General features: G+C 73.8%; 98 protein-coding genes and 1 riboswitch (1 of these 99 cut by a window edge). Of the genes, 31 read left to right on the forward strand and 67 right to left on the reverse strand.

Translation table 11 applies throughout. The features are described from left to right. The first annotated feature begins 230 nt into the window (after positions 1–230). The gene (locus tag ACIGXM_RS20055; protein WP_396562676.1) at positions 231–800 is read left to right on the forward strand and encodes a methyltransferase family protein; all 570 of its coding nucleotides are present in this window, start codon (positions 231–233) and stop codon (positions 798–800) included. Positions 801–919: 119 nt separating this feature from the next. Then, a complete protein-coding gene (locus ACIGXM_RS20060) occupies positions 920–3,019 on the forward strand; it encodes an elongation factor G-like protein EF-G2 (RefSeq protein WP_396562677.1) in 2,100 nt (699 codons plus the stop codon). Here ACIGXM_RS20060 and ACIGXM_RS20065 read toward each other — a convergent pair whose 3' ends face one another. The 3 genes from ACIGXM_RS20065 to ACIGXM_RS20075 form a co-directional block, all read right to left on the reverse strand. Beyond that, positions 3,020–4,036 (reverse strand): MBL fold metallo-hydrolase, encoded by a 1,017-nt coding sequence (locus ACIGXM_RS20065; RefSeq protein WP_396562679.1) that lies wholly within the window; start codon positions 4,034–4,036, stop codon positions 3,020–3,022. 83 nt (positions 4,037–4,119) lie between these two features. Then, positions 4,120–5,760, reverse strand: a complete 1,641-nt coding sequence (locus ACIGXM_RS20070) for an AMP-binding protein (protein ID WP_396562681.1) — start codon at positions 5,758–5,760, stop codon at positions 4,120–4,122. A gap of 84 nt (positions 5,761–5,844) precedes the next feature. Continuing rightward, a complete protein-coding gene (locus ACIGXM_RS20075) occupies positions 5,845–6,714 on the reverse strand; it encodes an Fpg/Nei family DNA glycosylase (protein ID WP_396562683.1) in 870 nt (289 codons plus the stop codon). Positions 6,715–6,834: 120 nt separating this feature from the next. Between ACIGXM_RS20075 and ACIGXM_RS20080 the strand changes: the two genes are divergently transcribed. From ACIGXM_RS20080 to ACIGXM_RS20095, 4 genes are all read left to right on the forward strand, one after another. Further along, positions 6,835–7,746, forward strand: coding sequence for a glutaminase (locus ACIGXM_RS20080; protein ID WP_396562685.1), 912 nt, complete (start codon positions 6,835–6,837; stop codon positions 7,744–7,746). Between the two features lie 90 nt (positions 7,747–7,836). Next, a complete protein-coding gene (locus tag ACIGXM_RS20085) occupies positions 7,837–8,499 on the forward strand; it encodes a transcriptional regulator (protein WP_396562687.1) in 663 nt (220 codons plus the stop codon). 71 nt (positions 8,500–8,570) lie between these two features. After that, entirely contained in the window at positions 8,571–8,705 is a 135-nt protein-coding gene (locus tag ACIGXM_RS20090) for a hypothetical protein (protein ID WP_396562689.1), read from the forward strand. 40 nt (positions 8,706–8,745) lie between these two features. After that, the gene (locus tag ACIGXM_RS20095; protein WP_396562691.1) at positions 8,746–9,195 is read left to right on the forward strand and encodes an SRPBCC family protein; all 450 of its coding nucleotides are present in this window, start codon (positions 8,746–8,748) and stop codon (positions 9,193–9,195) included. Positions 9,196–9,201: 6 nt separating this feature from the next. Here the strand turns inward: ACIGXM_RS20095 and ACIGXM_RS20100 are convergent, their stop codons facing one another. From ACIGXM_RS20100 to ACIGXM_RS20110, 3 genes are all read right to left on the reverse strand, one after another. After that, positions 9,202–10,053, reverse strand: a complete 852-nt coding sequence (locus tag ACIGXM_RS20100) for an SAM-dependent methyltransferase (protein WP_396562693.1) — start codon at positions 10,051–10,053, stop codon at positions 9,202–9,204. A 127-nt stretch (positions 10,054–10,180) separates the two neighbouring features. Further along, complete coding sequence (locus tag ACIGXM_RS20105; protein WP_396562695.1) at positions 10,181–11,815, reverse strand: APC family permease; 1,635 nt, start codon at positions 11,813–11,815, stop codon at positions 10,181–10,183. A 384-nt stretch (positions 11,816–12,199) separates the two neighbouring features. Beyond that, positions 12,200–12,625, reverse strand: coding sequence for a DUF6299 family protein (locus ACIGXM_RS20110; RefSeq protein ID WP_396562697.1), 426 nt, complete (start codon positions 12,623–12,625; stop codon positions 12,200–12,202). 225 nt (positions 12,626–12,850) lie between these two features. On the opposite strand from ACIGXM_RS20110, the gene ACIGXM_RS20115 reads away from it, so the two are divergent. Continuing rightward, entirely contained in the window at positions 12,851–13,699 is an 849-nt protein-coding gene (locus ACIGXM_RS20115; RefSeq protein WP_396562699.1) for a hypothetical protein, read from the forward strand. A gap of 244 nt (positions 13,700–13,943) precedes the next feature. Continuing rightward, positions 13,944–14,816 (forward strand): SGNH/GDSL hydrolase family protein, encoded by an 873-nt coding sequence (locus ACIGXM_RS20120; RefSeq protein WP_396562701.1) that lies wholly within the window; start codon positions 13,944–13,946, stop codon positions 14,814–14,816. Positions 14,817–14,818: 2 nt separating this feature from the next. Here ACIGXM_RS20120 and ACIGXM_RS20125 read toward each other — a convergent pair whose 3' ends face one another. Both ACIGXM_RS20125 and ACIGXM_RS20130 read right to left on the reverse strand, forming a co-directional pair. Beyond that, positions 14,819–16,420 (reverse strand): amidohydrolase family protein, encoded by a 1,602-nt coding sequence (locus ACIGXM_RS20125; protein ID WP_396562703.1) that lies wholly within the window; start codon positions 16,418–16,420, stop codon positions 14,819–14,821. Positions 16,421–16,430: 10 nt separating this feature from the next. After that, positions 16,431–17,732 carry an alanine racemase gene (locus tag ACIGXM_RS20130; RefSeq protein WP_396562704.1) on the reverse strand — a complete coding sequence of 434 codons (1,302 nt, stop codon included), beginning with the start codon at positions 17,730–17,732 and terminating at the stop codon, positions 16,431–16,433. A gap of 127 nt (positions 17,733–17,859) precedes the next feature. Between ACIGXM_RS20130 and ACIGXM_RS20135 the strand changes: the two genes are divergently transcribed. Further along, positions 17,860–18,600 (forward strand): IclR family transcriptional regulator, encoded by a 741-nt coding sequence (locus tag ACIGXM_RS20135; protein ID WP_396562706.1) that lies wholly within the window; start codon positions 17,860–17,862, stop codon positions 18,598–18,600. A gap of 198 nt (positions 18,601–18,798) precedes the next feature. Here the strand turns inward: ACIGXM_RS20135 and ACIGXM_RS20140 are convergent, their stop codons facing one another. From ACIGXM_RS20140 to ACIGXM_RS20155, 4 genes are all read right to left on the reverse strand, one after another. Next, positions 18,799–19,359, reverse strand: coding sequence for a thioesterase family protein (locus ACIGXM_RS20140; protein ID WP_396562708.1), 561 nt, complete (start codon positions 19,357–19,359; stop codon positions 18,799–18,801). Positions 19,360–19,424: 65 nt separating this feature from the next. After that, positions 19,425–19,625, reverse strand: a complete 201-nt coding sequence (locus ACIGXM_RS20145) for a hypothetical protein (protein ID WP_396562710.1) — start codon at positions 19,623–19,625, stop codon at positions 19,425–19,427. Between the two features lie 393 nt (positions 19,626–20,018). After that, positions 20,019–20,498 (reverse strand): GNAT family N-acetyltransferase, encoded by a 480-nt coding sequence (locus tag ACIGXM_RS20150; protein ID WP_396562711.1) that lies wholly within the window; start codon positions 20,496–20,498, stop codon positions 20,019–20,021. Positions 20,499–20,578: 80 nt separating this feature from the next. Continuing rightward, the gene (locus ACIGXM_RS20155; protein ID WP_396562713.1) at positions 20,579–21,004 is read right to left on the reverse strand and encodes an ankyrin repeat domain-containing protein; all 426 of its coding nucleotides are present in this window, start codon (positions 21,002–21,004) and stop codon (positions 20,579–20,581) included. A 446-nt stretch (positions 21,005–21,450) separates the two neighbouring features. Here ACIGXM_RS20155 and ACIGXM_RS20160 point away from each other — a divergent pair, with 446 nt between their 5' ends. From ACIGXM_RS20160 to ACIGXM_RS20170, 3 genes are all read left to right on the forward strand, one after another. Beyond that, on the forward strand, positions 21,451–21,645 hold the full coding sequence (locus ACIGXM_RS20160; protein WP_396562715.1) for a hypothetical protein: 195 nt from the start codon (positions 21,451–21,453) through the stop codon (positions 21,643–21,645). 143 nt (positions 21,646–21,788) lie between these two features. Then, positions 21,789–23,387 (forward strand): hypothetical protein, encoded by a 1,599-nt coding sequence (locus ACIGXM_RS20165; RefSeq protein ID WP_396562717.1) that lies wholly within the window; start codon positions 21,789–21,791, stop codon positions 23,385–23,387. 305 nt (positions 23,388–23,692) lie between these two features. Then, the gene (locus ACIGXM_RS20170) at positions 23,693–24,067 is read left to right on the forward strand and encodes an RNA polymerase-binding protein RbpA (RefSeq protein WP_035795456.1); all 375 of its coding nucleotides are present in this window, start codon (positions 23,693–23,695) and stop codon (positions 24,065–24,067) included. A 90-nt stretch (positions 24,068–24,157) separates the two neighbouring features. Here the strand turns inward: ACIGXM_RS20170 and fxsA are convergent, their stop codons facing one another. From fxsA to ACIGXM_RS20190, 4 genes are all read right to left on the reverse strand, one after another. Continuing rightward, a complete protein-coding gene (gene fxsA / locus ACIGXM_RS20175) occupies positions 24,158–24,757 on the reverse strand; it encodes an FxsA family membrane protein (RefSeq protein WP_396562719.1) in 600 nt (199 codons plus the stop codon). A 54-nt stretch (positions 24,758–24,811) separates the two neighbouring features. Then, positions 24,812–26,647 (reverse strand): apolipoprotein N-acyltransferase, encoded by a 1,836-nt coding sequence (gene lnt / locus ACIGXM_RS20180; RefSeq protein ID WP_396562721.1) that lies wholly within the window; start codon positions 26,645–26,647, stop codon positions 24,812–24,814. Between the two features lie 137 nt (positions 26,648–26,784). Further along, the gene (locus ACIGXM_RS20185) at positions 26,785–28,392 is read right to left on the reverse strand and encodes an amidohydrolase (protein WP_396562723.1); all 1,608 of its coding nucleotides are present in this window, start codon (positions 28,390–28,392) and stop codon (positions 26,785–26,787) included. A gap of 45 nt (positions 28,393–28,437) precedes the next feature. Beyond that, positions 28,438–28,878: an Lrp/AsnC family transcriptional regulator gene (locus ACIGXM_RS20190; RefSeq protein WP_396562725.1), complete on the reverse strand. Its 441-nt coding sequence runs from the start codon at positions 28,876–28,878 to the stop codon at positions 28,438–28,440. A gap of 218 nt (positions 28,879–29,096) precedes the next feature. Here ACIGXM_RS20190 and ACIGXM_RS20195 point away from each other — a divergent pair, with 218 nt between their 5' ends. Further along, positions 29,097–29,612 carry a hypothetical protein gene (locus ACIGXM_RS20195; protein ID WP_396562727.1) on the forward strand — a complete coding sequence of 172 codons (516 nt, stop codon included), beginning with the start codon at positions 29,097–29,099 and terminating at the stop codon, positions 29,610–29,612. Positions 29,613–29,651: 39 nt separating this feature from the next. Here ACIGXM_RS20195 and ACIGXM_RS20200 read toward each other — a convergent pair whose 3' ends face one another. Beyond that, positions 29,652–30,815 carry an acyl-CoA dehydrogenase family protein gene (locus ACIGXM_RS20200; RefSeq protein WP_396562729.1) on the reverse strand — a complete coding sequence of 388 codons (1,164 nt, stop codon included), beginning with the start codon at positions 30,813–30,815 and terminating at the stop codon, positions 29,652–29,654. Between the two features lie 193 nt (positions 30,816–31,008). On the opposite strand from ACIGXM_RS20200, the gene ACIGXM_RS20205 reads away from it, so the two are divergent. Next, positions 31,009–31,614 carry a uridine kinase gene (locus ACIGXM_RS20205; RefSeq protein ID WP_396562731.1) on the forward strand — a complete coding sequence of 202 codons (606 nt, stop codon included), beginning with the start codon at positions 31,009–31,011 and terminating at the stop codon, positions 31,612–31,614. 326 nt (positions 31,615–31,940) lie between these two features. Next, complete coding sequence (locus ACIGXM_RS20210) at positions 31,941–33,830, forward strand: AAA family ATPase (RefSeq protein ID WP_396563102.1); 1,890 nt, start codon at positions 31,941–31,943, stop codon at positions 33,828–33,830. A gap of 39 nt (positions 33,831–33,869) precedes the next feature. Here the strand turns inward: ACIGXM_RS20210 and ACIGXM_RS20215 are convergent, their stop codons facing one another. From ACIGXM_RS20215 to ACIGXM_RS20265, 11 genes are all read right to left on the reverse strand, one after another. Next, on the reverse strand, positions 33,870–34,913 hold the full coding sequence (locus tag ACIGXM_RS20215; protein ID WP_396562733.1) for a hemolysin family protein: 1,044 nt from the start codon (positions 34,911–34,913) through the stop codon (positions 33,870–33,872). Then, a complete protein-coding gene (locus ACIGXM_RS20220) occupies positions 34,910–36,229 on the reverse strand; it encodes a hemolysin family protein (protein WP_396562735.1) in 1,320 nt (439 codons plus the stop codon). The genes ACIGXM_RS20215 and ACIGXM_RS20220 overlap by 4 nt, the downstream gene beginning before the upstream one ends. A gap of 185 nt (positions 36,230–36,414) precedes the next feature. Beyond that, positions 36,415–36,879, reverse strand: coding sequence for a PH domain-containing protein (locus ACIGXM_RS20225; protein WP_396562737.1), 465 nt, complete (start codon positions 36,877–36,879; stop codon positions 36,415–36,417). 30 nt (positions 36,880–36,909) lie between these two features. Next, the gene (gene hisG / locus ACIGXM_RS20230; RefSeq protein ID WP_396562739.1) at positions 36,910–37,755 is read right to left on the reverse strand and encodes an ATP phosphoribosyltransferase; all 846 of its coding nucleotides are present in this window, start codon (positions 37,753–37,755) and stop codon (positions 36,910–36,912) included. Between the two features lie 95 nt (positions 37,756–37,850). Beyond that, the gene (locus tag ACIGXM_RS20235) at positions 37,851–38,123 is read right to left on the reverse strand and encodes a phosphoribosyl-ATP diphosphatase (protein ID WP_396562741.1); all 273 of its coding nucleotides are present in this window, start codon (positions 38,121–38,123) and stop codon (positions 37,851–37,853) included. Between the two features lie 158 nt (positions 38,124–38,281). Next, a complete protein-coding gene (gene ribH / locus ACIGXM_RS20240; protein ID WP_396562743.1) occupies positions 38,282–38,767 on the reverse strand; it encodes a 6,7-dimethyl-8-ribityllumazine synthase in 486 nt (161 codons plus the stop codon). A gap of 79 nt (positions 38,768–38,846) precedes the next feature. Further along, a complete protein-coding gene (locus ACIGXM_RS20245) occupies positions 38,847–40,091 on the reverse strand; it encodes a bifunctional 3,4-dihydroxy-2-butanone-4-phosphate synthase/GTP cyclohydrolase II (protein ID WP_396562745.1) in 1,245 nt (414 codons plus the stop codon). Then, the gene (locus tag ACIGXM_RS20250; RefSeq protein ID WP_396563104.1) at positions 40,088–40,678 is read right to left on the reverse strand and encodes a nicotinamide riboside transporter PnuC; all 591 of its coding nucleotides are present in this window, start codon (positions 40,676–40,678) and stop codon (positions 40,088–40,090) included. Before ACIGXM_RS20250 ends, ACIGXM_RS20245 begins: the two co-directional genes overlap by 4 nt. Positions 40,679–40,734: 56 nt before the next feature. Next, positions 40,735–41,439, reverse strand: coding sequence for a riboflavin synthase (locus tag ACIGXM_RS20255; protein ID WP_396562747.1), 705 nt, complete (start codon positions 41,437–41,439; stop codon positions 40,735–40,737). A gap of 222 nt (positions 41,440–41,661) precedes the next feature. Next, a riboswitch (FMN riboswitch) is annotated at positions 41,662–41,789 on the reverse strand. A gap of 374 nt (positions 41,790–42,163) precedes the next feature. After that, the gene (locus tag ACIGXM_RS20260; RefSeq protein WP_396562748.1) at positions 42,164–42,319 is read right to left on the reverse strand and encodes a hypothetical protein; all 156 of its coding nucleotides are present in this window, start codon (positions 42,317–42,319) and stop codon (positions 42,164–42,166) included. Between the two features lie 652 nt (positions 42,320–42,971). Further along, positions 42,972–43,874 carry a DUF6777 domain-containing protein gene (locus tag ACIGXM_RS20265; protein WP_396562750.1) on the reverse strand — a complete coding sequence of 301 codons (903 nt, stop codon included), beginning with the start codon at positions 43,872–43,874 and terminating at the stop codon, positions 42,972–42,974. A gap of 662 nt (positions 43,875–44,536) precedes the next feature. On the opposite strand from ACIGXM_RS20265, the gene ACIGXM_RS20270 reads away from it, so the two are divergent. From ACIGXM_RS20270 to ACIGXM_RS20285, 4 genes are all read left to right on the forward strand, one after another. Then, positions 44,537–46,270 carry a CoA transferase gene (locus ACIGXM_RS20270; RefSeq protein WP_396562752.1) on the forward strand — a complete coding sequence of 578 codons (1,734 nt, stop codon included), beginning with the start codon at positions 44,537–44,539 and terminating at the stop codon, positions 46,268–46,270. After that, on the forward strand, positions 46,267–47,931 hold the full coding sequence (locus ACIGXM_RS20275) for a class I adenylate-forming enzyme family protein (protein ID WP_396562754.1): 1,665 nt from the start codon (positions 46,267–46,269) through the stop codon (positions 47,929–47,931). Before ACIGXM_RS20270 ends, ACIGXM_RS20275 begins: the two co-directional genes overlap by 4 nt. Positions 47,932–47,987: 56 nt before the next feature. Beyond that, positions 47,988–48,716 (forward strand): DUF5995 family protein, encoded by a 729-nt coding sequence (locus ACIGXM_RS20280; protein ID WP_396562756.1) that lies wholly within the window; start codon positions 47,988–47,990, stop codon positions 48,714–48,716. 164 nt (positions 48,717–48,880) lie between these two features. Continuing rightward, complete coding sequence (locus tag ACIGXM_RS20285; protein WP_396562758.1) at positions 48,881–50,524, forward strand: cellulose binding domain-containing protein; 1,644 nt, start codon at positions 48,881–48,883, stop codon at positions 50,522–50,524. Between the two features lie 69 nt (positions 50,525–50,593). On the opposite strand, the gene ACIGXM_RS20290 is transcribed toward ACIGXM_RS20285, so the two are convergent. The 18 genes from ACIGXM_RS20290 to ACIGXM_RS20375 form a co-directional block, all read right to left on the reverse strand. Then, positions 50,594–52,033: a GuaB1 family IMP dehydrogenase-related protein gene (locus ACIGXM_RS20290; RefSeq protein WP_396562760.1), complete on the reverse strand. Its 1,440-nt coding sequence runs from the start codon at positions 52,031–52,033 to the stop codon at positions 50,594–50,596. Between the two features lie 239 nt (positions 52,034–52,272). Next, the gene (locus tag ACIGXM_RS20295; RefSeq protein WP_396562761.1) at positions 52,273–53,364 is read right to left on the reverse strand and encodes an NADase-type glycan-binding domain-containing protein; all 1,092 of its coding nucleotides are present in this window, start codon (positions 53,362–53,364) and stop codon (positions 52,273–52,275) included. A 3-nt stretch (positions 53,365–53,367) separates the two neighbouring features. Then, a complete protein-coding gene (locus ACIGXM_RS20300; RefSeq protein ID WP_396562762.1) occupies positions 53,368–53,931 on the reverse strand; it encodes a phage tail protein in 564 nt (187 codons plus the stop codon). Beyond that, positions 53,928–55,889 (reverse strand): putative baseplate assembly protein, encoded by a 1,962-nt coding sequence (locus ACIGXM_RS20305; protein ID WP_396562763.1) that lies wholly within the window; start codon positions 55,887–55,889, stop codon positions 53,928–53,930. Before ACIGXM_RS20305 ends, ACIGXM_RS20300 begins: the two co-directional genes overlap by 4 nt. Further along, the gene (locus ACIGXM_RS20310; RefSeq protein ID WP_396562765.1) at positions 55,889–56,311 is read right to left on the reverse strand and encodes a GPW/gp25 family protein; all 423 of its coding nucleotides are present in this window, start codon (positions 56,309–56,311) and stop codon (positions 55,889–55,891) included. Before ACIGXM_RS20310 ends, ACIGXM_RS20305 begins: the two co-directional genes overlap by 1 nt. Next, positions 56,308–56,619: a PAAR domain-containing protein gene (locus ACIGXM_RS20315; RefSeq protein ID WP_396562767.1), complete on the reverse strand. Its 312-nt coding sequence runs from the start codon at positions 56,617–56,619 to the stop codon at positions 56,308–56,310. The genes ACIGXM_RS20310 and ACIGXM_RS20315 overlap by 4 nt, the downstream gene beginning before the upstream one ends. A gap of 57 nt (positions 56,620–56,676) precedes the next feature. Continuing rightward, on the reverse strand, positions 56,677–58,455 hold the full coding sequence (locus ACIGXM_RS20320) for a VgrG-related protein (RefSeq protein WP_396562769.1): 1,779 nt from the start codon (positions 58,453–58,455) through the stop codon (positions 56,677–56,679). Then, positions 58,452–59,174, reverse strand: coding sequence for a LysM peptidoglycan-binding domain-containing protein (locus ACIGXM_RS20325; protein ID WP_396562771.1), 723 nt, complete (start codon positions 59,172–59,174; stop codon positions 58,452–58,454). The genes ACIGXM_RS20320 and ACIGXM_RS20325 overlap by 4 nt, the downstream gene beginning before the upstream one ends. Positions 59,175–59,273: 99 nt before the next feature. Beyond that, positions 59,274–59,699, reverse strand: a complete 426-nt coding sequence (locus ACIGXM_RS20330; protein ID WP_396562773.1) for a phage tail protein — start codon at positions 59,697–59,699, stop codon at positions 59,274–59,276. A 60-nt stretch (positions 59,700–59,759) separates the two neighbouring features. After that, the gene (locus tag ACIGXM_RS20335) at positions 59,760–60,014 is read right to left on the reverse strand and encodes a hypothetical protein (RefSeq protein WP_396562775.1); all 255 of its coding nucleotides are present in this window, start codon (positions 60,012–60,014) and stop codon (positions 59,760–59,762) included. Positions 60,015–63,142: 3,128 nt separating this feature from the next. Next, positions 63,143–63,301, reverse strand: coding sequence for a DUF6760 family protein (locus tag ACIGXM_RS20340; protein ID WP_396562777.1), 159 nt, complete (start codon positions 63,299–63,301; stop codon positions 63,143–63,145). Next, positions 63,298–63,780, reverse strand: coding sequence for a hypothetical protein (locus ACIGXM_RS20345; RefSeq protein ID WP_396562779.1), 483 nt, complete (start codon positions 63,778–63,780; stop codon positions 63,298–63,300). The genes ACIGXM_RS20340 and ACIGXM_RS20345 overlap by 4 nt, the downstream gene beginning before the upstream one ends. Next, a complete protein-coding gene (locus tag ACIGXM_RS20350; protein WP_396562780.1) occupies positions 63,777–64,217 on the reverse strand; it encodes a phage tail protein in 441 nt (146 codons plus the stop codon). The genes ACIGXM_RS20345 and ACIGXM_RS20350 overlap by 4 nt, the downstream gene beginning before the upstream one ends. Positions 64,218–64,256: 39 nt before the next feature. Further along, positions 64,257–65,801 (reverse strand): phage tail sheath family protein, encoded by a 1,545-nt coding sequence (locus tag ACIGXM_RS20355; protein WP_396562782.1) that lies wholly within the window; start codon positions 65,799–65,801, stop codon positions 64,257–64,259. A 162-nt stretch (positions 65,802–65,963) separates the two neighbouring features. Next, the gene (locus ACIGXM_RS20360) at positions 65,964–68,096 is read right to left on the reverse strand and encodes an ATP-binding protein (protein WP_396562784.1); all 2,133 of its coding nucleotides are present in this window, start codon (positions 68,094–68,096) and stop codon (positions 65,964–65,966) included. Then, the gene (locus ACIGXM_RS20365) at positions 68,093–68,800 is read right to left on the reverse strand and encodes a DUF4255 domain-containing protein (protein WP_396562786.1); all 708 of its coding nucleotides are present in this window, start codon (positions 68,798–68,800) and stop codon (positions 68,093–68,095) included. The genes ACIGXM_RS20360 and ACIGXM_RS20365 overlap by 4 nt, the downstream gene beginning before the upstream one ends. Beyond that, a complete protein-coding gene (locus tag ACIGXM_RS20370; protein ID WP_396562788.1) occupies positions 68,797–71,985 on the reverse strand; it encodes a hypothetical protein in 3,189 nt (1,062 codons plus the stop codon). Before ACIGXM_RS20370 ends, ACIGXM_RS20365 begins: the two co-directional genes overlap by 4 nt. A 128-nt stretch (positions 71,986–72,113) precedes the next feature. Further along, positions 72,114–72,854 (reverse strand): LuxR C-terminal-related transcriptional regulator, encoded by a 741-nt coding sequence (locus ACIGXM_RS20375; RefSeq protein WP_396562790.1) that lies wholly within the window; start codon positions 72,852–72,854, stop codon positions 72,114–72,116. A 227-nt stretch (positions 72,855–73,081) separates the two neighbouring features. On the opposite strand from ACIGXM_RS20375, the gene ACIGXM_RS20380 reads away from it, so the two are divergent. Next, entirely contained in the window at positions 73,082–74,425 is a 1,344-nt protein-coding gene (locus ACIGXM_RS20380) for a hydrolytic protein (protein ID WP_396562792.1), read from the forward strand. A gap of 397 nt (positions 74,426–74,822) precedes the next feature. On the opposite strand, the gene ACIGXM_RS20385 is transcribed toward ACIGXM_RS20380, so the two are convergent. Next, positions 74,823–75,584 (reverse strand): class I SAM-dependent methyltransferase, encoded by a 762-nt coding sequence (locus tag ACIGXM_RS20385; protein ID WP_396562794.1) that lies wholly within the window; start codon positions 75,582–75,584, stop codon positions 74,823–74,825. Positions 75,585–75,719: 135 nt separating this feature from the next. Continuing rightward, positions 75,720–76,265, reverse strand: coding sequence for a hypothetical protein (locus ACIGXM_RS20390; RefSeq protein ID WP_396562796.1), 546 nt, complete (start codon positions 76,263–76,265; stop codon positions 75,720–75,722). A gap of 598 nt (positions 76,266–76,863) precedes the next feature. Here ACIGXM_RS20390 and ACIGXM_RS20395 point away from each other — a divergent pair. Then, positions 76,864–78,006, forward strand: coding sequence for a PP2C family protein-serine/threonine phosphatase (locus tag ACIGXM_RS20395; protein WP_396562798.1), 1,143 nt, complete (start codon positions 76,864–76,866; stop codon positions 78,004–78,006). On the opposite strand, the gene ACIGXM_RS20400 is transcribed toward ACIGXM_RS20395, so the two are convergent. After that, the gene (locus tag ACIGXM_RS20400; protein WP_396562800.1) at positions 78,003–79,037 is read right to left on the reverse strand and encodes a medium chain dehydrogenase/reductase family protein; all 1,035 of its coding nucleotides are present in this window, start codon (positions 79,035–79,037) and stop codon (positions 78,003–78,005) included. The two genes, ACIGXM_RS20395 and ACIGXM_RS20400, sit on opposite strands and share 4 nt — an antisense overlap. Positions 79,038–79,169: 132 nt before the next feature. Between ACIGXM_RS20400 and ACIGXM_RS20405 the strand changes: the two genes are divergently transcribed. Beyond that, on the forward strand, positions 79,170–79,820 hold the full coding sequence (locus ACIGXM_RS20405; RefSeq protein WP_396562802.1) for a TetR/AcrR family transcriptional regulator: 651 nt from the start codon (positions 79,170–79,172) through the stop codon (positions 79,818–79,820). Between the two features lie 100 nt (positions 79,821–79,920). On the opposite strand, the gene ACIGXM_RS20410 is transcribed toward ACIGXM_RS20405, so the two are convergent. From ACIGXM_RS20410 to ACIGXM_RS20445, 8 genes are all read right to left on the reverse strand, one after another. After that, on the reverse strand, positions 79,921–80,592 hold the full coding sequence (locus ACIGXM_RS20410; RefSeq protein ID WP_396562804.1) for a SixA phosphatase family protein: 672 nt from the start codon (positions 80,590–80,592) through the stop codon (positions 79,921–79,923). After that, positions 80,589–81,071, reverse strand: a complete 483-nt coding sequence (locus ACIGXM_RS20415; protein WP_396562806.1) for an inorganic diphosphatase — start codon at positions 81,069–81,071, stop codon at positions 80,589–80,591. The genes ACIGXM_RS20410 and ACIGXM_RS20415 overlap by 4 nt, the downstream gene beginning before the upstream one ends. Positions 81,072–81,413: 342 nt before the next feature. After that, entirely contained in the window at positions 81,414–82,571 is a 1,158-nt protein-coding gene (locus ACIGXM_RS20420; protein ID WP_396562807.1) for a serine hydrolase domain-containing protein, read from the reverse strand. A 308-nt stretch (positions 82,572–82,879) separates the two neighbouring features. Next, on the reverse strand, positions 82,880–85,105 hold the full coding sequence (locus ACIGXM_RS20425; RefSeq protein ID WP_396562809.1) for an alpha-galactosidase: 2,226 nt from the start codon (positions 85,103–85,105) through the stop codon (positions 82,880–82,882). A 267-nt stretch (positions 85,106–85,372) separates the two neighbouring features. Next, positions 85,373–86,635 carry an SPFH domain-containing protein gene (locus ACIGXM_RS20430; protein ID WP_396562811.1) on the reverse strand — a complete coding sequence of 421 codons (1,263 nt, stop codon included), beginning with the start codon at positions 86,633–86,635 and terminating at the stop codon, positions 85,373–85,375. A gap of 24 nt (positions 86,636–86,659) precedes the next feature. Then, positions 86,660–86,893 carry a hypothetical protein gene (locus ACIGXM_RS20435; RefSeq protein WP_396562813.1) on the reverse strand — a complete coding sequence of 78 codons (234 nt, stop codon included), beginning with the start codon at positions 86,891–86,893 and terminating at the stop codon, positions 86,660–86,662. 111 nt (positions 86,894–87,004) lie between these two features. Then, a complete protein-coding gene (locus ACIGXM_RS20440) occupies positions 87,005–88,198 on the reverse strand; it encodes a cytochrome P450 (protein WP_396562815.1) in 1,194 nt (397 codons plus the stop codon). 5 nt (positions 88,199–88,203) lie between these two features. Further along, a complete protein-coding gene (locus ACIGXM_RS20445) occupies positions 88,204–89,169 on the reverse strand; it encodes a 2-hydroxyacid dehydrogenase (protein ID WP_396562817.1) in 966 nt (321 codons plus the stop codon). Positions 89,170–89,272: 103 nt separating this feature from the next. Here ACIGXM_RS20445 and ACIGXM_RS20450 point away from each other — a divergent pair, with 103 nt between their 5' ends. Then, positions 89,273–90,793, forward strand: a complete 1,521-nt coding sequence (locus ACIGXM_RS20450) for an SDR family NAD(P)-dependent oxidoreductase (protein WP_396562819.1) — start codon at positions 89,273–89,275, stop codon at positions 90,791–90,793. Further along, a complete protein-coding gene (locus tag ACIGXM_RS20455; RefSeq protein WP_396562821.1) occupies positions 90,790–91,251 on the forward strand; it encodes an NUDIX hydrolase in 462 nt (153 codons plus the stop codon). The genes ACIGXM_RS20450 and ACIGXM_RS20455 overlap by 4 nt, the downstream gene beginning before the upstream one ends. Positions 91,252–91,371: 120 nt before the next feature. Here the strand turns inward: ACIGXM_RS20455 and ACIGXM_RS20460 are convergent, their stop codons facing one another. Next, positions 91,372–93,591: an NADP-dependent isocitrate dehydrogenase gene (locus ACIGXM_RS20460; protein WP_396562823.1), complete on the reverse strand. Its 2,220-nt coding sequence runs from the start codon at positions 93,589–93,591 to the stop codon at positions 91,372–91,374. A gap of 220 nt (positions 93,592–93,811) precedes the next feature. Here ACIGXM_RS20460 and ACIGXM_RS20465 point away from each other — a divergent pair, with 220 nt between their 5' ends. The 4 genes from ACIGXM_RS20465 to ACIGXM_RS20480 all read left to right on the forward strand — a co-directional run bounded on the left by ACIGXM_RS20465 (position 93,812) and on the right by ACIGXM_RS20480 (position 99,804). Continuing rightward, on the forward strand, positions 93,812–94,330 hold the full coding sequence (locus tag ACIGXM_RS20465; protein ID WP_396562825.1) for a DoxX family protein: 519 nt from the start codon (positions 93,812–93,814) through the stop codon (positions 94,328–94,330). 687 nt (positions 94,331–95,017) lie between these two features. Continuing rightward, positions 95,018–95,143, forward strand: coding sequence for a hypothetical protein (locus ACIGXM_RS20470; RefSeq protein ID WP_396562827.1), 126 nt, complete (start codon positions 95,018–95,020; stop codon positions 95,141–95,143). A 303-nt stretch (positions 95,144–95,446) separates the two neighbouring features. Continuing rightward, positions 95,447–99,394, forward strand: a complete 3,948-nt coding sequence (locus ACIGXM_RS20475) for a Pls/PosA family non-ribosomal peptide synthetase (RefSeq protein WP_396563106.1) — start codon at positions 95,447–95,449, stop codon at positions 99,392–99,394. Between the two features lie 161 nt (positions 99,395–99,555). Beyond that, complete coding sequence (locus ACIGXM_RS20480; RefSeq protein WP_396562829.1) at positions 99,556–99,804, forward strand: hypothetical protein; 249 nt, start codon at positions 99,556–99,558, stop codon at positions 99,802–99,804. 7 nt (positions 99,805–99,811) lie between these two features. On the opposite strand, the gene ACIGXM_RS20485 is transcribed toward ACIGXM_RS20480, so the two are convergent. From ACIGXM_RS20485 to ACIGXM_RS20525, 9 genes are all read right to left on the reverse strand, one after another. Then, entirely contained in the window at positions 99,812–100,570 is a 759-nt protein-coding gene (locus tag ACIGXM_RS20485) for a class I SAM-dependent methyltransferase (protein WP_396562831.1), read from the reverse strand. Positions 100,571–100,684: 114 nt separating this feature from the next. Further along, positions 100,685–101,872: an aminotransferase class V-fold PLP-dependent enzyme gene (locus ACIGXM_RS20490; protein ID WP_396562832.1), complete on the reverse strand. Its 1,188-nt coding sequence runs from the start codon at positions 101,870–101,872 to the stop codon at positions 100,685–100,687. Positions 101,873–101,882: 10 nt separating this feature from the next. After that, a complete protein-coding gene (locus ACIGXM_RS20495) occupies positions 101,883–103,202 on the reverse strand; it encodes a pyridoxal-phosphate dependent enzyme (RefSeq protein WP_396562834.1) in 1,320 nt (439 codons plus the stop codon). Beyond that, on the reverse strand, positions 103,199–104,659 hold the full coding sequence (locus ACIGXM_RS20500) for a Y4yA family PLP-dependent enzyme (protein ID WP_396562836.1): 1,461 nt from the start codon (positions 104,657–104,659) through the stop codon (positions 103,199–103,201). Before ACIGXM_RS20500 ends, ACIGXM_RS20495 begins: the two co-directional genes overlap by 4 nt. A 110-nt stretch (positions 104,660–104,769) precedes the next feature. Then, positions 104,770–105,348, reverse strand: coding sequence for a GNAT family N-acetyltransferase (locus tag ACIGXM_RS20505; RefSeq protein ID WP_396562838.1), 579 nt, complete (start codon positions 105,346–105,348; stop codon positions 104,770–104,772). Further along, complete coding sequence (locus ACIGXM_RS20510) at positions 105,335–107,395, reverse strand: penicillin acylase family protein (RefSeq protein ID WP_396562840.1); 2,061 nt, start codon at positions 107,393–107,395, stop codon at positions 105,335–105,337. Before ACIGXM_RS20510 ends, ACIGXM_RS20505 begins: the two co-directional genes overlap by 14 nt. Next, entirely contained in the window at positions 107,392–108,231 is an 840-nt protein-coding gene (locus ACIGXM_RS20515; RefSeq protein ID WP_396563108.1) for an ABC transporter ATP-binding protein, read from the reverse strand. The genes ACIGXM_RS20510 and ACIGXM_RS20515 overlap by 4 nt, the downstream gene beginning before the upstream one ends. A 47-nt stretch (positions 108,232–108,278) precedes the next feature. Then, positions 108,279–109,322: a FecCD family ABC transporter permease gene (locus tag ACIGXM_RS20520; RefSeq protein WP_396562842.1), complete on the reverse strand. Its 1,044-nt coding sequence runs from the start codon at positions 109,320–109,322 to the stop codon at positions 108,279–108,281. After that, complete coding sequence (locus ACIGXM_RS20525; RefSeq protein WP_396562844.1) at positions 109,319–110,383, reverse strand: FecCD family ABC transporter permease; 1,065 nt, start codon at positions 110,381–110,383, stop codon at positions 109,319–109,321. Before ACIGXM_RS20525 ends, ACIGXM_RS20520 begins: the two co-directional genes overlap by 4 nt. A gap of 128 nt (positions 110,384–110,511) precedes the next feature. Here ACIGXM_RS20525 and ACIGXM_RS20530 point away from each other — a divergent pair, with 128 nt between their 5' ends. From ACIGXM_RS20530 to ACIGXM_RS20540, 3 genes are all read left to right on the forward strand, one after another. After that, positions 110,512–111,558: an ABC transporter substrate-binding protein gene (locus ACIGXM_RS20530; RefSeq protein WP_396562846.1), complete on the forward strand. Its 1,047-nt coding sequence runs from the start codon at positions 110,512–110,514 to the stop codon at positions 111,556–111,558. Positions 111,559–111,565: 7 nt separating this feature from the next. Then, positions 111,566–112,417 carry a siderophore-interacting protein gene (locus ACIGXM_RS20535; protein WP_396562848.1) on the forward strand — a complete coding sequence of 284 codons (852 nt, stop codon included), beginning with the start codon at positions 111,566–111,568 and terminating at the stop codon, positions 112,415–112,417. A gap of 115 nt (positions 112,418–112,532) precedes the next feature. Next, a protein-coding gene (locus tag ACIGXM_RS20540) for a pyridoxal phosphate-dependent decarboxylase family protein (protein ID WP_396562850.1) crosses the window boundary here: on the forward strand, positions 112,533–113,963 show its 5' portion. It continues 102 nt past the right edge of the window; 1,431 of the gene's 1,533 nt are visible here — the first part of the coding sequence; it begins with the start codon at positions 112,533–112,535; its stop codon lies beyond the right edge, outside the window.

Here is a 113,963-nt window from a genome sequence, read left to right on the forward strand (position 1 = left end):
CGCGGCGCCCCCGCCCCCCCGGCCCCCCCGCCCCCCCCGCCGGCCCCCGCGGGGGGGGGGGGCGCGCGGCCCCCGCCCGGCGCCCCCCCCGCGCCCCCCCCCCCCCCCCCCCCCCCCCCCCCGGGCGCACCCGGGGCCTTCCGCGGGGCCGTCCAGCGCCCTGGACGGCGGGAACACCCCGTGTGACGGTGACAGCAGAGCGGCCGCCGCACCGCCGACAAGGAGTCGCCATGTCCCTGCCCGGCCTCTTCTCGATCCTCGGGCTACTGCTCTGGGTGGCGTACGAGCTGCTGCTCCGCCGCCGGGAGGACGCCGACGCCGCCGACTGGCACGCCGACGGCGCCGACCGCGGCAGCACCGTCCTGCTGCTGGCGTGCTACCTGCTGGTGGTGCTGGTCACCGTCGGTCTCAGCACCACCTCGGTCACCCCCGTGCCGACCGCGGGCCGCTGGCTCGGGGTGGTGCTGATCGCCGCCGGTCTGGGGCTGCGCGCCTGGGGCATGCGCACCCTCGGCCGCTTCTACACCCGCACCCTGCGCACCAGCGCCGACCAGCACGTGGTGCGCCGCGGCCCGTACCGGTTGATCCGGCACCCCGGTTACTGCGGCAGCCTGCTGGTCTGGACCGGCTACCCGCTCGGCCTGGGCAGCTGGCTGGCCGTGCTGCTCGCCGCCGGGCTGCTGTTCGCCGCCTACCACCGCCGGATCGAGGCCGAGGAGTCGCTGCTGCTGCACTCGTTCGGCGGCGAGTACGCGGAGTACCGACAGCGCACCAAGCGCCTGCTGCCGTTCCTCTACTGAGCCCGGCGCGCTCCCCCGGCGGCCGCCCACCGGGTGGACCGGTGGCGCCCCCGGTGGAAAGCTCGAAGCACGAAAGCTCGAAGCACGAGGTTCCCCGGTGCCGTCGGTGGAGGTCTGCGATGTCCGAACGAGGTACGTCCCGAGCGGGGGCGGTCGGTCGGGCGCCCGCCGCCGACCGCCCCGAGCAGCTGCGCAACGTGGTCCTGGTCGGGGTCAGCGGCTGCGGCAAGACCACGCTGACGGAGTCGCTGGCGCTGGCCGCCGGCGCGCTGACCCGGGCCGGCCGGGTGGCGGACGGCAGCACGGTCTCCGACCACGAGGAGATCGAGCACCAGCAGCAGCGCTCGGTGCGCCTCGCGGTGGTCCCGGTCGAGTGGCACGGCGTCAAGATCAACCTGCTCGACCCGCCCGGCCACGCGGACTTCGCCGGCGAGCTGCGGGCCGCGCTGCGGGCCGCCGACGGCGCGGTCTTCGTGGTCTCCGCGACCGAACCGGTGACCGCGCCGGTGCTGGCGCTGTGGCGCGAGTGCGCCGACGCAGGGCTGCCGCGCGCCATCGCCGTCACCCATATGGACGCGGCCCGAGCCGACTTCGACGAGGTGCTGGCGGCCTGCCAGGAGGCCTTCGGCGAGGGCCGGCCCGACTCGGTGCAGCCGCTCGACCTGCCGGTGCTCAGCCACGGCCAGGTCCGCGGCACCGTCGAGCTGCTCTCCGGTGAGACGCACGGCGAGGCCGAGCCCGCCCCGGACACCGGTCCGGCCCGGGAGCGCCTGGTGGAGGCGATCGCCGGCGAGGACGACGAGCTGCTGGAGCGCTACCTCGGCGGCGAGACGCTCGACCCGGGCACGCTCACCCGCGGGCTGCGCGGCGCCGTGCTGCACGACGCGCTGCACCCGGTGCTGCCGATCACCGAGGACGGCACCGGCACGATCGACCTGCTCGACCTGATCGTCTCCTCCTTCCCCGCCCCCACCGACCGGCAGGCCCCGCCGGCCGACAAGCTGGCCTGCGACCCGACGGCCCCGCTGGCCGCCCAGGTGATCCAGAACAGCGGCGACCAGTACGTGGGCCGGCTCAGCCTGGTCCGGGTGTTCGCCGGCACGCTGCGCCCGGACACCCTGGTGCACGTCGCCGCTCCGGACCGTCCGGTCGGGCCGGAGGACTCTCCCGGGCACGAGCCCTCGGACGACCGGATCGCCGGGCTGACCAGCCCGTTCGGCAAACAGCAGCGCCCGGTTCCGGTGGCCGTCGCGGGTGACCTGGTCTGTGTCGGCAAACTCGGCACGGCCCGGGTGGGCGACACCCTCTCCGAACGCGGCGGCGCCGGACCGGTCGAGCCGTGGAGCCTGCCCGAGCCGCTGCTGCCGATCGCCGTCAAGGCGCGCAGCCGCAGCGACGAGGACAAGCTGTCCCAGGGCCTGTCCCGGCTGACCGCGCAGGATCCGACGGTCCGGGTCGAGCAGAACGCCGCGACCGGCCAACTGGTGCTCTGGTGCACCGGGGAGGCGCACGCCGGGGTGGTGCTGCATCAGCTGGGCGCCCTGTTCGGGGTGCAGGTGGAGCAGGTGCCCTACCAGGTGGCGTTGCGCGAGACCTTCGCCGGGCCGGCCACCGGGCACGGCCGGCTGGTCAAGCAGTCCGGCGGGCACGGCCAGTACGCCATCTGCGACCTGCTGGTCGAGCCGCTGCCGGCCGGTGGTGGCTTCGAGTTCGTGGACAAGGTCGTCGGTGGGGCGGTGCCGCGGCACTTCATCCCCTCGGTGGAGAAGGGTGTCCGGGCCCAGCTGGAGCACGGTGTGGTGGACGACCACCCGTTGGTGGACGTCCGGGTCACCCTGGTGGACGGCAAGGCGCACTCGGTGGACTCCTCGGACGCCGCCTTCCAGTCCGCGGGCGCGCTGGCGCTGCGCGACGCGGCCACCCGGACCACCGTCCAGTTGCTGGAGCCGGTGGCCGAGGTGACCGTGCTGGTGCCGGACGAGTACCTGGGCTCGGTGCTCGGCGACCTGTCGGTCCGGCGGGCCCGGGTGCTGGGGACGGACTCCGCCGGGCCCGGCCGGAGCCTGCTGCGGGCCGAGGTGCCGGAGTTGGAGCTGACCCGCTACGCGGTGGACCTGCGCTCGCTCTCGCACGGGACCGGCTCGTTCACCCGAAGCCACCTGCGCTACGAGCCGCTGCCCGCCGCCCTGGCGGCCCGCGCCGCCGCGCCCGGGCGCTGATCACCGGGGCCGTTCGGCGAGCGCGGGGGCCGTGTCGGCCGGGCGCGGCCCGGGCAGCGCGGGCGCCGAAGCGGCGTACCGGGCGCAGTCCGCCATCAGCGCGATCATGTCCGGCGCCGCCCGGTCCCCGTCCAGCTCCCGGTAGTGCGCGGCGATGGTGACCACCATCCGCTCGGGCAGTCGCCAGCCGGCGGCGAAGGCGGGCGGCACGAACCGCCGGGCGGCCTCCAGCGGTGACAGGCCGCGGGCGTGGCTCCGCTCGGCGTGCGCCCCCAGCAGCTCGAAGTAGCCGCGCATCCGCTCCGCCTCGGCCGGCCCGCAGACCGGGCCGTGCCCGGGCACGATGATCCCCGCCGCCAGCCCGAGCAGGGTGTCCAGCGCCGCGATGGCGCCGGTCAGGCTGGCCCAGGTGACCGGGTGGTGCCCGACGAAGAGCACGTCCCCGGCGTACACCGTCGTCAGCTCCGGTACGTGCACCAGCAGATCGCCCGCGGAGTGGCCGGCCCCGGCCTCGATCAGCCGCACCTCGGTGGCGCCGACCCGGAGCGACGACGTCCCGCTGAACGTCCGGTCGGGCGTGCGCAGCCGGGCCTCGGCGAAGTCGAACGGGAAGTTGGCGCGTAGGTACCCGCCGAGCTCCGACGCCGGGTCGGTCCGCTCCAGCAGCGCCACCACCCGCTCGGGGCTCGGCTCGTGGCAGAACGCGTGCGCGGTGGCCTCGGTGGCGATCACCGGCACGTCCGCCGGCAGCGCCGGCAGGCCCCAACAGTGGTCACCGTTGGCGTGCGTGATCACCACCTGGTCCACCCGCGTCCCGGGCAGCCGCTGCTCGATCCGGGCCAGCATCCGCTCGGTGAGCGCGGGCGTGTACGGCGTGTCGACCAGCAGCGCCCGGTCCTCGTGCAGCACCAGCCCGCAGTTCGCCCAACCCCAGGTGGCGGCCTCGGCAGGGAGGTGGGCGAAGACCTGGGCCGGTCCGGCGGCGACGAGCCGGCGGAAGCTTGACGGGTGGTCCATGGCGACCGTCCCCCCGGGGATGGGATCGAGCTGAACGGAAGGGATGATTCCACAGTTGACCCACTGTCATCAACCGGATACGTTCAGCCGCCGCTCACCGCCTGCTCCGCCAGCAGCCGGAGCGCCGCCTCACGCATCTCCACCTTGCGGACCTTGCCGGTGACCGTCATCGGGAAGGTCTCCACCAGGTGCACGTAACGCGGGATCTTGTAGTGCGCCAACCGGCCGGTGCACCACGCACGCAGCGTCTCGGCGGTCAACTCCGCCGCGCCCGGCCGCAGTCGGACCCAGGCCATCAGCTCCTCGCCGTACTTCTCGTCCGGCACGCCGATCACCTGGGCGTCCAGGATGTCGGGGTGGGTGTAGAGGAACTCCTCGATCTCGCGCAGGTAGACGTTCTCGCCGCCGCGGATCACCATGTCCTTGATCCGGCCGGTGATCGCCAGGAACCCGTCGTCGTCCATCACCGCGAGGTCGCCGGTGTGCATCCAGCCGTCCGGGTCCACCGCCTCCGCGGTCCTGGCCGGCTCGTCCCAGTAGCCGAGCATCACCGAGTAGCCGCGGGTGCACAGTTCGCCCGCCGTGCCGCGCGGGACGGTCCGCCCGGTGGCCGGGTCGGTCACCTTGACCTCCAGGTGCGGGCCGACCCGGCCGACCGTGCCGACCCGCTGCTCGAAGCTGTCCTCGGGCCGGGTCTGCGTGGAGACCGGCGAGGTCTCGGTCATCCCGTAGCAGATCGCCACCTCGCGCATGCCCATCCGGTCCATCACCTGCCGCATCACCTCGGCGGGGCAGGGCGAGCCGGCCATGATGCCGGTGCGCAGCGCCGAGAGGTCGTGCTCGGCGAACGACGGATCGTTCAACTCGGCGATGAACATGGTCGGTACGCCGTACAGCGAGGTGCAGCGCTCGGCGGCGACCGCGGCCAGGGTGGCCGCGGGGTCGAACGAGGGGGCCGGTATCACCAGACAGGCACCGTGCGAGGTGGCCGCCAGGTTGGCCATCACCATCCCGAAGCAGTGGTAGAACGGCACCGGCACGCAGATCCGGTCCCGCTCGGTGTAGTTGAGCAGCTCGGCGACGAAGTAGCCGTTGTTGAGGATGTTGCGGTGCGAGAGGGTGGCACCCTTGGGGAACCCGGTGGTGCCGGAGGTGTACTGGATGTTGACCGCGTCGTCCGGGCTCAACTCGGCGGCGACGCTCGCCGGCTGGGACGGGTCGCCGGCCCGGCCGGCCGCCGTCAGCGCCGTCCAGGAGTCCTCGCCGAGCAGCAGGACGTCGCGCAGCTCGGGACACTGCGGGCGGGCCTCGGCGAGCATCGCCGCGTAGTCGGAGGTCTTGTACGAGGGCGTCGCCACCACCGTCCGGACGCCGGACTGCCGTAGCACGTAGACCAGTTCGTGGGTCCGGTAGCCCGGGTTGATGCTGACCAGGACGGCGCCGATCCGGGCGGTGGCGTACTGCAGCAGCACCCACTCCGGGCAGTTGGGCGACCAGACCCCCACCCGGTCGCCGGTACGCACCCCGAGCGAGAGCAGCCCGCGGGCCACCACGTCCACCTCGTCGGCGAGTTGGCGGTAGGTCCAGCGCCGCCCGCTCGGCAGGTCGACCAGCGCCTCACGGTCGCCGAACAACGCCACCGTGCGGTCCAGGTTGGCCCCGATGGTCTCGGTCAGCAGCGGGGTGTCGGTGGATCCGCGATCGTGGCTGAGGGCGGCGGGCATGGGGCGGCTCCTGGCGGGGTCGGTGCGGTGGACGGACGACGCTGCCCTACCCGGCGCGCGGAGCGACTACTCCTCCGTGGTCCGTCACTTGAGCAACCGGGAGAGCCGCCGGTCGGCGAGCGGCTTGCCGCCGGTCTGGCAGGTCGGACAGTACTGCAACGCGGAGTCCCGGAACGACACCTCGCGGATGGTGTCGCCGCAGACCGGGCAGGGCTGCCCGGTGCGCCCGTGCACCCGCAGACCGGTCTTCTTCTCCGCCTTCAGCTCGCCGGCGGCCAGCCCGCGCGAGCGCTCCACGGCCTCCCGCAGGGTGCTGCCGAGCACCCGGTACAGCTCGGCGGCCTCGTCCTCGGTCAGCCGGTCGGCGATCTTGAACGGGGACATCCGGGCCGCGTGCAGCACCTCGTCCGAGTAGGCGTTGCCGACCCCCGCCAGCACGCCCTGGTCCCGCAGCACGCCCTTGAGCTGCCGCCGTTCGCCGCGCAGCAGCTCGACGAAGTCCTGCTCGGTGAAGCCGGGATCCAGCGGGTCCGGGCCGAGCCGGGCGATCCCGGGCACCTGGGCCGGGTCGGCCACGACGTACACCGCCAGCCGCTTCTGGGTGCCCGCCTCGGTCAGGTCGAACCCGGCTCCGGGCGGGTCGGCCAGCAGCAGCCTCAGCGCGAGCGGGCCCTTGCCGGGTTTCGGCGGCAGCGCCGGCAGGTCGTCCCGCCAGCGCAGCCAGCCGGCCCTGGCCAGGTGGACGGCCAGGTGCAGCGGCCCCTCGGCGGTCAGCAGCAGGAACTTGCCGCGCCGGCCCACCGCGGCCACCGCCCGCCCCTCCAGCGCCTGGAGGGGCGGGTCGTAGGTCTTGAGCGCGCTGATCGCCACCTGGTGGATCCGGCCGATCCGGCGCCCGACCAGGCGCTCGGTCAGGAACGCGCTGAGCGCTTCGACCTCGGGCAGCTCCGGCACGCCTCCCAGTCTGCCGCAGCCGCCGGGCCGGCGCAGCGCGGCAGGGGCGGGCCCGGAGCCCGACCGGACCGGGCCGGACCACCGTGATCGGGCCCGACGAAGTCCGTGCAGAATGTCGATATGGACTACCAGCTCGAACTCCAGCGCGCTTTGGACGCCGCCCGCCCGGTGCTCGGCACCGGCCGGGTCGCCGACTACATACCGGCGCTCGCCGCGGCCGACCCGAAGAGCTTCGGCCTGGCGCTGGCCACCGTGGACGGCGAGGTGTACGGCGCGGGCGACTGGGAGCAGCCGTTCTCCATCCAGAGCGTCTCCAAGCTCTTCACGCTGGCGTTGTCGATGGCCACCGGCGGCGAGGCGGTCTGGCACCGGGTGGGCCGCGAGCCGTCCGGCACCCCGTTCAACTCGCTGGTCCAGCTGGAGTCCGAACTGGGCATCCCGCGCAACCCGTTCATCAACGCGGGCGCCGTGGTGGTGACCGACCACCTGCTCACACTGACCGGTGACGCCGGCCGGTCGGTCCGCGAGTTCCTGCGCGCCGAGTCGGGCAACCCACTGCTGGACACCGACCCGGTGGTGGCCGGTTCGGAGGCCGCACACGGCCACCGCAACGCCGCGCTGGCCCACTTCATCGCCAGCTACGACAACCTGGAGAACCCGGTCGAGGCGGTGCTCGGCCACTACTACGCGCACTGCGCGATCGCCGCGAGCTGCCGCGACCTCGCGCTGGCCGGCCTCTTCCTGGCCCGACACGGGCTGCGCGCGGACGGCAGCCGGCTGCTCTCGCGCAGTGACGCCAAGCGGATCAACGCCGTGCTGCTGACCTGCGGCACCTACGACGCGGCGGGCGAGTTCGCCTTCCGGGTCGGTCTGCCGGGCAAGAGCGGTGTGGGCGGCGGCATCCTGGCGATCATCCCGGGCAAGGGCACGATCTGCGTCTGGGGTCCGGCACTGGACCGGGCGGGCAACTCGGTGGGCGGGGTCGCCGCGTTGGACGCCTTCACCACCGCGACCGGCTGGTCGGTGTTCTGACGACACGTCAGTCCGCTTCGCCGGGCGGGCCGCTGGAGGAACCTAGGCTGACCGGGTCACGTCCCGCAGCCACCCAGGAGGCCACAGCCGATGAACTCCCCCGCCCGTGAAGCCCTGTTGAGCATCCGCCGGGACCTGGCGCCAGGTGAGTCGGACAACCGGCTGATCCCACTGCTGGAGCAGGGCGGCGCGCCACTGCCGGTGCTCGCCGAACTCGCCGCGCAGCAGCACCGGATCATCACCAGCGACCGGCGCAGCTTCCTGGTGCTGGCCGCCCGCTGCGCCGACTCGCCGGCCGGTGACTACTTCGCCAAGCTCGCCGAGGGCGAGTCACTGGCCCTGGCGGCGCTGCCCGGCTTCGCCACCGCCTGCGGTCTGGACGAGGCCGCGCTGCGGGCCCGCGAGCCACTGGCCGGCTGCCAGGCCTACCCGGGCTGCCTGGCCGGGCTGGCGCTGAACGGCGAGCCGGCCGCCGTGGTGCTCGCGCTGGCCGCCAACTTCGCGACCTGGGGCGGCTACTGCGCGGCGACCGCGCGGGCGCTGCGCCGGAACTACGACTTCGACGACGCCGGCTGCGCCTTCTTCGACTTCTTCGCCACGCCCGTGCCCGAGCTGGAGGAGGAGGCGGTCGCGGTGGTCGCCGCCGCCGGACCGGATCCGGAGCTGATCGCCGAGGGACGCCGCTACGGACGGCTGCTGCAGAGCTACGAGCAGCTGTTCTGGGACACCCTGGCCGACCTCGCCGCCGGCTGAGCGGGCCGCCGCGGGTTTGCCCGCCCCCGTGCGAAGGAGCAGGCTGGAGGTAGCGACCCAGGGAGGTGGCCATGTCCACGGTGAGCCCGGAGCGCCCGGAGCAGGAAGAGCCCGAGGTGCCTGAGGAGGGCGCGACCTCCGAGCAGGTCATGCACGCCCAGGACGAGTCCCGGGCGGAGGGCGACCCGATCGAGGAGGAGGAGTGAGCGGCCCAGGAGCAGGAGTGAACGGCCCGGGAGGCCCAGGATGAGCACGCTGGAAGAACAGATCGACGTCGCCGTCCCGGTCCAGGTGGCCTGGGAGCAACTGCACCGGGTCGACCAGTACCCGCGGTTCGTGGACGGGGTGCTGCACGCCCACGCGCACGGCGGGCACCGCGCCCATCTGGACATCGAGGTGGGCGACCACGAGCAGGTCTTCGAGACCGAGATCGCCGACCGCGGCGGCAACCAGGTGATGACCTGGCGGACCCTGAACGGTGCCCATCTGAACGGAACCTTCGCGCTCATGCCGCTCGACGCCGGCAGCACCCGGCTCCAGGTCCGGATCGAGTACGACCCGGACACGGTCCGCTCCTGCTTCGGCGGACCGCGCGGCTTCGCCCAGTCCGACGCCATCGAGCGGACGGTCCGGGCCGATCTGGAGCACTTCCGCGACCTGGTGGAGGAGGAGCGCCCGCTCCCCGGCGGCAACTGAGTCGGGTCAGTTACTCGTCACCGCCGGCAGTCGCTCGGCGGTGACGAAAATGCGCTGCGATGAGACGTAGTCGACCGGCCGGCCGTACGAGACGGCGGCCTCGGCGCGGTCGTGCCGGACCGCCCGCCAACCGCGCCGCCCCAGCCAGGGCACCGGGTCCTCGGCCAGCCCGCCCTTCCAGAGCTTCATCACCGGCGCCAGCTCGGGGGCCGGCTCGCCCCGGTCGCGCGGCGACTCCTCCCACCGGCCGGAACCGTGGGTGAGCGCCAACCGGCTGCCGGGGGCGGCGAGTTCGCCGACCTGGCCGAGCAGCCGGGCGACCTCGGCCGACTCCAGGTAGATCAGCAGCCCCTCGATCAGCCAGGCGCTGCGCTCGGCGGGGTCGAAGCCGGCCCCGGTCAACACGGCCGGCCAGTCCTCCCGCAGGTCCGCCACCAGTGCCACCCGGCGAGCCACCGGCTCCGCCGCCCGCTCGGCCAGCACCCGTTCCTTGAAGGCCAGCACCTCGGGCAGGTCGATCTCGTAACAGACCAAGCCGGCCGGCCAGTTGAGCCGGTAGGCCCGGGTGTCCAGGCCTGCCGCCGGGATCACCACCTGCCGGCAACCGTCGGCGGCGGCCGCCAGCAGGAAGTCGTCGAAGAACCGGGTGCGGACCACCAGATGGCGGGCCATCGCGATCAGCCCCGGCGAGACCTCGCCGGGCCCGCGCTCGCGGACCTCGCCGTCGGCTGCTGTCACGAAGGCCGCCGCGTACGGGTCGTCGAACAGCCGGTCGGGGCGGCGGCTCTCCACCGCCCGGGCCCGGGCCACGCCGATGGCGGTGCGGCCGACGCCCTCGGGTATCGCATGAGTACTCATGACCGCATCGTACGTGGCGCCGGCCGGGCTCCAAACGCCGTCGGGCGCACCGCCGTTGCCGGCGGTGCGCCCGATCCTCAGCAGGCCGTGGGGGACCCTGCGGAGGCGGCTGGTCAGGAGCGCGGGATCAGTGCCCGCCCTCGTCGACCACCTCGACGTCCTCGATGTTCCGCTCGATCTCCTCGGCGGGCAGGGCGACCGCCCGGGCCCAGTAGTAGATCCCCAGCGAGAAGGCGGTGATGATGCCCATGTCCGCCCAGAGCGGGATGGTGTTGGTGCCGCCGAACTGGCCGAAGTAGGAGATCACGCCGATGCCGAGCAGGTAGACCGGCAGCCACTGGGCGGCCTTCCAATTCATCCGCGGGGCGTTCGGCAGGTTCTTGGCGATCGCGTACGCGGCGTAGGAGCCGAGCAGCACGTAGCCGAGGACGATCGCCAGGCCCAGGCGCCACAGGGTGGTCCAGCCGGACCAGTAGATGATCAGGCTCGCGACCACGAAGGAGACCGGGGAGATGATCTCACCGAGGGGCAGCTTGTACGGGCGCTCCCGGTTCGGCAGCTGCTTGCGCAGGACCCCGAAGGCCAGCGGCGCACCGGCGTACATCAGCACCGAGGCGGAGGTGATGAAGCTGACCAGCTGCTGCCAGCTCGGGAAGGGCAGGAAGCAGATCACGCCGGTGACGAAGGACATCACCAGGCCGAAGTACGGCACACCGCGCGAGTCGGTCTTCTCGAAGGCCCGCGGGGCGTAGCCGTTGCGGCTCAGGCCGTAGGAGATGCGCGAGGTGGAGGTGGTGTAGATCAGGCCGGTGCCGCCGGGCGAGACCAGCGCGTCCAGGTAGAGCACCCAGGCCAGCCAGCCGAGACCGATCACGGTGGCCAGACCGGCGAACGGGCCGCTGATGCCCTGGTAGGCCAGGTTGGCCCAGCCCTTGACGAAGGAGGCGCCGGGCAGCGCACCGATGTAGACGACCTGCAGCAGGGTGTAGATCACGGCACCGATGAAGACCGAGCCGATGACCGCGCGGGGGATGTCCTTCTTGGGGTTCTTGCTCTCACCCGAGAGCTGGATCGCCTGCTCGAAGCCGAGCAGCGCGAAGATGATGCCGCTGGTGCTGATCGCGGCGAGCACACCCTTGGCACCGAAGGGCGCGAAGCCGTGCGAGGTGAAGTTGCCGGCGTGGAAGTGGGTGATCGCCAGGATGAAGATCGTCGCCAACGGAATGGCGACCTTCCACCAGGTGGCGGCGCTGTTGGTGTGGGCCAGCAGGCGCACCCCGAGGAAGTTCACCGCCACGAAGACGCCCATCAGGACCACCGCGACGACGAAGCCCGAGGTGGTCAGCGTGCCGTTGGCGTGCTGGAAGCCGGTCGCCCAGGACCAGTGACCGGCGTAACCGATCATGGCCTCGACCTCGATCGGCGCCACCGTCGCCGCCTGCAGCCAGGAGAACCAGCCGAACGACATTCCGGCCAGGCCGCCGAAGGTGTAGTGCGGGTACCGGGCGGTACCACCGGCGACCGGGAAGAGGCCACCGAGTTCGGCATGGACCAGCGCCAGGAGCACGACCGCGACGGCCCCGATCCCCCACGAGATAATCGCCGCGGGGCCGGCGGCCACGACTGCGTTCTTGGCCCCGTAGAGCCAGCCGGACCCGATGATCGAGCCGACCGACGCCCACATCAGACCGATCAGGCCGATGTCACGACGGAGCTTGGTACCTGACCCGATGGACGGCGATATTTTGTCAACAACTGCCATGTGGGGAACCCTCTTCAAGGATGGCGGAGTGAGAGTGCGCAAACGCTAACCGCGGATTAGGCCTCTGCAAAGCCCCTATGGCCGAATAGTTACCTTCGGATGAGCGCATAGCACAGCGCGGTGGAAATGGCATGCGGTGTCCGATATTCGGTACACCAGCAGGTCAGCGGCATGATCAAGAGCGCATGGCAAAGGGCAGGCAAAAGTCTGGGCCAATAGGTTGAGGATGATTTGAGCTTTCCCGGCAGGCCGTCCGGCGGGCGATTCACGGGCCGGTAATTCCCCCCAGCGACCCCTGCCCCCTACTGCGGCTCCGGCGACCGACAGACTTCGGCCGGGCGGTCGTCGGACCGCCCGGCCGAGGCCGGAATTCCTGACTGTCCGTCAATTCCCTTGGGAGAGCGTGATGGACTGTCGTCCGACGGCCAGGAACTGCGGCAGCGGAAGCCCGCTGGACATGTCCAGGTTCAATAGCGTGGCCTCGACCTCGGCCGGGCCGGGCACGGCGTTCAGCTGGTCGGCGCGCTCGCTGTTGGTCCAGGAATGGTCGAGCCCGTCGCAGGTGGCCACCGTTCCGCCGATGCTCTGCTCGGCCGCGCCCTGCTTGAGCTTGCTGCTGACGAGGACCTCGCCGGTGGCCGCGGAGGGCGCACAGCGGTAGCTGCCCGACAGGGTGACCGTGCCGTCCTTCGCCACCGTGCCGGTCGCGCCGACGGCCAGGGCGTTCACCTCGCCCACCGCGCCGGCCGGCCAGGCCACGGCCGCGAGCAGGGCGCCGACGGCACCGATGACAGCAAGACGTCCTCGCACGACATACCTCCTGGGTGGCGCGGCGCCCCGGGTGGGCGCCGCGGATAGACGTACCGCGCGCGCCGCCACCCGCCGGGGACGTTCCTCCGGACGGGGGCGTGTCCCCTCCCCACCTCTCCGGCGCCCCACGGAGCCGGACCCCCCTTGCCTGCCCGGCCGCACTGCGGCAGGCTCGCCACGGGGGCACATGGGCGTGCTCCCGCCGTGCGACCGAAGGACGGGACGTTGACCACCAACCCGAGCGCTGTGCCGCCGCTCTTCACCGGACTCTGCGACGACGCGGCGATCTTCCCGCCCGGGGAGCTGCCGCTGCCGCAGGCCGTACCGGCCCACCGGACGCACCGGACGGCCTGGTACGCCGGGCTGGTCGGCCCCTTCCTCTGCGGCGCGGGAGCGCTCGGCGCACTGCTGGAGCTGGTGGACGAACCGCTGGCGATCGGCGTGATCGTGCCCGCCGGCAGCACCGGGCTGGCCCCGGCGCTGGAGACGGTGGCCACCGAGCCCCGACTGCGGGTGGCCGGCGCCGAGGTCGCGGCCGACCCCGGGATGGCGCCCGCCGAGGGGGCGCGCCGGGTGGTGGCCGCCTTCGAGCGGCTGCTGCCGGCGGGGGCCTGCGGCGCGGTCGAGATCCCGCGCGGTCCGGACCTGCCCGCGGCACTGGACGTGCTGGCCGGCACGCCGTACCGGGCCAAGTTCCGCACCGGCGGCACCGCCGCCGGCGCGTTCCCGACCGAGCCGGAGCTGGCCGCCTTCGTGACCGGGTGCGTCGAGCGCGGACTGCCGTTCAAGTGCACCGCCGGGCTGCACCACGCCGTGCGGCACACCGACCCGGCCACCGGCTTCGAGCACCACGGCTTCCTCAACGTACTGCTGGCCACCCACGCGGCACTGACCGGCGGCGACCCGCGGGCCCTGCTCGCCGAGCGCGATGGCAAGGAACTGGCATCCGCCGCATCCGAGTTGACCGTGCCTCAGATCTCTGCGGTACGTGCCGCGTTCACCGCCTTCGGCACCTGCAGCGTGGTCGAACCGCTGGACGACCTGATCGCGCTCGGTCTGATCCAGGCCCGCTAGCCGGCCGTCGCACACCGGGCCGCGCTGGCGGCGGTGGCCGAGCGCGGTGGCGACTCGCTGTCCGCGCAGGAGGCCCGGGCGGCACTGGCCGACGAGGCGCCCGCCACGGTGGCGGCGCTCTGACGGCCCGCGCAACGAATCCGGTCCGAGCGCTGTCCAGCCGCACTACCGAGCAGTAGCCTCTGCGGGTTCGCCCCGCGCGTGGCCGTCCGGGCCACCTGCGGGGCCGGCCCAGGGAGGGTTCATGACGTCAGCTCGGTCCCGCCGGACACGTCGCGCGGCCGGTGCCGCCCTGCTCGGCACCGCCCTGCTCGGCACCGCCGCGGCCCCGGCCTCGGCGGCCGCCCCCGCCACCCGCTACTACCTGGCCCTCGGCGACTCGCTGGCGGCCGGCTACCAGACCCTGCCGGGTGGCGGCAGCGAGATCGGCCACGGCTACGCACAGGACCTGGCGAGAACCCTGCGGGCCAGAGCCACCGCGGCCGGCCAGGGCTTCTCCTTCACCGACCTGGGCTGCCCGGGCGAGACCACCGGCACCATGCTGGGCGGTGGCTGCCCCTACCCGCACCCGTACGCCGGGGCGCAGCTCGACGCGGCCGTCTCCTACCTCGAGGCGCACCGGCCCGACCGGGTGACGGTCACCCTGGACATCGGCGCCAACGACGTGGACGGCTGCGCCACCGGCGGCAGCCTCGACCTGACCTGCGCGGCGGGCGGCATCGCCACCACCGGCAGGGACCTCGCGACCATCCTGGACCGGCTGCGGGCCGCCGCCGGACCGCACACCGAGATCGTCGGGATGAACCTCTACGACCCCTTCCTCGCCGCCTGGACCATCGGCGCCGAGGGCAAGCTGCTGGCCGGCCTCTCGGTGCCGCTGGCGGACACCATGAACGCCACCCTGGGCATCGTGGACGCGCTGCACGGGGTACCGACCGCCGATGTCGCGAAGGCGTTCAGCACCAACGCCTTCCTGCCACTGGTCCCGCTGGACGGGCAGCAGCTTCCGCTCAACGTGCAGCGCGTCCTGAGCTGGACCAACATGTCCCGCGGCGACATCCACGCCAACGACGTCGGCTACCAGGTGATCGCCGACAGCTTCCTGGCGAAGTTCTGAGCTCAGCGGGCGGCGGTCCCCCGGTCGGTGCGGCGCAGGGCCCGGCCGGGGCGGGCGCCGGTGGGGCGGCCGTCGGCCAGGACGGCGGTGCCGTTGACGTAGACGTGGTGCACCCCGGCGGCCGGCCGGCGCGGGTGCTCGAAGGTCGCGGTGTCCCGGACCGTTTCCGGCTCGAAGAGCACCAGATCGGCGTGGTGGCCCGGGCGGACCAGCCCGCGCCGGCGCAGCCGCAGCCGGCGGGCCGGTCGGCCGGTCATCCGGGCCACCGCCTGCTCCAGCGTGAGCACGCCCAACTCCCGCCCGTAGTAGCCGAGGTAGCGGGCGAAGGTGCCCCAGGCCCGGGGGTGCGGGCGGGCGCCGACCAGCAGACCGTCACTGCCCGCGGTGTGCGCGGGGTGGCGCATGATCGCCCGGACGTTCTCCTCGTGCCCGACGTGTTGCAGCACGGTCGTCCCCAACTCGTCCTCGCGCAGCAGGTCGAGGAAGACCTCGGTGCCGGACTGCCCGCGGGCGGCGGCCAGTTCGGCAACGGTGGCGCCGACCGCGCCGGCCAGCCTCGGCCGGCGCACGCCGGAGATCTGCACGGCTGCCCAGTCCGCGACGACGCCGTGGCAGCCGTCGCTGCCGGTGACCTCCAACTGGTGCCGGATCCGCTCCCGGGCGGCCGGGTCGGCGAGCCGGGCGAAGGTGGCCTCCGGGCCGCCCTCAGCGGCCCAACTCGGCAGCAGGGCGGCCAGCGTGGTGGAGCCGGGCAGGTAGGGGTAGCTGTCCAGGGTGAGGTCGCAGCCGTCGGCGATCGCCCGGTCGAGCAGCTCCAGCAGCTCGCCCGCCCGGCCCTGGTTGACGCCGAAGTTCATGGTGGCGTGGGCCAGGTGGAGCGGGCAGCCGGAGCGCCGGGAGATCTCCACCATCTCGGCGTAGCCGGCCAGCGCACCGGCGCCGTAGGAGCGCTGGTGCGGCGAATGGTAGCCGCCGTGTGCGGCCACCACCGCGCAGAGCGCGACCAGTTCGTCGGTGTCGGCGTACATCCCCGGTGGGTAGCTCAGCCCGCTGGACATCCCCACCGCGCCCTCCGCCAGTCCCTGGGCCAGGAGTTCGCACATCCGGTCCAACTCGCCCGGGGTGGGCGGGCGATCGTCCCAACCGAGCGCGAGCATCCGCAGCGTGCCGTGCGGGACGAGGTAGCAGGCGTTCACCGCGCTGCCCGCGTCCAGCCGGTCCAGGTACTCGCCGACCGACCGCCAGTTCCACGCCAGACCGGGCGGATCGCCGTTCCAGCCAGCGAGTTGGCGGCGCAGCGCGGGGAGCGTGCGGTCGTCCACCGGCGCGTAGGAGAGGCCGTCCTGGCCGAGCACCTCGGTGGTGACCCCCTGGGTGGTCCGGGACGGATGGACCGGGTCGGTCAGCAGCGCGAGATCGGAGTGGGCGTGCATGTCGATGAAGCCGGGCGCGAGCACCAGTCCCTCGGCATCGATGACCTGACGTCCCCTCAGGCCCTCGCCCAGCTCGGCGATCCGGCCGTCGCACAGCGCGACGTCGGCGCGGAACCGGTCAGCACCACTGCCGTCCACGACGGTGGCCGCGCGGAACACCAGGTCGGCCATCAGTCGGCCATCAGAAGAAGGTCCGCACCAGATCGACCACCCGGGGCCGCGGGCTCGCGGCGTCGTCCAGCACCGGGATCAGCGTCCACTTGTCGAAGGCCGTGCACGGGTGCGAGACGCCGAGCCGGACCACGTCGCCCACCTCGACCTCGGCCCCGCGCAGGAAGGCGTGCTGGTCGTTGACGGCGCTGACGTGTCCGGAGAGCGGGCGCAGGCCGTCCGGCCCGCGGACCGCCTGCGGCTCGGGCAGCCCCTCGTCGTACGGGAAGTCGCGCTTGCCGCCGTCCAGCAGGGCGAGCCCCGGCTCGGGCCGCGAGATCACCCGGGCCCAGCCGTGCAGCGCCGAGCGGAGCGGTTCGCCGGCGCCGCGGGCCAGCGGGGAGATGGCGCGGTAGAAGCCGTCGTCGTGGGCCAGGTAGGCGCCGGAGCGCAGCACCACGTCGAGGTCCGGGTGGGCCCGGGCGAGCGGGGTGAGCAGCCGGGCCACCTGGTCGAAGTAGGCGCTGCCGCCGGCGGTGACGACCACCCGCTCGGCCTGGTCGAACAGGCCGGCGGCGCGCAGCAGGTCGTGCAGCTCGACCAGCCGTTCCAGGTAGCGTTCGACGGTGGCCAGCCCGCCGGGTGTGGCGTCGTGGGTCAGCGCGGCCTCGTAGCCGCCGATCCCGACCAGCCGCAGGGTCGGCGCCGCGCGCACCGCCCGTGCCACCGCCTCGGCGGTCGCCAGGTCGCGGACACCGGTGCGGCCGCCCGGTCCGCCGAGCTCGACCAGGACGTCGGCCGGCCGACGGGCGCCCGCCGCCCGGCGCGCCTCGTCCATCAGCCGGACGGACTCCACCGAGTCCACCCAGGAGCACACCTCGAACTCCGGATCGGCGTCCAGCTCGGCGGCCAGCCAGGCGAGTCCGGCCGGATCGAGCAGCGCGTTGGCGATCACCACCCGGCGCACCCCGAAGGCCCGGGCGACCCGCAGCTGGCTGAGGTTGGCCAGGGTCACCGCGCTGGCACCGGCGTCGAGTTGGGCCTGCCAGAGAGCCGGCGCCATGGTGGTCTTGCCGTGCGGGGCGAGCTGGACCCCGGCCGTGGCGCACCAGGCGGCCATGGTCCGCAGGTTGTGCTCCAGCGCGGCGGCGTCGAGGGTGAGCAGCGGGGTGCCGAGCTGGTCCAGGGCCGGGCCGGTGGCCAGGTACTCGGTGACGGTACGTCCCCAGCCGGCCGGCGGCACCGCCTTGAACCGCCAGTCCAAGCGCTCCTCGGCCAGCGCCGCCACCCGGTCCCGATCGATCCCCGAGCCGGCCGTCGCACTCTGCTGCATCGCCACCATCACTCCCCACGTTGCACTATGTGCAACGATCTTTGCGCATGTTGCTGCCGCTGTTCTAGCATGGGCCACATCGAGGGTCAACGACCAGGAGAGCTGGCCAGGAGGGCTCGGGAGAGCGATGAGTCAGACCGTCAGCCGCGCGCTCGCCCTGCTCGGCGAGCTGGCCGAGGGCGAGCGCTCGCTCGACCAGCTCGCGGCGCTGCTCCAGGTGCACAAGACCACCGCGCTGCGCCTGCTGCAGAGCCTGGAGGAGGCCCGGTTGGTCTACCGGGACGCCGAGTACCGCTACCACCTGGGCGCCGGGCTCTTCGCGCTGTCCAGCCGCGCCCTGGAGCAGCGCCCGGTCCGCCGGGTCGCCGCCCCACGGCTGGCCGAGCTGAACGCGACCACCGGCCAGACCGTGCACCTGGCCGCCCGCGAGGGTGGCGAGGTGGTCTACGTCGACAAGTACGACTCCCGGCAGCCGGTGCGGATGTACTCGCGGATCGGCCTGCCGGTGCCGCTGCACTGCGCCGCGGTCGCCAAGGTCCTCCTGGCCGACCTGCCGCCGGCGGAGCGTCGGCGGATCGTCTCCGCGCTCGACCTCACCCCGTTCACGGCCCGCACGCTGACCACCCCGCAGGCGCTGCTGGCCGAGCTGGCCACGGTCGCCGAGCAGGGCTGGGCGCAGGACCACGCCGAGCACGAGTCGTTCATGAACTGCCTGGCCGCGCCGGTCCGGGACGCCACCGGGCGGGTGGTGGCCGCCGTCTCGGTCTCGGTGCCGGACCTGGTGCTGCCCTACGAGCAGGTGCTGGAGCTGCTCCCGCAGCTGCGCGCGACCGCCGCCGGGATCTCCGCCGACTGCGGCGCCCCCTGACCCCGCCCGCCCCACCCGCATGAGCGACAGGACCGAGATCCGCACCACCGGTGCCCCCGCGCCGGCCTGGAGCTTCTCCCAGGGCGTCCGGAAGGGCCCGATCCTGCAGGTCTCCGGCCAGGGCCCGCAGGACCCGGCGACCGGCGAGTACCCGCCCTGCTGCCGGGCCCGTGGAGAGCGGGCCCGGCAGCGCGCGGTTCAGGCCCGACAGAGCACCCGGGCGGGCAGCCGGCTGGGCAGCGGGATCTTGCGCGACGGATGCGGCTGACCCGGGTGGGTCTGCCCCGGGTGCGGCTGTCCCGGGTGGGTCTGGTCCGGACGCGCCTGCGGCGGGACCAGACGCGGGCGGACCTGCGGCGGAACCGCGCCGTGCGGCGCCTGACCCGACTGCGAACCGACCGTCAGATAGTCGGAGAGAAAACAGCGCTCGGACTGGCTCAGTTTCCGCGAGCGCCCCGAGGCCCGATCCCGGGCCACCACCACGGTCCGCGCCCGCATGTAGACGGACGAGCCCCGGCAGACCTCCACTCGAACGTGTGCGGAACTCCGGCCGAGTCGTTCCACCACGAGCCGGATCTGCAGCGGTTCCGGCCGGTGGTGCAACTGTTCCAGATAATCGATCTCGTGCCGGGCGATCAGGAATCCGTCCGGAAAGAGCGAGGCCCGGACCGCCTTCGCGTGATGGTGGAAGAGGTCGTAGATTCCCTCCTGGATGTAGCCGACCAGCCGGGCATTGTTGATGTGCCCGTTCTCGTCCACGTCGCTCCACCGGGTCGGGCAGCGCAACACGTGCGCGTTCCGCGACGCCAGCACCCGCGCCCCGCTCACCGGGTCGCCCCGACGGCCGGCTGGTCGGCGGTCAGCGCACGCTGCGGGCGCGCGTGGTGGCCGGGGTGGGCGCCTTGGATCCGCTCGGTGCTCCACCCCTCCTCGGCCGCCTCGGCCGCGGTGCGGACCACCAGCGCGTCCGGCGCACCGTCCACCGCCTGACAGAGATCGGCCACCGCGGCGAGGCGGTCGGCCATGCCGTGATTCCCGCCGGCGCCCTGGCCGGGGAATTCGGCGAGTACGTTCACCACACGCTGGAGGCCGTCGGTGGCTGGCGCACCCGCGGGCGCACTGCTTTCCGCTTGGCATGTCTCGTGCACGGTGTCTCCCGGGAAATCGCAGAAGGGCATGGTGAGCGGCCCGGACGACTCCGGTGGCCACTCTTTGACGCAGCGGGGATGACGCTAGCCCAATCCGGCGGCCCGGCTCACCGTTTTCCCCACTCTGCGGGTATCGCCCCACGTCCGGAGTAAGCAGAATTCACCATGCCCAGTCACGTAACCAGCCGATCGGAGGACGTGTCCAAAAAGGTTACGCGGAAATCCGCAGCAATATTGCACCGAATTCCGGCGCGATGGCCGGACGGCCGGTCAGGCCGGGCCCAGCTCCTTGCCCAGGCAGATGCTCTGCGGGGATTCCCGGTAGACGCCGAACTTGGTGATCGGGCGGTAACCCTCGGAGGCGTAGAGGGCGACCGCCTCCGGCTGCTCGGTGCCGGTCTCCAGCACCACCCGGCGGCGGCCGGCCGCGGCGGCGGAACTCTCCAGATCGCGCAGGACCGCCCGGGCCAACCCCCGGCCACGGGCCTCGGGCACCACGAACATCCGCTTCAGCTCGGCATCGCCGTCCCGCAGGCCGGGGCCGTCGCCGTCCTTGGCGCGCCAGCCGCCGCAGGCGACCGGCGCGCCGTCCAGGTAGGCCACCACGAAGAGGCCGTGCGGCGGGACGAAGTGCGAGGGGTGCATCACCGTGGTGTCGATGCCGCCGTAACGCAGCACGTACTCCTGCTGGACCGCGGCGGTCAACAGCTCGGCGTCGGGATGGTCGTAGCCAAGGGTGCGCAGCTCCATAAGGGTGAAGCATACGGCCAGGTGTTCGAACCATCGTGAACTACCGGGATTCGAGGGGCCTGGGCTCCGGGGGCCCGGGCTCAGCGTGCGGCGAACCGGGCCAGCAACTCGTCCTTGCCGAACATCCGGGCGGTGTCCACCGCCGACGGCTGTCCGGCCGCCGGGTCGGCGCCACCCTCCAGCAGTGCGGTGAGCACCTCGTCGGCACCCTTGAAGACCGCGCCGGCCAGCGGGGTCTGACCGCGGTCGTTGGCCCGGTCCGGCTCGGCACCGCGCTCCAGCAGCAGCCGGACGGCCTCGGCGTGGCCGTGGTAGGCGGCCAGCATCAGCAGGGTGTCACCGCGGTCGTTCGAGAGGTTGACCGGAGCTCCGGCGTCCAGGAACGCGGCGAGCGAGGCACGGTCGCCGGCCCGGGCGGCGTCGAAGATCCGGCCCGCCAGCTCGATCAGCTCGGCCTCGTCCGGCTCGTCGGCAGCGGTGCTCTGGGCATCGGGGAAGTCGGCCATCACGGCCCTTTCACTGGAGGTTCACTGGAGGCGGTCAGGATCGGCGTGCGCGGACGCCACGGTCGTGCTCCCGCACGCTAACCGCCCGGTGACCACCCGGGCCAGCGATTGTCCGCGATCCGGCCACCGCGAGGCGACACACCGCGCGAGCACTCGCGCCCCCGTTCGAGCGAATTCCCGATGGCATTCGCCGACCGACGCGCGTCACACCCGCTCCGGAGGAGGGCCCCGATCGTCGGGGCCGCTGAGGCTTCCGAGCGCCCAAACCGCCCAGCCGGCCTGAGACTTCTCCGGAGAACCACCCATTTGCCACGTTCCATCATCTATTACTTTTTGTCAGGATTGAGGCACACTCCGTGACACTCTCCAGTGCACGGCCTCGCGGAACGCCCCACCGCCGCCGGCCCACGGCAGCGGCCCTGTCCCCCACCTTGAGGAGCAGACCCGTGATCCTGTCCATCTCCGGCATCGTCCTGTTCGGCACCATCGCATTCCTCTTCTTCCGCCGGGACGGGCTCAAGGTCTCGCACGCCGTCACCTGCGCGCTCTTCGGCTTCTACCTGGCGGGCACCGCGATCGCCCCGAGCATCCAGGCCGGCGGCGCCAGCCTGGCCAACCTGGTCGGCGGCATCAAGTTCTGACCCCCACCGGTCCGCGCCGGCTCCGGGCGGCGACGCGGAACCGCGCGGTGGGTCCCGCGCCGCCCGGCCCTCCGGCCCGGGAGCGGGTCCACCGCCCCGGTCCGACCTGTTTCACCCGCCCACTCGCCCGGGGAGTCAGGACCATGTCCCTCAACCGTCACCTCACCCGCGGCCGCGACCTCGCCCGCACCGCCGGCGACCACGCCGCCGACATGTTCGCCCCGCTCACCCTGATCGCCCGCGGCCTGCGCCGGCACGCCAGCTGGGCCAAGGCCCGCTGGGACGCCACCCCCGAGGACCACCGGGGCCCGGCCGCGCTGCTCACCGCCGCCGTGCTGGTCAGCATCGCGCTCCTGCCGCACGGCCCGCTCTTCAGCGTGCTGGCCCTGGTCGCCAGCGCCGCCTGGACCGGACGCGAACCCAAGCCCGTCCCGGAGCCCGAGCCGGACCTCGCCGACCTCAAACTGACCGCCCTGCACGCCGCGCTCACCCCGTACTTCGCGACCCCGGACGACCCCGCCCCGCTGTACGGCCCGGGCGGCGGCTACCGCGCCGTCTTCGCCGGCTGGGAGTTCGACGGCGACAGCCGACTGGGCGCGCTGGAGCTGAGCTACCCGGCGCACTTCGCCGACACCGAACCGACCGCCCGGACCCGGATCGAGCAGGTGATCCAGGGCAAGGCCGGCCGCACCCGCGAGTACCGCTTCGACTGGGACCAGGAGTGCAACAAGCTCCAGGTCACCGCGCTGGCGCCGCTGCCGGTCGACGTCCCCGCGCAGCACTGGGTGACCTCCCCCGGCGAGATCGTGCTCGGCTTCACCGACCAGCTGGCCACCCAAAGGATGATCCCGGTCGCCCACGACGGCGGCCCGGGCCACCAGCCGCCGGTGGTCTGGCGCACCGGGGCCCGCTCGGCCGAGCCGCACCTGCTGGCGCTGGGCACGGCCGGCTCCGGAACCTCCACCCTGCTGCGCACCGTCGCCCTCCAGGCGCTGGTCCACGGCGACCTCATGGTGATCGACGGCGCCGGCACCGGCGAGCACGCCTGCCTGGTCAACCGGCCCGGCGTGCACACCGTGGAGACCAGCCTGCACGGCACGCTCGCCGCACTGGAGTGGGCGGCCGAGGAGACCGAGCGCCGCATCTCCGCACTGAACGCCGCCCGGCACCTGGGCCATCCGGCCCCGCCCGACGTCACCCGGCCGCTCTGGCTGCTGCTGGACCACCCCACCGAGCTCAGCGAGCTGGCCCAGGCCGAGGGTCGCCCGGACCCGCAGGACCTGCTGGAGGCACCGCTTCGACACGGCCGGGCGGCCCGGGTCACCGTGGTGGTGGCCGACGCGGTCGAGGCGGTCGGGCGGATCTCTCCGGCCGTCCGGGCCACCGCCCGGGCCCGGGTGGTGCTCGGCACCACCGACCCGGACGAGCTGCGGGCCGCGCTCGGCGTCCCACTGGACCTGGCACCGGCCGCGCAGACCCCGCCCGGCCGCGGCTACGCCCGGATCGGCAACGCCGCCCCGGTCCGGCTCCAGGTGCCCGCCACCGTCGACCCGCTGGACGAGGAGGCCTCCGGCCGGCTGCGGGAGGCCGTGATCGCGCTGCTGCCGCACCACGACACCCGGACGGAGGCGGCCGCGCCCCCGATGCCGCAGGTCCAGCCCACCGTGGGCGTGGAGGCGGCGCAGCCGACCCGGGTGGAGCTCGGCAAGGAGTGCCAGGCGCACCCCGCGCCCCTCTGGTGAGCGGGTGGCGCGGTCATCCCGCGGCCAGCCGTCGCCGCCTCGGGACGGAATGGCCAATTCGGCTATGCCCCCAGTACGCTCCGGAAGGAAAACTCAATCGGTCACTGGGCGCGAAATTCGTGACACTCAGGGTGATATCCCGCTCCAGATGTGACAAATCGGACGGAGATGGGTACAAACAGGGGCGGCACGACAGACGACGCATGTCCCGGGACGGGAATCTTCGTCGGCGGCCGAGCGTTGACCGAACGACGAAGACAGCGACCAACTAGTCCTGTGGGCCATAAGCCCTGGAGGCACGATTCATGAGCGAGCGAGCTCTCCGCGGCACGCGACTCGGCGCCACTAGCTACGAGACCGACCGTGGCATCGATCTGGCACCCCGCCAGACCGTCGAGTACGCATGTCAGAACGGACACCGGTTCGAGGTGCCCTTCTCCGTCGAGGCGGAGATCCCCTCGGCGTGGGAGTGCCGCTTCTGCGGCACCGAGGCCGTCCTGCTCGACGGTGACGAGCCGGAGGAGAAGAAGACCAAGCCGACCCGGACCCATTGGGACATGCTGATGGAGCGCCGGACGCGCGAGGAGCTGGAGGAGGTGCTGGCCGAGCGGCTGGCCGTGCTCCGCTCCGGCGGGATGAACCTCGCGGTGCACCCGCGGGACACCCGCAAGAGCGCCTGAGCCCGCCCGCCCCTCGCGGGCGGGCAACGACGAGGGGCCCTGATCCGAGATCGGATCAGGGCCCCTCGTCGTGTCGCCGTGCTGTCGACCTCAGCGGCTGAGCGGCGGACGCTCCGGGTCGGCCGGCGGACGCGGGCCGCGCGGGCCGGCCGGCGGGTCCACCACCTCGCCCTGGACGACCTTGCCGTCCGGGCGATGGATCCGCAGCTGCTCCTGCAGCCGCAGCGCGTCGGCGAACGGGTCGCCGGCGGCGGCCGGGGTGCGCAACGCCTTGTCGGCCACTCGGCGACCGACGATCCGCCAGAGCGCCCGGGTCGGCGGGAAGAGCAGGGTCAGCCCCAGCAGGTCGGACAGGAAGCCGGGCAGGATCAGCAGCAGACCGGCCAGCACGGTCAGGCTGGTGCCGGTCTCGGCGGCACCGGACGCCGGCACCGTGCCCTGCTCGAAGGCCGCCGTGGCGGCGCGGAAGGCTCGCCGGCCGGCCTGCTTGATCAGCTGGCCGCCGAGCGCGGCGCCGACCACCAGCAGCGCCAGCACCAGGAACCAGCCGGTCACCGCGGCGACCTGGACCAGCAGCCAGATCTCCAGCAGCAACCAGCCGGTGACCAGCAGCGGGAGCAGCCGGCGCAGTCGGCCCCGGCGCCCCGCGGGACGCCCGGGGGCTTGGGTCTCAAAGGCGTGCTGGGACACGGTACGAATCCACTCCATCACGGTGCGCACCGCCGGCGGGCGGGTCCCGCCCGGTCAGGGCACCACCGTGGTCAACGGTTCGGCCGGCTGCGGTGTTCCGCCCACCAACGGACGTCGACGGCGGTCGAGCAGGACGGCCGCGCCGCAGGCCAGCAGCCCGAGGATGGCCAGCGTCCACTCCGGTGCGGCGCCCACCCGGTCGGCCAGGGTCCGACCGTCGCGCAGCGGGACGGTCGCGCTCAGCTCGGCCGCGGTGAGCTCGGTGGTGCGGCTCTCCACCGTGCCATCCGGGCGGATGATCGCACTGATCCCGCTGGTCGCGGCGATCACCACGGCCCGGCCGTGCTCGACCGCACGCAGCCGGGACATCGCCAGCTGCTGGTCCGGCTGGCCACTGCGGGCGTAGGTGGCGTTGTTGGTCTGCACGACGATCACCCGGCCGCCGGCGTTGACGGTGTCGCGGACGATCTCGTCGTAGGCGACCTCGAAGCAGATCACGTCGCCGATCCGGGCCTTGCCAAGCTGCAGCACGCCGGGCTTCTTGCCCGGGTAGAAGTCCTTCGCGACCCGCTGCAGCCGGGTGATCACCTTCATCAGCACCGAGCGGAACGGCACGTACTCGCCGAACGGCACCGGGTGCTGCTTGGTGTAGGAGGCTCCGGGGCCGGTGGTCGGGTCCCAGACGATGCCCTCGTTCTGCACGTGCTGGCTGTCCGGACCGTCCACCAGGGCGCCGACCAGGGTCGGCACGCCGACCGCCTTCACGGCCTGGTCGATCCGCTCGTAGGCGGCCGGGTCGGCGAACGGGTTGAGGTCGGAGGAGTTCTCCGGCCAGATCACCACGTCGGGCTGCGGCACCTGCCCCGCCTTGACCTGGGCGGCCAGCTTCAGGGTTTCGTTGGCGTGGTTGTCGAGCACCTGCATCGGGCGGCCGAGGAAGTCCATCCCGGGGTGCGGGACGTTGCCCTGCACGACCGCGACCTTGACGGTGTCGTCGGGGGCGGTCGGGATCGGCACCGCGTAGCCGGCCACCGCGACACCCACCGCGCAGGTGGCGGCCAGCGCGGGCAGCAGCACCCGGCGGCGGCCGACGGCCGGCCGGGGACCGGCTCCGGGGGCGGACTCGGCCGGAGCCTCGGCAGCCGGCCTGTCCAGCACCGGCCCGTCCAGCACCGGTTCGGCTGCCACCGGCCCGTCCGCCGGGGCGCGGCGCGGCAGCCGGGCGAGCAGCCGGGGCACCAGCGGGGCCGCGAGATAGGCCAGCAGCGTGCCGGTCAGTGCCACCGCGAAGGTGACCAGCGGCGCACCACCCCAGGCGGCCAGTGGCGTGAACGGGCTGGCGGTGTTGGCGAACGCCAGCCGTCCCCACGGGAACCCGCCGAACGGCAGCCGGTCGCGCGCCCACTCCTGGGTCACCCAGAGGCAGGCGCCCCAGAGCGGCCAGCCCGGCAGCCGCGAGGTGACCGCCAGCCCGGCTCCCATCGCGCAGACGAAGAGCGCCTCCACCGCCGCGAGCCCGATCCAGGCGTCCGGCCCGATCACCTGCATCCAGACCAGCAGCCAGAGGAAGAACGCGAACCCGAAGAAGAACCCGGTCCAGGCACCCTGCCGGACGGTCCGGCCCCGGGTCAGCAGCGAGAGCGCGGCGACCGCGACCACCGACAGCGGCCAGAGCCCGTACGGCGGGAAGGCGGCGGCCAGCAGCAGGCCGGCCAGCACGGCCGGGACCGCCCGCGGCAGGCCGGCGCGCATCCGGCGGACCAGCCGGACCAGCCGGCCGGGCCGGGCCGGCTCGGCGGCCGGGCCGACGGCCGGGTCGCTCGGGGGCGGCGTGCCCTCGGGGTGATCGGGACCGAGCCGCTCGGAACCCGCGTCGACAGGCACTGCCACCTGCGCACCATCTCTCTGACTGGACGTGGTCGGCGCCGCCCGGAAGGCGGGAGAGCCCTCCGGGCGGCGGCGGTCATCCGACGACGGTACCTGCCCGGGCCGTCGACCGGTAGTTGAGGTTTCTGAGAATGCGCAGGTCAGCCCAGGGATCCGGCGTCGTACACGGTACGTCCGCGGACCACCGTGCGCAGGCAGGTCGGCAGCGGGGCGCCGGGGGTGAGGTCGGGCAGGCCCGGAATGCCCGAGCGCGGGTCGGTGGACCAGCCCGCCACCCGGGAGTCCGGGGCCTGGACCACCAGGTCACCGCTCTGCCAGACGGCGTAGGTCGCCGGGGCACCGGGGATGAGCACGCCCTCCTGGTCCCGGCCGAGCGCCCGCCAGCCGCCCCGGGTGTGCGCGGCGAAGGCGGCCCGGACCGAGATCCGGTGCTCGGGGGTCCGGTGGAAGGCCGCGGCACGCACGGTTCCCCACGGGTCCAGCGCGGTGACCGGGGCGTCCGAGCCGAAGGCCAGCGGCACACCGGCTCGCAGCAGCGCGGCGAACGGGTTGAGCCCGGCCGCCCGCTCGGCGCCCAGCCGCTGCGCGTACATGCCGTCCGGGCCGCCCCAGGCGGCATCGAAGGCGGGCTGCACCGATGCCACCAAGCCCAGCTCGGCGAAGGCCGCGACGGCCTTGTCGTCCAGCGCCTCGGCGTGCTCGATCCGGTGCCGCAGCGCTCGGACCGCGGCCTGGCCGAGCCGCTCGGCGGCGGTCCGCACCCCGTCCAGCACGGCGGTCAGCGCCGCGTCGCCGATCGCGTGGAAGCCGGCCTGCAGCCCGGCCTCGGTGCAGGCCGTGACGTGGTCGGCGATCTGCTCGGCGGTCAGGTAGGCGGTGCCGGTGTGCGGGGCGTCCTGATAGGGAGCGTGCAGGCAGGCGGTGTGCGAGCCGAGCGCGCCGTCCACGAAGAGGTCGCCACCGGCGCCGACCGCGCCGAGCCGGCGGGCGGTCTCGATCCCGCCCAGCTCACCCCAGTAGCCGTAGACCTCGGGCCCGGGGTGCTCGGCGGCCAGCGCCAGCAGCGCGACCAGGTCCCGCTCGGAGGAGATCTCCGGGCCGGCGCACTCGTGCAGCGCGCCGATGCCGAGCGCGGCGGCCCGGCGCAGGGCGGCCGACTGGGCCTCCCCGCGCTGGGCGTCCGTCAGGTGGGCGAGCGCGGCCTGCCGGACCGCGTGGTGCGCGGCCCGGGTGAGCGGGCCGTCCGGCGTGAAGCCGGGCTGCTCGGCCAGGCCGGGAGTGCTCGCCCGCAGCGCGCTGGAGGCCAGCGCGGAGTGCACGTCGGTGCGGGAGAGGTAGAGCGGCGCGCCCCCCGCGGCCCGGTCCAGCTCCGCCAGGGTCGGCGGGCGACCCTCGGGCCAGCCGGTCTCGTCCCAGCCATGGCCGATCGGCACGCCACCGGAGCGGGCGTGGTCGGCGATCCGGCGCAGCGCCTCGGCGAGCGAGGGGCAGTCGGTGAGGTCCAGACCGGTCAGCGCGAGGCCGGTGGAGGTGGCGTGCACGTGGGCGTCCACGAACGCCGGGGTGACCAGCGCGCCCGCCAGGTCGACCACCTCGTCGGCCGTCGCCGCGTAGGAGTCGGCAGCGCCCTCGCTGCCGATCCAGGCGACCTGCTCCCCCTCGATCAGCATCGCGGTGGCGAAGGGGTCGGCCGGACTGTAGACGGTGCCACCGCGCAGCAGCGCGGTGCGGAAGGCGCGTTCGGTCATGGGGACCAGTCTGCACCCGGTGCGTCCGGTGACCGGACAGCGGGGTTACAGCTTGGGCGGCCGCGCCTCGTAGGGCGTGGAGAGCACCACGGTGGTCCGGGTGGAGACACCGGCCGCGCTGCGGATCCGGGCCAGCAGGTCCTCCAGGTCACCGGGGGCGCCGACCCGCACCTTGAGGATGTAGCTCTCGTCCCCGGCGACGCTGTGGCAGGCCTCGATCTCGGCCAGCGGGGCGAGCCGGTCGGGGACGTCGTCCGGCGCGCTCGGGTCGAAGGGCTTGACCGAGATGAAGGCGGTCAGCGCGAGGTTGACGGCGTCGGGGTCGATGATCGCCGAGTAGCCGCGGATCACCCCGCGCTGCTCCAGTCGCCGCACCCGCTGGTGGACGGCCGAGGTGGACAGGCCGGTGGCCTTGCCCAGGTCGGTGTAGCTCATCCGCCCGTCCTGGACGAGCAGCTGAACGATGCGCTGGTCGAGATCCTCCACAAGGCGCAAACCTACAGGAGCCGGCCCGGGCCGGGGCACGGACCGGAGCCGCGCCGGGAGCGCCCGGCGCACCCGTGGCACATGCCGACGGAATGTGGCGAAGGCCACACCACGATGCATCACCCTGCGCCGACCTGCAGGGTTATGACACCCCGTCGGAGGGAATTGCTGCTGGTGGCCCGGGCCGAGTTGGTCCGGCCCGATCCAAGGGGGATCACATGCGTGCAGCTGACCAGCGCGCCCACGGCGCCGACAGCCACCTGACCGCGGTCGACGAGAGGGACGGCGAGCAGCTCGCCCCCCGTCTCGGCAGCGACCCGGGCGAGGCCGAGACCTGGGAGATCTTCCGGGTGAACTGCCCGGAGTGCGACCGACCGATCGCCCTGGTGGGTGACGAGGAGCGGCTGCCGCAGCACGCGGTACTGCGGACCGCCTGGCACCCGTTCTCCCCCGCGCTCTGCCCCGGCTCGGGGTTGCCGGCCGACGACCTGGAGGAGTCGGCCGTCGACGAGGTCGTGGGCGAGGGCGGCCCGCTGGCCGCGCTGCTCGCGCTGCCGGCCGAACTCGACTGGCGCACCCAGCCGTTCTCGCACGCGCTGCCGCGGCCGCGGGCCACCGAGCCGCAGCCGGCCGGCCAGCTGCCGGGCGCGCAGCCGCACGTCCGGACCAGCGCGTCCGGTCACCGGGTGCCGGCGATGCGCAAGGCCCCGGCCGGCCGGCTGGTCCGGCGCTGATCCGAACGGCCGGCGCCGCACCGGGCGCCGGCCGACCCGTCAGCTCCGGGTGAGGTGGCGGCCGATCACCAGGCGCTGGATCTGGTTGGTGCCCTCGACGATCTGCAGCATCTTGGCCTCGCGCATGTAGCGCTCGGCCGGGAAGTCCTGGGTGTAGCCGTAGCCGCCGAGCACCTGCACGGCGTCGGTGGTCACCCGCATCGCGGTGTCGGTGCAGAAGAGCTTCGCCATCGCGGCCTCCTTGGAGAACGCCAGCCCGTGGTCGCGGCGGCGCGCGGCGGCCAGGTAGAGCGAGCGGCCGGCTTCGACCTGGGTGGCCATGTCGGCGAGCATGAAGGACAGGCCCTGGAAGTCGGCGATCGGCCGGCCGAACTGCTGCCGGGTCTGCGCGTACTCGACGGCGAGGTCCAGCGCGGCCTGGGCCAACCCGATCGCGCAGGCGGCGATGCCGAGCCGGCCGGAGTCCAGCGCGGAGAGCGCGATCTGGAAGCCCTGGCCCTCCTCGCCGATCAGCCGGTCGGCGTCGACCCGGACGCCGTCGAAGTGCAGCTGGGCGGTGGGCGAGCTGTTCATGCCCATCTTGTGCTCGGGCGTGGCAGCCGTCAGGTTGGCGGCGTCCCCCGGGATGAGCAGGCAGCTTATCCCGCGCGGGCCGTCCTCGCCGGTGCGGACCATCGCGCTGTAGAAGTCGGCCCGGCCGCCGTGGGTGATCCACGCCTTGGTGCCGTTGACCAGGTAGCCGTCGCCGTCCCGCTCCGCCCGGGTGCGCAGCGCGGCGGCGTCCGAGCCGGACTGCGGCTCGGAGAGGCAGTACGCGCCGAGCTGCGCGCCACCGAGCATCCCCGGCAGCCAGCGGGAGCGCTGCTCGTCACTGCCGAAGGTGGCCAGCGCGTGGCAGGACAGGGTGTGCACGCTGACTCCGAGGCCGACCGCGAGCCAGCCGGCCGCCAGCTCCTCCAGCACCTGCAGGTAGACCTCGTAGGGCTGGTCGCCGCCGCCGTGGGCCTCGGGGTAGGGCAGCGACAGCAGGCCGGCCTCGCCGAGGGTGCGGAAGACGTCGCGCGGGAAGCGCCCGGCCGCCTCGTCCGCCGCGGCCCGCGGCGCCAGCTCGCGCTGGACCAGATCACGGGTGAGGACGAGCAGCTCGCGCGCTTCGTCGCTGGGCAGCTGGCGGTCCACGGGCTTGGGGGGTGCAGCGTTCATGAGGGTGGGTCGCCTCCTCGTCAGGGCCCCGGGGGTGTCCGGTGCAGTGGGGAGCTCGCTGGACGTCCGCGACCGGGTCACGGTGAACGGGCGTTCACAGGCTTGGCGATGCGAGTATGCCCGATCAACGGCCGCCCGTCACGACCTGCCTGACCTGGGAATCCCCGTCGCCGGGCCAGGTAGGCTGACCGGCATGGACCACCCGGACGAGCTGGCGGACCTGGCCGATCGGCTGCGGGCGCTGCCGCCGTCCGTGGGGCCGGTGCGGCTGGTCGCGGTGGACGGGCACGCCGGCTCGGGCAAGACCACTTTCGCCGGCCGGCTGGCCGCGGCGCTCGGCGGCGCCCCGGTGGTGCACCTGGACGACCTGGCGACCCACGATGAGCTGTTCGAGTGGACCGGCCGACTGCGCGAGCAGGTGCTGGCACCGCTGGCTCGCGGCGAGACCGCACGGCACCGGGTGTACGACTGGGTACAGGGGCGCTTCGACGGGGCGCGCGAGGTGCCGCCCGCGCCCGTGGTCCTGGTGGAGGGGGTCGGCGCCGGGCGGCGGTCCGTCCGGCCGCTGCTGGCCGCGCTGATCTGGATGGAGCTGCCCGCCGCCACCGCCCGGGCCCGTGGCGAGCAGCGGGACGGTCCGGCGCTGGCAGCGTTCTGGCGGCGCTGGGCCACGGCCGAGGAGGCGCACTTCGCGGCCGACCCCAGCCGGGCATCTGCGCAGGTCCTGGTGGACGGGCGGACCGGTGGCGTGCTCCGGGTCGAGCTGGACCGGCCGGCCGGCGCCGCACGCGAGACCTGAGCGGGGCCGTCCGGCGAGGGGCGGCTCCGGCTCACTTCGTCACCCCGTGCAACCACCGCCGCGCGCCCTCGAGCCGGCCGGATCGGCCGTCGGAACACGAACGGTCAACGTACACGGCCGATTTGGACTGCTGCGAGACCCTTCCGGATCAGCCCCGCGCCGGTACGATTCTGTGCAGGCGCAGCTGCGCCCCGGGGGGGTGCGGTGGTGAGACGCCAGCGGACGACCGAGCCTCGGTGCACACACGGGGGGCGTGAGTGACCACTGTCGACGACACCGGCCGGACCGGACCGCACGGTCCCGCCGACCGCGCCTGGCTGCGGGCCATGGACGCCTACACGGCCGGTGCCTACGCCCGCGCCGAGGAGGAGTTCCGCACCGCCGTCCGGCTCGACCCGGGCATGGCCGATGCCTGGCTGGGGCTGCACGCGCTGCGCTGCGACACCTCCGGCGCGCTGCTGGCGATGTACCGGCACAAGAAACGTTTCGGCGAACAGCGCCGACGGCACCAGCGTCCGCTCAGTTCCTGGTACTGGCTGGGTTGGTGGGTGCAGCCGGTCCTGGAGGACGAGCGGGACCTCACCCTGGCGCACGCCTCGCACTGGCTGGACGGCCGGCACCTGGGCGAGCTGGACCGCGCGCTGGCCCAGTGCCCGCCCGCCGACCAGGACCCGTCGGTGCGCTTCCTCGCCGCCTGCCGCTCCTACCTGCTGAAGGACTGGGAGCAGCTGATCCGGGACACCGACCAGCTGCTGGACGACGTGCTGCTCGGCATCGAGGCCGGCCTGTTCGGCGGGATGGCCCGGGTCCGGCTGGACATGTGCGCCCAGGCACAGGCCCCGCTGGCCGCCTCGCTGGCCCGCTGCCGCTCCGAGCAGCCACAGCGCAAGGAACTGCGCTACTGGCTGGCCCGGGCGTACGAGGGCGCCGGGCGTAGCGCCGCCGCGCTGCCGCTGTACCGCGCGGTGCACCGGGCCGACCCGGCCTTCATGGACACCGCCGCCCGGCTGGCCGCGATCGCCGCCGAGGACGGGCTCGGACTGCTGGAGGAGCTGCCCGCGCTCGGCCCGGCGGAGGAGCTGGAGGACGCCGCCGGCGCCGGCCTCGACCTGCTCGGCGAACCGTCGGACGCCGAGTTCGCGCCGGACCCCGGGTTCGCGCCCTACTCCGACGAGGGGCAGTACCCGGACGGGCCGGGCTACACCGACGAGCCGGACGCCGAGCCGCTCCAGGCGACCGGCAGACCCCCGGTCGCCGAGCGCTCCGGCGACGGCGAGACCACCGCGCCGACCGCCGCCGTCCGGGACATCCCGCCCAGCGCGCCCGCCGCGGGTCCGGTCCGGGCGGCCACCGCGGCCGACCGTGAGCAACTGGACGCCGCGCTCGCGGCGTTGGAACGGATGGTCGGCCTGGACCCGGTCAAGCGGCAGGTCCGGGCGCTCTCCGCGCAGCTGCGGATGGCCGGGCTGCGCGCCGAGCAGGGTCTGCCGGTCCAGCCGCCGAAGCGGCACTTCGTCTTCTCCGGCCCGTCCGGCACCGGCAAGACCACGGTGGCCCGGATCCTCGGCCGGGTCTTCCACTCCCTCGGCCTGCTCTCCGGCGAGCACCTGGTGGAGGCCCAACGGGCCGACCTGGTCGGCGAGTTCCTCGGGCAGACCGCGGTCAAGGCGAACGAGCTGATCGACTCCGCACTGGACGGCGTGCTCTTCATCGACGAGGCCTACAGCCTGGCCAACTCCGGCTACAGCAAAGGCGACGCGTACGGCGACGAGGCACTGCAGGTCCTGTTGAAGCGGGCCGAGGACAACCGGGACCGGCTGGTGGTGATCCTGGCCGGTTACCCGGAGGGGATGAACCGGCTGCTGGCCGCCAACCCCGGTCTCAACTCCCGTTTCACCACCCGGGTCGACTTCCCCAGCTACCGACCGGCCGAACTGACCGCGATCGGCAGCGCGTTGGCCGCCCGGGACGGCGACGGCTGGGACGAGGACGCCGCCGAGGAGCTGGCCAGCATCTGCGCCCACGTGGTCGGCGAGGGCTGGATCGACGAGCTGGGCAACGGGCGGTTCATCCGGACCCTGTACGAGAAGTCCTGCGCCTACCGCGACCTGCGGCTCTCCCTGGCCCGGGAGGTGCCGGGCCGGGAGGACCTGGCGACCCTGCGGCTGCCCGACCTGATGCAGGCCTACGGCGAGCTGATCGACGGCCGGGGCTGAGCCCGGCCGTCGATCGGAGCCCGTACTCGGGGCCGGTGCTCAGGCGTGCGCGGCCGGCCGGTGGTCCGGGTCGTGCATCTCGCCGACCAGCTCCTCCAGCACGTCCTCCAGGGTGACCAGGCCGAGGGTGTGCCCGTCCGGTCCGATCACCGCGGCCAGGTGCGCGGCGGCCCGCCGCATCGCGGTGAGCGCGTCGTCCAGCGGCAGCCGTTCGGCGATCGCGGTCACCGGCCGCCACAGCCGCACCGGCACCGGGGCGTCCGGGTCCTCGGCCTCCAGCACGTCCTTGACGTGCAGGTAACCCAGCATCGCGCCGGACCGGTCGGTCACCGGGAAGCGGGAGAAGCCGGTGGCCACCGCGAGCTCCTCGACCTGCCGGGCGGTCGCCTCGGGGGCGACCGTGACCAGCCGCTCCACCGGCAGCAGCACGTCCGTCACCGGGCGCCGGCCCAGCTCCAGCGCGTCCTCCAGGCGCTCCTGCTCGCCGGCCTCCAGCAGGCCGGCGGCCCGCGACTCGGCGAGCATCCAGAGCAGCTGCTCGGCCGTGTAGACCGACTCCACCTCGTCCTTGGGCTCGACCCGGAAGAGCCGCAGCACCAGGTTGGCGAAGGTGTTGAGGAACCCGATCACCGGGCGGAGCAGCCGGGCCAGCCGGGCCAGCGGCGGGCCGAGCCAGAGCGCGGCCCGCTCCGGAGTGGCCAGCGCGACGTTCTTGGGCACCATCTCGCCGATCACCATGTGCAGGAAGACCACCAGGCCCAGCGCCAGCGCGTAGCCGATCGGCTGCACCAGCACGCCGGGCACGCCGGCCGCGTGGAAGACGGGCTCCAGCAGGTGGGCGATGGTCGGTTCGGCCAGCGCGCCGAGCAGCAGCGAGCAGACCGTGATGCCCAGCTGGGACGCGGCCAGCAGGGCCGAGACGTCGCCGATCGCGTGCAGCACGGTCCGGGCGCGGCGGTCACCGGCCTCGGCGAGCTGCTCGAGCTGGCTGCGGCGCACCGAGATCACGGCGAACTCGGCGCCGACGAAGTAGGCGTTGCCGAGCAGCAGCACCAGCGAGGCGAGGAGTTGCAGGAAGGTCATCGCTCCTTCCCCTCGGGCAGCCGGACCAACCGGACCCGCGTGGTCCGGTGCCGCTCCACGGCCTGCACGGTCAGCTCCCAGCCGGCCAGCCGGACCCGTTCACCACGTTCGGGGAGCTTGCCGAGCAGGTCGGCCAGCAGGCCGGCCACCGTCTCGTAGGGCCCCTGCGGCGCGCTCAGGCCGATCGACTCCAGCTGGTCGAGTCGGGCCCGGCCGTCCGCCAGCCAGGTGGGCCGGCCGTCGACCGGCGGGGCGGCGAGCAGCTCGGGGGTGTCCCCCGGGTCGTGCTCGTCCTGCACCTCACCGACGATCTCCTCGACGATGTCCTCCAGGGTGACCACCCCGGCGGTACCGCCGTACTCGTCGATCACGATCGCCATCGGCTGGCGGCGGCGCAGCTGGTCGAGCAGCCGCTCGGCCGGCAGCGTCTCGGGGACCAGCAGCGGGGCGCCGGCCAGCGCGGCCACCCGGACGTGGGCGCGCCGCTCCGGGCGTACGGCGAGCGCGTCCTTGAGGGTGATGGTGCCGGTGATCTCGTCCAGGCTGCCCTGGTGGACCGGGAAGCGGGAGAAGCCGGTGGCGCGGGTCAGGTTGACCACGTCCGCAGCGGTGGCGTCCTGGTGCAGCGCGGCCACCTCGACCCGGGGCGTCATCACGCTCTGCGCGGTCAGCTCGGACAGCCCCAGGGTGCGCACGAAGAGCAGCGCGGCGTCCTCCTCTATCGCCCCGGCCCGGGCCGAGTGTTGGGCGAGGAAGACCAGCTCACCGGGGGTGCGGGCGTGTGCCAGCTCCTCGGTGGGCTCCAGTCCGAGGGCCCGCACCAGCCGGTCGGCAGCGCCGTTCAGCGCCGCGATCAGCGGGCGGCAGACGGTCGAGAAGAGCCGCTGCGGGGCGGCGACCGCGCGGGCCACCTGGAGCGGGCGGGAGATCGCCCAGTTCTTCGGGACCAGCTCGCCGATCACCATCTGCAGGACGGTGGCGAGCAGCATGCCCAGCGCCACGGCGAGCCCGGTGGCGGCGGACGACGGGACGCCGAGCCCGGCGAAGACCGGGCCGAGCAGCCGGGAGAGGGCCGGCTCGGCCAGCATGCCGACCACCAGCGAGGTGACGGTGATGCCGAGCTGGGCGCCGGAGAGTTCGAACGAGAGCCTGCGCAGCGCCCCGCGCACGCGGACCGCGCGGCGGTCGCCGGCCTCGGCGGCCCGTTCGACCGCGCCGCGGTCGACCGTGATGAGGGAGAACTCGGCAGCCACGAAGAGCCCGTTGGCCAGGATGAGCAGGAACGCCGCTGCGAGCAGCAGCCAGGCGGTGATCACAGCGCCGCCTGCTCTCCGGAGCCAGGGAGACGGGCGGCGTGGGTACTACCGGACGGATCGTCCATCGAGGGGAGGTGTCACTCCTCAGGTCGCGGGTCGGACCGGGGCATGCTTTGCTTTGCCCCGGCTTTACCAGCGTAGACGATACCCGTGCGAGCTTCCGGCGGGTGTTCGAGGGTCCCCGGTCAGGCCGTGGCGGGCTCGCGGGTGGCGCCGCGCTCCTCGGTGAGGTCGCGCAGCGCTCGGGCGCCCTGGACCGCCTGCTCACGGCCGCCGCCCGGCTGGATGCCGACCGCGGCCAGCGAGGTGCCGTCGGCCAGGTCGAGGGTCACCCACGGGTCGCCCTGGCGCAGGTTCACCCGGACGATCTCCGCCCAGGCCAGCCGCCGGCTGCGGACGAAGTTGACCACGGTGACCCCGTCGGCGTCGGCCACCACCTTGGGACGGGCCAGCATCAGGCCGACCCCGGCGAAGACCAGGCCCAGCGTGATCATCGCGGCCCGGTCGTTCAGCTGCCAGCTGGACGGGAGCGCCACCGCGACGACGACGAAGACCACCAGCAGCAGCGCGCTGACCGGCAGCAGCAGCGCGCGGTTGCGGCGCGGCGCCCAGGTCACCGGCAGGGCGGGCAGGGCGGTGGGGTCGGACATGGCGGTGGCGCTCCCGGGAGGTGGTGCTGGTCAGAGACGGCAGGCGTGGATGTTGGTCACCAGGATCGCCCGGGCGCCGATGCCCCACAGGTCGTCCATGATCCGCTGGGCCTCCTTGCGGAGGACCATCGAGCGGACCGCGACCCAGCCCTCGGTGTGCAGCGGGGAGACGGTCGGCGACTCCAGGCCGGGGGTCAGCGCGACCGCCTCGCCGACCTTCTCGGCGCGGATGTCGTAGTCCATCAGCACGTAGCGACGGGCCACCAGGACACCCTGCAGGCGGCGCAGGAACTGCTCGACGGCTGGGTCGTCGACCGCGCCCTTGGGCCGGATCACCACGGCGTCGGAGACCAGGATCGGCTCGCCGAAGATCTCCAGGCCGGCGTTGCGCAGGCTGGTGCCGGTCTCCACCACGTCGGCGATCACGTCGGCGACGCCGAGCTGGACCGCGGTCTCCACCGCGCCGTCCAGCTTGGTGACGGTGGCGCTCACGCCCTGCTCGGCGAGGTGCTGCTCGACCAGGCCGGTGTAGGAGGTGGCGATCCGCAGGCCCTGCAGCCCCTGGACGTCCTTGGGCGAGCCGGCCGGGCCGGCGAAGCGGAAGGTCGAACCGCCGAAGCCGAGCGCGAGCACCTCCTCCGCGTTGGACGCCGAGTCGAGCAGCAGGTCACGGCCGGTGATGCCGATGTCCAGCCGGCCGGAGCCGACGTACACCGCGATGTCGCGCGGGCGCAGGAAGAAGAACTCGACCTGGTTCTCCGGGTCGACCAGGACCAGTTCCTTGGGGTCCTTGCGCTGGCGGTAGCCGGCCTCATGGAGCATCTCCGCCGCCGGACCCGAGAGCGAACCCTTGTTGGGGAGGGCGATGCGCAGCATGAGAGGACGTTCCTTCGCTGTGGTAGCGGCTGGTTCGGGGTGATGCGGGGGAGGACGCGGCTGGGTTTCGGGCGCCGGGTTTCGCCGGGCCGGGGTCAGAGGTGGGCGTAGACGTCGTCGAGCGTCAACCCGCGGGCCACCATCATCACCTGAAGGTGGTAGAGGAGCTGGGAGATCTCCTCGGCGGTGCGCTCGTCGGACTCGTGCTCGGCGGCCATCCAGACCTCGGCGGCCTCCTCGACCACCTTCTTGCCGATGGCGTGGACGCCCTGCTGGACGAGCTGCGCGGTACGGGAGGACCCGGGGTCGCCTGCGGCGGCCTTCTGCTGGAGCTCGGTGAAGAGCTCCTCGAATGTCTTCGAAGCCATGATGGACTCACCTTACGGCCTGCGGCCGGACAGACGGTAAACGGTCCCGGACCCTGGACAGTCGCGTCGGCCGTCCGAGGTCCGGGGCCCACCGAGCGCCGCCCGACGGTCCGGCGGGTGGCCGGACCGGCGATCGAGCGGGCTGTCAGCCGAGCGGATCAGCGTCCGGGCCCGGCGACCGCGCGCAGCGTGGCGGCGGTGGCGACGGCCGCGGTGACCGCCTCGTGGCCCTTGTCCTCGGCGGAGTCCGGCAGGCCCGCCCGGTCCAGCGCCTGCTGCTCGGTGTCGCAGGTCAGCACGCCGAAGCCGATCGGCACGCCGGTGCTGACGCTGACCTGGGTGAGGCCCACGGTGGCGGCCTGGCAGACGTAGTCGAAGTGCGGGGTGCCACCGCGGATGACCACCCCGAGGGCCACCACCGCGTCGTACCCGCGATCGGCCAACTGCTTGGCGGCGACCGGCAGTTCGAAGGTACCAGGGACTCGCACGATGGTCGGCTCGGTGATCCCCAGCTCCTTCAGGGCGCGCTGGGCACCGGCCAGCAGGCCGTCCATCACCTGGGTGTGCCACTGGGCGGCGATCACCGCGACCCGCAGGTCCTGGGCGTTCTCGATGGTCAGCTGGGGGGCTCCGTGGCCGCTCACGTCGTGATGCCTTTCCGTTCGGTGCTTCGGTGGTTGAACTGCTGCGATCGGACTGCTGTGGTTGGCGTGTGGGGGGCGGCTACCGGCCGAGCCAGGGCAGGTCGTGGCCCATCCGGTCGCGCTTGGTGCGCAGGTAGTCGAGGTTGTGCTCGCTCGGCTCGACCTGGATCGGTCGGCGGTCCTTGACTTTCAGGCCGTGCTCGGTGAGCGCGGTCAGCTTGTCGGGATTGTTGGTGAGCAGCGTCAGCGAGCGCACGCCCAGGTCGGTGAGCATCTGCCCGCCGATGCTGTAGTCGCGGGCGTCGACCGGCAGGCCGAGGTCGAGGTTGGCGTCCACGGTGTCACGGCCCTGCTCCTGGAGCTGGTAGGCGCGCAGCTTGTGGACCAGGCCGATGCCGCGGCCCTCCTGGCCGCGCAGGTAGAGCAGCACGCCGCGGCCGGACTCGGCGATCTGGGCGAGCGAGGCCTGCAGCTGCGGGCCGCAGTCGCAGCGCAGCGAGCCGAAGACGTCGCCGGTCAGGCACTCGGAGTGGACCCGGACCAGCACGTCCTCGCCGTCCGGCAGCCGTCCGTCGGCGTCCAGGCCGCCGGCCACCAGGGCGATGTGCTCGACGCCGTCCAGCGTGCCGTGGTAGCCCACCGCGGTGAAGTCGCCGTACGCCGTGGGCAGGGTGGTGACGGCCGCCCGGTCCACGTGCAGCTCGGTCCGGCGGCGGTAGGCGATCAGGTCCTCGATCGAGATGATCGCCAAGCCGTGCTCGCGGGCGAACGCGACCAGCTCGGGCAGCCGGGCCATGGTGCCGTCGTCGTTGACCACCTCGCAGATCGCCGCGGCCGGGGAGAGGCCGGCCAGCCGGGCCAGGTCGACGCCGGCCTCGGTGTGGCCGGGGCGGACCAGTACGCCGCCGTCCGCGGCGCGCAGCGGGAAGACGTGGCCGGGTCGGGTCAGGTCACCGGCGGTGGTGGCCTCGGCGGCCAGCAGTCGGATGGTCCGGGCCCGGTCGGCCGCCGAGATGCCGGTGGAGATCTTGTCCCGGGCGTCCACCGAGACCGTGTAGGCGGTGCCCTTCCGGTCCTCGTTGACCCGGGTCATCGGGGGCAGCGCCAGCCGGTCGGCGTCCGCGTTGGTCATCGGCACGCAGATCACGCCGGAGGAGTAGCGGATGGTGAAGGCCAGCAGCTCGGGGGTGGCCGCCGAGGCCGCGAAGATGATGTCGCCCTCGTTCTCGCGGTCCTCGTCGTCCACCACGATGACCGGGCGGCCGGCCGCGATGTCGGCGATGGCGCGCTCGACCGGGTCGAGGCTGAGGTCGGGGGTGCTCATGCCGGGGCTCCCTGCAGGTTCGGGGCGGTGGAGGCGTTGCGCGGGGCCCGGCTGCGCAGCCACCAGGCGCGCAGGCCGAGCAGGACCAGGACGAAGTAGATGCTGTAGGTCAGGCCGGAGAAGGTGTAGCCGCTGTTGAACGCGAGCGGGACGCCGACCAGGTCGACGGCGATCCAGGCGAACCAGAACTCCACCCAGCCGCGAGCCTGGGCGACCATCGCCGCCAGGGTTCCGACGAAGATGTAGGCGTCCGACCAGGGGCTCCAGGACATCCACGGGAACTGGGTGAAGATCAGGGCCGCCGCGACGGTCAGCAGCGCGGTGGCGCCGACCAGCAGCGCGCGTTCCTTCCAGCTGGCGAACCGGACCGCGATCGCGCCGGTGTCGCGGATCCCGCGCTGCCAGCGGGACCAGCCCCAGATCGCGGTGACGATCACGATCAGCTGCTTGCCGACCAGGCCGGGCAGGTGACCGGAGAGGTAGGCCCCGGCCAGCACCACGCCGGAGAGCAGCTGGACCGGCCAGCTCCAGACCGAGCGCCGCCAGCCGAGCGCGAGGCCGGCCAGGCCCAGCAGGTTGCCGATCATGTCGGTCCACAGCACGTGCTGGCCGAATATCGAAAACGCCACGCTGTTGAGCCAGTTCACGAGACGCCCTCCGAACGGGCCAGTGTGGTGGGGTTGTTGGCGGGGATGTTGACGATGCTGCCGACGCCGTCGGCCCGGGCGGCCAGCAGCCGCTCGACGTACTTGGCGAGGACGTCCACCTCGAGGTTGACCGACTCGCCAACTTCCTTGGCACCGAGGGTGGTCAGGGCGAGCGTGGCGGGGATCAGGCTGACCGTGAAGGTGTCGGCGGCGGCCTCCACCACCGTCAGGCTGATGCCGTCCACCGTGATCGAACCCTTGTCGACCAGGTAGCGGGAGATGCTCGACGGCAGCGAGAACCGCAGCACCTCCCAACGGGGCCTGCCCTCCGCGTCCAGCTCGCCCGGGGCACGCTCGAGCAGGATGCCGGTGGCGTCGACGTGGCCCTGGACCAGGTGGCCGCCGAGCCGGGCGCCGAGTGCCATGGCCCGCTCCAGATTGACCCGGGAGCCGGGGACCAGCGCGCCCAGGCTGGAGCGGTGCAGCGTCTCGGCCATCACATCGGCAGTGAACTCACCGCCGCCGGTGGCCAGTTGCTCGGGAGCGTCGACGACGGTCAGGCAGACACCGTTGACCGCGATGGAGTCGCCGTGCCGGGCCCCGGTACAGACCAGCGGACCGCGCAGGCGCAGGCGCGAGGAGTCGCCGAACTCCTCGATGGAGACGACCTCGCCGAGCTCTTCGATGATGCCGGTGAACACCCGGGTTCTCCTCGCGCTTGGGGCGCGGACTCCGGGGCGGCAGATGCATGGGAAACCGTAACGGGCTGATACCGACGCGGATGCCAGGGAGCTGGCAGGATCCGGATCCGGGTCGCCGAAGATCCACCCCGTGTGATGGGGTGCTTCGCCGCCGCAGAGGACTCTGCCGCTCACCTCAACGCGATCCCCCGGAACGGGGAACCACGGCACCGCTTGGCCCGTCGCGCACGCCTCCCATCCGGACTTTAACCGTCGGTCCAGGAATTTCACCTGGTCAACCGGCCGCTGGCTGCGGACGGGTCGCGGACTGTAACCGCCGGTTCGGATTTTCACCGACCCCGGAGTGCGCTGAACGTCACTGCTCTTACGTGGCTCATTGTGCCATGATCCGCAACCGCTGAGGGAGAGGTCTGCGCTGTGGGCTGTTTCACTCCGTCCCACGGGAATGCGAGCGGCACGCGGGGACTGAGTGGGGACCGTTCCGGATTCACCTTGATCGCCACCGGGGGCCGGGCAACGGGGCGGGCCCTGCCCCTGCTCATCCACCCGTACGAGCTAACTCCCGCGTCCCGTCAGGCGCTCCGCCACCCTGGGCGCCCAGGGCGTGCGCGGGCAGTACCACCGTCGCGGGTGCTTGTCCCCGGTGGTCCACAACGGCGCGACCGGGAGCGACAGCTGACTCAGGACCAGTGCGGTCCCGCCCTGTTGGGCGCGCGAGCGGGAGTCACGGGTGGGCTCCGCTCAGGACGTGCAGCGCGAGCGCAAGGGCGGAGTCCCGGTCGTGGGAGAACTCGGCGTCGGTGAAGACCGGCGTCGGCAGGTCCGGCGGGATGCCGGCGCCGTCGAAGCTGCGGCCGTCCTGGGTGAGACAGCGCATCATCCGCGTGGTTCAGCACGGCGGTGTCCGGGTCGACGCCCGGGCGGACGGTGACTTCGGGGTGGCCGTCCACCCAGAACCACACCGCGCCGGAGGAGTCGGCGGGACCGGTCCGCTGCCCGCTCAGCTCACCGGGCAGGGCGCCGGCGCACGAGACGTCGAAGGTGCGCAGCAGGCCGCCGTGGATGGTGAGGACGATGCCGTGGCCATCCGTCTGCCAGACCCCCTCGACCGGGCTCCGGCGGCGGGCTGGGACGGCGGGAGCCGGGGGCGCGGCCGCCGACGCGGCGGGAGCTGTCACCGCCGCCGGCAGTCCGGCCACGGTCGCCGCGCCGCCCGTCAGGACCGCGCGCCGGGGCAGTCCGCCCTGCCGCCGGCTCTGCCTCACCACGCCCTGTCGCTGCGTCCGGTTCCTCATCACGCACCTCCGCCGGATTCCTGTGGTCCGAGAGTGCGGGGGCAGTTGCGCACACCCCGCTTCGGCTTTCACAAGGGACGCTACGGTGGGTAGTGATCCGGTGTCGCTGGCGTGAGCACCCGTCTTTTTCCTGGCATGGGCACCAGCCACAGAACTGGTGCCAACACCACTGCGATGGGGGTCGACGGGTCCACCGGCGATCCGGACGCGACGAGTGCGTCCGCATCGGTCGCCCGGTCAGGAGCCGCGCTGCCCGGCGGGGGTCTCCGTGGCCGAGGGCGACCCGCTCGCGGACGGACGCGGCGACGGAACGGGCTGGTCGTCCCCGCCCGAACCGCCGACCGGGCGCGAGAACCAGCTCCCCCGGCTCCGGTCACGGATCACGAACGCCGTCACCGGCGCCCCCGCCGGGACCACCGTCACCAATTCGTCCACCCGGAACCCCGGCCAGGCCGGCCCGGTGAACGTGACCGGGCCGCTCGGCACCGCCGGCGGCAGCAGCGGGTTGCCGCACGCGCAGCGCACCCGCGGCAGCCCCCGGTTGTCGATCAGCACCGCGGTGCCCGCCCGCAGGACCGACTGGAAGCCCGTCGCGAGGCCGTCGGCGAAGCCGTGGTTGGTCACCCGGGTGTCGGAACGCAGCACCACCGGGGTGAGCCTGCCGAGGTAGAAGGGGATGTCACCGACCCGGACACCCTCGACCCCGGCCCACGCGTGCGCCTTGTCGACATGACCCACGAGGTAGTCCGTCAGCTTGGCCACCTCGCAGCTGCCGAGGCGCTCGGTGCCGCCGTAGAGGCCCGCCGTCCCACCGTCGACCGACCGGGACCCGACGGTGGAGGCCGAGGCGACGGCGAGCGGGGGGCCGCCGGACGGGGAGCCCGACGGGCCGGCCGAGGAGCTCGCCACCGAGCCCGTGAACGGATCCGGCCCGGGCTCGTCGGCCGCCTGCAGGAGAACCGGGACGGACGCGACGACGGGCTGGTTCGTCTCCGGCTGGCGCTCCACCAGCACCGCACCCAGCCCGACCACCAGCCCCGCGACCACCGCGCCGAGCGCGAGCGAACGCGGCCGGCGCCACCACGGTCGCCGGGGACCCCCGTCACCGCCGGCCATCACCATGTGCGGCCACGGTTCCACCGGGGGTCCGGACGGCGGCCCCGGCCGGCCCGACGCACCCGACGGTGGCTCGGGCGGAGGACCTGACGGCGGTTCGGAGCGCACGGCCCATTCTCTGCTCCCCCGCCCGGGCCGCCGCAACCGCAGCTCCGCGCCCGGGTGACCGCCGGCCCGCGGCGCAGGACCGGCGGCCGCCCACCCCGAGCGGGTGGACGGCCGCCGGACGGACGCTCGGCGGGTGGGCGGCGCGCCCCGGCCACGCTCCGGTCCCACCGGCCTGGGCCCGCGGGCCGGTCAGCACCGATCGGTACCGTGCTCGACAGCGTGAAGGCGACCTCGAAGCCCCGCTCGGGCAGCGGGCCGGCCCGCAGGACACCCCCGTGGACCCGGACCCGCTCCCGCATCCGGACCAGCCCGTGGCCGCCGCCGGACGACGCGGCCGCGGCCGCGGCCGGGCGGGTGGCGCCAGGCGATCTTCGACTACCAAGCGTGATAGCTTCGCTACCGAACGAGAGGTCCGCCCACGACCCGGCCCCTTCGACCGCCAGGCGTACCCGACTCAGGCCACAGCCGGCCCGACCGCACCACCCGCCCCGAAGAGGACCCATGCCACGGATCGCCCCTTCTGACATCACGTCACCAACCTTGCCGGAAGGGCCGGTCGAGCGAATCCTCGGCCCGCGGTGACGACGCTGCGACAGGACGCCGACGTCGCCCGGGGCCCACTGGGCGGGGTGCCGCTGGCGGTGGCGGGCGGCGGCACGGCCGGCACGCTGGCCGCCCGCCACCTGCGGGCGCTCGGCTGCACCACCGCCCCGGCCCGGGAGTTGGCGACGACGGCGGGGCAGGCGGCCCGGCTGGCCCTGGGCCCCGGCCCGGCGGATCCGGCGGCCGACGGCACCGAACGCGACATCGACTGCGTGATCGACTGGGCAGGTCCGGTGGACCTGCCGCTGGCGAGCGAGGCCGACGCCCAGGCGGCTTGCGGGATCGCCGCCGTGCACGGCCGCCGGTACGGCGCACCGACACCGCTGGGGATCGACTACGCGGGGGCGGTGGCCGGAGTGCTCGCCGTCCAGGGCCTGTTGGCGGCCCGCTGCGCCGGCCTGCGCGGCGCTCCGGTGCGCGGGGTGCGGACCTCGGTCGCCGGCGCCGCGCTGCTCGCCGTCGGGCAGTACCTGGCAGCCGCCACCGCCGACGACCCCGACCGCACGGGCCGACCCGACCGCACGGCCCCCGAGGACACCGCTCCCAAGGACACCGCGCCCGAAGGCACCCCGCCCGAAAGCGCGGCCGCCGACCCACCGTTCACCAGTCGGGACGGCGTCCGGTTCGAGATCGAGTCGCTCGACGCCGGCCCCTGGCTGGAGTTCTGGACCCGGCTCGGCGTCGATCGCCACCCGATCGGCCGCGGTTGGCCCTCCTTCCAGCTCCGGTTCTCCTCGGCCCAGTGCCCGTTGCCCCCCGAACTCGCCGCCACCGCCGCGCAGTCGGACTACCACGAGATCGTCACCGCGGCCGGCCGCGCGGGTGTCGGCATCGTCCCGGTGCGCGAGGACGCGCCCGCCCCGCCCCCGACACCGCCCTGGCAGATCGCCCGGGCCGGCGGTCGACCGCCCCGCCCGGCCGGGCCGATCGCGCCACGGACGGGCGGCGTGCGGCTGCCGCTGGCGGGGCTGGTGGTGGTGGAGATGACCCGGCGACTCCAAGGCCCGCTCGCCGGGCACCTGTTGGCGCTGCTCGGCGCCGAGCTGGTGCGGATCGAGCCGCTCGGTGGCGATCCGCTGCGCGGTGTGCCGCCGATGGCGGGCGACGATTCGGCCCGCTTCCACGCGCTCAACCGCGGCAAGCGGGCGGTCGAAGCGGATCCGCGCGCGCCGTCCGGGCGCCGGGCGATCCGCGAACTGGTCGGTGACGCCGACGTGTTCCTGCACAACCTCGCGCCCGGCAAGGCCGAGGCCTTCGGGCTGGGTGCCCCGGAGCTGTTGGCCGTCCAGCCCGGCCTGGTGCACGCCTGGGCCTCGGGGTGGGGGGAACTCCTCGGCCCCGAGCCGCCGGTGGGGACGGACTACCTGGTGCAGGCGCGCAGCGGGCTCGCCGCGCTGGTCACCCCGGCGGGCCGGCCGGCCACCCCCTCGCTGATGACCATCACCGACATCTTCGGCGGCCTGATCAGTGCCGAGGGGGTACTGGCCGCGCTGGTGGCCCGGGAGGTCACCGGACACGGGCGCCGGGTGGACTCCTCGCTCTGGTCGGCCGCGACCGAGCTGCTGCGCACCGGTACCCCACCGGCCGCGCGGCGGACCGCCTTCGCCGCCGCCACTCCGGACGAGATCGCCCGAGACTCTCGGTTCCGCTCCGCACTACACCGTGATCGCTGTCTACTGCCCTGCTCACCCTGGGAGTTCGACCGTTGACCGCCCCCATCAGCACCACCGTCCGGGCCCCGCGCAGCGGGCTCGACCTGCCCGACCTGGTCCCGGCCGAGCTGCGCCGGCAGTGGTCCGCGCAGGGCCACTACCCCGACCGCGGCATCGCCGACCTGTTCGCCGAGCGGGTCCGTGGGCACCCGCGGCGGCCGGCCGTGGTCTGTCCCGGGGAGACCCTCGACTACGCCGAACTCGACCGCCGCACGGGCCGGATCGCCACCGCGCTGCGCAGTGCCGGGGTGGCGCCCGGCGACGTCGTCGCGATCCGGCTGCCGAACGGCTGGCCGGCGGTGGCGACCGAGCTCGCGGCGGCGGCGGTCGGGGCGACCGCACTGACCTTCCCGGCCGGCCGGGGCCTCGCGGACACCAGGGCGCTGCTTCGCCGGTCCCGGGCCGTGGCGCTGCTGAGCACCGCCGCCACAGCCCACGAGATCGGTCCCGAGCTGGCCCGACTCCCCTTCCTGCGCGCGGTGTTCGCCATCGACGGGACCGGGTCGACGGTACGGACCGACCCCGGCCCGGACCGACCGGGGCCAACGGCGCACGAGGATCCGCCCGACACGGTCCCGGTGGATCCGTCGGCGGCGGCCAGGATCCTGGTCTCCTCCGGCTCCGAGTCGGAGCCCAAGATGGTCGCCTACTCGCACAACGCGATGGCCGGCGGCCGCGGCAACTACCTGCGTGCCGTCTACCGGGGCACCGAAGTGCCGCGCGCGCTGGTCCTGGTGCCGCTCTCCTCCTCGTACGGCTCACTGGGCGTGATCACCCTGTACCGGCACGGCGGGACCCTGCTGCTACTGGACGGCTTCGACGCCGCCACCGCGCTGCGTGCCATCACCGCGCACCGGCCCACCCACCTGTTCGGCGTCGCCACGATGCTGCGCCGGATGACCCAACTCGCCCCGGAGTCCGGCGAGGACCTCTCCTCGCTGCGATCGGTGATCGCCAGTTGCGACGGGTTGCCGCCCGCACTGCTGGCCGACTGCCTGGCCCGGTTCGGCTGCCCGGTCAGCAACCTGTACGGCTCCACCGACGGCCTCAACTGTCGTGCCGATCACCGCACTTCGACCGAGCTGACCAGCGTGTTGGGCCAACCCGACCCGGCCGTCTGCGAGTTCCGGATCCATGACGAGCAGGGACGCCCGCTGCCGGCGGGCGAGCCCGGCGAGATCTGGGCGCGCGGCCCGATGACCCCGCTCTGCTACGTCGGCGCGCCGCAGTTGGACGCCCGCTACCGCGCGCCCGGGGGCTGGGTCCGCTCCGGCGACCGGGGCCGACTCACCGCCGACGGGCGGCTGGAGCTGGTGCGCCGCAACAGCAACGTGGTGAAGCGCGGCGGCTACTCGATCAGCCCGGCGGAGGTCGAGCGGCACGCTGGCGCGCATCCGGCCGTAGCAGAGGCGGTCTGCCTGGCGGTGCCGGATCCGGACCTCGGCGAGCGGCTCTGCGTCTGCGTGGTGCCCCGGCAGGGGACGGCGGCGCCCACGTTGGCGGAGCTCAACCACTTCCTGGAGCAGCGGCGCGGGCTGGAACGCCGCAAGCTGCCGGAGCAGTTGCTGCGCCTGGCGGAGCTCCCGCTGGGGGCCGCCGGCAAGCTCGACCGCAACCGGCTGACGGCGCTGGCCCGTTCGGCTCCGCCGGCCCGCTGACGGTCGGCCGGCGCGCGCCGAGCCGGCGGCCAGGTGAGGTGAGGTGAGGTGACACGGTGTCGGAACAGCCCGGCGACACGGGAACGGTCCCGCAGGTGCCGGCGCAGGCCCTCGCGCCACTGCCGACGGTCGACCAGATCGTCGGCCGGATGCGGGCCCTGGCAGCCGGCTTCCCGCCGAGCGACGGGGTGGGCGTCTTCCATCGGATCTACCTCGCCGTCACCCAACTGGTGCGCAGTCGGCTGGGCACCGGCTGGTTCGCCGATCCGGCCGCGATGGCCGTGCTCGACGCGCTCTTCGCCGAGCGCTACCTCGCCGCGAACGCCGCTGTCGCCGCCGGGCGGCGGCCACCCGCCTGCTGGCGCCCGCTCTTCGAGCTGCGGCGCCACCCCGGCATCCATCCCCTGCAGTTCGCGCTGAGCGGGATCAACTCCCACATCGAGCACGACCTGCCGCTCGCGGTGCTGGACGCCTCGCGGCGGCTGGGTCGGGATCCGGAGAGCTTCGAACCCGACTACCACCGGATCAACGATCTGCTGGCCCAGTTGGAGGGGCAGGTGCAGGCCGAACTGCTGCCGACGGCGGCCCGGTCGGCGCTCGGCGAGCCGCTGCTGCACGTGCTCGGGGTCTGGAGCATCGACGCGGCCCGGGAGGCCGCCTGGGCCAGCGTGCTGGCGCTGCGCGGCCTGCGCGACTCCCCGCTCGGCTACGCGGCGGTGTCCGACACGCTGGACGCCTCGGTCGGCATGGTCAGCCGCGCCCTGCTCACCCCGGTCGGTGACTGACGCGGAGTCAGCGTCTCCTCGTGCGGCACGAGAAGCCGGCGGATCAGACGTCGTCTGCTTATTGACGAGCAGCATTGGTCTGTACCACTGTGGGGGAGCCGCGGCACGCCCCCCACTGTCCGGCGGCGTGACCCGCGCCGCCCCACGCCGAGGAGGACCTGCCCATGAGGCGCGTCACCCCGTCCAGCCGTTCCACCCTGCCCAGCCTCGCCGCCACCGGCGCGCTGCTGGTCGGCGCCGCCGTTCCGTTCGCGCTGCCCACAGCGGCCAGCGCGGCCGCCGGTGTCTCCGGCCTGGTCGCCGCCTTCTCGGTGCCGCAGAGCTGGCAGAGCGGCTTCGAGGGCGACTACACGGTCACCAACGACACCAACACGACCGTCAACTCCTGGACGATCGCCTTCACCCTGCCGGCCGGGGAGACGGCCACCAGCGCCTGGAACGGCACCCTCACCCAGAACGGCAACCAGTACACCCTCACCTCCCCCGGCTGGGCCTCCCCGCTCGCCCCCGGCGCCAGCGCGCCGGTGGTCGGCATGAACATCTCCAGCACCGGCACCCCGGTCCCGCCCACCGCCTGCACCATCAACAACCAGCCCTGCCAGGGCGGACCGGTCGACACCACCCCGCCCAGCGTGCCCACCGGCGTGCAGGTCTCCGGTACCGGCCCGGAGTCCATCACGCTCTCCTGGACACCCTCCACCGACAACGTCGCAGTGGCCGGCTACCACGTCTACGAAGGCTCCACCGTGGTCGCGACCACCACCGCGACCACCGCGACCCTGACCGGCCTGCTGGCCGGCAGCAGCCACACCTTCGCGGTCAGCGCCTTCGACGCGGCGGGCAACGAGTCCGCGCTCTCCGCCCCGGTGACCGGCACGGCCGGCAGCGGCAGCACCCCCGGCGTGGCCGCGCCCTTCGTCGACCTCGGTGCCTACCCCACCCCCAGCCTGCCGCAGATCGCCGCCGCCACCGGGCTGAAGCAGTTCTCGCTGGGCTTCATCGTCAACGGCACCAGCCCCTGCACCGCGTCCTGGTTCAACGCCTACGACCCGGGCAGCGGCTGGGACAAAGCCGACTTCGACGCGATCCGGGCGGCCGGCGGCGACGTCCGGCCGTCCTTCGGCGGCGCCAACGGCACCGAGCTGGCCCAGTCCTGCACCGACGTGCCGAGCCTGACCGCGCAGTACCAGAAGGTGGTCGACGCCTACGGGCTGGACCGGATCGACTTCGACATCGAGGGCTCGGCGGTCTCCGACCACGCCTCGATCGACCGCCGGTCGGCCGCCATCGCCGCCGTCCAGGCCGCGCAGCGGGCCAAGGGCCGTGACCTCAAGGTCAGCCTCACCCTGCCGGTGCTGCCCTCCGGCCTGACCTCGGACGGCCTCTACGTGCTGCAGTCAGCGAAGAACGCGGGCGTCGCGGTCGACACCGTCAACGTCATGGCGATGGACTTCGGCGACACCGAGGCGCCCAACCCCTCCGGGCAGATGGGCAGTTACGCGATCCAGGCGGCGCAGTCCACCCGGGCCCAGATCGCCCAGGTGTGGCCGGACCTGACCACCGCGCAGACCTGGGCGATGGTCGGCGTCACCCCGATGCTCGGCCAGAACGACAACGCGGACGAGGTCTTCGGCCTCTCCGACGCCCAGCAGTTGCTCGCCTTCGCCGAGCAGAACCACCTGGGCGAGCTCTCCTTCTGGGAGGTCACCCGGGACGGCAACGCCTGCACCGGCGCGCTCTTCAAGTGCACCAACATCCAGCAGACGCCGTACGAGTTCTCCAAGCTGTGGGCCGGCTACACCGGCTGACCGCCGCACGACACGCCGCCGCCCCCGCCCACGACACACCGTGGGCGGGGGCGGCGGCGCGGCCGGGCGTCAGACCCAGCTGGAGTGCAGCGGCTTGCCCTCGGCGTAGCCGGCCGCGCTCTGCACGCCGACGATCGCCTTCTCGTGGAACTCCTCCAGGCTGTTGGCACCGGCGTAGGTGCAGGAGCTGCGCACCCCGGCGATCACCGAGTCGATCAGGTCCTCGACGCCCGGGCGGGCCGGGTCGAGGAACATCCGGGAGGTGGAGATGCCCTCCTCGAAGAGCGCCTTGCGGGCCCGGTCGTAACCGGACTCGTCCGCCGTGCGGTTGCGCACCGCGCGGGCCGAGGCCATCCCGAAGCTCTCCTTGTACTGCCGCCCGTCCGGCGCGGTCTGCAGGTCACCCGGGGACTCGTAGGTCCCGGCGAACCAGGAGCCGATCATCACGTTGGACGCACCGGCGGCCAGCGCCATCGCCACGTCGCGCGGGTGGCGCACGCCGCCGTCCGCCCAGACGTGCTTGCCCAGCCGGCGGGCCTCGGCGGCGCACTCCAGCACGGCCGAGAACTGCGGGCGGCCGACGCCGGTCATCATCCGGGTGGTGCACATCGCGCCCGGGCCGACCCCGACCTTGAGGATGTCGGCGCCCGCCTCGACCAGGTCGCGCACGCCGGCGGCGGAGACCACGTTGCCGGCCACGATCGGGATCTTCGGGTCCAACCCGCGCACCGCCCGCAGCGCATTGATCATGGTCTCCTGGTGGCCGTGCGCGGTGTCGACCACCAGCACGTCCGCGCCGGCCTCGATCAACGCCTTCGCCTTGCCGGCCACGTCACCGTTGATACCGACGGTGGCCGCGACCCGCAGCCGGCCGGCCGCGTCCACGGCGGGGGTGTAGAGGGTGGCGCGCAGCGCACCCTTGCGGGTCAGGATGCCGACCAGCTGGCCCTGGGCGTCCACCACCGGAGCCAGCTTGCGGTGTCCCTCGTTCAGCTTCTCGAAGGCGGCCCGCGGGTCGACCGTCTCGTCCAGCAGCAGCAGGTCGCGCGACATCACCTGGGAGAGGCCGGTGAAGCGGTCCACGCCCTGGCAGTCGGACTCGGTGACCACGCCGACCGGCTTGCCGCCCTCGACCACCACGACCGCGCCGTGCGCCCGCTTGTGGATCAGCGCGAGCGCGTCCGCCACGGTGGCGCCGGGGTCCAGGGTGACCGGGGTGTCGAAGACCAGGTGCCGCTGCTTCACCCAGCCGATCACCTCGGCGATCACCTCGGTCGGGATGTCCTGCGGGATGGCCACCAGGCCACCACGACGGGCCACCGTCTCGGCCATCCGGCGCCCGGCGATCGCGGTCATGTTGGCGACCACCAGCGGGATGGTGGTGCCGGTGCCGTCGTTGGACGCGAGGTCGACACCCTGCCGGGAGCCCACGGCGGAGCGGCTGGGGACCATGAAGACGTCGTCGTACGTGAGGTCGTACGAGGGCTTGAGGTCGTTCAGGAAGCGCATGAATGGGGCTCTCTGGCTGGGAGAAAGGTACACCTCGGGTGCGGATGCGGCTCGGCCGCAGGGCGCACTCGGGCGCCCCGCACCCAACCGTCAATCCTTGCCGATACCCGGCTCGAAAGCCAGTTCACCACCGTTCCTTGAAGATCCACACAACGACGGTCGACGGAAGGACGCGTCGGCTTGTAGGAAGCTCCAAGAGCTGCTGCCACCGCACCGAGGGGAGTGATCGCCCACCGCGCTCAGCCACGTTTGAAGAACTCCACCTCGGCCAGGGCGATGTGGCGTCCGGGGCCGGTGCCGGCCGCCGCGCGGATGACGAGTCTCACCTGCACCACGTCGCTGATCGCGGTCTGCACGGTCTGCGGGCCCGGCGCGTCGTTCAGGGTCACCAGTTGCTCGTGCGTCTTCCCGTTCGAGGCCGTGGTCATGAGCTCCAGCACGGTGGGGCGCGCCTCCTGCTGGTACTGCTGCGGATCGGTGGAGTCGCCGGTGTGGATGATCAGGTCCACCAGGCGGAACGGGGCGCGGAAGGTGAAGGTGATCGCGTCTCCGAGCTGGGGTGCTCCCCAGTAGGTGTTGGTGAGGCCGTCGACGGCCGCGGCGGCGGGGTGACCGTCGACCGCGGCGCTCGCCGAGACCGCGGTGGGGGTGATGGCCGAGGCGCTGCGGAGCTTGTCCAGCACGTCCTGGTAGGCGTTCCGGCCGGCCGGGTAGAGCAGGATCCCGGCGACCACCAGCGCGGCCAGCACGCACAGCGCGATGAACCGGCGCAGGGCGTCGCCGGAGCCGCCGATGCGCACACGGCGCCGGAACGGCCAGCGGGTGCGCCACCAGGGCAGGGGCTTCGGGGGTGCGGTGACGGTCAGCGGCGCGGCGCAGCGGCGGCAGAACCGCCGGTCGGGGCGGTTGGGCGTGCCGCACCGGGGGCACGCCGGACCGTCCTGGACGTCGTCGACCGCGGAGGGGCGCACGACGGGGCGTGGCGGGACGGGCTTGGCGGGTTGCACGGCCACCGGGTCGGCCTGGCGTCCTCGATCGGCCTCGGGCCGCAGTGGTGCGGCGGGCGGGTGCGCGGGCCCGGTGGCGGAGACGGGCGAGGGCGCGGCTTCGGTGGCAGAGGCCGGCGGGCGCGCCGGCTCGGCGGCGGAGACGGGAGCGGGCGGGCTCGACGGCCCGGGGGGCGCGGGCGGTGCGGGCGGCCCGGCGGGCGCGGGTGGTGCGGCGGGCGCGGCCGGTCCGGCGGGCTGGGCCCAGCCGAGGTAGGCACCGCAGTTGCCGCAGAAGTCGTCCCCCTCCTCGTTGGCCGCTCCGCAGTCGGGACACACGGGCATCCGTCAGCTCTCCGCTCTCCCGGGTGGACCGGGCAGGATCCGCACCCGGCTGGTGAGATGGACCGGGCAGGACGCCCGGACCACGGCCAGTACCTGGTCCTCGTCCACCTCCGGGGTGCGCTCGGGCCAGACGAGTACCAGCAGCTCGCCGGAGGGCGCGGGCGGCAGGGCGGGGTCCGGCGTGGTGGACCAGGCCACGCCGCCGCCGTCGACGATCCGCGCGCCGACGCCGAGGATCAGCCGCAGCCGCTCGGCCAGCCCCCGCCGGGTCCCGCGCCACCGGTGCAGCTCCACCGCGCGTTCGACCACGGCGCGGCGGACCTCCTCCGGCCAGGCCGGGTCGGTCTCCACGGCGACCCAGGCCGCCAGCCAGTCGAGGAAGTCGGCCGGCGCCAGCCGTGGTCGGAAGTAGGCGGAGAGGTTGTCCAGGGTGGCGAACACCGGGGCGATGACGGTGTCCAGACCGGCGGTGAACCGCTGGGCGAAGTCGTCGTCGGCGTAGAGCGCGGGCAGCAGCTCCCCGATCGGGTGCCGGCTGGGCAACCCCGGCACGGCGGCCCGGCTCACGACGGCCCCTCCTCCGCGACCGTGGTGACCACGACCTGGTGCTGGTGGGAGAAGACCAGGGCGTCCGGAGCGACCTCGACCCGCTCGGCGGGCGCGCCCCGGCGACCGGTGATCGGGTCCGCCGGAAACAGGCGCAGCTCCTCGACCGCCGCGACGCCGGCCGCCTGCTGGAGCACGGCGAACACCTCCCCGTACTGCACCGCCCGGCCGAACGGCCAGCCCGAGCCGTCGGCGCCGCCGCGCAGCGGGTTGAGGTGGCGGTAGAGCGCGGCGAGCGCCGCCTCCCGGACCCGGTCGGCGTCCGGGGACCGGGTGGTGAGCCGGGCCACCACCGTCATCCCCTGGTAGTCGGGGGGCTGCACGACGAGCCGGGTGCCGATGAGCCGTCGCTCGTCCAGGGCCGCCGCGATGGCGGTGAGCATCTGCTCACCGGGGATCAGCTGTTCGAGCCGCAGGCGGTCGCCCTCGTCCGCCACCGCGTCGGGGACCACGAGCACGCGCACCGCCCCCGCCTCCCCGGCGACGGCCGCGACGCAGCTGACCCGGGCGGCGGACGGGGCGGCCTGCCGGGCGATCAGCTCGAAGTCCCCGGCCGTGACCGCCCGTTCCTGCAGGCGCAGCAGGTTCGGGGCGCGGAGTTTGGCGTTCTCCACCGTCTCGCCGTCGACCCCGCCCCTGGCCGCCTCGCGGTTGTCGACCCTGGCCACGTACGGGACCGAACTGCGCAGCACCGTGATCGTTCCCCGGGCGACGTTCCCCCCGGTGCCGCCACCGGTGCGGTAGTGCGGTACCCGCAGCCGGGCGCCCTTGGGCGGCACCGCGCCGAAGGCACGCAGGCTGCCGTCGGGTTCCCGGACCGCGGGTGGGAACAGGAACTCGCCGTTGGTCGCGTCGATCACCACGTGCCGGTCGGTCGGTGCCGAGTCGCCGAAGTGCTCGACGGCCGTCCACCGCTCCCAGCCGTCGCCGGCCGAGACCTCGACCACCGGGGGCTCGCCATCGAGCAGCACCGGCGGCCTGGCGAGGCGGAAGCGCTGGCCCGCGACCCCTTCCGAAGTGCCGAGCGGTGCGTCGGTGACGGTCTGCGCGTGGACGACGGTCGCGGTGCCGCCGACCGTGAACACCTCGGCCCGGCGGATCGTCGGGGACTCGGAGTAGAACGGCTGGCCCGGCTGCGGCTCGGTCACCCGGCAGCGCAGCCAGCCCGCGCGCCGCCCGGCGACCACCGAGGCGACGTGCCCGGCGGGCACGAACACCACCACCTCGCCAGGCCGGTTGAGGCCACCGGTGGTGTCGGAGCCGGTCTCGCAGGCGATCCACCGCGCGCCGTCCCACACCTCCCACACCAGTGGCGGCTGCCGCGGGTCGACGCCGACGCCCTCCACCCGGCTGTCCAGCCTGACGACGAGGATGCACCGCGGCACCACGGCCGGCAGCGCGAACAGCATGGCGTCCCCGGCCGCGGGACGCGGCTGGAAGCACGGCACGTCCGCGCCGTCGGCCAGCCGCGCCGTGCGATCGGTCTGCTCCCCCGAGGCGGAGACCGTGACCAGCCGGTCGAGGGAGCTGGGGACGACGGGGAGGTCCTCGGCGGTGGAGAACACCACCGCCTCGTCGGTCTCGGTCCGCAGCGTGGAGACCTCGGTGCCCGCCCGGAGCAGCACGGTCTCGGGCTGCGGTGCGGACAGCCAGAAGTCGACCTCCGCCCGCGCCGCGGCCGGCGGGAAGAGCCGGATGCCGAGCAGGTCGAGGAAGGCGGAGTAGTTCTTCTCCGGCACCCGGTTGAGCCGGTACAGCAGCTGGTCCACCAGGTAGGCGAAGGTCTCGATGAGGGTGACCCCCGGATCGGAGACGTTGTGGTCGGTCCACTCCGGCGCGCGCTGCTGGACGTACCGCTTGGCCTCGTCGACGAGTTGCTGGAACCGGCGGTCGTCCAGGTTCGGGGAGGGCAGCGCCATCAGTTCGCTCCCTCGTCCGCGGCGGTGGGGGACTCCGGGATGGTGTAGAAGGGGAAGACGAGGTTGCGGCGGTCGTTCGTGGAGCGCACGGTGTAGTGGATGTCGACGTAGAGCGTGCCCTCGTCGACGCTGTCGAAGGCGATCACCACGTCGTCCACCTCGATCCGGGGCTCCCAGCGTTCCAGCGCGATGCGCACCTCGCGGGCGATCCGGCCCGCGGTGGTGCCGTCGCCCGGCGCGAAGACGTACTCGTGGATCCCGCAGCCGAACTCCGGGCGCATCGGGCGTTCCCCTGGAGCCGTGCCGAGGACGAGCCGGATGGCCTCCGCGATCTCCCGGTCCCGGTCGACCATCCCGATGCCGCCGGTGGCGTTCACCCGGAGCGGGAAGGCCCAGCCGCGGCCGATGAAGCTTCCACTCACGCGCCGCCTCCGATCAGCACGTTGAACGCGCCGGTCAGGATGGTGGCACCACAGGTCGTCTTGTCCCCCTGGCGGGCCGCGGGCAGCCCCCCGATCAGGACCTCTCCCCCGGTCACCGCACCGAGGTTGGGCTCGATGACGTTGGCGGGCCCGAGCTCCACGTGGGGGACGCAGGCGTGCACGCTGCCCGCGACGGCCGCGGGCCGGCCGCCGATCAGCACGGTCTCCACTGCGATGGCGCCCGGCGGCGCGATGGTGATGGCACCACCGTGGTCGGTGGTGTCGCCGGTCCGGGCTGCGGCTGGCATGTGCGGTCTCCATTCTGGTGGTGCCTGTCATTTGTCGGAATCGCTGGTGCGGAAAGGTCAGTTGATGCGGATGAGGTCGGCCTTGAGTACCGCCATGGCGCCGCCGTCCACGGTGACCGTCGTCTCGCCGTGGACGGTCACCGAGCCGCCGCGCAGGTTGACCTCTCCCGTGCCGGCGTCGAGGGTGATTCCGGCGGAGGAGAGGCGCACCGAACTCGCCGCCGCGCCGGCCGCGCCGAGGACGGTCAGCACGATCTCGCCGCGCTGCTCGTCCAGCCTGACCTCCAGCTTCTTGTCCCCCGTGGCCAGCCGGACGCCGGTCGGGCCGCCCGGCACGTCCAGCAGCTCCAGCCGGTTGCCCGAACGGGAGACCAGCGAGCGGCGGTTGACCTTGCCGGCCGCCGCGTCGACCAGCGGCACGTCGTGCGGGGAGGGTCGGTCGACGCCGTTGTAGAGGCCGCCCAGCACGTAGGGGCTGTCCAGGCAGCCCTGTTCGAAGCCGACCAGCACCTCGTCGTTGACCTCGGGGCTGACCACCCCGCCACCCCCCTGACCGCCCCACTGGACGGTGCGGACCCAGTCGGAGACGTAGGTGTCGTCCAGCCAGGGGAACTTCAACCGCACCCAGCCGCGTTGCGCGTCACCGGGCTCCCGGACGTCGGTGACCACGGCGATGGCCAGGCCCGGCATCCGCGGCCCGCGCGGCGGCGCGTTGCCCCCGGTGACCAGCCCGGCGAGGGAGCGGTCCGGCGTCGCGCTGACCACCACGGTGCTCCGGTAGCCGCGGAACGGTTCGAGGACGTGGCGCACCGCGGTGGCCGTGTAGCGGCCGGAGAAGGCGGCGCCGACGTTCCCCAGCGCGACGGGGGTGCCCGCCCGCAACCGCGGATTGCCCTCGACGACCGCTTCCAACTCGCCGAATCCGGCGGCCACCTCGGCGGCCAGCGACTGGGCCGCGGCGGTCGCCTCCGCCTGCGTGCGGTAGGGGGTGTCGGCGACGGTCAGCCGGGCCGGACCGGTGAAGGCGGAGGTCACCACCGAGGGGCTCATGCCCGGTTCGACGGTCCGGGCCGCCACCGACGGTTCGGTGGCGACCAGGGTGCTCTTGGTGGTGACGTTCCAGCCGCGCACCTCGACCGTGTCCGCCCCGCCGGCGCCGGTCAGCACGCCGCGCAGCTCCAGCAGGTTGCGGCCGTACTCCAGGACCATCGGGTTCTGCGGAGCGGGTGTGGCGGGGGCCGGGGCGGCGGACGCGGGGTCGGGCCGGACGAACTCCAACAGCCCGTCGTCGTCGACGCGCAGCTGCGCGCCGCTCTCCTGGGCCAGGTACTGGAGGAACTCCCAGTCGGGCACGTTGGCCTGGGAGAGCTGCTGGTGGACGACCGGGAAGGAGTCGATCCGGCCGCAGGCCAGCCCCGCGCCCGCGGCGACCTCGCGCACGACGTCCGCGGTCGACATGTTGCGGAAGGCCTTCACCCGGCGCCCGCGCATCAGGCGGTGGGTGACCGCCGCCGCCCGGACCACGGTGTACGAACCCGTCGTGTCCACCTCCAGTTCCAGCGCGGTCACCTCGCCGGTGAACAGCCGAACCTGCGTGTGCCCCTGCACGGTGACCACGGACACCCGCAGCCGGGTGCCGATGGTGATCCCGGTGGCGGTGAGGAAGGTGTGGCCGGCGTCGCGGAAGGTCAGCACGGCGGTGTCGGGCAGGCCGACGCTCTCGTCGATGTCGCAGGAGACCAGCTGTGTCGCCCAGACCGGCGGCAGCGGGCCCGGCGCCTCGACGACGGGGTCCGCGGCGAAGGCCCGACCGCCTCGGGCCTCGGGAGTGGTCATGGCCGGCCGCCCTGGGCGAGTTCGTCGGTCCCCGGCACGATCAGGTCCGCTCCGGGGACGAGCGTCAGCGGGTCCTCGATGTCGTTGGCCTCGGCGATGGTCCGCCAGGTCGTGGCGTCGCCGTACGCGCGCCAGGCGAGCAGGGGCAGCGTGTCACCCGCGATCACCCGGTGGGTGCTGCGGGCCTCCGGCGAGCCGGAGGTCGGGTTCTGGCCGGGCGGATCGACGCTGGCCTCGTCGATGGTGAGCGAGCAGGTGGCCCGCAGGGGTTTGCCGTCGACGTCGAAGAGCGTGTAGGTGACGGAGAGGCCGGTCAGCACCCCGTTGAACGAGGTCGTCTTCGAGGTGCCCCAGTCCAGCCGGATCCACGGGCTGGCCGGGGTCTTGCGCGCCAGGCTGCTCGGGGTCGGGACGCAGGCCGTCATCAGCTGCTCCACGGCCCGCTCGACCGAGTTGTCGTGGGTCGCGGTCGCGTCGAGGAACACGTCGAGCGAGAGCGAGCGCGGTCCGCTGCCGACGAACTCGGGCAGCGCGGACTGGCCCGCCATCCGGGACGGAGTGCGGCGCCACTCGGTGGACTTGCGCAGCACCAGGGTCGCCGGGTTGAACTGGAGGGGAAGCCGCGCGATCGCTCCGCCGGGCTGGGCACCGACCGTGGACGGAGGCTCCATGATGGTCAGTTGGGCCCGGGTGACACTCGCGGGGACTGCTGAGGACATCCTGGGGCTCCTTCCGTGGGTCGGGCGGCGGACCGTGCGGCTGATCAGGTGGTGAACCCGGCCGCGGAGCCGGGCTACGGTCGGATGTTCGACTTTACGTCAGGACGGGCGTAGGCCCGCGTGGGCGATCTCCAAAGTCTCCAGGGCGGCCTCGGAGTTGGCCGGGTCGAAGGACGGGCCCTGCCATCGGACCGGGACGATGCCGAGCACCTGCCAGCTGACTATCCGACTCAAGTCGGGTCGCAACGCGACGATTTCGCCGTCCTTGGGCTCCACCCGGCGAACGATCTCGTCCAGCCAACGCGCGATCTTGGTGGTGTCCGCGGTGACCGCGCGGGTCAGCGTGATGTTCGACCAGGTGATGCGGCCCGGCAGTTGCCAGGAGAAGCCGTTGTTGCCACCCTCCGCGTACTGTTCGATCTCGACCTGGGCGCCGAGTCCCGAGCAGGTGGCGAACTCCCCCAGGTCGTTGCCGCCGATGCTCAGCGTGAAGAACACGCTGGTCGCGAAGATGTTGTCGGTCATCCCGTCCCTGCCTCCGGTGCCGTGCTGCGGATTCCTGTCGGCCGCCGATGTGTCGCACGTTCAGCGGCGGCTGTCGTACGGCCGCCCGGCGCGGTCCCTTCCCCTGCGCAGTTCGGTGCGCAGCAGGCGTCCGACGGGTTCGATCAGGCGCCGGGCCAGTTCGTCGATGTCGGCGGCACCGGCGGCGGTGGCCTCGGTCGGCGATCCGGCGCGGGATTCAGCGGGTGGGGCGGCGGTGCGGGGCGGCGTGGCGGTCGGCGCCCGGGGCGGTACGGCGGTCAACGGCACCCCGGACAGCCCCGCCTGCTCGGCCACCCGTTGCAGCACTTGGGCCGTGGCCGCCGACGGCTGTGACCGCGCGGGAGGGGTGCTCGCGCCGGGCCGGGACCACACCGGCCGGGACGGGTCGAGTGCCGGCGCCGCGGGCGGAAGCGGTTCCGGGTCCAGGCTCGCGCGTGGTGCCGCCGCGCCGCTCTCCGCCGCGCGCGGCGTCCAGGTGCCGCTGCTCGGCGGCTGCGCCGGGGACGGCTGCGCGGTCCGGACGCTGACGGGCAGCCGCTGGACCGCGGGGCGCCGCGGCGGCGCGGGCCGTGCCGGGGAGGGGCATGGAACGGGCCCTTCCCGCGAGGGGGTCGCGACGGCCGTGGCGGGGTGGGGGGCGGTAGCCGGTGGCGCGAGGTGCTGCCGGCGTCGCGGGCTCCCGGCGGTCGCCGCCGGGGCGAGCTCCGCGGCACCGCCGGGCGGCGCCGGTCGCGCGTCCGGCTCGGTGGAACGGGCGCCACCGGGCGCGGCCGAACGCTGCACGGCCGGCCGCCCCGGACGAACGGCGGCGGGCTCCGGTGCGGGTCGGAGTCGCGCCTGCGGGCCGGAGGGACCACCGATGTCCGACTCCGCCGCACCACGCGGGCTGACGGGCACCGGCGGGTGCGGGGCGGTGGCCGCGGCACGGTTGGCGCGGGGCCGCGCCGAGCCCACCGCCGTCCCCACCCCGGCACCGGCGCCCGACGGGTCCGCCGGTGGCACCGGGTCCGCGGCGTCGAGCCGGCCGCGCGCCGTGCGGGCCGGGGGCCGGAGGCGCGAGCGCCGCAGGGCGGCGGTGACCCGGCCCCGCCACCCACCGGGCGTCGCCGGCTCCGCAGTGCCCGACCGGTCGTCCGTGCGCGCCGGTGGAGCTTGCCACCGCAGGGCCCGCACGACGGGTGGGGCGGGCGCCGGAGCGGGGCCGGTGCCGGCCGCGAGCGGTGGCGGGGGTGCGGCGAGGGCGAACCTCATCCGGCGCTCGCCGAGCAAGGGTCGCGCGGGGCGGGCGGGCGTCGCCGCGCGCTGCACGGTCCGGTCGGCGATCGACGGGCGGGCCCGGAGCGTCGGGCCGCGGCCGTCCCGCGGCGCGGCAGGGCGCGCGCCCGTGCCGCGATCGGAGCCGAGCCGTGCGCCGGTCGGGTCCGGCGCTGCGGCGGGCACCCGGTGGGTGGCGGCGGCGGGCGGCCTCGGCACGACTGAGGACCGGTCCGGTCCGGGGCCGGGCGGCGGGGAGGGGAAGGCGGAGGCGCCCGCCATCCGCGGCGCGGCGTCGAACGCCCGCGGGTCGGCTCCCGCGACGTGCCCTCCCGCATCCCCGGTCCGGTCGGGACCCGCGCTCAGGTCCGCGCCCCGAGCGCCGGGGTTCGGGCCGCGGCGCACGTCACCGACCCCGCGCTGGAGGGCCGTTGGCTCCGGCGCGCCCTCCGGGGACCACCTGTCGGCGACCGCGTCGCCGGCGACGCGGTCCCCCTCCCCGCGCAACACCATCCCGGTGGGCACGGCCGGCCGCGGTGGTGCGGGGAGGGTGGGTGTGCCGCGCTCCCCCCCGGTTCCGGTCCCGCCGCTCGTGACCTCGGCCGCCACCGGGTCCGTGGCCCGCCGCGCGGCGCCGCGCCCGCCGAGCAGCGGCGCTCTGCCGCCGGCCGGTACGGCCGCGGTCGGCGGCAGAGCGTCGAGGGGCGCGCCCAGACCCCCACGCGTGCGGGCGGTGGTGGAGTCACGGCGCACCCGCGTGGCGGGTCCGGACGCCGCCGACGGCGGCGCGGGCGGGGAACCCTCGCTCGCGGAGGGCGCGCGCTGGATGTGGCCGGCGTCGCCGGCCCCGGGGGCGGGGTGGAAGGGAGCCGACCTCCCCGGTTCCCGGACGGCGGAGCCGCCGAGCGCGTGGGTGGCGCCGAGCGGTCCGTCCTCGGGGCGAGCGGGCGCCTGCCCGCCGCCCGACTGCGGCACCGCGGCCGGTCGGCCCGGTCCGCCGGGCACGCCCCCGGCACGCCCGCCCGGCCACCGGGTGGGGGACCCGCCGCCCTCGCGAGCACCCCATCCTGCTCCGCCGGGCGGGTCCCCGGCCAGTCCGAACGGCTCCGAGGCAACGGGAACGAGCGGTATCAGTAAGGTATTTGACGTCATGTCAGCGCTCTCGGAGCCGCCGACGGCGGGCCCTGGCGCGGCGGTCGCGGGCAGCGAGGTCAGTGGTGCGCCGAGGACGGGTCGGCTCGAGGCGGCGCCCTTCGTGGCAGCGCGCCGCACCACACCGTCGGCGTGCCCGGCTGGCGGCGACCCGGCGGCGGTGGCCGGGGCCGGGGCGGCACCGGTTCGCTCCGCCACGGTCCGCGTGGGGGTCCCGGGCGGACCGGCGTTGGCACTCGGCTCCCCCGGCGCCGCGGGCGGCGACCCGGCGGCGGCCCGTTCCGGTGCTGCCGCGCCCGCGCGGCGTTCCCCGCTCCGGAGCGGGACCACCGTCACCGGGCGGGTGGGCAGCGGCCGGGGGCGCGGCGCCACGGTCAGCGGTTCGCCGATCGGGCGCGGCAGCACCGGGCCGACCTGACGCGGGGACGTCGCGGCGCCACGATCGGACGTCGGGTGCGCGCCGGCCGTCGCGGTGCCGCCGTCGCCCTCCGTGGGAGCGCCCGCACCGGCCCCACCGCCCCCGCGTGCCACCGGCGGGCCCGGCCTGACGGGCAGCCGCCGCACCCCTGGGGACCTCTGGATCTGCCGGGCCTCCCCCGGCTCCGACGGTTCCCCCGCCTCCGACGCCATCGCCGCCGTCCCCGGCGCCGCCGCGTGCCGCAGCGCGAGCTCGTCCGCTCCGGCGACCGTGGTGGCCGCACCGGGCGGCCGCGCCACCGCCCGCAGGATCCCGGCCGGGGCGGTCGGGAGCACCGCGTGGCCGAGCGTGCCGCAGCGCGACGGGTCCTGCCAGGAGGCGAGCCGGGCGCGGAACCGCAGGCCGTCGCTGACCCGGGAGACCGGCCCCGCGATGGCCGGGGTCAAGGGCTCGATCGCGCGCCACCCCCCGTCCCGGCCGCCGGCGGCGGAGTCCCGCCGGCCGGGCGCGCCCGCCCCGGCACCGCCATCGCCCGCGCCACCACCCACCGCACCGCCGGCCCGCCGCCGGGTGAACCTGTCCCGGAACCCCACCCGGCTCACCCGCCCTCGTTGACGCGGGTGTTGATCCGCGCGATCTCCCGGACCCACTGCCCGCGTTCGCGGTGGGTCAGGTCGAGGATGTCCTCCCGCTGCCAGTGGAAGTGGTAGGCGACGTACGCGACCTCCTCGTACAGCCGAGCGGGCGCGTACGTCACGATTCCCCCAGGCGCCCACCAGCGAGGTCCACCTCGAAGGAGCCGTCGCAGTGCGGGCAGGTCACCGCGGCACGCGTGTGGCCTTCGCTGTTGATCCGCTGGTAGAGGTCCTGGAGGAACGCGACGTCGGTGGCGTACATCTGCTCGACGACACCGGCGTGCACGTCGGTGACGGTGCCGAGCCTGGTGATCACGTGGCTCAGCAGCACCACGCTCAGGTACGCCGGGTTCTCCTTGACCCGCTTGTCGATCTGGGGCATCAGCTCGTCGCGCGCGGTGGCCAGGCGCATGGCGCCGTGCCGGTGCACCGTGCCGTCGTCGTCGACGTAGCCGAGCGGCAGCTCGAACTCGAACTCGGTACGCGGCCCGTGCTCCCGGGGGTCCGGGTGACCGGGGCGCCGCGGCTGCGGCGCGGCGGTCTGCGACGCCGGGGCCGGGGCCTGCTCCAGGAGTTCCTCAAGGCCGATCCGTCGCCTCATTCGACGGTGATCTCCTCGAACACGATGGTCACGGTCTCGGTCGCGGCGTTCGACTCGCCCGCGGTGAGCGTGGGGCCCTCCCAGCGGCTGGCCCAGGCGTTGGTCAGCTGGATGCGGCGCAGGGTGGCGCCGGTGGTGTCCTTGACCTCGATGGTGAGGTTCTGCCGCGCGGTGTTGATCGCGCCGTTGTTGAGGGTCTCCTTGATCCAGCTCGTGAACGCGCTGCTCTTGTCGAGACCGCGGGTGATCGTCACCTCGCCGGGCAGCCGGGCGCCGGGCTGCTTGCGGACGATCAGCTTGCCCTGCTGGGTCACCTGCTTGTACTCGACGACGTCCTGATCGACCGTCAGGTTGGTGATCGCCTTGACGGACTCGACGTTGTAGCCGCCGAGTTGGACGCCGAAGATATGTGTGGAGAGCGGATCGCCTTCAGCCATGACTTCCTGTCACCTTCCGGTGGGTGCCGATGCTGCTGGTCACTCGTTGACGAGGCTCGTGCTGTCGGAGAACTGGGACAGCCGGAACACCACGAACTCGGCGGGCTTCACCGGAGCGACCCCGATCTCGCACACCACCTGCCCGAGGTCGATGGACTCCTGGGGGTTGTTGTCGCGGTCGCACTTGACGTAGAAGGCGTCGGCCGCCGTCTGGCCGAACAGCGCGCCGCGCCGCCACTCCTCGGTCAGGAACGCGGTGATGTTCCGGCGGACGCTGGACCACAGCCGGTCGTCGTTGGGCTCGAAGACCACCCACTGGGTCCCCAGGAGGATGGACTCCTCCAGGTAGTTGAAGAGCCGCCGCACGTTGAGGTAGCGCCAGGCGGGGTCCGAGGAGAGGGTGCGCGCGCCCCAGATCCGGATACCGCGCCCGGGGAAGGCGCGCACGCAGTTGACGCCGATCGGGTTCAACAGGTCCTGCTCGCCCTTGCTGAGGCGGAGCTCCAGGTCCACCGCGCCGCGGATGATCTCGTTGGCCGGGGCCTTGTGCACGCCGCGTTCGGCGTCGCTGCGCGCCCACACCCCGGCGACGTGCCCGCTCGGGGGGACCAGCACGTTGCGTCCGCTCGCCGGGTCGAACACCTTGATCCACGGGTAGTACAGGGCGGCGTAGCGGGAGTCGAAGCCCGCCTCGTCGTAGCGCCAGGTGCGCATCTGCTGGGCGTTCAGGCCCGGTGGCGGATCCAGCACGGCGATCCGGTCGCCCATCTGCTCGCAGTGCGACATCACCGCCAGCTGGACGGTCCGCAGGCCCTCCGCGTCGAGGTCGCCGCGCTGGTGGGCGCTCATCAGGTCGGGGACCGCGACCATGGTGATCTCGTCGATCGCCTCCAGCCCCGCGAAGCCGGTCCGGGCCGAGGCGTCGCCGACGTACTCGGCGGGGTCGAGGCGGGTGGCGGGGGCCGCCGCCGGCGCGGGGGCGGGCGCGGCGGCGAGGGCGTGGGTCTGGCGCTCGGGGCGGCTCGGCGCGGTGCCGGGCTGCTCGGTGACCGTGACGAGCTTGGACTCCCGCAGCTGGGTGACGACATATCCCCTGGTGTTCTTGCGGGTCGACACGTCGTAGGTCTCGGCGACCTCGCCGCCCCGGCGGACCAGCAGCCGGAACCGGTCCTCCGGGACGTTCTCCCCCTCGGTGTCGGCGATCTCGACCGACACGTCGCCGCCCGCGCCGGGCAGGGCGGAGAAGAGGAAGCCCGCGACCGCGGTGGGCGGGGGCACGCTGCGGGCCGGGTCCGGCCCACCGTCGGCCGCCTGCCGGGCCGGGTCGCCGACCCGGACGATGTAGGCGGAGCCGCCGCCGTTGGCGAAGAAGCCGTAGACGGCGTGCGGCAGGTAGGTGCCTTCGGTGAAGCCGCCGAACGTCCGGACGTACTGGTCCCAGTTGGTCACCAGGGTCGGCTCGTGGAAGGGTCCGGTCTCGGCGAAGCCGACCAGGGCGGCGACGGCCGTGCCGACTCCCTCGATCGGCCGGGCACCGGACTGGACCTCCTCCACGTACACGCCCGGGGTGAGGTACGACGGCATGCTCGCTCCTTCGGGTGGCCCGTTGTTCGCCCCCCGAGTCTGCTGCCCGACCACCTGCCGGGGACATGTCCCGGGGTTCCAGACCGGGGGCAGGGACGCTGCCCCCGGCGGCCACCGCCGCGGGTCCCCGCGGGACGGCGCCGGCGGCGGGCCCCGGTGGGGTCAGGCGCACTCGCCGTCCCCGAGGACGCCCAGCCACGGCCCGAACTCGCCCTCCAGGACCAGGCGGCCGAGCTTGCGGTACTCCGCGACCACCGCGGACACCAGCTGCGCCATGCCCAGCGGCCGGCCCGTCTCGGCCGCCAGGTAGGCCGCGGTCACCGCGCAGGACCGGATGGAACCGCCGGCGAGCTCGAAGTGCCGCGCGCAGTACTCCAGGTCGAGGTCGTCACCACGGGGCAGGTGCGGGCCCAGACAACGGTCCCACAGGACGCGTCGCCGCTCCTCGTCCGGCAGCGGGAACTCCGCGATGACGTCCAGCCGCCGGGTGAACGCCTCGTCGAGGTTGGCGCGCAGGTTGGTCGTCAGCACCGCGATCCCGTCGAAGGACTCCATGCGCTGCAGCAGGTACGCCGACTCCACGTTCGCGTGGCGGTCGTGGGCGTCCTTGACCTGCGAGCGCTTCCCGAAGAGCGCGTCGGCCTCGTCGAACAGCAGGACGCCGTTCACCTGCGCGGCCTCGGTGAAGATGCGCTCCAGGTTCTTCTCCGTCTCGCCGAGGTACTTGTCCACCACGGTGGACAGGTCCACGACGTACAGCTCCATGCCCAGCTCGGCGGCCACCACCTCGGCCGACATCGTCTTGCCGGTGCCCGACTCCCCCGCGAACAGGGCGATCACCCCGCGCCCCCGCCCGCCGCCCGGCCGCATCCGCCACCGGCCGAGCACCTGGTCGCGGTGGGTGGCCCGCAGGACGAGCTCGCGCAGCCGGCGCCCGGTGGGTTCGGGCAGCACCAGATCGTCCCAGCCGACCGCGGGGTCGATCCGGCGGGCGAGACGGGCCAGCCCCGCCCCGTTCTGGGCCCGCACCGCGGCCCGCAGGTCCTCGGCGCGCACCGGGCGGCCGCGGGCGGCCGCCGTCCTGACCGCCACCTCGGCGGCCCGCGCCACCTGCTCCTGGTCCAACCGGTACGGGGCGATCGCCTCGGCCAACTCGGCGCCCAGCGGGGCCCGCGCGGGCTGCCCCGCCGGGCCGCCCGGCGGGGCCTGCGCCGCACTCAGCGCGCGTGCCCACTGCTCGGCGCGCTGCCGCGGGTCCGGTGGCGGAACGGTGATCACCACCGGGCTCTCCCGTGCCCAGGCCGGATCCCACGGCCGGCCGCCGTGCACCACCAGCGGCACGCCGGCGAGCCGCGCGCACAGCTCGCGCAACAGCCGGACCCGCTCGGGGCGTTCGGGTTCGAGCCGGTCCAGCGGGCCCAGCACGACACCGCTGCCGCGCAGCCGCGCCTCCCGGGCGAGCGCGCGCACGGTGGCCTCCGGTGGGCGGGCGGCGAACGCGGCGACGAGAGCGGCGGCGTCGACGACCAGGGGCGGCCGGCCGCCGGCCACGAGGGCGTCCACCGCCAGCAGACCGGCGTGGCCGCCCCGGTCGAGCAGGTACACCAGTCCGCTGCCGTCCGCCGCGGCGACGCCCAGACGGCGGGCCGGCTCCGCGGGCGCCTCGGCGTCGGGCCGGCCGAGCCGGACCAGCCCGTGCAACGCGCCGTCGAACTGGTCGTCGCCGAGCAGATGGGCCGTCACCCGGTCGGGCACCCGCAGGATCCGGGAGAGCAGCGGGCGCTCCGGCTCCGTGACCTCCACCAGGCCACCGGCGATCAGCGGCGCCTGCGCCGAGAAACGGAAGCGGCCGGCTCCGGCTGCCGGCAGCCCGCAGAGCTCGAGCGCGAGCCCGATCGTCGGGCGGCGCTGGGTCAGGTCGTCGTTGAGGTAGCCGTAGAGCTGCTCGAAGCGGGCGTCGAGGTCGGGGGCGATCGCCACCAGGAGCAGTTCGAGGTCCACCGGGAGCAGCCCGAAGCTGCCGGCGAGCCGCTCGAGCCGGGAACCGGGCGGTGGCGCGGGCTCGGCGCCGAGGCCCGCGCCGGCACCGGCCACCGGGGCGGAGGTCGCCAGGATCCGCTCCACCGCCTCCGGGCTGAGGTACTGGCCGCGGTACGGGTCGTCCGGGTCCGGGTCGCCGGCCCTGCGGTCGCGGACCGCGGACCGGACCCGCTGTTCGACGCGCCGCAGCCGGTCCCACAGGTGGTCGAGGCCGGCCGACGGGTCGTTCCTGGCCGCCCCGAGGTCGACGCTCACCGCGCCGGGCCGCCGCGGTGCCGACGGCCCGGCGGCAACGGGCGCTCCCGGGGGGCCGCAAAGCCGTCCGGGCCGGGATCCGTGCCGCCGCGGTAGCGCAGCCGGCGGCCGGCGCCGGAACCCGCGACGTCCTCGGTGGTGTCGGTGGCGCGCACCACGAGCCCGTCGGTGACCGGGGGCCCCACGGGCCCCCGCCCGCCGGGCAGCGGGGCGAACACCCTGAGGTCGATCGAGGGTCGTAGCTCGCCGCCGAGGGCGGACCACACGTCGGACACCGACGGCAGGCCCGTGCCGCTTCCGGCCGTGTCGAGCCCGACGGTGAGCCCGAGCCGGGCGAGCGTGCCGGTGAGCACCCGCTCGGGCAGCGCGTCCACGGTCGTCAGGCACTGCAGCACCTCCGCCAGCAGCCGGTGCTCGTCCTGCGGCCGATTGGTCCACGCCGTCACCAGGTAGGCCAGCTCGAACCAGCGGGGCGCGGCCCGCCGGCCGACGACCAGGCCGTCCGCGTCGTGCTCCTCGACGGCACCGGCCTGCCGGCGGGCGGTCTCCTCGCGGATCCCGTAGAGGAAGACGCTGACCGTCGGGGCGTTGCGCCGGGCGGCCCACTCCCGGGTGGGCGAGTCGAAGACCAGCTCGACCCCGCGCTCCGGCAGGCCGGTCTCGACGAGCAGCAGCCGCAGCGCCTCGTCGACCTCGTGGATCACCGCCGTTCCACCTCCCCCGGCGGGCCGATGCTGCCCTCCACCACCAGGAAGGGGCAGGTCACCGGGGAGAACCCGGGTCCGCTGGCGGTGATGGTCCGCGGGCCCGTCTCGTCCTTGGGGAGGATGAGCAGCTGGCCCGCGAAGGTCCCGTCGGCCCTCGGGTAGGTGGGCGCGGCGGCCGCGGTGATGCCGGGCTGCCAGGTGAACCGCACCGGCACGCCGGGCGGGAAGTCCACGCCGCGCACGGAGGTCACGAAGCCGGGCTTGCCGATCGGCGGCACTGCGACGATGCGGGGCTGGAGGACGCGCAGCGGAGTGCTCGCCACGTGCGGTCCCGGGTCGGCGTCGGTGCCGGTGGTGGTCAGCACCGTGGTGACGGTGGTCCGCAGCGCCGCGTCGGGTGACAGCACCACCTGCACCACCTCGGTGCCGCCCGGGGACAGGTCGCCGAGCTCGCAGACTCCGCCCGTGCAGCCGGGTGGCAGGGGCTCGGTGGGGACGCCCGCGGGCAGGCCGAGCGACAGGTGCAGGCCGGTCGCCAGGGCCTGACCGGTGTTGCGCACCGTGTAGCTGACGGTCACCCGGCCGCCGACGTAGCCGGGATCCGGCTGCGCGCCGACCGACACTCCCGGGCCGGCCTGCGGCGCGGGGAGCGCCTGCGGTGTGGCCGTGGGAGGCGGTGGCGAGGGGGGTGCGGAGGTGGTGGGCGGTGCCGACGAGGGGGGCGGTGCGGCCGCGACGGGGAGGATCGTCTGCGCGGCGTTGTCCTCGGGGTTCGGGTCGACCACCGTCCCGGCCACGCTCCAGCCGAACTGCTGCTGGCCAACCTCCGTGCCGACGAGCGTGGCGGTGACCTGGACGACCGCGCCCGGCGCCAGGGTGCCGAGGTCGCAGCGCAGGGCCGCCGCGTCGCACTGCCCGACCGGGGCGGTCAGTCCGTCGAGCCGGGCGCCCGTCGGCACCGACGCCGTGAGGACGGTGCCGGGCGAGGGCGCGGGGCCCTTGTCGGTCACGGTGATCGCCACACTGGTGCTGCCGCCGGGGTGGACCGGGGGCGTGCTGGCCGGCGCGCTCAGCGACAGGTCGACGGACTGCTGGACGCTCGGCTCCTTCTGGCGTCCCGGCAGCCGCCAGTCCAGGGGGGTGAGCGTGCCGGTGGCGAAGTCGTAGACCGACAGCCCCTCCGGCGAGTCGGGCGGCAGGGCCCGGCGGGAGGTCAGCACCAGTTGCGCGCCGTTCGCCGTCCAGGCGACGTCGCGGGGCTGGAACGGGCCCGTGGTGGAGGTGTCCGGCAGCGGGCGGTCACAGGCGCTGGTGTCCTGGCTGAGCCCCGCGGGCAGGACCACCGTGCAGCCGCTGCCGCTCGACGACATGACCAGGACGCCGTCCTGCTGGTTGTCCCCGCCGTCACCGCCCTTGCGGTTGAAGGCGATGCGCTGTCCGTCCGGCGAGAACACCGGGCTGTCGTCGATGACGTCGCAGGCGCCCGGGCAGGCCGCCCGGCTCAGGTCGGTCTGCTGGGCGAGGTCGTCGACGGGCACGGTCCAGACGTGCATGTTGCCGGCGTTGCCGTTGATCACCTCGGTCCTGCTGAACGCGATCAGCTTGCCGTCCGGGGACCAGAAGGGTTCGGTGTCGGAGGCGCCCTCCTGGCCGGCCGGCGGCTCCACGGTGCCCACGATCGCGCCGGTGGACACCTGGGCGATCATGATCCGCCCCGGTCCGGACTGCCCCTGGGCGCCGCCGGGAGACGTCCTGCTGAACGCGATCAGCTTGCCGTCCGGCGAGAAGGTGGGGTCGGTGTCCCAGTCGTTCGGGCCGCGCCCGGCGAGGTTCATCGGGTGCGGGTTCGAACCGTCGGCGTCGGTCAGCCAGATCCGCTCGATCCGGCCGGCCGGCGAGTCCTCGTAGCGGGTCACCACGATCTGCCGGCCGTCGGGCGTGTAGCCCTGCCGCTCGTACCAGGGGTCGTAGCCCGGGCGGGGGTGGAACAGCGGGTCGGCGGCGGGGTCGGGGTTGGTGTTGGTGTCGGCGGCCGGGTCCTCGGTCAGCACGCTGACGCCCAGGTCGCGCGGGTCGCCCCCGTCGGGGCGGACGTCCTCCAGGTCGGCCGTGTTCGCGGCGGCGGCGCTGGTCTGCGACACCACGGGCCCGCCGTCGGTCTGGCCGCCCAGCCAGGTCGGCGTCGCGATCAACCGGTTGTCGCTGTAGACCAGTTGGGGCGGGGTACAGGAGCAGGTCGGGGCACGGTAGACGTTCTGGACCGAGGTCAGGGAGCCGTCGGGCTGGTTGGGGCTGAGGAAGAGCACCCCGCTGCCGTCGGGCAGCCAGGCGGCCGACCCGGTCTGCCAGGTGGAGCCGGTGGCGGGGAAGAACGGCCGGTCACCCCCGCCGGGCGAGGTGAGCATCAGCTGTGGGCCGCGCTCGCCGCCCTGGTCCCAGGTGTAGACGATCTGGTCACGGTGCGCGTCGTCGTTCACCGGGTTCCAGGCCGGGTCGACGGCGTTGCCGGTGGTCACCCGGGTGACTTCGGTCGGCGGACCGCCGGCCAACGGCCGCAGGTAGATCTGGGTGTGCGCCGGGTCGCCGTCGCACGTGTACGCGACCCACTGGCCGTCGGGCGAGACCGTCGGGTTCGTCTCGTCGGCCGTACCGTCGGTGAGCCGGCGCAACCCGGTGCCGTCGCTGTTGATCACCCACAGGACCCGCTGGGACTTGCCGCCGGGTCCACCGGGCTCCAGCGCGTCGAAGACGACGGCCTTGCCGTCCGGGGTCAGGGTCGGGTCGGCGGCGTCCATGCCGGTGGTCAGCTCGTGCACCCCGCCGGACGCGTCGCGCAGGTACACCTGGGGCAGTGGGCCGTCCCGCAGGCTGGTGAAGACCAGTTGGCCACCGCGGGCCGAGGGGTCCTCGTCGAAGTGGGCGGGGCCGGGTCCGAACAGCGGTGTGCTGGTCCCCGTACCGGTCACCTGGGCCAGGCTGCGGTGGTCCGTGCCGGCGAAGACGATCCGACCGGCGGCCGGGGCGGGTCCGCCGACCGCCGGACCGCGGGCCCCGGCCTGCCCGTCGGAGTTCGCGGCGCCGAGCGTCACCACGGCCGCCGCCAGGGACAGCAGTACCGCGACGGCGGCGCGGGCCGACCGCCGGATGGAGCGGGGAGTGCCGGTGGCGCCGTTCACGCTCAACCTCACATGCCGAGACGGGCGGTGCTCCCGGCAGTCTCCCCGTCCCGGGGGCCCGGGGACAGACCCCGGGCACCCGAGACGGGGGTAACAACCTGTGTCCCCGAAGGGCAACCCACCGCGCCGGGGCCTCAGATGAGACCGCGGCGCATCGCGTACCCCACCGCGTGCGCCCGGTTGCGCAGGCCCAGCCGCGTGGTGACCTCGTGCAGCACGTTCTTGACGGTGCGTTCGGAGTACGAGGTCCGCGCCGCGATCTCGCTCGTGTCGAGGCCCTCGGCGACCAGTCGCAGCATCTCCGCCTCCCGGGCCGTCAGGGTCGACAGGGTGAGCCCCCGCGGGTCGAGCATGGTGCGCTGGATGCTTCCGACCCGGTCGAGCAGCTCGCCGAGCAGGTCCCCGGGCATCACGCCCTCACCGTTGGCCAATGCGGTGATCAGGTGGACCAACCGGTCCTGGTCCGCCTCCGACCGGCGCAGCACGGCGGCGACACCGCACTCGATGATGGTCTGCAACCCGCCGGCCTCGAAGTGGCCCACCACCAACCCGATCCGGCCCGACGTGCCGAGCCGCAGCCGGCGCAGGTGGTCGGCCACCGCGTCGTTCAGGCCGTCGACCACCATCAGGGAGACCTGGGCCTTCGCGACCTCGTCGTCGGTGAGCAGCTCCACCTCGGGCCGCTGCCGCAGCTGCTGGACGACGCCCGTCTGCAGGATGATGTCCTCCGCGTACACCGCCACCAGCACCCGGCTCGGATCGCCGCGCAGCTCGGCGGAGGCGGCCCGGCCGGGGACTCGGGCACCGCCCAACTGCGTTGCCACAGCCGCGTGATGAGTCGTGGCTGCCTCATGGATTCTCTCGATCGACGTCATCAACCGTTCCGTTCTGCCTGTGCGGCGCCAGTGGAGGTGTGGTGATGACGACCGGCTGCCACATCGCGGGGCCGGCCGTGAGCCTGGGTGGAGCGTGGAGCGCGTCTCGAGCGGCCCGCGGCAACCGGGCCGGGCAGGGCGGGGTTGTTCGCGCGGGCAAGGGGTGTGCCCGCGGCTTGCCCGCGCGGCTCTCTCCCCGGGACGTCCGGCGGCCCTACCGTCGCGCTATGCCCACATCCGCCGAACTCGGCCTGCCCGCACTGACGGTGGCGCCCGGAGGGGTGGCCACCACGACCCTGACGGTACGCAACGACACCGACATCGTTGAGGCGTACTCGCTGGAGGTGGTCGGCGACTGCGCACCGTGGACGACGGTCGAGCCGGCCCGGGTCTCCCTCTACCCCGGGACGTCCGAGACGGTGACGGTCCGCCTCGCGCCGCCCCGCTCCCCCGAGGTGCGTGCCGGTGAATTCCCACTCGGCATACGGGTGTTGCCCGCCGAGCGCCCCGAGTTGGTGACCGTTCCGGAGACCACGGTCACCGTGACGCCGTTCCACGAGCTGCGCGCCGCGCTCGCTCCCCGCCGTCGCCGCGGCTGGCTCCGCGCGCGCTACCGGGCCTCGGCCCGGAACCTGGGGAACGCTGCCGGCACCGTGACGTTCACCCCCGGGCAGACCGGCGAGGACCTGCGGTTCCGGGTCACCGCGGGCCGGCTGCGCCTCGAACCCGGCGAGTCCGGCGAGGTGCGGGTGCAGGCCCGCACCCGCAAGCTGATCTGGTTCGGCAAACCGGTCACCTGGCCCTTCGAGGTCGCCGTCGGCCAGGACGAGGACATCGACGGCAGGACCGCGGGCAAGCCGGGCGACCGACCCCCGACAGCCGGCCAACGGCACGTGCTGGACGGCGAGTTCGTCCAGCTCCCGATCTTCCCCAGGTGGTTGCTCGCGCTGCTCGCGGCACTGATCGCGCTGCTGCTGGCCTGGTTCGCCCTGGTGCGCCCGGCCGTGCAGAGCTCCGCCAAACAGGCCGCGGAACAGGCCGTCGCCCAGCAGAGCGCCACTCCCGGCGCGCCGCCCGGCGCCGGCGCGGCCTCGCCCCGCTCGTCCGGCGGCGGCACCGGCGGCCAGGCGCGGCCGGGGAGCGGGCCGCAGAACAACGGTGGTGGCGGCGGCAACGGCGGCCCTGGCTCGGCGGTGCCGGGGACCGGCCAGCAGAGCTCCGCGACGATCGACGTGCAGACCGCGAGCGGCGCCTCCACGGTGGGCAGCTACCAGGTTCCGCAGGGCAAGGTCTTCGGCATCACCGACATCGTCATCGCCAACTTCCAAGGCGACCAGGGGCTGTTGACCATCAAGTTCGGCGATCAGACCATCACCACCATCGCCTTGGAGACCTTCCGCAACCAGGACTACCACTGGGTGACTCCCATCGAGGTTCCCGAGAACCAGACGGTGACGGCGAACGTGACCTGCCAGCAGCCGGGCACCCCGGCCTCGGGGAAGCAGGCGTCCTCGTGCCACGAACTGCTCAACGTCAGCGGGGAACTGAGCGATCTCGAACCGGGAAACTGAAACGGTGTGCCGGGCGGCCCTCCCTCCCCGGGCAGCCGCCCGCCCGGAAGCCTCCGCCGGATGCCCCTGAGATGTCACCCGGTCCCCCTCCTCGGCACCGACCGGTTCATCTCTGCTGTCACCATATCCCTCTCGTCCCTTGGCCTACACCATGCCCGTGTCAACACATGATGGACACCATGGCCGGTTTGTGGAACCGTCAACAACAACGCGTGGTCGCACGAGACCGATCGGTTCGCCCTCGCGGGACAGTCGGGGTGGCCCTCGCGGACCGCGAAGGCTGCCCCTCGGTGCCGGTGACGTTCCACCGGTCCCGTTGTAGCGTTGCGCCGTTGAGCTGCCGGTGGCACTGCGGGAGCGGGGGCGCGCACCGTCCGCCGCGGGCGGCGGGCCGGTGTCAGGCGGGCTTGCGGGCCTCGACGAGGAACCGTGTGGTGTGGGCGACGAACGGGCCCTCGCTCCGGATCCGGTCGTGCAACTGCCGCAGCCTGTCGCGGTACTGGTCGACGGTGAAGCCGGGCACCATCCAGATCACCTTCCGGAGGAAGTAGATCACCGCGCCGACGTCGAAAAACTCGGTACGAAGCGACTCCGAGCGCAGGTCCACGAGTTCCAGCCCGGCGGCCACGGCCGCCCGGTGGGCGTCGTCGGGGTGGCGCCTGCGGCGCACCTCCTCCGGCTGCGGGCCGAGGAAGTACTCGACCAGCTCGAAGACGCTGGCCGGGCCGACCTGCTGGGAGAAGTACGTGCCACCCGGCCGGAGCACCCGGGCGATCTCCTCCCACCAGACGGTGACCGGGTGTCGACTGACCACCAGGTCGAACGCCCCGTCGCCGAACGGCAGTGGGGGCTCGTCCTCGTCGGCGACGACCAGCACCCCCAGCGGATGCAGCAGCCGGGTGGCCTTGGCGACGTTCGGCGGCCAGGACTCCGTGGCCACCGCCAACGGCGGCAGCTTCGGCACCCCGGCCAGCACCTCCCCGCCACCGGTCTGGATGTCCAGGGCGGCCGAGGCCCGCGCCATCCGCTCACCCATCATGCCCTGGTAGCCCCACGACGGGCGCTGCTCGGTGGCTCGCCCCCGGAGCCAGGAGAAGTCCCAACCCTCCACCGGGGCCGACTCCGCCTCCGCCACCAGATCCTCGAATGTGCGTGCCATACCCGTATCGTCCCAGCCCGGTCCGCGGATCGGCGACCGGATATCGACCGGAGCGACGCGTCGTCCCGCCCCGCGGGCCCGGGCGGGCCCGCGGGGCGGGACGAGTGGGCCGCGAGGTGGTGCGGGTCGGACCGCTCAGCTGGCGGCGTCCCACAGGTAGCCGCCGCCGCAGGTGTACTGGCCGTTGTCGGGCTTGTAGACCACCAGGTTGCCGTCGGTCTGGAAGCACACGTAGGCGCCGGGGTTCCCCCCGGTGCGCGAGTTCCACAGGGCGGTGCTGCCCGAGTAGACCACGAAGTTGCCGTCGGTCTGCGCGTCCGCCACGGTGGTCCCGGGGTTCACCGTGCCGCTGTACCAGAGCGCCGCGCCGCTGGGGCCGTAGACCACGAGGTTGCCGTCGGTCTGCATGGCCAGCTCGTAGCTGCCGGAACAGAGGTTGACGCCCTGGGCGAGGCTGGTGCCGGGGGTGAGGGCGATGTTCCCGGTGGTGCTGACGGTGCAGTTGGTGAAGGCGTCCGGGTGCACGACCGTCCGTGCCGCCTGGACGTCCGCAGTGGTGAGGGCGAGGACCGGCGCCTTGGCCGAGGCCGTCGCGGTGCCGGGAGCGACGAGGGCCGCCACGGCCACGGCGGCGACCGTGACGGCGACGCGGGTGGCTGACAGTGCTCTGCGAAGAGGCATGGTGGTGCCTTTCTGCTCGACGATCGGCCCGCCGCGGGGCCGTCCAACGATTAGCAGACCCACACCAACTCCTGCTGCTGGAACGGATGTTCGGCATCCGACTGGCCTGATGACGCCGGATTCTGGCCATCCGGTCCGCCTTGACGCGGCGCGGGGGCGGTACCGCGGGGCGGCGGCGGAGCCGGTCGTCGACCCCCGGGCGGGTCGCCGCGATCAGGTCGACGGGTGTTTCACCGGTCCCGACGGAAGCACGTGCGAGTGGACACAGGTGGTCGTGCCGCCCGGACGGCACGACCTTCGGGGCCCGGCAGGTCGGGCCGACCGTTCGGGAGGGAGGTGCTGCCCCGACCCCCTGGCCGGGCGAACGTGGACGGCGTCCCCAGGAGCGCGGGAAGGGCCGCGGGGAGACTGTCCGGGGCGGGGGTCGCCGCGCCCGCCGGGCTTCCCCAGCACCTCGGTCGTCGCCCGTTCCAGGTGCGCCGCGCGGCCCCTGCTGCGGGAGAACGCACTCGTGCCCAGAATGGGACCTATCGAGATCCAGACCGGGCGAACTGCCGGGTGCGGAGGATTTCGCGACGGTGACACTCCGTAGGTATGCATGGTGCAGCGAGAGACCGGGGACCTGCGGTTGCTGGCTCGCCCGGGCGGCGTGCGGCAGCCCCATCCCGTGCTGGCGACGACGCCCTTCCTGGTCATCGCGGCGATCACGCTCACCGATCTTTCGTTCACCGCCTCCATTCATCTGGGCGACCTGCTGATCATGATCCCCGTGGTCACCGCCTGGTACGCCAGTCCCCGGCTCACCGGGCTGGTCGCGGCCGCTGCCGTGGCGGCCCTCTCGTCCATCTACGCGGTACGCCAGTCGGCATCCCCACCGCAGATGGTGGCCCTGATCGTGACCTCGGCGTTCTGCACGGCCGCCCGCTACCTGTCGAAGCGGCACCAGCTGGAACTGGTACAGGTGCGAACGGTCTCCGAGGCCGCGCAACTCGCCGTGCTGCCCGACCTGCCCCACCGGCTCGGGCCGCTGCGCCTGGTCTCCGTGTACCTGGCCGCCGAGGACGAAGCACACATCGGGGGGGACCTCTACGCCGCCGTGCGCACCCCCACGGGGACACGGTTGATCATCGGCGACGTCCGGGGCAAGGGCCTGACCGCCGTCGGCGACGCCGCCCTGCTCATCGGCACGTTCCGGGACGCGGCCCGCGAGCAGGCCACTCTGCCGGAACTCGCGGCCTACCTGGACAGGAGCATCCGCAGCAACATGAGGGAGGCCGCGGAACCCGAGGAGGCCAGGGAGTCGTTCGTCACCGCCACGATCCTCGACGTTCCCGACGACGAGCCCGTCGTGCGGAGCATCACCTGCGGACACCCGCCCCCCTTGCTCCTGCGGGCGAACGAGGTCGTGACGCTCGACGCCAGCCAACCCGCGCCCCCACTGGGCCTCGGCATGCTCACGGAAACCACCTACCACCTCGAGACCTTCGGCTTCCGTGCCGACGAGACCCTGCTGCTCTACACCGACGGCGTCATCGAGGCCCGCAATGCCCTCGGAGCCTTCTACCCCCTCACCGAACGGCTCACCACCCTCACCCGCTGCCATGCCAAGGCGCTCCTCGGCCATATCTGCGACGACCTGGTCAGCTACGTCGGCGGACGACTCAGCGACGACGCAGCCATGATCGCGATCGAACGTCACGCGACCAGGGGCGAACGGGACTCGACCACGGGGAGCGGCTAGTCGCGGGTCAGGACGACCTTGCCACTGACCGTGCCGGACTCCGCCAGGCGCAGCGCCTCGGCGGCGCGGGTGAGCGGGAGCTGGACGGCGATGCGGGCGGTGATGTCACCGCCGCGGAGGGCCGCGAACACCTGGGTGAGGTCGGCGCGCAGGCGGGCGCGGAAGCGGGTCCTGCTCAGCGCCCGGCCGGCCCAGATGTTGTAGAAGTAGGCCCGGCGGCCGTTGGGCAGGGTATTCCAGAGCCAGGTGCGGGCGAGGATCTTCAGCACGGGCCGCTGCTTGGAGCCGGTGTCGTCGCGGGTGGAGGCGCTGCCGTAGGCGACCAGGGTGCCGCCGGGGGCGAGCAGGTGCCAGGAGTCGATGACACTCCGGCCGCCGACGTGGTCGAAGACGGCGTCCACCCCGCCGGGCGCCAGCTCCCGGACCCGGGTCGCGACGTCTCCGGCGCGGTAGTCGACCGGGATCACGCCGAGCTCGCGGAGGGCGTCGTGGTGCCGGGCGGAGGCCGTGCCGATCACCTTCGCACCGGCCGCGCTGGCCAGCTGCACGAGGACGGAGCCCACCCCGCCGCTGGCGCCGTGCACCAGCACGGTCTGCCCGGCGCGCACCCGCGCCCGGCGGTGCAGCATCTGCCAGGCGGTGATGCCGTTGACCACCACGGTCTCCGCCTCCGCCGCCGTGAGGCCGTCCGGGACGAGCACGGCGTCGTCGGCGTCGACGAGTACGTGGCTGGCCCACCCGCCGACCTTCACCAGCGCGGCCACCCGCCGCCCGACCAGGCTCGGATCGACGCCCTCGCCGATGGTCAGCACCCGGCCCACCAGGTCGTAGCCCGGCACGAACGGGAAGGGCGGCTGGTCGTAGTACCGCCCGCGGCGCATCTGCTGCTCGGCGAACGAGACGCCGCTCGCCTCCATGGCGATCACGATCTGGCCCCGGCCGGCCACCGGCACGGCGTCATGGCGGATCTCCAGGCCCTCCGGAGCCACGATGCCCGGCAGAACGACCTGGACGAGGCGTTCGGTCTTCATGACCATCCCCTTTTCGTAGACGCTGTTGCTTTCGCTAGAAGTTGTAACAGCACTCTCGAGTGAGAGTCAAGAAGGATGGTGATAGCCTCTAACTAGATGTAGATGTTGTAGTCATGAGGTCTGGAGGCGGGCATGGCCGAGTCGGACACGAGGACCCCCCGGGAGCGCTACCGCTCCCAGGTGCGGGAGGAGATCAAGGGGCACGCCTGGGAGCAGATCGCCACCGCCGGGGCGTCCGCCCTCTCCCTCAACGCCATCGCCAAGCGGATGGGGATGAGCGGGCCCGCCCTCTACCGGTACTTCGCCAACCGCGACGAGCTGATCACCGAGCTCATCAGGGACGCCTACCGCAGCCTCGCCGACACCTTCCGCGCCCGCGCCGCGGCCGGCTCCGACCTCGCCGGGCTGGCGGACGCCCTGCGCCGGTGGGCCCTGGACGACCCGCAGCGCTACCTCCTCGTCTACGGCACCCCCGTGCCCGGGTACCAGGCCCCCGAGGACACCACCCGGATCACCTCCGAGATCATGGCCGTCCTGCTCGACACCTGCGCCGCCGAGCAGCCACCCGCCCCCCCGGCGACACCCCTCGACGAGCACCTGGCCGAACACCGGTCCTGGGCAGGCGAACACCAGGCCCCGCCAGCGGCGCTCCGCCGCTCTCTCGCCTTCTGGACCCGCCTCCACGGCGTCCTGTCCCTCGAACTCGCGGGCCATTTCACCGGTATGGGACTCGATCCCACGGAGCTCTACAACGCCGAGGCGGAGAGCCTCGCCAACCACTGACAGCACGACGCGGACCCGCCGCACCCACGGCGGTCAACGACCGGCTCTCTCCCGGGAGCGCGTTCGTCGCACCCCGCCGTCCGGCCCACCCGGGCGGCACTCACCCGGGACCGGCCTGGCCGCGGGGTGCGACGAACGCGCTCAGCCGGGCCGCTCCCTCGACCGCCCGCGCCCACGGTCCGTCCAGGGCGAGGACCGCGATCCCCGCGGTCGGGAACTTCCGCGCCACCTTTCCCCCGACGTCACCGGCCAGCGCCAACACGAGTTCCTGCACGCCCGGTTGGTGCCCCACCAGCAGCACGCACCGCCACTCGTCCGGCAGTTGGCGCACCACCTCCAGCAGGCGGGCCCCGCCCGCGCCGTAGACTCGCTCGTCGAACACCAACCGCTCTGGTGGCGCCCCGAGTTCACCGGAGACCAGCTCCCAGGTCTGCCGGGTGCGCAGCGTGGGCGAGCAGACCACCGCGTCCGGACGGATGCCGGCCTCGCGCAGCCAGCGGCCGGCCGCCGGGGCGTCGCGCAGCCCCCGATCGGCCAACGGCCGCTCCTCGTCCGGCACATCGGGCCAGGCGGACTTGGCGTGCCGCAACACCACCAGCCGCCGGCACGGCGCCGCGTGGACCTCGGATCCGGCACGGACGGCCCCGGCCGTGGTGGGCGCGCCGGGCCCGGAGCTGTCGTCGGTGGCGTCCGGACCGTTCCGCGCCCGGTCGCGTTCCTGCTGGTCGGCACGGTCACGTCCGCACGGGGCGGCGACGGTCCCGCCGTTCACCTGCCGGACAGGCGCCGGCGGGCGGCCTCGATCTCGGCCTCGGCGGCGGCCCGGCCGCTCCAGTCCGCGCCCCGCACCGACTTGCCGGGCTCCAGGTCCTTGTACACCTCGAAGAAGTGCTGGATCTCCATCCGGTCGTGCTCCGGGACGTCGTCGATCTCCTGGAACTTCGCCAGCCGCGGGTCCTCGGCCGGCAGGCACAGCACCTTGTCGTCCTCGCCCTGCTCGTCACCCATCCGGAACATGCCCAGGGCCCGGCAGTGGATCGTGCAACCCGGGAACGTCGGCTCGCCGACCAGGACCAGCGCGTCCAGCGGATCCCCGTCCAGACCGAGGGTGCCCTCGATGTAGCCGTAGTCGGCCGGATAGCGCGTGGAGGTGAACAGCATCCGGTCCAGGCGGATCCGCCCCAGCGCGTGATCCATCTCGTACTTGTTGCGGGACCCCTGCGGGATCTCCACCGTCACGTCGAACTCCATCGCTGCCTCTCCTCGGCGCCCGTGCTGTGGCTGGCGACCGGGCCGGGAGACGGTCCACGATGATCACACGGACACAGTCCACCTACCGGTCAAGGTAGGGACTGTTGTCGGCTCGAAGCCGCGGTTCACGGCAAGCCCCACCGCCGTACGACGTTGCCACAGTACGGCGCACCCGAGGCCGCGGCCAACGACCGCCACGCCGCCGAACGGCGTGCCACGCGCGCCACCGGCGCGATCGGCGGGGCGGCCACCGGGTGGCGCCCGGCCCGTCCCACGGCCGGCCGCCACGGACCAGGTCTCCCTGGTGAGCGGGCGCTCCGGCGCGGGGACGGGCGCGGCGGGTCAGCGGGCCGCGGTGGCCGCCGCGTGGACGGCGGCGACCAGGCGGGCGTTCTCCGGAGCCGCACCGCCCGGGAAGGCGAAGCGACGGCGGTTGTAGCCGTAGGCGAGGCCGGAGCGCGGATCGGCGAGGGACAGCTGGCCGGCCGCACCACTGTGCCCGAACGCCCCCTGCCCCAGGCCCGGGTAGCTGCCGTCCACCGCGAGGAAACCGAGTGCGATGGCGTTGTGGTCGCGAGTCACCACGTCGTAGCCGACCGAGTGGATCTGCCCGAACAGCGCCACCGTCCGCGCGCTCAACAGCGGCCCGAGCCCGTCACCGCCACTGACCGCCGCCGCGTACATCCCGGCCATCCCCCGCGCGGAGGCCACGCCGCCCACCGAGGCCGGCCCCTTGGCCCGCACCACCAGGTGATTCGGCAACTCCTCCAGCGCCGGTGCCTTGGGGTGGTTGCGGTTGAACGCGATCCCGGTCAGGCTCTGGTCGCCCGTCGCAGCCGCCGCCAACTGGGCCTCCTGCTCCGCCGTGGGCCGCATGGGCAGCGTGGTCGCGAACCGGTCCTCCAGGGCGGACGGCAGTCCGAGGTAGAAGTCCAGGCCGTAGGGGGCACGCACCCGCTCCTCGAAGTGCTGCTGGATGCCGCGCCCGGTCACCCGACGCACCACCTCGCCGGTCAGCGCTCCGATCACCAGCGCGTGGTAGCCGAACGCCGTCCCCGGACGCCAGTAGGGACGCTGGGTGGCGAGGCGGGCGGCGATCACCTCGTCGTCCGCCAACTCCTCGACGGTGAAGCCCGCGTCCGCGCCCACCAGCCCGACCCGGTGGGCCAGCAGCTGGCGCAGGGTCACCTCCTGCTTGCCCTCGGCGGCGAACTCGGGCCAGTAGTGGCTCACCCGCTCATCCAGGTCCAGCACCCCGTCCTGCACCAGCAGCGCGACCACCAGGTAGGCAGCGCCCTTCGTGGCGGAGAACACCCCGGTGAGCGTGTCGGCGCCGAAGTCCGGCCCGGTCCACAGGTCCACCACCCGCTCACCGTGCACGTGGGCCGCCAACTGGCCCGCGTAGTCGTCCCCCTGCTCGGCGGCGACCGCCGCGAACTCCTCGCGAACCGACTCGAACCCCTCGGCGACCGTACCCCGCACCGCAACTCCCGACCGCATGTCCAACTCCTCACACCAACGTGCGCGAAATCCCTGAGGTCACCTCAAGCAGCGCGCCACACACCGCTATTCCCGCCCACCGCACCGGCCGGCGGGGGCACCGGAGGCGGAGCCCCGGACGGGCGGCTCCCCGGGCCGGTCGTGACCCGCTCGACCGGTCCCGCGTCAGTGGTTGACGGCGGATCCCCGCACCAGGGATTCCCGCTCGGACGGGTCCGACTCGGGCGGCTCCCGCCCCAGGACCAGCACGCTCCGGCGGAGGGGCGGGCGGGGACGGCAGCCGCCCCGCCCGCCCGCACACCGCCGGGTCAGGACGGCGGGACCAGCGACCAGAGCTGGTTGGTGCCGCCGTCGGCGTGCCACTGCAGTACCACGCCGCCGTCGGAGAGCGAGCTGTTGTCGAGGTCGACCAGCAGGCCGTCGTAGACGCTGCGCAGCTGGATCCGGTTGGGTCCGGCGTCGACCAGCGTCCAGCGCGAGTTGCTGTTGCCGTCGTCGTGGTACTGGATCAGCTGGGTGCCCTCCGCGGTGGTCGGGCCGGGGATGTTGAGCAGCTTGCCGCTGTTGGCGTTGACCACGGTGTAGACCCCGTTGCCCTGCGCGTTGAACGTCCAGAGCTGGTCGGGCCGTTCGTTGTCCTCCCACTGGAGGACCGCCGCGTCGTCCGCCGTGGAGTCGTAGTTGACGTCCATCCGCCCACCGCTCGCCGCGTTGACCAGCTTGTACTGCGCGCCCGGGACGGGCAGCGGGACCAGCCGCCAGTGCTGGCTCGCCGCACCGCTCGCGGTGGACTGGACGGCGGCCGCGCCGGCTCCGGCGCCGGAGCCGCCCGCGAGGTCCAGCGCCTGGCCGTCCGAGCGGGCGGTGACGGCGTAGCCGCCGTTGCCGTCCGGGGTCAGTCGCCACTGGGAGTTGGCGGCGTTGTCGTCGTGGTACTGGATCAGTGGGGTGCCGCTCACCGTGGTGCCACCCGGGATGTTCACCAGCAGGCCGCTGTTGACGTTGTCGATCTTGTAGTACCCGTCACCGGTCGGCACCAGCTGCCACTGCTGGTCGGCGCCGCCGCCGACCGGCTGCTGCACCACGGCGGCGTAGTCCCCGGTGGCCGCGCCGCTGACGTCGAGGGCCTGGCCGGTCGCCGAGTTGACCAGCTGGTAGTGCAGCGCGGTGTAGTGCGTGCCGGCCGCGGGGGTGACCCGGAGCAGTCGGCTACCGTGCGCGGGGAGGGTGGCGGAGAAGGTGCCGTTCGCGCTGCCGAGGTCGGTGTGGCTCCACAGGTCGCGCACCGCGGCCGAGCCGCTGAAGCCGACGTCCGACCAGCGCGCGGTGACGGCGGCCGGACTGTCCCCGAGGTTGAACAGGGCGACGGTGTAGCTGCCGTCACCGTTCGGAGCGGCCCAGACCTGCTGCTGGGTCAGCCGGTCCACCGGGGAGGCCGGGTGGCCGGCCTGGTCGACGCCGATCACCTCGTCGTTGTCGAGCAGCGCGAGGTCACCGCTGTCCAGGTTGGTGAGGTCGGTGCCGAGCAGCAGCGGCGCGCCCTCGATCGCCCAGAGGGTGAGCTGGGTCTGCCGTTCGTCGGTGGTGAGTCCGTCGTTGGCGCCGTTGCCGACCTCGACCGAGTCCAGGTCGTTCCAGCCGCCGGGGCCGGCGTAGGAGGTCCACTGCGGCGCGTCGCCGAACCGGCTGGCAACCCGGCTCCAACTGGTCAGCGGGTAGGAGGAGCTGCCGCAGTAGCACTCGATGTCGCCGTCGATCCGCCAGCCGTTGGCGTAACTCTGCCAGGTGGAGGCGTTGTTGACGTCGAGCGAGTTGGAGAGTTCGAGGTGGATCGGGCGGCCGGTCTGGTTGAGCGCCTGCGACCAGTGCTGGATGTCGGGAACGTCCCAGTCCCCCACCCCGTCGATCTTCAGGTAGTCCACTCCGTACGAAGCCAGCTGGTCCGCCCAGGAGTTGAGGAAGGCCTGGGCCGCCACCGGGTTCTTGGCGTAGTCGATGTAGTACATCGAGCCGGAGCCGAAGTTGTAGTTGGTCTCGTAGCTCGTCGTGTTGGAGACGATGTCCCGGGCGTGGAAGGAGGTTCCCGCGATCGGTGTGTTCTGGTTGTAGGCGGCGACCGGGATGCCCGGAGTGAGGTACATCCCGAACTTCTCGCCCAGGCCGTGGACGTAGCTGCCGACCGCGCCCATGCCGTCCGGGAAACGGCTCGGGTCGGTCGCCCAACGACCGTAGGAGTCCACCGTGGTGGAGGGGTTGAGGTACCAGAAGTCGTCGATGTTGACGTACTGGTAGCCGTGCGAGAGCAGGCCGCTGGTGGAGAGCGCCTTGGCCTCGGCCTCGATGTTCGCTTCTGTCGGATTCTGCCGGAGGTAACTCCAGCTGCTCCAGCCCATCGGGGGGCTGAGCGCCACGCCGTTGGCCTCGGCCCGGGCCGGGGAGGCCGACAGCAGGGCCGCCGGCGCGGCCGCCGCGACGAGCGCCAGGGCTAGCACGGGACGGAACAACCGCCTCGCGGCCGTGGAGAATCTGGACAACTGTCCTCCGTGGGATGGGTGGGCGCGGGCACCCGCGGCCGCGGGCACCGCCATGGTGCCGAACCGCAGCACGAGCTGCGACAGAACAGTCCGAAGAGTCATCAGGTTCGGACAGAATCAAACGACTTAGCACACATGACAGCGCAGTGCGGCGGCCATGTCAACGGATCGCACCGGACTGCCCCGCCCACCCCACCCGGGCGTGCGGCGCGGGGACCCGGACGGCCCAACCGCCGGGTCCCCGCGCTGTCGCCGAACGGTCGCACCTCAGCTCAGGTCGACCGACTTCCCGCTCGGCGCGGTCTCCCGCGCCTGCCCCGCCGCCGCGGTCCCCTGCCGCAGCGTGTCGAGGATCGCCAGCCCCTGCCCGACCACCCCGGCCGCCAGCTGGTTCACCCCGTCCGTCCCGTTCAGCACGGTCAGGTTGGCTCCGGCCAGCCCCCGGGCCGCCGCGTCCACCAACGCCGGCAGCTGCTCGACGATCCGGTTGGCGGCGATCAGCTCCTGGTTGCCGCCGCGCAGCGACTCGGCCCGCGCGGCGTTCGCCGCCGACTGCGCCTCGGCGGTGGTCCGCTCGGCGTAGGCGCTGCCGTCCGCCTGGACCCGGACCGCCTGCGCCTCCGCCGTCGCCAGCGTGGTGCGCCGGTACGCCTCGCCCTCGGCCTCGAACTTCGCCCGGTCCCGCTGCGCCTCGGCCAGGGTGCGCTGCCGGTACGCCTCCGCGTCCGCCGGCCGCCGGACCTCGGCCTCCAGGCGCTGTGCGGCCAGCTCGGCCTGACGCTGCGCCAGCAGCGTCTGCTCGGCGATGACCTCCTGCGAGGCCTTGGCCTCGGCCAGCGGGCCGGCCTGCGCGGCCCGGGCGTTGGCCTGCTCGGTCTCGGCCACGAACCCCGCCCGCTTGATCGCGGTGTCCCGCTCGTACTGCGCCTTGAGCGCGGCGGCCTCCTGCTCCCGCTCGGCGGCCAGCTGGTCGGCCTTGGCCTGGGCGATCCGGGCCTGGCTGGCGACCGCCGAGGCGTGCGGGGCGGCCAGGTTGGTGATGTAGCCGGAGGCGTCCTCGATCTCCTGGATCTGCAGCGCGTCGACCACGATCCCGAGCTTCTCCATCTCGGTGTGGCTGCCCTCCTTGACCTCCTGGGAGACCCGGTCCCGCTCCCGGATGATCTGCTCCACCGTCAGGCCGCCGACGATCGAGCGCAGGTGGCCCGCGAAGATCCGGCCGACCAGCTCCTCCATCCGGTCCTGCTCGGCCAGGAAGCGCCGGGCCGCGTTGGCGATCGAGACGAAGTCGTCGCCCACCTTGAAGACGGTGACCGCCCGCACGGTCAGCCGGATGCCCTGCTGGGTCACGCAGTCCTCGGCGATCTCCGCCTCCCGCAGCGCCAGCGAGAGGATCCGGGCCTTCTGCTTGACCGGCATCACGAAGCTGCCGTGACCGGTGACGATCCGGAACTGGGTGTCCTGCGCCTGTCGCTTGGAACCGGAGATCAGCAGGGCTTCGTTCGGTGCGGGAACGTGCCAGAACAGCATGGCGGACTCCTCTGGTTGCGGGCTCTAGTCGGCCGGGAACGGCACGACGATGACGGACCGAGCCGAAGTGCGCTCCACCACCAGTACCTGGGTGTGCCGGGCGATCGGCGCGTCGGCCCACGCCGCGTACGCCTCGGTGCCGCCGCGCACCGGCAGCAGCACCTCACCCGGCCCGTGCGCCGGAATCGAAACGGTCACCCGCCCCACCACACCGACCAGGTCCGGCTCGACGTCGTCCGGCACGCCCATCCAGCTCACCCGTCCTCCGGCACCGCAGGACCTCTGCTCGTTCCAATCTAACGATCCCGGGCGGCAAAAGGACCCGGCCGGCGGCGCGCCGGTTCCCCCGCTCCGGCGCGCCGCGGACGCTCAGAACCGCACCGGCAGCGCCAGCAGCCCCCGGGCCCGCAGCGAGGGTCGGCGGCGCAGCGCCCCGGCAGGCCCGTCCAGCGCCAGCGCGGGGAACCGGCGCAGCAGCGTGGCCAGCGCGATCTCGCCCTCCAGCCGGGCCAGCGGCGCGCCCAGGCAGTAGTGGATGCCGTGGCCCAGGGTCACCTGGCCGCTCTCGGGGCGCCGCAGGTCGAGCACCTCCGGGCCGGCGAAGTGCGCCGGGTCGCGGTTGGCCGAGGCGATCGAGAGCAGCACGGTCTCACCGGCCGGCACCCGCACCCCGCCGATCTCCACGTCCTCCCGCGTGAAGCGCCGGATGGCCAAGGGCGTCGGGCCGTCGAACCGGGCCAGTTCGGCCACCGCCGGGCCGATCAGCCCCGGGTCGGCGCGCAGCGCGGCCAGCTGCTCGGGGTGCTCCAGCAGGGCGAGCACGCCGTTGCCGATCAGGTGGACGGTGTTCTCGTAGCCGGCGAAGAGGACCAGGAAGGCCAGCGAGGTCAGCTCGTCCTCGCTGAGCCGGTCCTCCCGGTCGCGGACCGCGGTCAGCGCCGAGAGCAGGTCGTCGCCGGGCTCGGCCCGCTTGTGCGCGATCAGCTCGGTGAAGAACCGCAGCATCGCGCCGACCGCCGCCCTGGCCGCCTCGGGCCGCGCCGGGTCGGGGCTGATCAGGGTGTCCGTCCAGCCGCGGAAGTCGCGCCGGTCGGCCACCGGCACGCCGAGCAGGTCGCAGATCACCGTGATCGGCAGCGGCGCGGCGTAGTCGGCGATCAGTTCGGCACGGCCGGCCGGCTCGACGACGTCCAGCAACTCGTCGGCGAGCCGTTGCACGGGCTCGCGCATCTGCTCGATCCGCCGGGGCGTGAAGGCCTGGCCGACCAGCCGACGGATCCGGGTGTGGTCCGGCGGGTCCATGTTGAGCAGGTTGGCGTCGAGCGCGGGCGGCAGCGCGAGGCCGCGGTAGTTCCCCGGCCGGGCGTGCCGCTTGTCGAGCGAGAGGCGGGGGTCGGCGAGTGCCCGGCGGACGTCCTCGTAGCGGGTGACCAGCCAGAACGGCAGCCCGTCGGAACCGGTCATCCGGTGCACCGGGCCGCGCCGGCGCAGCTCGGCGTAGCCGGTGTGGGGGTCCGCTGTCAGGCGGGCCGGATCCATCACTGAGGTCGGGTCAGAAGCCATGCGCGTCAGCCTACGGGCCGGTCCCGGGCGATCACGTTGGCCAGCGGTTCGCCCAGGACGAACCGGTTCAGCTGGGCGCCGATCAGCCGGCGGGTGCGGGGCAGGAAGGCCGAGGAGCTGCCGCCGACGTGCGGTGTGATCAGCACACCGGGAGCGTGCCAGAGCGGGTGACCGGCCGGCAGCGGCTCCGGGTCGGTGACGTCCAGCGCGGCGCGCAACCGGCCGGCGGTCAGCTCGGCCAGCAGCGCCCCGGTGTCCACCACCGGACCGCGGGCCACGTTCACCAGCAGCGCGTCGTCCCGCATCGCGGCCAGGAACCCGGCGTCGACCAGCCCCCGGGTCTGCTCCGAGAGCGGCACCGCGAGGATCACCACGTCCGCCGTCGGGAGCAGGCGGGGCAGCGCCGCCAGCCCGTGCACCGGACCGTGCACGGCCTCCCGCGGCGTCCGGGCCACCCGCAGCACCTCGCACTCGAAGGGCCGCAGCCGCTCCTCGATCGCCGCGCCGACCGAGCCGTACCCGACGAGCAGCACCGTGCGGTCGGCCAGTGCCGGGTAGAAGCCGGCCAGCCACTGCTCGGCGTCCTGGCCCCGGACGAAGCCGGGCACCCCGCGCAGCGCGGCCAGCGTCAGGGTGAGCGCCAGCTCGGCGGTGGAGGCGTCGTGCACCCCGCGCGCGTTGCAGAGCAGCACCCCGTCCGGGACGTGCGGCAGGATGTCGTCGACCCCGGCGGTCTGGGTGAGCACCGCCCGCAGCGCGGGCATCGCGGGCAGCAGCGGCAGCACCGGGCGGGTGTTCATGTAGGGGACGACCAGCAGCTCGATCCGGGCCAGCAGCCCGGGCGGCGGCGGGCCCGGCCGGCCGTCGCAGGCGCTCCCGTCGAAGAGGTGCGGCTCCAGCCCGGCGGGCAGCCCCGGGATCTCCCGCGCCGAGTAGGGAAGCAGCACGGCAGGGACGTTCTCAGCGCTCATGGGCAATGAATCTACCGAGCGCGTTTGGCCGTGTCGCAGGCACTCCGTAGCATTCCTGGGGTAATCGGGCGGGGATCAGCGAACAAGGAAGCAGCGGACAGGCATGACGGCGAGCGAGGAGCGACAGACCATCGAGGCGACACGAGAGGTTCCGGCGAGCGACGGCCCGGAGGGCGGGCTCGGCCCCGGGATCGATCCGGAACGGCTGCGGTTCTGCCTCGACGTCCTCGACGAGCTGGACGCGCTGCCGATCGACCACCCGGACGCGATCACCATCCGCAAGGCGGTGGCCGGGATATTCCGGACCGTGAAGCAGCGCCGCCGCCAGGAGGTGCGGGCCGCCAAGACCGCGAACGACCGCGCCGTGACCGCGGCCACCGCGACCGGCGCCCCCGGCCGGATCGACGACGAGACGGCGGGCGCGTTCGGCCTCACCACCGAGACCACCACCGAGATCGCCGGCATCCTGCAGCGCCCGCGCTCCTGCTACGTCTGCAAGACCCGGTACGTCGAGGTGGACGCCTTCTACCACCAGCTCTGCCAGCCCTGCGCGAAGTCCAACCGGGCCCGCCGGGACGCGCGCACCGACCTGACCGGCCGCCGCGCGCTGCTCACCGGCGGCCGGGCGAAGATCGGCATGTACATCGCGCTGCGACTGCTGCGCGACGGGGCGCACACCACGATCACCACCCGGTTCCCCAACGACGCGATCCGCCGCTTCAAGGAGATGCCGGACAGCGCCGAGTGGCTGCACCGCCTGAAGATCGTCGGGATCGACCTGCGCGACCCGGCCCAGGTGGTCGCGCTGGCCGACTCGGTGGCGGCCGACGGCCCGCTGGACATCCTGATCAACAACGCCGCGCAGACCGTGCGCCGCTCCCCCGCCGCCTACGCCGAGCTGGTCGCCGCCGAGTCCGCGCCGCTGCCGGCCGGCGCGCTGCCCGCCGCCGAGGTGATCGGCAGCTTCGGCAGCGGCAGCGTGGACCGGCCCGCGCTGCCGGGGCAGGCGAGCGGTGAGCGCGAGCTGCTCAGCGCGCAGGAGGTCACCGCGCTGGCCCTGGTCACCGGCTCGGCCTCGCCGGAGCGGATCGCCGCCGGCACCGCGATCGACGCCGGCGGCCTGGTGCCGGACCTGGCGGCGACCAACAGCTGGGTGCAGACCGTCTCCGAGGTGGGCCCGGTCGAGCTGCTCGAGGTCCAGCTCTGCAACTCGATCGCGCCGTTCATCCTGATCAGCCGGCTGCGGCCGGCGATGGCGGCGGCCGCGGCCCGGCGCAAGTACGTGGTGAACGTCTCCGCGATGGAGGGCCAGTTCAGCCGCGGCTACAAGGGTGCCGGTCACCCGCACACCAACATGGCCAAGGCCGCGCTCAACATGCTCACCCGGACCAGCGCGCAGGAGATGCTGCAGACCGACGGCATCCTGATGACCGCCGTGGACACCGGCTGGATCACCGACGAGCGCCCGCACCCCGACAAGATGCGGCTCGCCGACGAGGGCTTCCACGCCCCGCTGGACCTGGTGGACGGCGCGGCGCGGGTCTACGACCCGATCGTCCGTGGCGAGCAGGGGGAGGACCTCCACGGGTGCTTCCTCAAGGACTTCGCGCCCTCGCCGTGGTGAGCCGCCAACCGGCCGGCGCGCCGCTGATCGGTGCCGGCGTGATCGTGCCGAGCGGCCGCGGCGGAGTGCTGCTCGGCCGGCGGACCACCGCCGGGGAGCCGCCGACCTGGAGCCTGCCGGGCGGCAAGGTGGACCACCCGGGCGAGTCCTTCGAGCGGGCGGCGGCCCGCGAGCTGGCCGAGGAGACCGGCATCGTGCTGCCGGCGGAGCGGATGCGGGTGCTCGGGGTGGTGCTCGACCACCTGGACGGCCGGCCCCGGCTCACCGCGGCCGTGCTGGCCCCGCCCAGCGACGCACCCGCCGAGGTCACCGAGCCGCATGCCTGCGCCGGCTGGGAGCGGTTCGCGCTGGACGCGCTGCCGGGCCCGATGTTCGGTCCGTCCGCGTGGGTGCTGTCGTACTGGCTCCCCGGCGCACCGCCGCTCCCGCCCGGCGTGCACGGCTATCCGCTCGCCTGACGCGACCCGTCCGAAGTGACGGGAATCCGCCGGGGCGGGAATCCGCCGGGACGGGACTCTGGCGGGACGGGAAAGGGTCCCCGGGCTGTGCAGCCCGGGGACCCTTTCCGTTCACCGCACTCAGCCGAGGATCGCGATGGCCTCGTTGAGGGTCTTCGACGGACGCATCACGGCCGCCGCCTTGGCGGGGACGGGCTGGTAGTAGCCGCCGATCTCGGCCGGCGAGCCCTGGACCGCGATCAGCTCGTCGACGATGGTCCGCTCCTGCTCGGCCAGCGTCTTGGCGAGACCCGCGAAGGCCGTGGCCAGCTGGGCGTCGTCGGTCTGCTTGGCCAGCTCCTGGGCCCAGTACAGGGCCAGGTAGAAGTGGCTGCCGCGGTTGTCGATGCCACCGAGGCGACGGCTCGGCGACTTGTTCTCCTCCAGGAAGGTGCCGGTCGCGCGGTCGAGCGTGTCGGCGAGCACCTGCGCCCGCGCGTTGCCCCTGGTCTGCGCCAGGTGCTCGAAGCTGGCCGCGAGGGCGAAGAACTCGCCCAGGCTGTCCCAGCGCAGGTAGTTCTCCTTGAGGAGCTGCTGGACGTGCTTGGGCGCGGAACCGCCGGCGCCGGTCTCGAACAGGCCGCCGCCGTTGATCAGCGGGACGACCGAGAGCATCTTGGCGCTGGTGCCGAGCTCCAGGATCGGGAACAGGTCGGTCAGGTAGTCGCGCAGCACGTTGCCGGTGACCGAGATGGTGTTCTCACCGCGGCGGATGCGCTCCAGCGAGAACGCGGTCGCCTTCTCCGGCGAGAGGATCTCGATCCGCAGGCCCTCGGTGTCGTGCTCGGGCAGGTAGGCCTTGACCTTGGCGATCAGGTTGGCGTCGTGCGCGCGGCTCTCGTCCAGCCAGAACACCGCCGGGTCGCCGGTGGCACGGGCCCGGGTGACGGCGAGCTTGACCCAGTCGCGGATCGGCACGTCCTTGGTCTGGCAGGCGCGGAACACGTCGCCGGCGCTGACCGGCTGCTCCAGCACGACGTCGCCGGCGGCGTCGACCAGCCGGACGGTGCCGTCGGCCGGGATCTCGAAGGTCTTGTCGTGGCTGCCGTACTCCTCGGCCGCCTGCGCCATCAGACCGACGTTGGGCACCGAGCCCATGGTGGCCGGGTCGAAGGCGCCGTGCGCGCGGCAGTCGTCGATGACGACCTGGTAGACGCCGGCGTAGCTGCTGTCCGGCAGGACGGCCAGGGTGTCGGCCTCCTTGCCGTCCGGGCCCCACATGTGGCCGGAGGTGCGGATCATGGCCGGCATCGAGGCGTCGACGATGACGTCGCTCGGCACGTGCAGGTTGGTGATGCCGCGGTCGGAGTCGACCATCGCCAGGGCCGGGCCCTCGGCCAGCTCGGCGTCGAAGGAGGCCTTGATCGCCGCGCCCTCGGGCAGCGCGTCCAGGCCGTCGAGGATGGCGCCGAGGCCGTTGTTCGGGTTCAGGCCGGCGGCGGCGAGGGTCTCGCCGTACTGGGCGAAGGTCTTCGGGAAGAAGGCACGCACCACGTGGCCGAAGATGATCGGGTCGGAGACCTTCATCATGGTGGCCTTGAGGTGCACCGAGAACAGCACGCCCTCGGCCTTGGCCCGGGCGACCTGGGCGGCGAGGAACTCGCGCAGCGCCGCGACGTGCATCACGGAGGCGTCCACGACCTCGCCGGCGAGCACCGGCACCGACTCGCGCAGCACGGTGGTGCTGCCGTCCTGGCCCACCAGCTCGATCCGCAGCGCGCCGTCCTCGGCGATCACCGCGGACTTCTCGCTGGTGCGGAAGTCACCGGCGCTCATGTGGGCGACGTTGGTCTTGGAGTCGGAGCTCCAGGCGCCCATCCGGTGCGGGTGGGTCTGGGCGTACTTCTTGACCGAGGCGGGGGCGCGACGGTCGGAGTTGCCCTCGCGGAGCACCGGGTTGACGGCGCTGCCCTTGACCTTGTCGTAGCGCGCCCGGACGTCCTTGTCCTGGTCGGTCTTCGGGTCGTCCGGGTAGTCCGGCAGCGCGTAGCCCGCGTACTGCAGCTCCGCGATCGCGGCCTTGAGCTGCGGGATGGAGGCCGAGATGTTCGGCAGCTTGATGATGTTGGCCTCGGGGGTCTTGGCCAGCTCACCCAGCTCGGCCAGGGCGTCGGGGATGCGCTGGCCCTCCTCCAGGAAGTCGGGGAAGCTCGCGATGATGCGCCCGGCGAGGGAGATGTCGCGGGTCTCCACGCTGACACCCGCCGTCGAGGCGTAGGCCTGGATCACGGGCAGCAGGGAATACGTTGCCAGGGCCGGGGCCTCGTCAGTGTGCGTATAGATGATGGTCGAGTCAGTCACCGGGGTCTCCGCTTCACGTCTACAACGTCTCGACATCAAGATATCTCGTGATCGCCCCTCCTCGACACCAACCCCTGCACCGGACCGGCGAGTCGGAGTTGTTCGAATTTGAACCTCAGGGTACTGTCGCATTGTGGTTCGAATTTGAACCACTACGTCGAGCCAGCCCGGCCCGCAGGCACGACAACGCCAACACCCCTGTCATTGGAGAGACTTGAGGATGTCCTCGCTCAACTCGGACCGCACCTCGAACGGCACCCCCGGCCAGGACGTCGGCCTGCTGGTGCTCCGGCTCGCCGTCGGCCTCACCCTGGCCGCCCACGGCAGCCAGATCCTCGGCTGGATCAGCGGCAGCGGCCTGGACGCCACCGGCCGGTTCTTCACCATGAGCGGCTATCCGTCCGGCCGCGCCATGGCCGTGGTGGCGGGCCTCGGCGAACTCCTCGGCGGCCTGGGACTGGCGGCCGGCCTGCTCACCCCGCTCGCGGCCGCCGCCGTCGTCGGCACCATGGTCAACGCCGTGGCCGTGAAGTGGAACGGCGGGTTCTTCGCCCCGCAGGGCATCGAGTACGAGCTGCTGCTGACCGCGGGCGCCGCCGCGCTCGCCCTCACCGGCCCGGGCCGACTGGCCGCGGATCGCCTGCTCCCCGGCCTCCGCTCGCACCGCACGGCCTACGGCGTCGCCGCCCTGGCACTGGCCCTGGCCTCGGCGGCGGTGATCCTCGCCCTGCGCAGGTAACCGCACCGGCGCCGTTGTCGGCCGGAATCGTGTCCATCGATCGAGTGACGAGGGCGGCTCGGCCGGACCCGGACGTGGCAGGCTGTCACGCGACAGTTACCGGGGGTACGGAGGGGCGGGGAGATGAACGGTCACGGCGGCGGCCACCACCACGGGGGGCACGGGGGCCACGGGGGGCATGGGGGCCATGGGGGGCACGGGGGGCACGGGGGGCACGGCGGCCACCACCACGGTGGCCACGACCGTCACCACGACGGCGACCGACGCCGCCGGGAGGACCTCTGGGCCTTCGGCCCGGGACGAGGCGGCTGGGGGCGGCGGCGCGGCTGTCTGGGCATGATGCTCGGCCTGACGGCGCTCCTCGCACTGCTGCTCAGCGCGCACTGACGACCGGACAGCGCTCGGGCGAAAGCCCCTCGGATCGCCTCCGGTCTGCCGACGACGGCCCTCCCGCTCCTCGGCGCCCCGTACTCGGCGGCCTCCTCGCCCAGCACGCAGACCGCGCAGCGCCACCCGCAACCTGCTGATCGCCACGGCCCACTGCGCCTCCCCCCGGGCGGCATGCCGTTCGCCCCGGGTCATCGCAGCGGGAAGGCCCCGTACGGCAGTTGACAGGTCACCCAGGCCTACGCCACCGAGGACTGAAGTCAACACCACAACCAGGACCAGGACTTCGCGTTCCTCCGGGTGGCGCCCAACGGCAGCGGGCAGCAGATCGAGGACGTGGGCGGCGACTCCCCCGGTGCCTCCTACGGCGCCTATTTCGACGATACCGTCACGAGCCTGCTGCAGAATGCCACCAAATCCGTTTAGCGCGCATCCACTTCGCGATATTTCGTTCTGGTGTTCGTTGCAGGAATATCTTTCGGGTTATTCGGAATCCCATGGAATTCAAAGGGAACCGACGACCCTTTTAATCACTCCCTCATGACGATTCGTTAGCTTCGGCGAGGTGGTGACTGGCCCCAACTCCGGCCGGCCGTACGGAGCCGGCTGGATTCCGCCCCACCGGGCAATGGGTTCGCCGGACCGGCGACGCACTGTTCGGGGGCGACGGGAACCGCCATGTCACCCGCCCGCAAGCTCATGGGGAGGACAAGGTTCGTGAACACAGCGATGGAGTGGCAGCAGTTGGATCGCTGCCGAACGGTTGACCGGACGGACGGCGTGCCGGGGGGAGGTGCGCTCTGGCCGGTGGTGCCGGCCGCGCCGGCCCGGACGTTGCTCGACGTCATCGAGGGGACCGCCGAGGCCTGGCCCGGCGCGCCGGCGCTGGACGCCGGCGGGGTGGTCCTGAGCTACCGTGAACTGCTGAACGAGGCCGACGAGTTGGCTGCTCGTCTGACCCACGCCGGGGTCGGGGTGGGTGACCGAGTGGGAGTGCGGGTGCCGTCGGGGACGGCCGACCTCTATGTGGCGATCCTGGCGGTGCTGCGGGCGGGGGCCGCGTACGTGCCGGTGGACGCGGACGATCCGGACGAGCGGGCGGAGCTGGTCTGGACCGACGCCGAGGTCCGCGCGGTGGTCGGCGCGGACCGCACGGTGGTTGCGCGCCCCGGTGCGCGTCCCGCGGGACGCCCGGGCCGGCCGGAGCCGACCGACGACGCGTGGATCATCTTCACCTCGGGGACCACCGGACGGCCCAAGGGCGTGGCGGTGACGCACCGTTCGGCGGCGGCGTTCGTGGACGCCGAGGCCCGGCTCTTCCTGCGCGAGGGTCCGCTCGGCGCGGGGGACCGGGTGCTGGCGGGGCTGTCGGTGGCGTTCGACGCGTCGTGCGAGGAGATCTGGCTGGCCTGGCGGCACGGCGCCTGCCTGGTGCCCGCGCCGCGGTCGTTGGTGCGGGCGGGCACCGACCTCGGGCCGTGGCTGGTCGAGCGTGGGATCACGGTGGTGTCCACCGTGCCGACGCTGGCGGCGCTCTGGCCGCGGGAGTGCCTGGAGCGGGTGCGGCTGCTGATCCTCGGCGGCGAGGCCTGCCCCGCCGAGCTGGTCGAGCGACTGGCCCGCCCCGGACGCGAGTTGTGGAACACCTACGGTCCCACCGAGACCACGGTGGTGGCGTGCGCGGCCCTGCTCACCCCGGGCGGGCCGGTGCGGATCGGCGCGCCGCTGGACGGCTGGGAGCTGGCGGTCGTCGACGACCAGGGCCGGCCGGTGGGTTGGCACGGGACCGGTGAGCTGCTGATCGGCGGGGTGGGCACCGCGCGCTACCTGGATCCGGTCAAGGACGCGGAGAAGTTCGGCGCCGAGCGCTGCCTGCGCAGCCCGCGGGTGTACCGCAGCGGCGACCTGGTCCGAGCCGACCCGGAGGGCCTGGTCTTCGTGGGGCGGGCCGACGAGCAGGTCAAACTCGCCGGACGGCGGATCGAGTTGGGCGAGGTCGACGCCGCGCTGCAGGCGCTGCCGGGCGTGCGCGCGGCGGCCGCGGCGGTGCGCGACACCCCGGCCGGCGGCCAGGTGCTGGTCGGCTACCTGGTCCTGGACGCCGCGCGGGCCGCCTTCGACACCGCCGCGGCGCGGGCCCGGCTGCTGGAGCGGCTGCCGCGGTCGTTGGTGCCGGTGCTGGCCGTGGTGGCGGACCTGCCCACCAAGACCTCCGGCAAGGTGGACCGCGCCGCGCTGCCCTGGCCGCTGGCGGAGACCGGCCGGGGGGCGGCGCCCGACGGGCCGCGGCTCTCCGGCACCGCCGGCTGGCTCGCCGAACGCTGGCAGGAGCTGCTCGGCCTGCCGGTCACCGGCGACAGCGACTTCTTCTCGCTCGGCGGCACCAGCCTGGCCGCCGCCAGACTCGTCTCCGTGCTGCGGACCCGCTACCCGTCGGTGTCGGTCGCCGACCTCTACGCACACCCGGGCCTGCTCGACCTGGCGGCGCGCCTGGACGCGACCGGCGTCGCGGCCGGCGAGGAGCGCCGGGTGCGGCCCGTGCCGCGCCGCGCCGGTGCGCTCCAACTCCTGCTGCTGGCCATGCTGTTCACCGTCAGCGGGCTGCGCTGGGTGCTGGCGCTGGCCGCCCTCGACAACCTGGCCGGGCCGCTGCCCTGGGCCCCGCACACCTCCTGGTGGGTGGTGCTGGGCGGCCTGGCGCTGCTGGCGAGCGGGCCCGGCCGGCTGCTGATCGGCGCGGGGTCGGCCCGGCTGCTCACCGCCGGGCTGCGGCCCGGTTCGTACCCCCGGGGCGGCTCGGTGCACCTGCGGCTCTGGGCGGCCGAGCGGGTGGTGGCGATGTTCAACCTGGCCTCGCTGCTGGGGACGCCGCTGGCCCGGCGCTACGCCCGTGCGCTGGGCTGCCGGGTCGGGGCCGGCGCGGAGCTGCACGCCGCGCCGCCGGTCACCGGCCTGGCCCGGTTCGGCGCCGGCTGCTCGGTCGAGCCCGAGGCGGACCTGGCCGGCTGGTGGCTGGAGGGCGACGTGCTGCACGTCGGCGCGATCGAGGTCGGCGCCGGGGCCCGGATCGGTACCCGCGCCATGCTGATGCCCGGCGCCCGGGTGGGCGAGGGGGCGGAGGTGGCCGCCGGGTCCTGCGTGCTGGGCGAGGTGCCCGCCCACGAGAGCTGGCACGGCTCGCCGGCCCGGGCGACCGGCGACCCGGCACCGGCCGGCGAGAACCGGCCGGGACCCGAGGACCGCCGCTCCCGCCGCTGGGACCTCGCGTACGCGCTCGCGCTGCCCGGCCTGGGCCTGGTCCCGCTGCTCGCCGCCGTGCCCGCGCTGGCGATCTGCTTCCCGGCGGTCGAGCACACCCGGACCCTGGGCGCCGCGACGGTCCAGCTGTTGGCGTACACCCCGGCGCTGACCGTGCTGACGCTGGCCTGCTACGCGGCCCTGACCGCCCTGCTGGTCCGGCTGTTCAGCATCCCGCTCACCCCCGGTGACCACCCGGCACAGGGCAGGGTCGCCTTCTGCGCCTGGCTGGTGAACCGGCTGATGAACACCGCGCGCGGCTCGCTCTTCCCGCTCTACGCGAGCCTCTTCACGCCGGTCTGGCTGCGGCTGCTGGGCGCGAGGGTGGGCCGGCGGGTGGAGGCCTCCACCGTGCTCGCGCTGCCCACGCTGACCCGGGTGGACGACGGCGCGTTCCTCGCGGACGACACCCTGGTGGCCCCCTTCGAGGTGCGCGGCGGCCGGCTGCGGCTCGGGGCCGCGCGGATCGGCCGGCGGGCCTTCGTCGGCAACTCGGGCATCGTCGGCCCCGGCCGGGAGCTGCCCGACCATGCCCTGGTGGGCGTGCTGGCGGACGCCCCCGCGCACGCCGAGCCGGGCTCGTCCTGGCTGGGGCGGCCGGGCATCGCGCTGCCCCGGGTCGCGGACGCCGTCGACGCGAGCCGCACCTACGACCCGCCGCGCCGGCTGGTGCTGGCCCGGGCCGGCGTGGAGCTGTGCCGGCTGCTGCCGGCGGTGGCCGGCGCGGTGCTGGGCGACCTGGTCTTCGCGGCCCTGCAGGAGACGCTGGTCATGCGCGGCCCGGGCGGCGCGGCGCTGCTGGCCGGGGTGGTGCTGCTCGCCGCCGGTGTGCTCGCCTGCCTGGTCACCACGCTGGCGAAGTGGCTGCTGGTGGGCCGGTTCCGGGTGGGCGAGCACCCGCTCTGGTCCGGCTTCGTGTGGCGCAACGAGCTGTACGACACCTTCGTCGAGACGCTGGCCATGCCCTGGCTGGGCAGCTCGCTGATCGGCACCCCGCTGCTCAACCTCTGGCTGCGCAGCCTCGGGGCCCGGATCGGGCGCGGCGTGTGGTGCGAGACGCACTGGCTGCCGGAGACCGACCTGGTCCGGGTGGAGGCGGCGGCCAGCGTCAACCGGGGTTGCGTGCTGCAGACCCACCTCTTCCACGACCGGCTGATGCGTCTGGACCAGGTCCGGCTGGGCGAGGGCGCCGCGCTGGGCCCGCACTCCATCGCGCTGCCCGGCTCCGCGATCGGCGCGGGGACCACGGTCGGGGCGTCGTCGCTGGTGATGCGCGGCGAGGAGATGCCGGCGGGGACCAGCTGGACGGGGAACCCGGTGGCGACCTGGTCGTCGCCGGAGCCGGCCTCACTCCGTCGGCCTAGTCACAGCGTGGCGTGACCCGGGCTCGGCGAGCCCGGGAGCGGCGGGACCGGCGGGCTGCCGGCCCGCCGCTCCCGGCGTTCGGGCTGCCGGCCCCCCGGTTACATTGGAGGCAGGCCCGGCCGTGCGTGCGCGGGCCGTACGGTCGGGGATGGCGCGAGAGACCGCCGGAGGCCTCCATGCCCAACTACGGGTGGCAGTTGCGCGAAGTCCGCGCGGGCGGTGACGGGATCGTGCTGCTGAGGTTTCCGCCGCCCACCAGGAGCGAACTTCGCCGGTCTCCCGACGACTTCGCCACCTTCCTGGTCGAGCGGTACCTGCAGCAGGCGACCCGGCGCGGAGAGTCACTGCCGGAGCGCCTGATCGCCACGGTGTGGGACGCGGACGATCCCTCCGCCACCACGACCGGCGAGGCCGAGTGGCCGTAGCCGGCGCTCAGCGCACGGCGACCAGGACGCAGCTGTCGCCGTACCGCCACACCTCACCGACCTCACGGAAGCCGGCCTCCCGGAGCAGCTCCTGGTGCTGGAGCACCGACAGTCCGTTGCCCTCTCCGCTGGTCGGGGCCGCCTTCGCCGACCGCTCGGCCAGCAGGTCCGCGAACTCGGGCACCTGGCGGGCGGCGGCCCACCAAGCGGCCCAGTCCTCCGCGGGGACCGGCCCCTGCCGCCCCGCCCGCCGGTGGCCGACCGTGGCGGCGAGCGACGCGAGGACCGGCTCCGGCGGGGCCAGGTGGTCCCCGTTGACCAGCACGCCGCCGGGTCGGAGCACGGCCGCGAGCTCGCGGTAGATCTCCAGCAGGCGCTCCGGTGCCGGGTAGTGCAGCGCGGTGGTGGAGACGGCCGCGTCGACCGGGCGGTCCAGCTCCAGCACGTCGAGCCAGCCGTCCGCCCCGATCAACGCCTCGACGAAGCGCGCCGCGTCCGGGGCGTTGGTACGACCCAGTTCCAGCAGGAGCGGGTCGACGTCCACGGCGACCAGGTGCGCGTGCGGCAGCCGGGCGGCGATCCGGACCGCGAGCGATCCCGGCCCGCTGCCCAGGTCGAGGACCAGGGGCCGCTCCTGGCGGCCCGTCACCCACTCCACCACGTCGGCGATCACCGTGAACCGCTCCTCGCGGTCGACCGCGTACCGCTCCTGCTGGCGCTCCCAGCGCTCGACCCAGGTCTCGGCCAGCGCCATGCTCACGCCCATCCATGCCCCTTTCACCACCACGGGTCTCACCACCGAGGGTCTGGGCGCACACTCTAGTCCATAAATGGAAACGAAAATCGTTTCGATGAAGTCCGGGTCGCCGCCCGGGTCCGGTCAGAGCGCGTCGAGCACCCCCAGCAGCCGATCGATCTCCTCCGGGGTGTTGTAGACGTGCAGGCTCACCCGTACCGAGTCCTCCTGCTCGCCGGCCCGGGCCTGGCAGTGGCTGTCGGCACGGACCAGGAAGCCGTGCGTGGACAGGACGAAGCCGAGGTCGTTGGCGCTCGTCCCGTGGCGCCGGAAGCTCACGATGCCGTGCCGCTGCTGCACCGGCGAGTCCACCGCCAGGCTCAGCTGGCAGCCGAGCAGTTCGTAGCCGGGCAGCCGGCGCAGGCCGTCGGTGAGACGGGCGGCCAGGGCGACCGTCCAGCGCTCGATCCGGGCCGGGGCGGCGGCGTCCAGCCAGTCGAGGGCCGCCACCAGGCTGACGATCCCGCTGGTGTTCGGGGTGCCGGCCCAGCCGCCGGGGGCGAACTCCGGGCCCCGGGTGTTGCGGGCCCAGATCGCCCCGATGCCGGGCAGGGCCATCGCCTTGTGGCCGGAGAACACCACGAAGTCCACGTCCAGGGTGCCGACGTCGACCGGCAGGTGACCGACGCTCTGCGCGGCGTCCAGGCAGATCGGCACGGAGGGGCCGACCGCCTGACGGATCCGGTGCACGTTCAGGTCGCCGCCGTAGACGTGGTGCACATGGGTGGCGGCCACGAACGCGGTCCGCTCACCGACCAGTTCGGCCAGCCGGGCCGGATCGTAGTCGTGCGAGGAGGCCTGGTACGGCATCTCCCGGACGGTGACCCGCACCCCCTGGGCGGCGAGCAGCCGCTGTGCCTCCAGCCAGGGCTGCGCGTTCGCCTGGTGGTCGGCGAACGGCACGATGATCTCGTCCCCGGCGGTCAGGTGCTCCGTGAGCCAGTCCCGGGCCACCGTGCGCAGGCCCTCGCTCGCACCGCTGACGAAGTGGACCGCCGACCGGTCCGGGGCCGGGTCACCGAGGAACGCGGCGACCCGCTCCCGGGCCTGGGCCACCAGCGCGGTGGTCCGGTTGGCCCACGGGTAACTGCCGCGGCCCGCATTGGCGTTCGCCGTGGTCAGGTAGGTCCGCACGGCGTCCAGGACGGCCCTCGGCTTCTGCGCGGTCGCGGCGCTGTCCAGGTAGGCGAGTTCCGGACTGGCCGTGATGATCGGGAACTGGGCGCGCAACTCCGCGTTCCAGTCCTCGAGTTCCTTGAACACCGACTGCACGGCCGGCCCCTCAGTCACTCACCAGCGGGGCACCGGCGTCCCGCCAGCCGATGATGCCGCCGGCCAGGCTGCGCGCGTCGCGGTGTCCCATCCGGGTGAGCAGCGCGGCGTACCGCTGCGACTGCTCCCCCACCGGGCAGGCCAGCAGGACGGGTTGTTGCCGGCCGAACGGCAGCCCGCCGTGCAGGAGTTCCTCGAAGAGCTGGTCCACGATGTTGATCGAGCCCTCGATGTGCAGCGCCGCGTAGGCGAACGGGCCGCGCAGGTCGACCACCAGCGGGCGCTCGGCGGCGATCCACTTCCGGGCCCGCTCGACGTCGACGACGGTGGCGGCGGCGACTTCCGCCGTGGCGAGGTCAGCGGCCGAGTTGGCCCGCGGTGGCTGGTTGAACAGCTCGGGACGGCGTCGGCGGATGTAGCTGAGGTAGCTCTCGACCCGGTCGCAGACGATGAACACGGCCGTCCGGCGCTCGGTCGACTCGGCGTCGAACCGCCGCAGATGGCGCACCGCGCCGTAGTAGGCGCCGCCGCCGGTCGGGCCGGCCAGCAGGCCGCAGCGGCGGATCAGGGTCAGCATGCCGTCGATCGCCTCGTCGGCGGTGACGGCCTCGATGCCGTCGTAACCGGCGGGGTCGAACAGCCCGACCTCGTGCAGCTCGTCGATGGTCCGGATGCCCGGAATGAAGTCGGACTTGTGGGCCACCAGTCCGAGCACGTCCACCCCGGGATCACGCTCGCGCAGCGCGGTGGCCACCCCGGTGGAGGAGCCGGCCGTGCCGACGCAGGCGATGAAGTGGTCGGGGGCGCGGCCGTCCAGGTCGCGCAGGATCTCCGGACCGGTCCCGGTCAGATGCGCCTCGGTGTTGAGCGCGCTGTAGTACTGGTCGGTGTGCAGGTAACCGGTCTCCGCCGTGGAGAGCATCCGGTGGATCCGGGTGAGCGGGTCGTCGGTGTTGGTGGGGTCCAAACACTCGGCCTGGCCGGGGAGTTCCTCGATCTCCGCACCGAGCAGGAGCAACAGGTCCTTGATCTCCGGGATCCTCATCCGGTTGGTCACGCTGCGGAACGGCAGGCCGTGCATGCCGGCGATCGCGGCGAGTGCCTTCGCGGTGTTGCCGCTGGACAGCTCCACGATGGTGTCGCCGCGTTCGGTCGCGACGGCCAGCCGGTCGCGGGTCATGTGCCACGCGGCGCGGTCCTTCACCGAGCCGAACGGGTTGAGCATCTCCAACTTGGCGTACAGGTCGATGTTCCGCAGCCCGTGCACGGCCGGGTCGATCCGGACCAGTGGCGTGTCGCCGATCGCCTCGGTGATGCTGTCGTATCTCAACTCTGTTCCCCCGTAGCGAAGATGGGCCAGTACTGGGTGTCGAGCCACCAGCGCCACGACCCGTCGGCCCGGTCGACGGCCACCGTGCGGGCGACCGGCTGGCGCATCGCGTGGTGCGCGCCGAAGTCCATGCAGTAGCCCGCGGTGTTGGCGAACGCCAACAGGTCGCCGGGTGCCGGCAGGCCGGGCAGGAAGACCATCCGACGGGTAATCAGATCGCTTTCCAGGCAGAGGTTTCCGGCCAGGTAGACGCCGACCGGGCCGGTTTTCGGCACTCCGCCGTCCCGTGGCACGAGCAGCGGGTCCATCAGTACTCCGTGCGCCTCGAGGCCGATGTCGCCGGCGTTCAGTCCGAGGCGCACCAGCGGATCGCCCTCCGGGGTCCGCCTGACCTCCAGCACCGTCGCCAGCACCGCACCGCACTGGTCGACCAGCGCACGGCCCGGCTCGATGGCCAGGTCGTAGAGGTTCTCCAGCAGCAGCGTGGCCAACGGCCGCCCCAGCGTGGGAGCCTGGGACGAGAGCAACTCGTCGAGGTACCGCTCGGCGGCGACCGGCCGGTGGGCCGGGTAGAGCCCGAGGGTGCCCCGGAGGGTGCCGGACTCGCCGCGCAGCCCGTAGCCGTGGCCCTGCCAGGTCAGCGCGGGCCGCCGGCCCAGCACCGCGTTCGCCAGCTCGCTGGTGTAGCGCTCCCACTGCTCGGGGTGCGCCAGGTAGTTGACGCCGAAGCCGCCGCCGATGTCGATCACCCGAGGACGCAGCCCGCGTCGCCGGCACTCGTTCATCGCCCTGACGCAGGCCTCCAGCGCGACCGCCTTCTCCGGCAGGCCCACGGTGTCCAGGTGGTACCCGACACCGACCAGCTCGGTGGTGTCGCGATGACCCTCCACCGCGTCCAGCAGGTCGTCCAACTCGGCCGGCCGGGTGCCGAACCGGCTCGGCCGGGTGAGCACCGTCGCGCCCGGACCCTGGAAGCCCGAGAGCCGCAGCGTGATCCGGGCCGGGGGCAGCGCGTGCTTGCGGACCAGGGCGGCCAGCGCCTCCAACTCCCCACGGGAGTCGATGTTGACGAGGACACCGGTGCGGGCGGCCAGCCAGAGGAACTCCGGGGTCTTCGGACCGGTCGCCGTGATCCGGTCCGGGGCGAGGCCGGCACCGAGCCCGTGCCGCAGCTCGGCCAGCGATCCGACGTCCAGTCCGGCTTCGCTCGCCGCGAGTTGCCGGACCAGCGCGCTCGACCGGTTCGCCTTGTGCGCGAAGAGGATGCCGCCGGACAGGCGGTGCTTCCGGTAGATCGCGCGGAACCGGGCCACGTTCTCGGCGAGTTGCGCCGGCAGGAGCAGGTTGAGCGGGGAGCCCAGGGCGTCGACCAGGGAGTGCAGGAGGTCCGCGGACCGCAGCAACGCGCCGAGTCGCGGCTCCAGACGCGGCTCCAGGTAGAGCGGCGATGCTTCCATCCGACGTGACCCCCGACTCTCGCGCGAGACCCCGCCCGCCACGGTAGCCGCTCTCATCGAGCGAAAACAGGCCGCACACCGCGCACCCCCTCGCGGCCCCGTGGGCACGGCTACCCGAGCGGCACGGCGTCCCGGCTCAGGAAGGCCAACCGGGCCCGCTTCTCCGGCAGTTCGATCTCCGGTCCGAGGACGAACCCGGACCGGAGCAGCCGGGCGATCGCCTTGTCGTTGCGGGCGTCGGGTTCGACCACGATCCGCCGCCGGGCCGGGTCGGCCAGCACGAAGCCGAGGAACACCGCGATCAGCGTCTCGCTGAAGCCGCGCCGGGATTCCCCGCTGCACGGGCCGATCAACAGGTGGACGCCGAAGTCACCGGGCTGGACGTCGTAGTACTCCCCCACCGGATCGGCCTCCGGCTGGTAGGTCTGGAAGAGCGCGACCGGCCGGCCGTCCCGCCACAGCAGGTACGCGTGGTGCGTGTCGAGCGAGTCGAGGTAGGCGTAGATCTCGTGCACCCGGGCCCGGTCGGCGTCCAGCATGCCCCAGAAGCGGGCCCGTTCCTGGGTGACCCAGGAGTGCAGCAGGTCGAGGTCGGCCACCGGGTCGACCGGGACGATCCGGACGGTGCCGAAGCCGTCCACCGTCCGCTCGTACACGGCCCGGCGCGCGGGGGACTCAGCGGTGGTCATCCTGCTCCTTGGTGAGGCGGGTCCAGTCGGTGATCACGGGGATCAGCTCCCCGCGCAGCCAGTACGGCAGTTGGTCGCGCCGGTGGGTGTCGCCGGGCCGGCCGGAGGCACCGAAGGGCACCACCCACCCGCTGTCGTCACGCCGGTCGAGGTCCCAGACGTAGCGGGCGGCCGGGCCGCGGGCGCTGCGGTCGGTGAGGCCGGGGATGCTGGAGGTCGCCAGCACGCAGTCGTGGTCGCCGGCCAGCTCGGGCCAGTGCTCCTCCGGCCCGGTGGGCCAGGCCCGCCAGGGCGCGAGCCGGTGCCGCTCACCCCACCGGACGGTCGGCGGGCCGTCCGCGGCCAGCTCCTCGACGGCGCCGGCGAGCAGCTCGGTCCGGTCCGGCTCGGACAGCAGGCCGCCGGTGAGCACCCCGTTCAGCGCGTACCCGATCCGCGGCAGCAGCGCCAGCCACGGCTGGAAGAGCTCGGGGTACGGGTTCGGCTCGGCCAGCCGGGCCAGCTCCGGGCGCGCGGCCAGTCGTCGCACCAGCGCGGTCCGCAGCGCGGCGAAGCACGCCGCGTCGGTGCTGTCGGCGGCCATCCGCCGGTCCCAGGCCAGCAGGCGGTCGCGCAACCCGGCGGCCCGCGGGGAGAGCCCGGCCAGGCCGGCCAGCAACGCCAACAGCGGTTCGGCGGCGGCCAGGTGGGTGTCGGTGTGGACGGCCCTCTGGTCCGCGGCCCGCCAGGGCGTCGGCGCGTCCAGCAGCGCGCGGATCCGCTCGGCCCGGTACGGCGGGGCGAACTCGACCCCGAGCGGCTCGGCCAGTCCCCGCTGGTTGGCCATCACCGCGATCCCGTCCACCGCCTCGCGCGGCATCGGCTGCCAGCCCCGCCAGGCGTGCTCGGCCGACCAGGCCGGCACCACCCGCAGGGCGTTGTCGGGGTGGCGCAGCGGCACCGCGCCGGCCACCCGGTGCAGCAGCCCGCCCGCGGTGTCCGCCGCCTGCACCACGTTGACCGGCTCGGCCCAGCGGTCCAGCGCCCGGTCCACGTCGGCCACGGTCCGCGCCCGGAGCAGGGCGGGCAGCGCCTCGAAGCCCAACTCCTCACGCACCCGCGGCGGGTAGCGCAGGCTGAGGGCCGGGCCCGGCCCGTCCGGTCCGCCGATCACCACCGGGCCGCGCTCGGTCTCGATCACCTCGATCCGGACCGGGTCGGCGCCGGCCACCTCGATGGTCTCGGTGTGCACGGCGGCGGGCCGCGGACCGTCCGGGCCGAGCGCCTCCAGCACGCCGTCGGCCCGGCGGCGCAGCCGTTCCCGGTAGAGGTCCTGGTAGTCGGCCATCGCGTTGGTGATCGCCCACGCCACGGTGCCGGTGTGGCCGAAGTGGGCGAGCCCCGGGACGCCCGGGACGGCCAGCCCCACCACGTCGAACTCCGGGCAGGCCAGGTGGACCTGCTGGTAGATGCCCGGGTCCTCGATGAACCGGTGCGGATCGCCGGCGATCAGCGCGGCGCCGCTCGCGGTCCGCTCGCCGGCGATCAGCCAACCGTTGCTACCGGCGGTGCCGGGGCCGTCGGTGGCGAACAGCCCGATCCGGTCGGGGCCGAGCCGGCCGGCGACCTCCTCGCGCCAGAGCTTGCCGGGGAAGCCGGCGAAGAGGATGTGCGTGGAGAGCCAGACCGCCAACGGGGTCCATGCCTGCCAGCGACCGGGGTTGAGCCCGCTGGCGGCGAACTCCGGGGCTCGGTGGGCGGTTTCGGCCAGGCCCGCGTTGACCCCCGCGACAAAGGCGGTGACCCAGGCGGCGGTCGGCGCGTCCAAGCGGTCGAAGCAGCGCCGGGCGGTGTCCGCCAGTCGGGCCCGTCGGGCGAAGGTGTCCCAGCCGAGCGCCTCGGCTCCCAGGAAGGCGGCGGTGGTTCCCAGCGCGCGGTGCCGCTCGACCTCGATCTGCCAGGCCCGGTCGACGGCGGCGTTGCGCCCCTGGGCGAAGGCGAGTTCGTTCGCACTGTCGGCGCGCAGGTGCGGGATGCCCCAGGCGTCCCGGTAGGTCTCGATGCTCACACCGGCTCCTGGTGCCGAAGGCGTCGGCGGGCCGCCGGCACCACCAGCGGGGTGCCGGTCTCCGGGTCGTCGATGACCTGGCACGGGAGCCGGAAGACCTCCTCTACCAACTCGGCGGTGACGGTCTCGGCCGGTGGCCCGGCCGCCACCACCCGCCCGTCGCGCATCGCGATCAGGTGGGTGGCGTAGCGGGCGGCGTGGTTGAGGTCGTGCAGCACGGCCACCAGGGTGCGGCCCTGCTCCTCGTGCAGCCGGGCGCACAGGTCGAGGACCTCGATCTGGTGGGTGATGTCGAGGTAGGTGGTCGGCTCGTCGAGCAGCAGCAGTGGGGTCTGTTGGGCGAGCGCCATGGCGATCCACACCCGCTGCCGCTGGCCGCCGGACAGCTCGTCGACCAGGCGGTCGGCCAGGTCGGCGACCCCGGTGGCGGCCATCGACTCGGCGACCACCCGCTCGTCCTCGGGCGACCACTGGCGGAGCAGGCCCTGGTGCGGGTAGCGACCGCGGGCGACCAGCTCGGCCACCGTGATCCCATCCGGCGCGACCGACGTCTGGGGCAGCAGGCCGAGGGTGCGGGCGAGCCGCTTGGCCGGCAGCGCGGCGATGTCCTGACCGTCCAGCAGGACGCTGCCGCGCACCGGCTTCAGCATCCGGGCGAGCGCGCGCAGCAGGGTGGACTTGCCGCAGGCGTTCGGCCCGACGATGACGGTGAACGAGCGGTCCGGGATGGCAACGGTCAGTTCCTCCGCGATGATCCGCCGGTCGTAGCCGAGGGTCAGCCCCCGGCCCTTCAGTCGGAACCCGTCGGGCACCCGGGACTGCTCGGGCTCGTGCATCTGTCCTCCGTCGTCGGCCGCGGCTGCGCCGCGGGTGGTCGAGTCGCTCATATCCGGCCCGCCTTCCGTTCGGTGGCGAGCAGCCACACCAGATAACCGCCGCCCAGCACACCGGTCACCACGCCGACCGGCAACTCGTGTCCGGGAACCGCCCGTTGGGCGACCCAGTCGGCGGCGACCAGGAACGCCGCGCCGAGCAACGCCGAGGGCAGCAGGTTCGGCCCGGGCGCCCTGGTCAGCCGGCGGGCCACCTGCGGCGCGGTGAGCGCGACGAAGGAGACCGGGCCGGCCGCCGCGGCGGCGAAGGAGGCCAGCAGCACCGCGGCGGTCAGCAGCACCAGCCGCAGCCGCTCGACCGGCACGCCGAGGGCGTACGCCGTGTCGTCCCCCAGCTCGATCATCCGCAGCGCGGGCCCGCAGCAGAGCACCACCGGGACCAGCACGGCCAGCGCGACCAGCAGCGGCCCGGCGACCTCCCAGCCACGGCCGTTCAGGCTGCCGGTGAGCCAGAGCATCGCCCGTGCGGCGTCCATCAGTTGGGCCCGGGTCAGCAGGTAGCCGTTGACACCGGTGAGGATCGCCGACACGCCGATGCCCACCAGCACCAGCCGGTAGCCGTGCACCCCGCGCCGCCAGGCCAGCGCGTACACCAGCACACCACTGGCCAACCCGCCGGCCACCGCGCCGCCGGCCAGCGCCAGGCTGCTACCGCCCGCGACCACCACGACCAGCGCCCCGGCCGCCGCGCCCTGGGTGAAGCCGAGCACGTCCGGGCTGCCCAGCGGATTGCGCACCACCGTCTGGAAGACCGCCCCGGCCAGCGCCAGCGCGACGCCGACCAGCAGGGCGGTGACCACCCGGGGCAGTCGCAGCTGTTGGACGATGAACTCGTCGGCGGGTGAGCCGCCGCCGGTGAGCGCGCGCAGCACGTCGGCCGGGGAGATCGGGTAGTCGCCACTGCCCAGCGCCAGCACGGCGAGCAGGGCGGTCAGCAGCGCGCTGCCGCCGGCCACGGCCAGCGCCCGGGGGCGGAAGCGCAGCGAGATCCCACCCGGCAGCCGCAGCACGCCGGTGCTCCGATGCGTTGTCATGCCTGGGCCACCCTTCCGTGGCGGATGACGGCGAGGAAGAACGGCCCGCCGAGCACCGTGGTCACGATCCCCACCTCGAGTTCGCCGGGCCGGCCCAGCACCCGCCCGAGCACGTCCGCGCCCAGCAGCAGCACCGGCGCGAGCAGCGCGCAGTAGGGCAGCAGCCAGCGCAGGTCGGGGCCGGTGAGCGCGCGCACCACGTGCGGCACCAGCAGTCCGACGAAGACGATCGGCCCGCAGGCGGCGGTGGCCGCCCCGCACAGCAGGGTCACCGCGACGATGGCCGCGCCCCGGACCCGACCCGGGTGGGCGCCGAGCGCGCGGGCCGAGTCGTCGCCCAGGGCCAGCGCGTTGAGCGGCCGGGCCAGCGCCAGCGCCAGCACCAGGCCCACCGCGACGAACGGCAGCATCGCGGCCACCGTGCCGGGAGTGGCACCGGCGAGCGAACCGACCGTCCAGAACCGCAGGCGGTCGAGCGCGGTGGTGTTCAGCAGCATCACCGCGCTCACGTAGGAGTAGCAGACCGCGTTGAGCGCCGAGCCGGCCAGCGCGAGGCGGGCCGGGGTGGCGCCACGCCCGCCGCCCACCGCGTACACCAGGACCGACACCACCGCGGCGCCGGCCAGCGCGAACCAGACGTAGCCGGCGAAGGTGGCCACGCCCAGGAACGAGGCGGCGGTGGCGGCGGCGGCCGAAGCGCCGGCGTTGATGCCGAGCAGGCCGGGGTCGGCGAGCGGATTGCGGGTCAGCGCCTGCATCACGCCGCCGGCCAGGCCCAGCGCGATGCCGGCCACCAGGCCGAGCAGGGTGCGTGGCAGCCGCATCTGGTGCACCACCGGGTAGCTGGCGGCGCTCCGGTCGAGCAGGCCGTGCCAGACCTCGCCGAGCGAGAGCTCCTTCGCCCCCACCCCGATGCTGAGCGCGAGCACGAGCAGCAGGAGCAGCAGGGAGCCGGCGAGGCCCGCGACCCGGCCCGCGACCCGGCTCCCCGGGGGCCGACCGCGTGGCGGCGGTGCGGCCGCCAGCTCGGTGGTGGCCGGTGAGCTGCGGGTGACGGACACGGTGGCTCCAGGGCGGCCGAGGAGCGGGCAGTCGCCCCCTCTGGACAGTTACTTAGGATAGGTTAGCCTAACTTCCGCCGCGGGCATCACCCCGCTTTTCGCGCACCCTGTGAGAGTGAGAGACCGTCATGCCACTGTTCAGAAACACCACTTCGCTCTCCCGGCGCGGTCTGCTCGCCGCGGGCGGCGTCGCCGGGCTCGGCGCGGTCCTCGCCGCCTGTGGCAAGCACGGTGGCTCGACCGCCACGTCCGCCCCGGCCGCGGGCCACTCGAGCGGCGGCCCCTGGTCCTTCACCGACGACCGCAAGACCACGGTGACCACGAAGAGCACCCCCAGCCGGATCGTCGCCTTCACCGGCACCGCGGCGGCCCTGGTCGACTTCGGCATCGACCAGCAGATCGTCGGCGTCTTCGGCGAGACCAAGCTCGCCAATGGCCAGGCCGACCCGCAGGCCGGTGACCTCGACGTGAACAAGGTGACCATCATCGGCAACGCCTACGGCGACTTCGACATCGAGAAGTACGCGGCCCTGCGCCCCGACCTGCTGGTCACTCACATGTACGACCCCGGCGCGCTCTGGTACGTGCCGGACGAGAGCAAGGACAAGATCCTCCAGCTCGCGCCGGTGGTCGGGATCACCACCGCCCGGGTCCCGCTGACGACCCCGATCCAGCGCTACGCGGAGCTGGCCCAGTCGCTGGGCACCGACCTGAACGCCAAGAAGGTCACCGACGCCAAGGCCCGCTTCGAGGCCGCCGCGGACGCCGTGCGCCAGGCCGCCCGGGCGAGCGGGGGCCTCAGGGTGATGGCCGCCTCCGGCAGCGCCGACCTGCTCTACGTGTCCAACCCGGGCTACAGCGCCGACCTGATGTACTTCGCCCAGCTCGGAGTCGACCTCGTGGTCCCGGACAAGCTGGACACCGGCGGCTACTACGAGAGCCTCAGCTGGGAGAACGCGAGCAAGTACGCCGCCGACCTGATCCTGCTCGACGACCGCGGCACGGCCCTGCAGCCGAAGGACCTGGCGGCCAAGCCGGCCTGGAGTCAGCTGCCGGCCGTCAAGGCGAACCAGATCACCCCGTGGGACGCGGTGCCCCGGTACTCCTACGCGGGTGCGGCACCGCTGCTGGAACGGCTGGCCAAGGCCGTCCAGAGCGCCAAGAAGGTCAGTTGAGCCGCCGATGAGCAGCGACATCGTCTCCGGGCAGTACCGCTTCTTCGACGCGCGCGTGCTGCGCAGCCGCCGACTGGGACCGACCATGGTGCGGATCACCCTCGGCGGCGAGCAGCTGCGCGCCTTCACCTCGGGCGGCCGGGACCAGAGCTTCTCGCTCTTCCTGCCGCACCCCGGACAGCACGCCCCGGTCCTGCCGGACCGCACCGGGGAGGGCTGGTTCGCCGCCTGGCGGGCGGTGGACGAGTCCGAGCGGGCCGTCATGCGCTCCTACACGATCCGCGCCCAGCGCCGCGAACCGGACGAACTGGACGTGGACTTCGCGCTGCACGGCGATCTCGGCCCGGCCTCCCGGTGGGCGGCCGGGGCCGGGCCCGGTGACCGGGTCGTGCTGCTCGGCCCGGTCATCGAGGACAACCGCAGTGTCGGCTTCCGCCCGCCGGACGACACCGACTGGGTGCTGCTCGCCGCCGACGAGACCGCGCTGCCGGCGGTCGGCGGAATCCTGGAGTGGCTGCCGCCGCACACCCGGGCCCGGGTCTTCGTCGAGGTCCCGAACGCGGCGGACATCCAGGACCTGGACGCCCCCGCCGAGGCGGAGATCACCTGGCTGGTGCGCGAGAGTGCCGCCCCCGGAGTGGACGGCCCGCTGCTGGCCGCGATCCGGGCGGCCGAGCTGCCCGCGGGCACCCCGTACGCCTGGATCGCGGGCGAGTCCGGCGCGGTCCGGGCGCTGCGCCGGCACCTGGTCGGCGAGCGCGGATTCGACCGCCGCCTGGTGGGGTTCTCCGGGTACTGGCGGCTCGGCACCTCCGAGGAGCAGTTGCTCGCGGAGAAGCTGGCCGCGGCCACCGGTTGACGACCCGGCCCCGGGGTGCTGGTGGTCCGCTCTTCGTGGAGGGCACCGACCTCAGGGAACTTAGGTTAGGCTAACCTTAGTTCCCCGATCGGCTCCGACTCTTGAGGACTTGACCATGAGTTACCCGGGACACCCCGTCGACGCCCCGCTGACCGTCGACGCCCCGCCGGCAGGAGCCCGCGCGCACCTGTTCAACGACCGTACGGTGGACCACTACCGGACCTCGCTGGCGCGCGGTGTCGACCGGGTGGCCACCCGGATCGCGGGCGCCGAGCGGCCGTTCAGCGGGATATCCCCCGACGAGCTGGCCCCCGGGCTGGCCGGGATCGACCTGGAGCGGCCGCTCGGTGACATCGCGGGCGCGCTCGACGAGTTGGAGGACGTCTACCTGCGGGACGCCGTCTACTTCCACCACCCGCGCTACCTGGCCCACCTCAACTGCCCCGTGGTCATACCGGCGTTGCTCGGCGAGGCGGTGCTCAGCGCGGTCAACTCCTCGCTGGACACCTGGGACCAGAGCGCCGGCGGCACCCTGATCGAGCGCCGGCTGATCGACTGGACGGCCGAGCGGGTCGGGCTCGGTCCGGACGCCGACGGGGTGTTCACCAGCGGTGGCTCACAGTCCAACTTCCAGGCCCTGCTGCTGGCCCGCGAGGAGGCCTGCGCGGCCGGCTCCCGCTCCGAACTGCTGCCCCGGCTGCGGATCCTGGCCTCCGAGGCCGGCCACTTCAGCGTGCAGAAGTCGGCCAAGATGCTCGGCCTCGCCCCGGACGCCGTGATCACGGTGGCCACCGACCAGGACCGCCGGATGCGGCCCGCCGTGCTCGCCCGCGAGCTCGACCGCTGTCGCCGCGAGGGGCTGCTGGTGATGGCCGTGGTCGCCACCGCCGGCACCACCGACTTCGGCTCCATCGACCCGCTGCCGCAGCTCGCCGAGGTGTGCGCGGCGGCCGGGGTGTGGCTGCACGTGGACGCCGCGTACGGCTGCGGCCTGCTGGTCTCGCCCACCCGCCGGCACCTGCTGGACGGCATCGAGCGGGCCGACTCGGTGACCGTCGACTTCCACAAGTCCTTCTTCCAGCCGGTCAGTTCGAGCGCCCTGCTGGTGCGCGACCGAGCCGTGCTGCGGCACGCCACCTACCACGCCGACTACCTCAACCCGGCCCGGATGGCCGAGCGGCGGATCCCCAACCAGGTCGACAAGAGCATCCAGACCACCCGCCGGTTCGACGCCCTCAAGCTCTGGCTGACCCTGCGCGTGATGGGCGCGGACGCGGTCGGCGAGCTCTTCGACGAGGTGGTGGACCGCGCCGCCGACGCCTACGACCTGCTCAGCGCCGACCCGCGCTTCGAGGTGGTCACCAGGTCACAGCTGAGCACCGTGGTCTTCCGCTACCTGCCGCCGGCCGGTCCGGAGCGCGAACTCGCCGACGACGCCAACCTGTTCGCCCGCGAGGCGCTGGCCGCCTCCGGCGCGGCCGTGGTCGCCGGCACCAAGGTGGACGGCCGGCACTTCCTCAAGTTCACCCTGCTCAACCCCGAGACC

The sequence above is a fragment of the Kitasatospora sp. NPDC052896 genome, assembly GCF_044547075.1.
Classification (GTDB): Bacteria; Actinomycetota; Actinomycetes; order Streptomycetales; family Streptomycetaceae; genus Kitasatospora.

Excerpts from the sequence above, each read along its gene's own strand:
- ACIGXM_RS20055 (WP_396562676.1), top strand. The coding sequence starts at position 231 with ATGTCCCTGCCCGGCCTCTTCTCGATCCTCGGGCTACTGCTCTGGGTG.
- ACIGXM_RS20060 (WP_396562677.1), top strand. The coding sequence starts at position 920 with ATGTCCGAACGAGGTACGTCCCGAGCGGGGGCGGTCGGTCGGGCGCCC.
- ACIGXM_RS20065 (WP_396562679.1), bottom strand. The coding sequence starts at position 4,036 with ATGGACCACCCGTCAAGCTTCCGCCGGCTCGTCGCCGCCGGACCGGCC.
- ACIGXM_RS20070 (WP_396562681.1), bottom strand. The coding sequence starts at position 5,760 with ATGCCCGCCGCCCTCAGCCACGATCGCGGATCCACCGACACCCCGCTG.
- ACIGXM_RS20080 (WP_396562685.1), top strand. The coding sequence starts at position 6,835 with ATGGACTACCAGCTCGAACTCCAGCGCGCTTTGGACGCCGCCCGCCCG.
- ACIGXM_RS20085 (WP_396562687.1), top strand. The coding sequence starts at position 7,837 with ATGAACTCCCCCGCCCGTGAAGCCCTGTTGAGCATCCGCCGGGACCTG.
- ACIGXM_RS20090 (WP_396562689.1), top strand. The coding sequence starts at position 8,571 with ATGTCCACGGTGAGCCCGGAGCGCCCGGAGCAGGAAGAGCCCGAGGTG.
- ACIGXM_RS20095 (WP_396562691.1), top strand. The coding sequence starts at position 8,746 with ATGAGCACGCTGGAAGAACAGATCGACGTCGCCGTCCCGGTCCAGGTG.
- ACIGXM_RS20100 (WP_396562693.1), bottom strand. The coding sequence starts at position 10,053 with ATGAGTACTCATGCGATACCCGAGGGCGTCGGCCGCACCGCCATCGGC.
- ACIGXM_RS20105 (WP_396562695.1), bottom strand. The coding sequence starts at position 11,815 with ATGGCAGTTGTTGACAAAATATCGCCGTCCATCGGGTCAGGTACCAAG.
- ACIGXM_RS20120 (WP_396562701.1), top strand. The coding sequence starts at position 13,944 with ATGACGTCAGCTCGGTCCCGCCGGACACGTCGCGCGGCCGGTGCCGCC.
- ACIGXM_RS20125 (WP_396562703.1), bottom strand. The coding sequence starts at position 16,420 with ATGGCCGACCTGGTGTTCCGCGCGGCCACCGTCGTGGACGGCAGTGGT.
- ACIGXM_RS20130 (WP_396562704.1), bottom strand. The coding sequence starts at position 17,732 with ATGCAGCAGAGTGCGACGGCCGGCTCGGGGATCGATCGGGACCGGGTG.
- ACIGXM_RS20135 (WP_396562706.1), top strand. The coding sequence starts at position 17,860 with ATGAGTCAGACCGTCAGCCGCGCGCTCGCCCTGCTCGGCGAGCTGGCC.
- ACIGXM_RS20145 (WP_396562710.1), bottom strand. The coding sequence starts at position 19,625 with ATGGCCGACCGCCTCGCCGCGGTGGCCGATCTCTGTCAGGCGGTGGAC.
- ACIGXM_RS20150 (WP_396562711.1), bottom strand. The coding sequence starts at position 20,498 with ATGGAGCTGCGCACCCTTGGCTACGACCATCCCGACGCCGAGCTGTTG.
- ACIGXM_RS20155 (WP_396562713.1), bottom strand. The coding sequence starts at position 21,004 with ATGGCCGACTTCCCCGATGCCCAGAGCACCGCTGCCGACGAGCCGGAC.
- ACIGXM_RS20165 (WP_396562717.1), top strand. The coding sequence starts at position 21,789 with ATGTCCCTCAACCGTCACCTCACCCGCGGCCGCGACCTCGCCCGCACC.
- ACIGXM_RS20170 (WP_035795456.1), top strand. The coding sequence starts at position 23,693 with ATGAGCGAGCGAGCTCTCCGCGGCACGCGACTCGGCGCCACTAGCTAC.
- ACIGXM_RS20185 (WP_396562723.1), bottom strand. The coding sequence starts at position 28,392 with ATGACCGAACGCGCCTTCCGCACCGCGCTGCTGCGCGGTGGCACCGTC.
- ACIGXM_RS20195 (WP_396562727.1), top strand. The coding sequence starts at position 29,097 with ATGCGTGCAGCTGACCAGCGCGCCCACGGCGCCGACAGCCACCTGACC.
- ACIGXM_RS20200 (WP_396562729.1), bottom strand. The coding sequence starts at position 30,815 with ATGAACGCTGCACCCCCCAAGCCCGTGGACCGCCAGCTGCCCAGCGAC.
- ACIGXM_RS20205 (WP_396562731.1), top strand. The coding sequence starts at position 31,009 with ATGGACCACCCGGACGAGCTGGCGGACCTGGCCGATCGGCTGCGGGCG.
- ACIGXM_RS20210 (WP_396563102.1), top strand. The coding sequence starts at position 31,941 with ATGGACGCCTACACGGCCGGTGCCTACGCCCGCGCCGAGGAGGAGTTC.
- ACIGXM_RS20215 (WP_396562733.1), bottom strand. The coding sequence starts at position 34,913 with ATGACCTTCCTGCAACTCCTCGCCTCGCTGGTGCTGCTGCTCGGCAAC.
- ACIGXM_RS20225 (WP_396562737.1), bottom strand. The coding sequence starts at position 36,879 with ATGTCCGACCCCACCGCCCTGCCCGCCCTGCCGGTGACCTGGGCGCCG.
- hisG (WP_396562739.1), bottom strand. The coding sequence starts at position 37,755 with ATGCTGCGCATCGCCCTCCCCAACAAGGGTTCGCTCTCGGGTCCGGCG.
- ACIGXM_RS20235 (WP_396562741.1), bottom strand. The coding sequence starts at position 38,123 with ATGGCTTCGAAGACATTCGAGGAGCTCTTCACCGAGCTCCAGCAGAAG.
- ACIGXM_RS20245 (WP_396562745.1), bottom strand. The coding sequence starts at position 40,091 with ATGAGCACCCCCGACCTCAGCCTCGACCCGGTCGAGCGCGCCATCGCC.
- ACIGXM_RS20250 (WP_396563104.1), bottom strand. The coding sequence starts at position 40,678 with ATGATCGGCAACCTGCTGGGCCTGGCCGGCCTCGCGCTCGGCTGGCGG.
- ACIGXM_RS20260 (WP_396562748.1), bottom strand. The coding sequence starts at position 42,319 with ATGATGCGCTGTCTCACCCAGGACGGCCGCAGCTTCGACGGCGCCGGC.
- ACIGXM_RS20285 (WP_396562758.1), top strand. The coding sequence starts at position 48,881 with ATGAGGCGCGTCACCCCGTCCAGCCGTTCCACCCTGCCCAGCCTCGCC.
- ACIGXM_RS20290 (WP_396562760.1), bottom strand. The coding sequence starts at position 52,033 with ATGCGCTTCCTGAACGACCTCAAGCCCTCGTACGACCTCACGTACGAC.
- ACIGXM_RS20295 (WP_396562761.1), bottom strand. The coding sequence starts at position 53,364 with ATGCCCGTGTGTCCCGACTGCGGAGCGGCCAACGAGGAGGGGGACGAC.
- ACIGXM_RS20305 (WP_396562763.1), bottom strand. The coding sequence starts at position 55,889 with ATGGCGCTGCCCTCCCCGAACCTGGACGACCGCCGGTTCCAGCAACTC.
- ACIGXM_RS20315 (WP_396562767.1), bottom strand. The coding sequence starts at position 56,619 with ATGCCAGCCGCAGCCCGGACCGGCGACACCACCGACCACGGTGGTGCC.
- ACIGXM_RS20320 (WP_396562769.1), bottom strand. The coding sequence starts at position 58,455 with ATGACCACTCCCGAGGCCCGAGGCGGTCGGGCCTTCGCCGCGGACCCC.
- ACIGXM_RS20325 (WP_396562771.1), bottom strand. The coding sequence starts at position 59,174 with ATGTCCTCAGCAGTCCCCGCGAGTGTCACCCGGGCCCAACTGACCATC.
- ACIGXM_RS20330 (WP_396562773.1), bottom strand. The coding sequence starts at position 59,699 with ATGACCGACAACATCTTCGCGACCAGCGTGTTCTTCACGCTGAGCATC.
- ACIGXM_RS20345 (WP_396562779.1), bottom strand. The coding sequence starts at position 63,780 with ATGAGGCGACGGATCGGCCTTGAGGAACTCCTGGAGCAGGCCCCGGCC.
- ACIGXM_RS20350 (WP_396562780.1), bottom strand. The coding sequence starts at position 64,217 with ATGGCTGAAGGCGATCCGCTCTCCACACATATCTTCGGCGTCCAACTC.
- ACIGXM_RS20355 (WP_396562782.1), bottom strand. The coding sequence starts at position 65,801 with ATGCCGTCGTACCTCACCCCGGGCGTGTACGTGGAGGAGGTCCAGTCC.
- ACIGXM_RS20375 (WP_396562790.1), bottom strand. The coding sequence starts at position 72,854 with ATGACGTCGATCGAGAGAATCCATGAGGCAGCCACGACTCATCACGCG.
- ACIGXM_RS20380 (WP_396562792.1), top strand. The coding sequence starts at position 73,082 with ATGCCCACATCCGCCGAACTCGGCCTGCCCGCACTGACGGTGGCGCCC.
- ACIGXM_RS20385 (WP_396562794.1), bottom strand. The coding sequence starts at position 75,584 with ATGGCACGCACATTCGAGGATCTGGTGGCGGAGGCGGAGTCGGCCCCG.
- ACIGXM_RS20390 (WP_396562796.1), bottom strand. The coding sequence starts at position 76,265 with ATGCCTCTTCGCAGAGCACTGTCAGCCACCCGCGTCGCCGTCACGGTC.
- ACIGXM_RS20395 (WP_396562798.1), top strand. The coding sequence starts at position 76,864 with ATGGTGCAGCGAGAGACCGGGGACCTGCGGTTGCTGGCTCGCCCGGGC.
- ACIGXM_RS20400 (WP_396562800.1), bottom strand. The coding sequence starts at position 79,037 with ATGAAGACCGAACGCCTCGTCCAGGTCGTTCTGCCGGGCATCGTGGCT.
- ACIGXM_RS20405 (WP_396562802.1), top strand. The coding sequence starts at position 79,170 with ATGGCCGAGTCGGACACGAGGACCCCCCGGGAGCGCTACCGCTCCCAG.
- ACIGXM_RS20415 (WP_396562806.1), bottom strand. The coding sequence starts at position 81,071 with ATGGAGTTCGACGTGACGGTGGAGATCCCGCAGGGGTCCCGCAACAAG.
- ACIGXM_RS20420 (WP_396562807.1), bottom strand. The coding sequence starts at position 82,571 with ATGCGGTCGGGAGTTGCGGTGCGGGGTACGGTCGCCGAGGGGTTCGAG.
- ACIGXM_RS20430 (WP_396562811.1), bottom strand. The coding sequence starts at position 86,635 with ATGCTGTTCTGGCACGTTCCCGCACCGAACGAAGCCCTGCTGATCTCC.
- ACIGXM_RS20440 (WP_396562815.1), bottom strand. The coding sequence starts at position 88,198 with ATGGCTTCTGACCCGACCTCAGTGATGGATCCGGCCCGCCTGACAGCG.
- ACIGXM_RS20445 (WP_396562817.1), bottom strand. The coding sequence starts at position 89,169 with ATGAGCGCTGAGAACGTCCCTGCCGTGCTGCTTCCCTACTCGGCGCGG.
- ACIGXM_RS20450 (WP_396562819.1), top strand. The coding sequence starts at position 89,273 with ATGACGGCGAGCGAGGAGCGACAGACCATCGAGGCGACACGAGAGGTT.
- ACIGXM_RS20465 (WP_396562825.1), top strand. The coding sequence starts at position 93,812 with ATGTCCTCGCTCAACTCGGACCGCACCTCGAACGGCACCCCCGGCCAG.
- ACIGXM_RS20475 (WP_396563106.1), top strand. The coding sequence starts at position 95,447 with ATGGAGTGGCAGCAGTTGGATCGCTGCCGAACGGTTGACCGGACGGAC.
- ACIGXM_RS20480 (WP_396562829.1), top strand. The coding sequence starts at position 99,556 with ATGCCCAACTACGGGTGGCAGTTGCGCGAAGTCCGCGCGGGCGGTGAC.
- ACIGXM_RS20485 (WP_396562831.1), bottom strand. The coding sequence starts at position 100,570 with ATGGGCGTGAGCATGGCGCTGGCCGAGACCTGGGTCGAGCGCTGGGAG.
- ACIGXM_RS20500 (WP_396562836.1), bottom strand. The coding sequence starts at position 104,659 with ATGGAAGCATCGCCGCTCTACCTGGAGCCGCGTCTGGAGCCGCGACTC.
- ACIGXM_RS20505 (WP_396562838.1), bottom strand. The coding sequence starts at position 105,348 with ATGACCACCGCTGAGTCCCCCGCGCGCCGGGCCGTGTACGAGCGGACG.
- ACIGXM_RS20515 (WP_396563108.1), bottom strand. The coding sequence starts at position 108,231 with ATGCACGAGCCCGAGCAGTCCCGGGTGCCCGACGGGTTCCGACTGAAG.
- ACIGXM_RS20520 (WP_396562842.1), bottom strand. The coding sequence starts at position 109,322 with ATGACAACGCATCGGAGCACCGGCGTGCTGCGGCTGCCGGGTGGGATC.
- ACIGXM_RS20530 (WP_396562846.1), top strand. The coding sequence starts at position 110,512 with ATGCCACTGTTCAGAAACACCACTTCGCTCTCCCGGCGCGGTCTGCTC.
- ACIGXM_RS20535 (WP_396562848.1), top strand. The coding sequence starts at position 111,566 with ATGAGCAGCGACATCGTCTCCGGGCAGTACCGCTTCTTCGACGCGCGC.